The organism is Nocardia sp. NPDC049737 (assembly GCF_040674755.1).
Taxonomy (GTDB): domain Bacteria; phylum Actinomycetota; class Actinomycetes; order Mycobacteriales; family Mycobacteriaceae; genus Nocardia.
The window spans coordinates 288,358-403,700 of the sequence record NZ_JBFANH010000003.1 but is presented as its reverse complement, the minus strand read 5'-3'; the positions used below and the strand labels follow the sequence as shown (position 1 = coordinate 403,700).

General features: G+C 65.5%; 91 protein-coding genes and 2 tRNA genes (2 of these 93 only partly in view). 44 read left to right on the top strand and 49 right to left on the bottom strand.

Annotation, left to right across the window (positions count from 1 at the left end):
* Positions 1-433, top strand: partial view of a hypothetical protein gene (locus AB0J47_RS06640; protein ID WP_364341272.1) — the 3' portion only. It extends 11 nt beyond the left edge of the window; the window shows 433 of its 444 coding nt (coding positions 12-444); the start codon falls outside the window, past its left edge; it ends in the stop codon at positions 431-433.
* Between the two features lie 14 nt (positions 434-447).
* Here AB0J47_RS06640 and AB0J47_RS06635 read toward each other — a convergent pair whose 3' ends face one another.
* The 3 genes from AB0J47_RS06635 to AB0J47_RS06625 all read right to left on the bottom strand — a co-directional run bounded on the left by AB0J47_RS06635 (position 448) and on the right by AB0J47_RS06625 (position 2,538).
* Complete coding sequence (locus AB0J47_RS06635; protein ID WP_364341270.1) at positions 448-1,470, bottom strand: medium chain dehydrogenase/reductase family protein; 1,023 nt, start codon at positions 1,468-1,470, stop codon at positions 448-450.
* 103 nt (positions 1,471-1,573) lie between these two features.
* Positions 1,574-2,146, bottom strand: a complete 573-nt coding sequence (locus tag AB0J47_RS06630) for a TetR/AcrR family transcriptional regulator (RefSeq protein WP_364341268.1) — start codon at positions 2,144-2,146, stop codon at positions 1,574-1,576.
* 41 nt (positions 2,147-2,187) lie between these two features.
* Positions 2,188-2,538 (bottom strand): helix-turn-helix domain-containing protein, encoded by a 351-nt coding sequence (locus AB0J47_RS06625; RefSeq protein ID WP_364341266.1) that lies wholly within the window; start codon positions 2,536-2,538, stop codon positions 2,188-2,190.
* Positions 2,539-2,597: 59 nt separating this feature from the next.
* On the opposite strand from AB0J47_RS06625, the gene AB0J47_RS06620 reads away from it, so the two are divergent.
* Entirely contained in the window at positions 2,598-3,176 is a 579-nt protein-coding gene (locus AB0J47_RS06620; RefSeq protein WP_364341264.1) for a carboxymuconolactone decarboxylase family protein, read from the top strand.
* Here AB0J47_RS06620 and AB0J47_RS06615 read toward each other — a convergent pair.
* Together AB0J47_RS06615 and AB0J47_RS06610 are read right to left on the bottom strand one after the other, a co-directional pair.
* Positions 3,149-5,170, bottom strand: coding sequence for a glycosyltransferase family 39 protein (locus tag AB0J47_RS06615; protein ID WP_364341262.1), 2,022 nt, complete (start codon positions 5,168-5,170; stop codon positions 3,149-3,151). The two genes, AB0J47_RS06620 and AB0J47_RS06615, sit on opposite strands and share 28 nt — an antisense overlap.
* A 107-nt stretch (positions 5,171-5,277) precedes the next feature.
* Positions 5,278-6,474: a hypothetical protein gene (locus tag AB0J47_RS06610; RefSeq protein WP_364341260.1), complete on the bottom strand. Its 1,197-nt coding sequence runs from the start codon at positions 6,472-6,474 to the stop codon at positions 5,278-5,280.
* Positions 6,475-6,673: 199 nt separating this feature from the next.
* On the opposite strand from AB0J47_RS06610, the gene AB0J47_RS06605 reads away from it, so the two are divergent.
* From AB0J47_RS06605 to AB0J47_RS06595, 3 genes are all read left to right on the top strand, one after another.
* Positions 6,674-7,594 (top strand): alpha/beta fold hydrolase, encoded by a 921-nt coding sequence (locus AB0J47_RS06605; protein WP_364341258.1) that lies wholly within the window; start codon positions 6,674-6,676, stop codon positions 7,592-7,594.
* Positions 7,595-7,712: 118 nt separating this feature from the next.
* Positions 7,713-8,834: a metallophosphoesterase gene (locus AB0J47_RS06600; RefSeq protein ID WP_364341256.1), complete on the top strand. Its 1,122-nt coding sequence runs from the start codon at positions 7,713-7,715 to the stop codon at positions 8,832-8,834.
* 32 nt (positions 8,835-8,866) lie between these two features.
* A complete protein-coding gene (locus AB0J47_RS06595) occupies positions 8,867-10,045 on the top strand; it encodes a permease (protein WP_364341254.1) in 1,179 nt (392 codons plus the stop codon).
* Positions 10,046-10,156: 111 nt separating this feature from the next.
* Here AB0J47_RS06595 and AB0J47_RS06590 read toward each other — a convergent pair whose 3' ends face one another.
* Positions 10,157-10,735, bottom strand: coding sequence for a TetR/AcrR family transcriptional regulator (locus AB0J47_RS06590; RefSeq protein ID WP_364341252.1), 579 nt, complete (start codon positions 10,733-10,735; stop codon positions 10,157-10,159).
* A gap of 101 nt (positions 10,736-10,836) precedes the next feature.
* On the opposite strand from AB0J47_RS06590, the gene AB0J47_RS06585 reads away from it, so the two are divergent.
* Entirely contained in the window at positions 10,837-12,144 is a 1,308-nt protein-coding gene (locus tag AB0J47_RS06585; RefSeq protein WP_364341250.1) for a family 1 glycosylhydrolase, read from the top strand.
* Here AB0J47_RS06585 and AB0J47_RS06580 read toward each other — a convergent pair.
* From AB0J47_RS06580 to AB0J47_RS06570, 3 genes are read right to left on the bottom strand one after another with little or no spacing between them, the layout of a single operon-like run.
* The gene (locus AB0J47_RS06580) at positions 12,128-13,057 is read right to left on the bottom strand and encodes a hypothetical protein (RefSeq protein ID WP_364341248.1); all 930 of its coding nucleotides are present in this window, start codon (positions 13,055-13,057) and stop codon (positions 12,128-12,130) included. The two genes, AB0J47_RS06585 and AB0J47_RS06580, sit on opposite strands and share 17 nt — an antisense overlap.
* On the bottom strand, positions 13,054-14,502 hold the full coding sequence (locus tag AB0J47_RS06575) for a pyridoxal phosphate-dependent aminotransferase (protein ID WP_364341246.1): 1,449 nt from the start codon (positions 14,500-14,502) through the stop codon (positions 13,054-13,056). The genes AB0J47_RS06580 and AB0J47_RS06575 overlap by 4 nt, the downstream gene beginning before the upstream one ends.
* The gene (locus AB0J47_RS06570) at positions 14,499-15,548 is read right to left on the bottom strand and encodes a helix-turn-helix transcriptional regulator (protein WP_364341244.1); all 1,050 of its coding nucleotides are present in this window, start codon (positions 15,546-15,548) and stop codon (positions 14,499-14,501) included. Before AB0J47_RS06570 ends, AB0J47_RS06575 begins: the two co-directional genes overlap by 4 nt.
* A gap of 403 nt (positions 15,549-15,951) precedes the next feature.
* Here AB0J47_RS06570 and AB0J47_RS06565 point away from each other — a divergent pair, with 403 nt between their 5' ends.
* Positions 15,952-16,284: a hypothetical protein gene (locus tag AB0J47_RS06565; RefSeq protein ID WP_364341242.1), complete on the top strand. Its 333-nt coding sequence runs from the start codon at positions 15,952-15,954 to the stop codon at positions 16,282-16,284.
* Positions 16,285-16,427: 143 nt separating this feature from the next.
* Here AB0J47_RS06565 and AB0J47_RS06560 read toward each other — a convergent pair whose 3' ends face one another.
* On the bottom strand, positions 16,428-16,826 hold the full coding sequence (locus AB0J47_RS06560; protein ID WP_364341240.1) for a MerR family transcriptional regulator: 399 nt from the start codon (positions 16,824-16,826) through the stop codon (positions 16,428-16,430).
* Positions 16,827-16,872: 46 nt separating this feature from the next.
* Between AB0J47_RS06560 and AB0J47_RS06555 the strand changes: the two genes are divergently transcribed.
* The gene (locus AB0J47_RS06555; RefSeq protein WP_364341238.1) at positions 16,873-17,808 is read left to right on the top strand and encodes an alpha/beta hydrolase; all 936 of its coding nucleotides are present in this window, start codon (positions 16,873-16,875) and stop codon (positions 17,806-17,808) included.
* Positions 17,809-17,817: 9 nt separating this feature from the next.
* Here AB0J47_RS06555 and AB0J47_RS06550 read toward each other — a convergent pair whose 3' ends face one another.
* The gene (locus AB0J47_RS06550; protein ID WP_364341237.1) at positions 17,818-18,585 is read right to left on the bottom strand and encodes a hypothetical protein; all 768 of its coding nucleotides are present in this window, start codon (positions 18,583-18,585) and stop codon (positions 17,818-17,820) included.
* A gap of 58 nt (positions 18,586-18,643) precedes the next feature.
* On the opposite strand from AB0J47_RS06550, the gene AB0J47_RS06545 reads away from it, so the two are divergent.
* Complete coding sequence (locus AB0J47_RS06545) at positions 18,644-18,862, top strand: hypothetical protein (RefSeq protein WP_364341235.1); 219 nt, start codon at positions 18,644-18,646, stop codon at positions 18,860-18,862.
* 15 nt (positions 18,863-18,877) lie between these two features.
* On the opposite strand, the gene AB0J47_RS06540 is transcribed toward AB0J47_RS06545, so the two are convergent.
* Together AB0J47_RS06540 and AB0J47_RS06535 are read right to left on the bottom strand one after the other, a co-directional pair.
* Entirely contained in the window at positions 18,878-19,027 is a 150-nt protein-coding gene (locus tag AB0J47_RS06540) for a hypothetical protein (RefSeq protein ID WP_364341233.1), read from the bottom strand.
* Between the two features lie 198 nt (positions 19,028-19,225).
* Complete coding sequence (locus tag AB0J47_RS06535; protein WP_364341231.1) at positions 19,226-20,146, bottom strand: LysR substrate-binding domain-containing protein; 921 nt, start codon at positions 20,144-20,146, stop codon at positions 19,226-19,228.
* An 86-nt stretch (positions 20,147-20,232) separates the two neighbouring features.
* Between AB0J47_RS06535 and AB0J47_RS06530 the strand changes: the two genes are divergently transcribed.
* Positions 20,233-21,567, top strand: coding sequence for an aspartate aminotransferase family protein (locus AB0J47_RS06530; protein ID WP_364341229.1), 1,335 nt, complete (start codon positions 20,233-20,235; stop codon positions 21,565-21,567).
* Positions 21,568-21,570: 3 nt separating this feature from the next.
* On the opposite strand, the gene AB0J47_RS06525 is transcribed toward AB0J47_RS06530, so the two are convergent.
* Positions 21,571-21,912, bottom strand: a complete 342-nt coding sequence (locus tag AB0J47_RS06525) for a hypothetical protein (protein WP_364341227.1) — start codon at positions 21,910-21,912, stop codon at positions 21,571-21,573.
* Positions 21,913-22,407: 495 nt separating this feature from the next.
* Between AB0J47_RS06525 and AB0J47_RS06520 the strand changes: the two genes are divergently transcribed.
* From AB0J47_RS06520 to AB0J47_RS06505, 4 genes are read left to right on the top strand one after another with little or no spacing between them, the layout of a single operon-like run.
* Positions 22,408-22,776 carry a hypothetical protein gene (locus AB0J47_RS06520; protein WP_364341225.1) on the top strand — a complete coding sequence of 123 codons (369 nt, stop codon included), beginning with the start codon at positions 22,408-22,410 and terminating at the stop codon, positions 22,774-22,776.
* Entirely contained in the window at positions 22,766-23,518 is a 753-nt protein-coding gene (locus tag AB0J47_RS06515) for a hypothetical protein (protein WP_364341223.1), read from the top strand. Before AB0J47_RS06520 ends, AB0J47_RS06515 begins: the two co-directional genes overlap by 11 nt.
* The gene (locus tag AB0J47_RS06510; RefSeq protein WP_364341221.1) at positions 23,515-24,000 is read left to right on the top strand and encodes a roadblock/LC7 domain-containing protein; all 486 of its coding nucleotides are present in this window, start codon (positions 23,515-23,517) and stop codon (positions 23,998-24,000) included. Before AB0J47_RS06515 ends, AB0J47_RS06510 begins: the two co-directional genes overlap by 4 nt.
* Positions 23,997-24,368, top strand: coding sequence for a hypothetical protein (locus AB0J47_RS06505; protein WP_364341219.1), 372 nt, complete (start codon positions 23,997-23,999; stop codon positions 24,366-24,368). The genes AB0J47_RS06510 and AB0J47_RS06505 overlap by 4 nt, the downstream gene beginning before the upstream one ends.
* 107 nt (positions 24,369-24,475) lie before the next feature.
* Here AB0J47_RS06505 and AB0J47_RS06500 read toward each other — a convergent pair whose 3' ends face one another.
* Positions 24,476-25,960, bottom strand: a complete 1,485-nt coding sequence (locus AB0J47_RS06500) for a long-chain fatty acid--CoA ligase (protein WP_364341217.1) — start codon at positions 25,958-25,960, stop codon at positions 24,476-24,478.
* A gap of 137 nt (positions 25,961-26,097) precedes the next feature.
* Between AB0J47_RS06500 and AB0J47_RS06495 the strand changes: the two genes are divergently transcribed.
* Together AB0J47_RS06495 and AB0J47_RS06490 are read left to right on the top strand one after the other, a co-directional pair.
* On the top strand, positions 26,098-26,748 hold the full coding sequence (locus AB0J47_RS06495) for a TetR/AcrR family transcriptional regulator C-terminal domain-containing protein (RefSeq protein WP_364341215.1): 651 nt from the start codon (positions 26,098-26,100) through the stop codon (positions 26,746-26,748).
* 354 nt (positions 26,749-27,102) lie between these two features.
* Positions 27,103-27,966 (top strand): hypothetical protein, encoded by an 864-nt coding sequence (locus AB0J47_RS06490; RefSeq protein WP_364341213.1) that lies wholly within the window; start codon positions 27,103-27,105, stop codon positions 27,964-27,966.
* Between the two features lie 102 nt (positions 27,967-28,068).
* Here AB0J47_RS06490 and AB0J47_RS06485 read toward each other — a convergent pair whose 3' ends face one another.
* Positions 28,069-28,635, bottom strand: coding sequence for a hypothetical protein (locus AB0J47_RS06485; RefSeq protein WP_364341211.1), 567 nt, complete (start codon positions 28,633-28,635; stop codon positions 28,069-28,071).
* 297 nt (positions 28,636-28,932) lie between these two features.
* On the opposite strand from AB0J47_RS06485, the gene AB0J47_RS06480 reads away from it, so the two are divergent.
* From AB0J47_RS06480 to AB0J47_RS06470, 3 genes are all read left to right on the top strand, one after another.
* Positions 28,933-29,973: a DUF2235 domain-containing protein gene (locus AB0J47_RS06480; protein WP_364341209.1), complete on the top strand. Its 1,041-nt coding sequence runs from the start codon at positions 28,933-28,935 to the stop codon at positions 29,971-29,973.
* Between the two features lie 65 nt (positions 29,974-30,038).
* Positions 30,039-31,832 (top strand): hypothetical protein, encoded by a 1,794-nt coding sequence (locus AB0J47_RS06475; RefSeq protein WP_364341207.1) that lies wholly within the window; start codon positions 30,039-30,041, stop codon positions 31,830-31,832.
* A 7-nt stretch (positions 31,833-31,839) separates the two neighbouring features.
* A complete protein-coding gene (locus tag AB0J47_RS06470) occupies positions 31,840-33,087 on the top strand; it encodes a hypothetical protein (protein ID WP_364341205.1) in 1,248 nt (415 codons plus the stop codon).
* Positions 33,088-33,198: 111 nt separating this feature from the next.
* Here the strand turns inward: AB0J47_RS06470 and AB0J47_RS06465 are convergent, their stop codons facing one another.
* A complete protein-coding gene (locus tag AB0J47_RS06465) occupies positions 33,199-34,314 on the bottom strand; it encodes an MspA family porin (protein WP_364341203.1) in 1,116 nt (371 codons plus the stop codon).
* A gap of 330 nt (positions 34,315-34,644) precedes the next feature.
* Between AB0J47_RS06465 and AB0J47_RS06460 the strand changes: the two genes are divergently transcribed.
* Positions 34,645-35,328: a hypothetical protein gene (locus AB0J47_RS06460; RefSeq protein WP_364341201.1), complete on the top strand. Its 684-nt coding sequence runs from the start codon at positions 34,645-34,647 to the stop codon at positions 35,326-35,328.
* Positions 35,329-35,334: 6 nt separating this feature from the next.
* On the opposite strand, the gene AB0J47_RS06455 is transcribed toward AB0J47_RS06460, so the two are convergent.
* Positions 35,335-53,550, bottom strand: a complete 18,216-nt coding sequence (locus AB0J47_RS06455) for an amino acid adenylation domain-containing protein (protein WP_364341199.1) — start codon at positions 53,548-53,550, stop codon at positions 35,335-35,337.
* Positions 53,551-54,400: 850 nt separating this feature from the next.
* On the opposite strand from AB0J47_RS06455, the gene AB0J47_RS06450 reads away from it, so the two are divergent.
* Positions 54,401-54,640, top strand: a complete 240-nt coding sequence (locus AB0J47_RS06450) for a hypothetical protein (RefSeq protein WP_364341197.1) — start codon at positions 54,401-54,403, stop codon at positions 54,638-54,640.
* 241 nt (positions 54,641-54,881) lie between these two features.
* Here AB0J47_RS06450 and AB0J47_RS06445 read toward each other — a convergent pair.
* The 3 genes from AB0J47_RS06445 to AB0J47_RS06435 form a co-directional block, all read right to left on the bottom strand.
* Positions 54,882-54,955: transfer RNA gene (locus AB0J47_RS06445), tRNA-Leu, on the bottom strand.
* Positions 54,956-55,062: 107 nt separating this feature from the next.
* A complete protein-coding gene (locus AB0J47_RS06440; protein WP_364341195.1) occupies positions 55,063-56,577 on the bottom strand; it encodes an amino acid permease in 1,515 nt (504 codons plus the stop codon).
* Between the two features lie 272 nt (positions 56,578-56,849).
* Positions 56,850-58,316, bottom strand: a complete 1,467-nt coding sequence (locus AB0J47_RS06435) for an oligopeptide:H+ symporter (protein ID WP_364341193.1) — start codon at positions 58,314-58,316, stop codon at positions 56,850-56,852.
* Positions 58,317-58,609: 293 nt separating this feature from the next.
* Between AB0J47_RS06435 and AB0J47_RS06430 the strand changes: the two genes are divergently transcribed.
* Entirely contained in the window at positions 58,610-59,422 is an 813-nt protein-coding gene (locus AB0J47_RS06430; protein WP_364341191.1) for a neutral zinc metallopeptidase, read from the top strand.
* Positions 59,423-59,537: 115 nt separating this feature from the next.
* On the opposite strand, the gene AB0J47_RS06425 is transcribed toward AB0J47_RS06430, so the two are convergent.
* The 9 genes from AB0J47_RS06425 to AB0J47_RS06385 form a co-directional block, all read right to left on the bottom strand.
* Entirely contained in the window at positions 59,538-60,485 is a 948-nt protein-coding gene (locus AB0J47_RS06425) for a Ppx/GppA phosphatase family protein (protein ID WP_364341189.1), read from the bottom strand.
* A gap of 519 nt (positions 60,486-61,004) precedes the next feature.
* Positions 61,005-61,535, bottom strand: a complete 531-nt coding sequence (locus AB0J47_RS06420) for a DUF501 domain-containing protein (protein WP_364341187.1) — start codon at positions 61,533-61,535, stop codon at positions 61,005-61,007.
* Positions 61,532-62,179 carry a septum formation initiator family protein gene (locus AB0J47_RS06415; RefSeq protein ID WP_364341185.1) on the bottom strand — a complete coding sequence of 216 codons (648 nt, stop codon included), beginning with the start codon at positions 62,177-62,179 and terminating at the stop codon, positions 61,532-61,534. The genes AB0J47_RS06420 and AB0J47_RS06415 overlap by 4 nt, the downstream gene beginning before the upstream one ends.
* A 91-nt stretch (positions 62,180-62,270) precedes the next feature.
* Positions 62,271-63,557: a phosphopyruvate hydratase gene (gene eno / locus AB0J47_RS06410; protein ID WP_364341183.1), complete on the bottom strand. Its 1,287-nt coding sequence runs from the start codon at positions 63,555-63,557 to the stop codon at positions 62,271-62,273.
* A gap of 157 nt (positions 63,558-63,714) precedes the next feature.
* On the bottom strand, positions 63,715-64,440 hold the full coding sequence (locus AB0J47_RS06405; protein ID WP_364341181.1) for a lytic murein transglycosylase: 726 nt from the start codon (positions 64,438-64,440) through the stop codon (positions 63,715-63,717).
* 211 nt (positions 64,441-64,651) lie between these two features.
* Positions 64,652-66,256, bottom strand: a complete 1,605-nt coding sequence (locus AB0J47_RS06400) for an ATP-binding cassette domain-containing protein (RefSeq protein ID WP_364341179.1) — start codon at positions 66,254-66,256, stop codon at positions 64,652-64,654.
* Positions 66,253-67,122 carry an ABC transporter permease subunit gene (locus AB0J47_RS06395; RefSeq protein WP_364341177.1) on the bottom strand — a complete coding sequence of 290 codons (870 nt, stop codon included), beginning with the start codon at positions 67,120-67,122 and terminating at the stop codon, positions 66,253-66,255. The genes AB0J47_RS06400 and AB0J47_RS06395 overlap by 4 nt, the downstream gene beginning before the upstream one ends.
* 28 nt (positions 67,123-67,150) lie before the next feature.
* Positions 67,151-68,077: an ABC transporter permease gene (locus AB0J47_RS06390; protein ID WP_364341175.1), complete on the bottom strand. Its 927-nt coding sequence runs from the start codon at positions 68,075-68,077 to the stop codon at positions 67,151-67,153.
* Positions 68,074-69,591: an ABC transporter substrate-binding protein gene (locus AB0J47_RS06385; RefSeq protein ID WP_364341173.1), complete on the bottom strand. Its 1,518-nt coding sequence runs from the start codon at positions 69,589-69,591 to the stop codon at positions 68,074-68,076. The genes AB0J47_RS06390 and AB0J47_RS06385 overlap by 4 nt, the downstream gene beginning before the upstream one ends.
* A 315-nt stretch (positions 69,592-69,906) precedes the next feature.
* Between AB0J47_RS06385 and AB0J47_RS06380 the strand changes: the two genes are divergently transcribed.
* From AB0J47_RS06380 to AB0J47_RS06355, 6 genes are all read left to right on the top strand, one after another.
* Positions 69,907-71,100: a TauD/TfdA family dioxygenase gene (locus tag AB0J47_RS06380; protein ID WP_364341171.1), complete on the top strand. Its 1,194-nt coding sequence runs from the start codon at positions 69,907-69,909 to the stop codon at positions 71,098-71,100.
* Complete coding sequence (locus tag AB0J47_RS06375; RefSeq protein ID WP_364341169.1) at positions 71,072-72,082, top strand: ornithine cyclodeaminase family protein; 1,011 nt, start codon at positions 71,072-71,074, stop codon at positions 72,080-72,082. The genes AB0J47_RS06380 and AB0J47_RS06375 overlap by 29 nt, the downstream gene beginning before the upstream one ends.
* A complete protein-coding gene (locus tag AB0J47_RS06370) occupies positions 72,073-73,593 on the top strand; it encodes an alanine racemase (RefSeq protein ID WP_364341167.1) in 1,521 nt (506 codons plus the stop codon). Before AB0J47_RS06375 ends, AB0J47_RS06370 begins: the two co-directional genes overlap by 10 nt.
* Before the next feature lie 52 nt (positions 73,594-73,645).
* Positions 73,646-74,677, top strand: coding sequence for a cysteine synthase family protein (locus tag AB0J47_RS06365; protein WP_364341165.1), 1,032 nt, complete (start codon positions 73,646-73,648; stop codon positions 74,675-74,677).
* A 148-nt stretch (positions 74,678-74,825) separates the two neighbouring features.
* Positions 74,826-76,232 (top strand): MATE family efflux transporter, encoded by a 1,407-nt coding sequence (locus tag AB0J47_RS06360; RefSeq protein WP_364341163.1) that lies wholly within the window; start codon positions 74,826-74,828, stop codon positions 76,230-76,232.
* Between the two features lie 66 nt (positions 76,233-76,298).
* Positions 76,299-77,216: a putative PEP-binding protein gene (locus AB0J47_RS06355; RefSeq protein ID WP_364341161.1), complete on the top strand. Its 918-nt coding sequence runs from the start codon at positions 76,299-76,301 to the stop codon at positions 77,214-77,216.
* Here the strand turns inward: AB0J47_RS06355 and AB0J47_RS06350 are convergent.
* Complete coding sequence (locus AB0J47_RS06350) at positions 77,198-77,773, bottom strand: TerD family protein (protein ID WP_040695304.1); 576 nt, start codon at positions 77,771-77,773, stop codon at positions 77,198-77,200. The two genes, AB0J47_RS06355 and AB0J47_RS06350, sit on opposite strands and share 19 nt — an antisense overlap.
* Positions 77,774-77,848: 75 nt before the next feature.
* Positions 77,849-78,334, bottom strand: a complete 486-nt coding sequence (locus tag AB0J47_RS06345; protein WP_364341158.1) for a hypothetical protein — start codon at positions 78,332-78,334, stop codon at positions 77,849-77,851.
* 689 nt (positions 78,335-79,023) lie between these two features.
* Here AB0J47_RS06345 and AB0J47_RS06340 point away from each other — a divergent pair.
* Positions 79,024-80,445, top strand: coding sequence for a stealth family protein (locus AB0J47_RS06340; protein ID WP_364341376.1), 1,422 nt, complete (start codon positions 79,024-79,026; stop codon positions 80,443-80,445).
* Here the strand turns inward: AB0J47_RS06340 and AB0J47_RS06335 are convergent.
* The 6 genes from AB0J47_RS06335 to AB0J47_RS06310 form a co-directional block, all read right to left on the bottom strand.
* Positions 80,396-81,346, bottom strand: a complete 951-nt coding sequence (locus tag AB0J47_RS06335) for a phosphodiesterase (protein ID WP_364341156.1) — start codon at positions 81,344-81,346, stop codon at positions 80,396-80,398. The genes AB0J47_RS06340 and AB0J47_RS06335 overlap by 50 nt on opposite strands.
* A 245-nt stretch (positions 81,347-81,591) precedes the next feature.
* Positions 81,592-82,683: a glycerol dehydrogenase gene (locus AB0J47_RS06330; RefSeq protein ID WP_364341154.1), complete on the bottom strand. Its 1,092-nt coding sequence runs from the start codon at positions 82,681-82,683 to the stop codon at positions 81,592-81,594.
* Positions 82,684-82,837: 154 nt separating this feature from the next.
* Complete coding sequence (locus AB0J47_RS06325; protein WP_364341374.1) at positions 82,838-83,470, bottom strand: MazG family protein; 633 nt, start codon at positions 83,468-83,470, stop codon at positions 82,838-82,840.
* A 191-nt stretch (positions 83,471-83,661) separates the two neighbouring features.
* Positions 83,662-87,276 (bottom strand): transcription-repair coupling factor, encoded by a 3,615-nt coding sequence (gene mfd / locus AB0J47_RS06320; protein WP_364341151.1) that lies wholly within the window; start codon positions 87,274-87,276, stop codon positions 83,662-83,664.
* 218 nt (positions 87,277-87,494) lie between these two features.
* Positions 87,495-88,142 (bottom strand): TetR/AcrR family transcriptional regulator, encoded by a 648-nt coding sequence (locus tag AB0J47_RS06315; protein WP_364341149.1) that lies wholly within the window; start codon positions 88,140-88,142, stop codon positions 87,495-87,497.
* A 181-nt stretch (positions 88,143-88,323) separates the two neighbouring features.
* On the bottom strand, positions 88,324-88,938 hold the full coding sequence (locus tag AB0J47_RS06310) for a TetR/AcrR family transcriptional regulator (protein ID WP_364341147.1): 615 nt from the start codon (positions 88,936-88,938) through the stop codon (positions 88,324-88,326).
* 305 nt (positions 88,939-89,243) lie between these two features.
* Here AB0J47_RS06310 and AB0J47_RS06305 point away from each other — a divergent pair.
* The 7 genes from AB0J47_RS06305 (at position 89,244) to AB0J47_RS06275 (ending at position 94,323) form a co-directional block, all read left to right on the top strand.
* Positions 89,244-89,314 (top strand) — tRNA-Gln (locus AB0J47_RS06305).
* A 94-nt stretch (positions 89,315-89,408) separates the two neighbouring features.
* Positions 89,409-90,899 (top strand): bifunctional UDP-N-acetylglucosamine diphosphorylase/glucosamine-1-phosphate N-acetyltransferase GlmU, encoded by a 1,491-nt coding sequence (glmU, locus tag AB0J47_RS06300; RefSeq protein ID WP_364341145.1) that lies wholly within the window; start codon positions 89,409-89,411, stop codon positions 90,897-90,899.
* Positions 90,896-91,876 carry a ribose-phosphate diphosphokinase gene (locus AB0J47_RS06295; protein ID WP_364341143.1) on the top strand — a complete coding sequence of 327 codons (981 nt, stop codon included), beginning with the start codon at positions 90,896-90,898 and terminating at the stop codon, positions 91,874-91,876. Before glmU ends, AB0J47_RS06295 begins: the two co-directional genes overlap by 4 nt.
* A gap of 102 nt (positions 91,877-91,978) precedes the next feature.
* Positions 91,979-92,578, top strand: coding sequence for a hypothetical protein (locus AB0J47_RS06290; protein ID WP_364341141.1), 600 nt, complete (start codon positions 91,979-91,981; stop codon positions 92,576-92,578).
* A 58-nt stretch (positions 92,579-92,636) separates the two neighbouring features.
* Positions 92,637-92,897, top strand: coding sequence for a hypothetical protein (locus AB0J47_RS06285; protein WP_364341139.1), 261 nt, complete (start codon positions 92,637-92,639; stop codon positions 92,895-92,897).
* 39 nt (positions 92,898-92,936) lie between these two features.
* The gene (locus AB0J47_RS06280) at positions 92,937-93,605 is read left to right on the top strand and encodes a hypothetical protein (RefSeq protein ID WP_364341137.1); all 669 of its coding nucleotides are present in this window, start codon (positions 92,937-92,939) and stop codon (positions 93,603-93,605) included.
* 67 nt (positions 93,606-93,672) lie between these two features.
* Positions 93,673-94,323, top strand: coding sequence for a DUF2461 domain-containing protein (locus AB0J47_RS06275; RefSeq protein ID WP_364341135.1), 651 nt, complete (start codon positions 93,673-93,675; stop codon positions 94,321-94,323).
* A gap of 38 nt (positions 94,324-94,361) precedes the next feature.
* Here the strand turns inward: AB0J47_RS06275 and egtD are convergent, their stop codons facing one another.
* From egtD to egtA, 4 genes are all read right to left on the bottom strand, one after another.
* Positions 94,362-95,333, bottom strand: coding sequence for an L-histidine N(alpha)-methyltransferase (gene egtD / locus AB0J47_RS06270; RefSeq protein WP_364341133.1), 972 nt, complete (start codon positions 95,331-95,333; stop codon positions 94,362-94,364).
* Positions 95,330-96,163 carry an ergothioneine biosynthesis protein EgtC gene (gene egtC / locus AB0J47_RS06265; protein ID WP_364341131.1) on the bottom strand — a complete coding sequence of 278 codons (834 nt, stop codon included), beginning with the start codon at positions 96,161-96,163 and terminating at the stop codon, positions 95,330-95,332. The genes egtD and egtC overlap by 4 nt, the downstream gene beginning before the upstream one ends.
* 127 nt (positions 96,164-96,290) lie before the next feature.
* Complete coding sequence (gene egtB / locus AB0J47_RS06260) at positions 96,291-97,631, bottom strand: ergothioneine biosynthesis protein EgtB (protein ID WP_364341129.1); 1,341 nt, start codon at positions 97,629-97,631, stop codon at positions 96,291-96,293.
* A gap of 55 nt (positions 97,632-97,686) precedes the next feature.
* On the bottom strand, positions 97,687-99,018 hold the full coding sequence (gene egtA, locus AB0J47_RS06255; protein ID WP_364341127.1) for an ergothioneine biosynthesis glutamate--cysteine ligase EgtA: 1,332 nt from the start codon (positions 99,016-99,018) through the stop codon (positions 97,687-97,689).
* A gap of 268 nt (positions 99,019-99,286) precedes the next feature.
* Between egtA and AB0J47_RS06250 the strand changes: the two genes are divergently transcribed.
* Both AB0J47_RS06250 and AB0J47_RS06245 read left to right on the top strand, forming a co-directional pair.
* On the top strand, positions 99,287-100,465 hold the full coding sequence (locus AB0J47_RS06250) for an aminotransferase class V-fold PLP-dependent enzyme (protein WP_364341125.1): 1,179 nt from the start codon (positions 99,287-99,289) through the stop codon (positions 100,463-100,465).
* On the top strand, positions 100,466-101,383 hold the full coding sequence (locus AB0J47_RS06245; RefSeq protein WP_364341123.1) for a ribonuclease Z: 918 nt from the start codon (positions 100,466-100,468) through the stop codon (positions 101,381-101,383).
* A gap of 81 nt (positions 101,384-101,464) precedes the next feature.
* On the opposite strand, the gene AB0J47_RS06240 is transcribed toward AB0J47_RS06245, so the two are convergent.
* The gene (locus AB0J47_RS06240) at positions 101,465-102,052 is read right to left on the bottom strand and encodes a TetR-like C-terminal domain-containing protein (protein WP_364341121.1); all 588 of its coding nucleotides are present in this window, start codon (positions 102,050-102,052) and stop codon (positions 101,465-101,467) included.
* A 113-nt stretch (positions 102,053-102,165) separates the two neighbouring features.
* Between AB0J47_RS06240 and AB0J47_RS06235 the strand changes: the two genes are divergently transcribed.
* The gene (locus tag AB0J47_RS06235; protein WP_364341119.1) at positions 102,166-102,846 is read left to right on the top strand and encodes a lysophospholipid acyltransferase family protein; all 681 of its coding nucleotides are present in this window, start codon (positions 102,166-102,168) and stop codon (positions 102,844-102,846) included.
* A gap of 123 nt (positions 102,847-102,969) precedes the next feature.
* Positions 102,970-104,607 carry a fatty acyl-AMP ligase gene (locus AB0J47_RS06230; RefSeq protein ID WP_364341117.1) on the top strand — a complete coding sequence of 546 codons (1,638 nt, stop codon included), beginning with the start codon at positions 102,970-102,972 and terminating at the stop codon, positions 104,605-104,607.
* Between the two features lie 12 nt (positions 104,608-104,619).
* On the opposite strand, the gene pth is transcribed toward AB0J47_RS06230, so the two are convergent.
* Positions 104,620-105,201 (bottom strand): aminoacyl-tRNA hydrolase, encoded by a 582-nt coding sequence (pth, locus tag AB0J47_RS06225; protein ID WP_364341115.1) that lies wholly within the window; start codon positions 105,199-105,201, stop codon positions 104,620-104,622.
* A 24-nt stretch (positions 105,202-105,225) separates the two neighbouring features.
* A complete protein-coding gene (locus AB0J47_RS06220; protein ID WP_364341113.1) occupies positions 105,226-105,834 on the bottom strand; it encodes a 50S ribosomal protein L25/general stress protein Ctc in 609 nt (202 codons plus the stop codon).
* Positions 105,835-106,181: 347 nt separating this feature from the next.
* Between AB0J47_RS06220 and AB0J47_RS06215 the strand changes: the two genes are divergently transcribed.
* Positions 106,182-107,780 carry a peptide chain release factor 3 gene (locus tag AB0J47_RS06215; RefSeq protein ID WP_364341372.1) on the top strand — a complete coding sequence of 533 codons (1,599 nt, stop codon included), beginning with the start codon at positions 106,182-106,184 and terminating at the stop codon, positions 107,778-107,780.
* Between the two features lie 66 nt (positions 107,781-107,846).
* Here AB0J47_RS06215 and AB0J47_RS06210 read toward each other — a convergent pair whose 3' ends face one another.
* Both AB0J47_RS06210 and AB0J47_RS06205 read right to left on the bottom strand, forming a co-directional pair.
* Positions 107,847-108,401, bottom strand: coding sequence for a nuclear transport factor 2 family protein (locus tag AB0J47_RS06210; protein WP_364341111.1), 555 nt, complete (start codon positions 108,399-108,401; stop codon positions 107,847-107,849).
* A 100-nt stretch (positions 108,402-108,501) separates the two neighbouring features.
* Complete coding sequence (locus AB0J47_RS06205) at positions 108,502-109,380, bottom strand: DUF4393 domain-containing protein (RefSeq protein WP_364341109.1); 879 nt, start codon at positions 109,378-109,380, stop codon at positions 108,502-108,504.
* 332 nt (positions 109,381-109,712) lie between these two features.
* Between AB0J47_RS06205 and AB0J47_RS06200 the strand changes: the two genes are divergently transcribed.
* Positions 109,713-111,035 carry a hypothetical protein gene (locus AB0J47_RS06200; protein WP_364341107.1) on the top strand — a complete coding sequence of 441 codons (1,323 nt, stop codon included), beginning with the start codon at positions 109,713-109,715 and terminating at the stop codon, positions 111,033-111,035.
* Positions 111,032-111,955: an Abi-alpha family protein gene (locus tag AB0J47_RS06195; RefSeq protein ID WP_364341105.1), complete on the top strand. Its 924-nt coding sequence runs from the start codon at positions 111,032-111,034 to the stop codon at positions 111,953-111,955. Before AB0J47_RS06200 ends, AB0J47_RS06195 begins: the two co-directional genes overlap by 4 nt.
* 77 nt (positions 111,956-112,032) lie before the next feature.
* Here the strand turns inward: AB0J47_RS06195 and AB0J47_RS06190 are convergent, their stop codons facing one another.
* The gene (locus tag AB0J47_RS06190; protein WP_364341103.1) at positions 112,033-113,886 is read right to left on the bottom strand and encodes an ABC-F family ATP-binding cassette domain-containing protein; all 1,854 of its coding nucleotides are present in this window, start codon (positions 113,884-113,886) and stop codon (positions 112,033-112,035) included.
* A 466-nt stretch (positions 113,887-114,352) separates the two neighbouring features.
* Between AB0J47_RS06190 and AB0J47_RS06185 the strand changes: the two genes are divergently transcribed.
* On the top strand, positions 114,353-115,201 hold the full coding sequence (locus AB0J47_RS06185) for an LLM class flavin-dependent oxidoreductase (RefSeq protein WP_364341101.1): 849 nt from the start codon (positions 114,353-114,355) through the stop codon (positions 115,199-115,201).
* An 11-nt stretch (positions 115,202-115,212) separates the two neighbouring features.
* On the opposite strand, the gene AB0J47_RS06180 is transcribed toward AB0J47_RS06185, so the two are convergent.
* Positions 115,213-115,343: the 3' end of a 4-(cytidine 5'-diphospho)-2-C-methyl-D-erythritol kinase gene (locus AB0J47_RS06180; RefSeq protein ID WP_364341099.1), read on the bottom strand. The gene runs 805 nt beyond the window's last position; the window shows 131 of its 936 coding nt (coding positions 806-936); the start codon falls outside the window, past its right edge; the stop codon is at positions 115,213-115,215.

The following is a 115,343-nucleotide window of genomic DNA, read 5'->3' as shown; positions in this document are numbered from 1 at the left end:
TCTGCTCTCGCTGCATGTTCTGGCTGCCATCATCGCCATCGGCCCGGTAACGGTGGCGGCCAGTATGTTCCCCGCCACCGTCCGCCAGGTCCAGGCCGACCCGCACCGCTTGGCCATCGCCGGCAACCTGCACCGCATCTGCCGCGTCTACGCCACCATCGGCCTCGCCGTGCCGGTCTTCGGGCTGGCCACCGCCGCCAGTCTCGGTGTCCTCAGCGATATCTGGCTCACCGCATCCATCGCTCTGACCGGCGTGGCCGCCGGCATCCTCGCCCTGGCGATCCTGCCCGACCAATCCCGCATCCTCGCCGCCCTACCGCAAACCATCCCCGCCACCGCCCAATTGGCCATGCTCACCGGCATATTCAACCTCCTGTGGGCGGTGGTCACCGTCCTGATGATCGTCCGCCCCGGTTCGACGACCGGGGCGTGACCCGCTACTGGACTTCAAGACACAAGGACGACTTTGCCGGTGACGGTGCCGGATTCGGCGAGCTCCATAGCGCGGGCCGCCTCGGCCAACGGGATACGAGCGGCCACCTGCGCACGCAAGCTGCCCGCCGCGGCCAACTCGAATACCGCGCCGAGATCCGCCGCGATCGCGGCGCGGAACCGGGTACGGTCGCGCTTGCCCGCCCAGATATTGAAGAAGTGCGCATTCCGCTTGTTGGGCAACAGGTTCCACCAGATCAGTCGGCCCACCAGCGCGAGCACCGGAAGACGTGAGTTGCCCGGATCATTCTTGGTGACGGCGGTGCCATAGGAGACCAGCGTGCCGTGCGGCGCGAGCAGGCCGAACGAGTCGACGATCCCGGGACCGCCGACATGATCGAAGACGGCGTCGACCCCCTCCGGTGCCAGCGCCCGAACCTGCGCCACCACATCGCCGCGGTAGTCGATCGGCTCCGCGCCCAGCGCCGCCACGGCTTCGGCATGCCGTGCGGACGCCGTACCGATCACGCGAATACCGGCATGGCGGGCGAGCTGGACCAGCGTCGAGCCGACGCCACCATTTGCGCCGTGCACCAGAATGGTCTGGCCCGCCCGAACCTTGGCGATGCGATGCAGCATCCGCCATGCGGTAATGCCGTTCACGACGAAGGTCTCGGCCGCCGCGGGATCCAGCCCATCGGGGACCGGAACCAGATCGGCTGCCGCCAGCACGATATGACTCGACCAGCCCCCGACCTTGGTCAATGCGGCGACGCGTCGGCCGAGCAATGCCGGATCGACGCCGGGGCCGATCGCGGTGACCGTGCCGACGAGGTCATAGCCGGGCACGAATGGGAACGGCGGCTGGTCGTAGTACTTCGCGCGGCGCATCTGCTGTTCGGCGAAGGAGACGCCACTGGCCTCGACGGCGATCATGGCCTGACCGTCGGCCGGTGCGGGCAGCTCACGGTGGGTGACCTGCAAGCCCGCCGCGTCGACGGGGCCGGGCAGGAGAATCTGGGTTGCCAGGGTGATCATGGGTTTACCTTTCAGAGTGAGTGACTGAACAGTCACTCCACGGTTGAAAAAAAGCGCCCCCGCAGGGGCGAGACGTCAGGGCTGCAATAACTTCGGATAGTCCTCATTTCGTCGGGTCGACATGCCGGATACCGGCACTCAGCATTCGCGCCCAGTCGGTATCGAGACCGTCGAGCTCGAGCGTGGTGATCAGATGACAGAGTTGGCCGTAGGCGATAAAGCGCTGCACCGCCGCATCGTCGGCGCCAGAGCGCCTCTTCGCGAAAGTCGTCACGCGCTCGAGCCCGCGGCGCACCGCCTCGGCGACCTCCGGAATATCGACCGCGGATTGCGCGTGCACCTGCAGCAGCAACAGATTTCGATCGGCGATCAGCTCCGCATATGCCCCACCCATTTCGTGCAGGATTGCGTCGGGCGCGGCGCCATCGGCCCGCGCGGCACCGGCGGACAGCGCTCGCTCCACGAGCTCGTAGCACCGGTCCAGCGCCGCGACGAACAGCGCGATCTTGCCGGGAAACAGCTTGAAGACGTAAGCGGGTGAGATATTCGCGCGCGCCGCAACGGTATTGATGGGCGTCCCGTGATATCCGGTCTGCGCGAATTCCGCGATCGCGGCATCGACCACCGCCTCGCGCCGGATCTCCGACGTAGAAAGAACAACACCGCGCCTACTCATGTGAGTGACTATACACTCACTCTCCTCGCTTCCGTCAACCCTCAGGTTTCGTCGGACCAGCGCTGAACCCAAACCTGAAGCGGCTCGAGGGATTCGACCAGATCGCGGCCGTCGGCCGTGAGTCGATAGCCCTTCGAATCGGTCTCGACAATGTTCACCTCGCGCAATTCGCGTAGCCGATCGTTCAGGACGCTGGCCGACACCCCGCCGGTCAGACTCTGCAATTCGCGGAAGGTGACGCTCGCACCCTCGCGTAATTCCCACAGCACCCGCAGCGTCCAGCGCCGTCCGAGCAGATCCAGCAGCGCCATGATCGGACGGCCGGTGCGCGAACCGCGCACGGGCTTGCCGACCAGCGGAGCCTTGCTTGCTTCGGATTCCGAAGCTACCATTGGCATCGTCCTTGCTCTGTTTTTCGAAGCATGACGACAAGTCTAGCGAGGTTTGATCGATGACCACCCGAATCGCCCCAATGCGCCCGCCCTACGCACCGGAGATCGATGCGCAACTGAAGAAGTGGATGCCGCCGGAAGCCGCATTCGAGCCACTTGCACTGTTCCGCACGCTCGCCGTGCACGACGAACTCTTCTCGCGAATGCGGCCACTCGGCGCCGGAATTCTCGGCCACGGCCGAGTGCCGCCGCGCGAGCGCGAGATCGTCATCCATCGCACCTGCGCTCGGGCGGGCGCCGAGTACGAATGGGGCGTGCACGCGGTGGTCCAGGGTCCGGCCGTCGGCCTGACCACCGTCCAAATCGACGCCGCGGCAAGCGGTCCGGCCGACGATCCGGCCTGGACCGCGGCGGACAGCATGCTCGTTCGACTGGCAGACGAACTGCACGACACCGGGGATATCTCCGATGCCGTCTGGACACGGCTGGCCGAACGCTACGAGGACGATCAGATCCTGGAGCTGATCATCATCGCGGGTTGGTATCGCTTGCTCAGCACCGTAATCAACAGTGCCCGAATCGAATTAGAACCCTGGGCGCGGCGGTTTCCTCAGTTCGGTGTCGCGGCCAGATCGTAGACCGCGACATTGCCGATGTGGACAGCCCGGTAATGCGCGGCGACCCAATCGCCGATGTCCTTGTTGCCGATTGGTCGCCACGGCTCGTCTTCCGGAGCCGGTGGCGCGGCATCGCCTTGGTCGCGCACGCGCCAGGAATCGGGCAGTTGAACCTCCTGTGCCAGGTAATAGCGGACCTCGTGGGTGCGGACCAACTCCTGGAACTGGTCGAGGGTTGGCACCGGGTCCTCGGAGGTGAAGCCGCCGATCGCGATAACGGCTGTGCGGCTGGCCAATTCGAGGGTGGCCGCGGTCGAGGAGCGGTCCACGGCCGCCGACCAGCGGGTCGTGGTGTCGCTCAGCATGCTGACAACTTGCGGCTCCGCGAAGTTGCCGCCCATGATCCGGCCCATCGGGGATTGCTGCTGGGAATCGGGTTTGCGCGCCTTGGCCGGGCCGACCGTCGGGCCGCCGCCGGTATGCGACTGCGGCAGCGTCGCCACCGCATATGCCGTCGAACCGCCCAGACCGGCGATGACGCCCGCGATCACCAGCACCGAGGTCACCCGGTCCCGTAGGCGCCGCCGCCCGGCGGCCAGAACCGATGCGACGACCAGGCCGACCGCAGCGAGCACCGAGACCGCGATAATCATCCAGCGCAACCACAGCTGCCAATCCGAATTCCGCTGCAGCACAACGAATGCCCAAACACCAGCAGTGAGAATGAGTACGGCGGAACCGATTCGACCGAAGGTGTCGGCACGGCGACGCCACATTTCGTGCACGCCGAGTGCGAACATTCCGGCCACGGCGGGCCCGATCGCCAGGGTGTAGTAGGCGTGCATGCCGCCCTTCATGGTGGAGAAGGCGAGGCCGTCGATGATCAGCCACAGGCCGAAGGTCAATGCGGCGCCACGGACCAGATCGGTGCGCGGTGCGCGCCACCGCGATGCCAGCACCAGGACGAAGGCGAGGATCGCCGCGGGCAGCAACCAGGAGATTTCATAGGCGATTTCACCGGTGAACAGCCGGTCCGGTCCCGAACCGAACCCGCCGAAGCCCGGTCCGCCTCCGGCATTGTGCGGCATTTCGTAACCGGGCGGCAGCTCGAAGCGGTTGCCGCCCTTGTGGTTGTGGCCGAGGAAGCGGGCGAAGCCGTTGTAGCCGAGCACCAGATCCATGAAGGTGTTATTCGTCGATCCAGCCAGATACGGTCGCGAGGATTCCGGCCACAGTATGGTCAGCAGCACGTACCAGCCGGACGAGACGACCAGCGCGGCCGCCGCGGCCAGTAAATGCCACAGCCGCGTGCGCAGTTCGGTCGGCGCGACGACCAGATAGGCGATGCCCAGTGCGGGCAACACCATCAATCCCTCGAGCATCTTCGCCAGGAATGCGAAGCCCAGCGCGACACCGGCCAGCATCAGCCAGCGCGCACTCGCCTGCCGCAGTGATCGGATCGTGCAGTACGCGCCGGCCGTCATGAGCAGGACCATCACCGCATCCGGATTATTGAACCGGAACATCAACGCGACCACCGGGGTCACCGCGAAGACGGTACCGGCGAGCAGTCCCGCGCCGCGGCTGTGCGCCGCCCTGGTCACCGCGCCATACATCAGCGCGACCGTCGCGACGGCCATGAGCGCCTGCGGTATAAGCATGCTCGCACTGCTGAACCCGAACAGCTGACCGGAAAGTCCCATCACCCACTGCGATACCGGCGGCTTGTCGACCGTGATGAAATTCCCGGGATCCAGCGAGCCGAACAGCAGCGCCTTCCAGTCCCGCGAGCCCGACCAGGCCGCGGCGGCATAGAAGCTGTTGCCCATGGCATTGACGGTGATATTCCACAGATAGGCCACCGCCGTCGCGATCAGTAGCACCGCCAACCCGATGCGCTCCCACCGCCGTATCGGGGGCAGCGCTGTCGCGGGTGCGGGCGGGCTCTTATCGGGTGGGGTCGTATCGGGTGGGGTCGTTTCGGGCAGGGACGCCGGCGCACTGGTCGCTGTCACCTGGGGAGTATCACAGCCGTCCCGGTGGACCCCCTTTGCGTTTCCTGGCAGTCCGCTGTGAGCCCGCCCCACCCCCTGTGAACATGGGATTCGAGCCGGCTCGGCCGTCAGGTGGCCGGGATTTCGCGTTGGAACCAGTCGAGGATTCGCGGGAGCGCGACGCGGGCGGTGGCGGAGTGGTCGATATCGCCGAGGTCGGTGAGGGTTGCCCGGTCGGTGCGCATGGCTTGCCGACAATGTTCGGCATTGGCGTAGAGCACATTTCGATCGCCGGTGGCGGCGTAGAGGTGGACGGGAACACGCGGCGTCCAGTCGCAGGTGCCGTCGCTGGCGGCCACCGCTTCGCGCGCGGTTCCGGTCGGATCTTGTGCCAGGGCAAGGAACTTCGGCGTCAGCAAGAGTTCGGGGCGCACGGGTAGGGCGGTGCCGATGGTGATCTCGTTCTGCTGTCCGTCGAAGAGCTGTTCGATGCGATCGGCAATGGGTTCCTGGAAGGCATCGGCGGGCCGGTCGTAGAGGTGGTAGATCCGGTTCATCGCGGTGATCCAGTAGGCGAGATAGAAGACCGCGACCGCCGGGAGGACACGACCCTCGATAGCGCCGGGCGTCTCGACGTGCTGGACGTCGTAGGGGCCGCTGATCGGTGCCAGCGCGCCAAGTCCGAAGCCAGGGGTGTCACCGCTCTGTAGCGCCTTGCCCAGCGCCGTCGCGGCCTGGCCGCCCTGGGAGAAACCGGTGACGAGGATATCCGGGTCGAGGTCGCGCTGCTGTCCGGCGGCCACGGTGCGGGCAGCGCGCAGCAGATCGACCGAGGCGCTGACCTCCGAGGGCGCGTGGGTGTAGGGATGTGTGCCCGGGCCTTCGCCGAGGCCGAGGTAGTCCGGCGCGACCGCCGCGTAACCCGCCGCGGCGAACATGATGGTGCGAGCCCGATCGAGGCGGGTGTCGTTCACCGAGGGCGCGTCGCTCTTGCGCACCAGCGTGCCGTGCTCATAGGTGACCACACGCAGCCGCCGAGAATCGGTACGCGGCAGGACGACAAGGCCACTCGCCGTTGTCGGATCGCCCTCCGGAGTGACGGTTCGGTAGACGACGCGGTAGGCATCGACGCCATTGCGTACGGCAGTGCTGATATTCGCCTCGCCCAGATAGGTCGTGGCCTGTTCCGCCGACAGCTGTGCAACCGGCGTGCTGCTGACAACCTCGCCGCGCGCGACCGCCGGTGCCTTATCGGACCCGCATGCCGGGGCCACGAGCAGGGCCGCGGCGAGCAGTGCGATTACCGAACGCGGTGTGCTGCGCATGGATGCGGGTTCCTCTCGAGCGACCACACAGATCATCGTGCCAGCCGCATTTGCGCGACTCGCCAGCCGACCGAGCATATTTGCTCGACATTCGCTGACGTGTTATCAACCAGGGATTGTCAGCCGTTTCGGCCCAGATCACCGAGCCGATGGCGTGTTTCGTTTGCAGGTCCCGGTTTGTGAGCGAAGGAGCGTTGCGGTGTTTGCGAAAAGTTCGCCTCTTGTCCTACCGATTATCGTGCCCGCAGTACTTATCAGCACCCTCTTCGGCTTGCGCGCTCCGGCACACGGCGAGGATGCCCGTCCGGATGGGAGCGTGCCACCGGCCGGCGCCAATGATTGGACCTGCCGCCCGTCGGCGGCGCATCCACAACCTGTTGTCCTGGTGCACGGCACCTGGGGGAATCAGAATTCCTGGGATGTGCTCGCACCACAGCTGAAGGCGCAGGGCTATTGCGTATTTTCGCTGAGTTACGGGCGCGCGATCTCCAGTATCCGAGGTGCGCAACCCGGCGTCTACGGCACCGCGGATATGCGCAACTCGGCCAGGGAAATCGCGGGATTCGTCGCTGAGGTGCGTGCGGCCACCGGTGCACCGAAGGTGGATATCGTCGCACATTCCCAGGGCGGTCCGCTGGCGCGGCAGTTCATGCGCTTCGAGGGCGGTGCGGATCAGCGGAATCCGGCGGATAACAAGGTGGACCATCTGGTCACTATCGCGGCGACCAACCACGGCACCACCGCGGAAGGGCTCGGCTTCCTATTGCCGACCGGCAGTGCGCAGGCGCCGATCCTCGGCCTGATCACGAGATATCTGGGCACGGCAGCGTCACAACAACTGATCGATAGTGAATTCCTGCGCAGCCTCAATGCCGGAGGCGATACCGAGCCCGGAGTCAAGTACACGGTTATCGCCAGCCATCTCGATCGGGTCGTCACTCCACCCGAGGCCACCTTTCTCACCGCCGGAATCGGGGCCACGGTCGACAATATCTGGGTGCAGGACCTGTGCCCGGACGATGAGTTCAACCATGGCGCGCTGCCGGAATCCCCCACCGTCGGCTACGTCGTGCAGAAAGCACTCGATCCGTCGTATGGCGGCCGCCCCTGCCATGGCTGACCTGCCCGAATTCCGGGTACCGACGCACTTGCGTTAACGCTGTTATCGTCGTTAGCACCCATGGTGCTCCGGTGGTGGGACCGTGCGCCGCGCCGTCCCCCGCGAGGAATGAACTTTTGTGAAATACGTTCCGCGTATCGTCCTGTTTCTGGCGATTCCCGCCCTGCTCTTCCTGGTGCCGTGGTGGACCTTGATCGGCGCCACAACCGACGGGCCGCTGTTCTGGCTCGGCTCGGCGGTTTTTCTGGCGGGTTTCGTATGTCTGCCCGCATCGATGTTTCTCGGCCATGGACCGAGGCAGCACGACGCGGCCTCCATTGTGGGCGACACGTTGCTCGGCCTGATGTGGGTGGTATTCAGCTGGTCGGTGATCGGCAATATCGTCGGGCTCGGACTGGCCGCCGGTGGCGTGGACGATCCGGCGCGTTCCAGGATCGTTGCCGCTGGGGTATTCGTGATCGCCGCCGCGCTGTCGGTGTGGGGTGTGATCGAGGCGCGCCGGGTGCCTCGGGTCCGCACCCTTGATGTCGCGATCCGCGGGCTCGGACCCGCACTCGACGGACTGCGCATGGTGGTCATCACCGATACCCACTACGCCGCGCTGGACCGGTTGCGGTGGTCGGAGAAGGTCGTCGATGTAGTGAACGCCCAGCAGCCCGATATCGCCTGCCACGCGGGCGATCTCGCCGACGGTTCGGTCGAGAAGCGGCATCCGCAGGTCGATCCGCTCGGCAAGATCGAGGCTCCGCTCGGCCGGTTCTACATCACCGGCAATCACGAATACTTCGGCGACGCGCCGGGCTGGATCGAGCATATGACCTCGATCGGCTGGCAGCCGCTGCACAACCAACACGAGACGATCACCCGCGGCGGCGACCGGCTGGTGCTGGCGGGCATCGACGACCCGACCGGCGTCAGCGTGCCCGGGCACGGGCCCGACCTCCCCGGCGCCCTCGCGGGGGCCCCGGACGCACCGGTCGTCCTGCTGGCCCATCAACCCAGGCAAGTTATCGCAGCCGCCGCGGCCGGGGTGGCCCTGCAGATTTCCGGCCACACCCACGGCGGCCAGATCTGGCCCTTCCACTATCTGGTCCGCCTCGAGCAACCGGTAGTCGCCGGTCTCAGCCGCCACGGCGAGCACACCCAGCTCTACACCAGCCGTGGCACCGGGTTCTGGGGTCCGCAATTCCGGGTCTTCGCGCCGAGCGAAATCACCGTCCTCGTCCTCCGCAGCGCCTGAATGAATGTTGCCCGGTAGGGGTATAGCTTCGCGTGGTGAACGCTATCGGGCACGCGCTATCCCTGGCCGGGTCGATGACCTGGGAGATCCTCTGGGCTCTCATTCTCGGCTTCGCGCTGTCCGCCGTCGTGCAGGCGGTGGTGCGTAAGTCGACCATTCTGCGCCTGATGGGCGACGATCGGCCGCGCACCCTCGCCATCGCCGCCGGGCTCGGCGCGGCGTCCTCGTCGTGCTCGTATGCGGCCGTGGCGCTGGCGCGTTCACTGTTTCGCAAGGGTGCGAATTTCACCGCCGCGATGGCATTCGAAATCGGATCCACCAACCTCGTTATCGAACTCGGCGTCATCCTGGCGCTGCTCATGGGCTGGCAGTTCACCGCGGCCGAATTCGCCGGCGGGCCGATCATGATCGTGCTGCTCGCGGTGCTCTTCCGATGGTTCGTGCGGTCCGAGCTCGTCGAGCAGGCGCGTCACCAAGCCGACCGCGGACTCGCCGGATCGATGGAAGGCCATGCCGCCATGGATATGGCGGTCGCCACCGAAGGCTCCTTCATACGACGGCTGCTGTCGCGGCCGGGACTAACGGCCCTCTCGCATGTGTTCGTGATGGAATGGGCCGCGATTCTGCGCGACCTCGTCATCGGACTGCTGATAGCGGGCGCGATAGGCGCATGGGTGCCCGAGACGTTCTGGCAGAACTTCTTCCTCACCGATCATCCACTGCTATCAGCCATTTGGGGACCGATCGTCGGGCCGCTGGTGGCGATCCTGTCCTTCGTCTGCTCGATCGGCAATGTGCCGCTGGCCGCAGTGCTGTGGAACGGCGGCATCAGCTTCGGCGGCGTCATCGCCTTCATATACGCCGACCTGCTGATCCTCCCGATCCTCAATATCTACCGCAAGTACTACGGCCTCCGCATGACCCTCACCCTGCTGGGCACCTTCTACGCCGCCATGGTCGGAGCCGGATATCTCGTCGAAATCCTCTTCGGCACAACAAATCTCGTTCCGACAGAGCGCAACGCCATGGTGATGACGGAAGGCATCCGCTGGAACTACACCACCTGGCTCAATATCGCCTTCCTCTTCCTCGCCGCGGTCTTGGTCACGATCTTCGTACGCACCGGCGGAATCCCGATGTTGCGCATGATGGGCGGCTCCCCCGACACCGAGCACGACCATGACCACCGATCACCGCACGGCGGCAGGTAATCCGTTCGCGGTCACCGCAACCAGCCGGACAACAGCGGCTCATCGTTGTGCTGGCAGCGGGTCGACGTCCCCGACAGTTCGGGGGCGGCGCAGTAACTAGGGTGCGGCGCCTCAGCGCGGCGTATTTCCGATGTAGCGACGCCAGGTCTGTTCGAGTTGGGCGGCCATGTCGATGGTCGGGTCGATCAGCCAGCGGGCCTGGAGACCGTCCGCGAGGGCGAAGAACATGGTTGCGGCGCTGTCGGTGTCGATATCGGTGGGGAGGGTGCCTGCTGTTTGCATCTCGCGCAGCGCGTAGGAGAAGGCTTGGACGCCCAAGCTATAACGTTGCCGCATGTAGTCGTGGGCGGGATGGGTCGGGTCGGAGGCGGCGGCCTGCATGTGGGTGAAAAGTTCGATCAGCCCGGGGACCTCGGTGTTGCGGCGGATCACCTCGATGAAGGCCTCGGGTGCGCAGCCATGCAATGCGGTGGCGACGTCGGATTCGTCGCGCTTGCGCAGCACGGCTATGAACAGTTCCTCCTTCGAGCCGAAGTAGTGCAGCAGCCCGCCCTGGCTCAGCCCGACCGCATCGGCCAGCTCGGCAACGGAGGTGGCCGAATAGCCGCGTTCGGCGATCGTGCGCAGCGCGGCATCGAGGATCTGCTCCCGTCGTTCTATGCCCTTGCCATAGGGGCCCCGTTTCGCCATCGGGTCAGTGTAGGCACGAATCGAGGGTGGTCTTGCCAGCGAAAACCGAGCGTTGTACGTTTTTTGTTCGAGGCAACCTCGACGAACAGGAGCACCATCCGATGCGACTCCGCACCCTCTGTGTGGCCGTTCTGGCCGCCGCACTCCTGCCGAGTTCCCCCGCCTTCGCGCGGCCGGAGCCGCCCGCACAGGTCGCGCCGCTCGACCCGGACTTCCTCTGGGGTGTCGCTGCCTCGGGCTACCAGTCCGAAGGCCATGCGCCGGACAGCAATTGGAGCCGCTATGTCGCGGCGGGCGAAACCGATGACCCGTACCGGGATTCGGTCGACTTCTACAGCCGCTACGCCTCCGATATCGATCTGGCGGCCGGCCTGGGTGTGAAGGTGTATCGGATCAGCGTCGAATGGGCGCGCGTACAGCCGCGGCCGGGAGTGTGGTCGGAGGAGGGATTCCACTTCTACGACAATGTGATCGGGAAGATCAAGGCCGCCGGTATGCGGCCGATGATCACGCTGGATCACTGGGTGTTCCCCGGTTGGGAGGTCGACCGTGGGGGCTGGCACAACACCGATATGGTTTCGGACTGGCTCGCCAACGCCCGTACGGTCGTCGATCGCTACGCCGCCGACAACCCACTGTGGGTCACCTTCAACGAACCCACCTTCTACGGCGTGAACGAACTGCGCCACCGCGGACTCCAGATCACCGATGTGCCCGGTATGCAGGACCGACTCGCCCTGGCGCACAACGCGATCTACGACCACATCCACCAGGTGCAGCCCGAAGCCATGGTAACCAGCAATGTGGCCTATATCCCGGCGGCCGAGGATGTGGTCAACAAGCCGTTCATCGATAGAATCGCCGCGAAACTCGACTACATCGGCATCGATTACTACTACGGCATATCCCCCGATACCGTGACGGCACAGATCGACAACCTGACGAAGCTCTGGAACAACCCGCTGCAGCCCGAGGGCATCTACTATGCGCTGCAACACTATTCGCGCCAGTTCCCCGGTAAGCCGCTCTACATCGTCGAGAACGGCATGCCCACCGAGAACGGCGATCCGCGCGCCGACGGCTACACCCGCGGCGACGATCTGCGCGACACCATCTACTGGATCCAGCGGGCCGTGGCCGACGGCATGAACGTCATCGGCTACAACTACTGGAGCCTGACCGACAACTACGAATGGGGCAGCTACACACCACGTTTCGGCCTCTATACCGTGGATGTGCTGACCGATCCGACGCTCACCCGCAAGCCCACCGACGCGGTGCCCGCCTACACCGCGATCACCCGCAACAGCGGTGTTCCCGGCGATTACCGCCCGACTCGGGCACCCCGGCCATGCTCACTGGTCGACGCCGCAGCCAGCTGCACCGACCCGGTCACGGTTCCGCGCTGAACGCAATCCGGCTTTTCAGCAGGGCTGCGGTGGCTGCGCTGTAGGCGTGACTGGCTTCCACTGGCCGCAGGGTCGGGTAGTTCGACCGATGCGTGACGATCACGCCGTTCGGGAGGGTTATGGTGCGATCCGGAACGGTGGCGACGCAATTGCCGCCGGATTTGGCGACGAGGTCGACGATCACCGTCCCAGGGCGGAGCGAGTCCAGTGCAGTGGCGTCCAGCAGCATCGGGCCGTGGGAGCCGCGGTGCACGGCGGCGCAGACAATGAGGTCGGGCGGATCGGTGGCGAGGTGGGCGAGAAGTCCATCCGGATTCGGCAGGAATGCCCTGGCACCGCGCAGGACTGCCGCGGATTCCTGCTCCTGGCGGTTACCCATCGCGGTCGGCTCGTCGCCGTGGGCGGCCGCTGCGGCTATGGCGGAAAGTCCGGCCTGCCCGCAGCCGAGTATCAAGGCGCGCACGGGCGCCTCGGTCGACAGGAGTTGTCGCGCTTGCTCGTAGGCGACCTCGCCCGCTATCCGGCTCATCGCGGAGAGCGCATCGATATCGGGACGGGAGTGCGGGACGGTTTCATAGCCGACTGACTCGATGCCGCGTGCGCGAAGTGCCGCAATCAGGTCGCGGCGATGCAGCGGGTCCTGGAATCCGATCAGAGTCATACCGGGGCGTACCGAATCCAATTGGTAGGAAGGAGGTTTCACCCACACCACAACATCGCAGCGCGCGAAAATCTCGGTACGCTCGCCCAGTTGCGCCCCAGCGGCCACATAGTCCGCGTCGTCGAACCCGATGGACCGGCCCGCATCGCGCTCCACGATGACCCGCACTCCCGCGAGCCCGCGCACATCCTCCGGTAACAATGCGACACGCCGCTCCTCAGCAGCGGTCTCCCGCAGAACGCCGACAATCATCGTGCCGCAACATGTTCGATGACGAGCAGACCGCGCTCGGCCAGCACCTTGTGATAGGTCAGCCCATTCCGGATCGCGGACAACAACTGTTCGAGCCGGTCGAACAATTCGTCGACCAGATCCGCCGACTCGCGCCCCGGCGCCTTGCGCGGCGCCAGCACATTGAATCGGACACCGCGTCGCTCGGATCCGGTCCGATCCAGGGCGACGCTGTCGATCCCGGCACCAGCGAGCAACAGATCCGCTATCTCCGCACTGGTTTCGACACCTGCCTCGTCGAGGATCGCATCGTCGAAGACGACGGTGAGGAACATGCCCTGTCGACTGCCCAGCGGCCGAATGACTTTCGCGCCGAGGCGAGTATTTATCGCGTCGATGTGGCTGTGCGCGCGATCCAGCTGGTCGAGCATCCGTACACGGTTCTGCGCGAAGTAACTCTCGGGTGTGTGCTCGACAATCGCCCGCGCCAGATGCGTCGACTCGCGCTGGAAGGAAATGGTCAGCCGCTCGCGAATCCTGGCCAGCCAATCGGCGTTGCCCGAACAGGCCGCGCCCAATTTGCACGGACCGAAGGCGTTGTAGCCCTTGGAGTTTCCGGTAATGGTGAGCACCTGGTCGTACAACCGGCGCACGCCGTCGTCGGATGCGATCGCTACCGCGGCGATCGGAATGTGCTGTTCCACCATGCAATCGAAAGCCATATCGCAGATGACCGGTACCCCACTGGCAACCAGCACCCGGCCGATCGCCAGCAACTCCTCGGCCGAATAATCGGTGAACACCGGGTTCCCGGGCAGGGTGAGCAGCACCCCGCACAGTTCATCACGTTCGGCGAAGTAGTCCAGGCAGGATGCCAGCAGGTCCGGGTCGATCTTGAAGGAGTCGTCCGGCGCGACCGGGCAAGCCTCCATCCGCAGACCGTACTTCTCCACATGAATGCCCGAACTCTTGTACAGGCCTTCCGGATACACGATCACACCACCGGGACGGGCCAGCGTCGCGACCGCCTCCTCGAGCAGCATAGTGCTCGAATACGGGCAGACGATGACCTCCTCCGGCGCCACCCGGACTCCAGGTATCCCGTCGACCGGCTGCGCCAATCGCCCGAACAGCTTGTGCGCTGCCAACTCTCGCAATACCAGCGGCTGGCGCTTGTGATAGAGCGTGCCGTCGGCGTATTCGTCCGGCGGTTGGGTATGCATCAGTTCGCGCCATGCCAGATCCAATGCGGCCACGGCACTTTCGGCCAGGGGCAGCCCCGTCTCGCCGTGGTAGGCGTCCAGTACATCCGAATACCTCCGGTGGCCCGTCCCCGCGAACTGCGGTCGCGCACCCAGATGCCGCCGCACTTCCCGCTTCCGCTCCTCGGAGCGATTTGTGCGGGCGGCCAGGCTGGGTGCCGGTGTCCGCCAAGGCAGCCGATCGTTGTCAGCCTGCCGAGTCACGACACCTCACTTTCGAAAGACGGCTCTCCCGGCGCGGTCATCTCGCGCCAACTCTGTTCCAGCGCCGCACGGAACAGATCGCGGCAATCGCCCTCGGTGAGACGTTCATAACCGGCCAGCGCCGGTGATGCGACGATATCGTTGACGACAATGCCCGAACCGGCGAGCTTGAGCTCATAGAGCCGCTCGAACCGGCGCACCGCGAATGCGACATCGTGCTTCAGGGCCGAGAACCGGGTCGCCACGCGCGCCTGCCGGGAATAGTCGTATTCACCGACAGCGACGTACTTTTCGTCGACGATGAGCATGCTCTGCGCATTGCGCGCGTACTCACGCTTGACCAGTACGCTCTCCACACCAGAACGCGCCTGCTTCCACAATTTGTCGTCATAGGGCCAGACATCCTCGATCGTGTCGAGGACATACATGCGTCTCACATCGATTCGGGGCGGATGGGTCGTATCTGCCAGGCGCAGGATAGCGGCGTGATAGTCGTCGCCGACGTCGCCGCCGATGGTGCCCAGGTCGGCGGTGTGGATCGCGCGCACGGACGCCTTGGCCTGCTCGAGGATGATCAGCCAGTCACTGACGGTATTCCATTCCCAGACGGTCGCGCTGCGCGAGGGGATCTGCGCCAGGATTTCCTCGGCGCGCTCCAACTGTCGATCGGCGATCATGCGCAGCGGTTCGATCTCTTCCCGCGCGGAGGTCGCATCAATCAGACTGCCCGCGATGCCGAGTGCCCGCTCGACGAGTTCAGGGTCCTTGCCGAGCAGGACATTGAAGCGCATGCGCAGATCGTGATAGGCGCCGCCGGCGATCCCCTCGGCGATACCGTCGGTCGTGGGCAATTCCTGGCCGAGCGCCAGGCTGAGCCGTTCGCGCAGCGGTAGCGGTGGCACCCGAGTTCCGTTCTCGATCTGCTGGATCAGGCTGCGCGAACAACCAGTCTTGGCCGCGAGTGCGGCCTGGGTGAACCCGCGTTCCGTGCGGAGCCGACGGACCAGATCCCCGACCTGCTCACCGTCCTGCGCTGAGCCAGCCATTCCGCGCCTCCATCCTCACGCTCGGATTTTTCAATGCTCACGATGTGTCATCCGACGACATCATAGCCACGTTACGTCGCAAAACAGCGATAGCAATGTTGGAAGTTTTCTGATTGGTCGCTGGAATGCGCACCAGCGGGCGGATATTGCGCGAAGCGGCTTCGATACCTGTGACCTTGATTGCGCATGGCGTCGTTCAAAGCTGCTCTCGAGGAGCGAATTACGGATACACAACTCCGAATCTGCTTGAAACTAAGCAATATTGATCACGAAATATCATCAGATAGCTTCTATGCTTAGTTGACATCCAGAAGTGGCGATCCATAGCATTGTTGTCAGCGTCACATCTGATCCGGAGATCGTTTTCCGGGACAGATGGTTTCGATCGACCAAGGGAGGGGTCATGACACTGAGGCTGACCGACTGGTTGATCACCAGCGACATCACCCCCGAAACCGCCCGCTACACCGGCTGCGGCTGGGTTTTGAGCTGGCTGCCCGGCCGAATACTGACACGGACGCAGGCCATGACCGGCATGGTCCTCGACGAGACCCTGAGCGATCCGGATCCCGAAGACTACGTGCTCGCCATGGAAATCGCCGCTATCCGGGCCGCCGACCTCGGCCTCGAATTGGCCAAGGCGGTCGTGCTGCTGCACGCCCGCATCGTCGAACGAGACCGTCGGCAAGCCGGCGCCAACTGCCGCATCGCGGTACCGACCACACCGGCCGCGTAACGGCAGTTGGCGCCGCGGAGGGGTCGGCGCCACCTGACGTCGCGCCGAAACAGGGTCCGGCTGAGTCGTACTCGCCGGGCCCTGTTTCGGGTGGGTCGGCGGCCACCGCCCCAGCGTCGCCCACCCCGTCAGCGAATTTCGGATTACGACCCGCTGCTCGCTGCCCGCACCGAACCGAACGTCTGCTTGAAGTCGGGGCACTCGACCAGCGGTTGGTGGGCGCAGGTGGCGGCATGACGGAGGCTGTCGCGCATGCGAGCGAGTCGAGCGATGTCCTCGTCCAACTGCTGAGCCTTCTTCGCCATATGGCGGCGCAGTTCGGCATCCGCGGGCGTGGCCACGAGGAATCGCGCGATCTGCGCGAGCGTGAAACCCGCTGCGCGAGCACAGGATACGAGCGCCAGGCGGTCGATCACCTCGGGCCGGTAGGTGCGCCGCAGACCGTTGCGTCCGTCGGATTCGATGAGCCCACGCTTCTCGTAGTAGCGCAGCGCAGACGGCGCCAATCCGGACCGCGCGGCCACTTCCGCAATATCGAGCATCATCACTCCTTGACTTGAAGCATGCTTCAAGTCAGACGATAGGCTAATGAGCGAAACAAGAGAAGAGCTGCACCCCCAAGTTCAGGGTTATCTGGACCGTCTCGCCCGTGCCGATTTCGGCTCGGTGCACACGTTCACCGCGGAGCAGGCACGCGAAGGATGGCGCCGACAGATCGCCCTACTCGGCGAACCGGAACCCGTCGCGAATGTCGAGAACCGAACCGTCCCGGGCATAGGCGAGCTCCGTATCTACACCCCGGATGGGGAAGGCCCCTTCCCCGCATTGGTGTTCTTCCATGGCGGCGGCTTCATGCTCGGCGATCTGGACACCCATGACGGACTGTGCCGCAGTCTGGCCAACGGTGCGGAATGTGTCGTCGTCTCGGTCGACTATCCCCTGGCTCCCGAACACAAGTTTCCGGCAGCACCCAACGCTTGCTACAGCGCGACACAATGGGTCGCCGAGCATGCGGCGAGCATCGGTGTCGACGCCACTCGCATTGCCGTTGGCGGCGACAGCGCAGGCGGCAATCTGGCGGCGGTCGTCGCGCACATGGCACGCGACAACGGCGGTCCGGCGCTGACCTTCCAACTGCTGATCTATCCCGATCTCGATTTCCGCAGAACGAATTTCAGCATCACGGAGTTCGCGGGCAAGTACGGCAATATCAGCCGCGACGCCCAGCACTGGTTCATGGACGGTTACCTGAACAATGCCGAGGAGAAACTCGACCCGCGGGTTTCCCCACTGCTTGCCCCCGACCTGGCCGGGCTACCTACGGCACTGATTGTCACGGCCGAATACGACGCACTGCGCGACGAGGGCGAAGAGTACGGCCAGCGCCTCGAGCAGGCAGGGGTTCCGGTTACGGTCGCCCGCTATCCCGGGATGATCCACGAATTCGTCCGGCATCCCTTCGACGACAGCAAACGTGCCCGGCTCGACGCGGCGACGGCACTGCGGAAGGCATTCGCTCGGTAGACAATTGCCTCAGGTGTCGTTCGAGGATGCTCGGGAAACGACAATGGGCATTCGCCAGGACAGTCGGAGCGGATTGTCGGAAGCGCGACGCACCAGCAGCCATTGGGCGACGGCCGCCATGGTCGAACCGAGCGAGGTCACCACGGCGAGAAATCCCCAGTGGGTGAGACCGGCGGATGCGTAGTTGGAGGTACCGGTGCCCGGGACGACGAGTTTGCCTCTACCGGTGGCCCAGTTCAGTATCTGTCCGATATGGCCGCCCAGGTCATAGGTGCGACCGGTCATCGCCTTGAGTTCGGCGCCTTTGCCATTGAGATAGATCAGGCAGAAGACGACGAAAAGTGCGGCACATGCCAGCGAAAAGGTCGTCAGGCGGGCAAGGAATTCGGTGCGAAGACGGATGTTCAGCACGATGGCGCAGAGCGCGATGATGATGGCGGCGCTGGCGAGAATGGCCCAGAGGCCGGTGACCGACGGGGTTTTGGGCTTCGCTTGCGACCAGACGTTCAGGTAGTTCGTGGTTATTTCGAGCCGACCGAAGGCATTGGCGGCGACCTTGCCGTCGGGCCCCTGTGCGGTAATCCACGACTGGAACAGCAGGATGAGTGTGGCCGTACTGCCGACCGCGGCCAGTATGTGGCCCCAATAACATCGGAGCGGTCCCAGCCGCGCCCGGAGCTCCGCCAGCTCCGCGGCGCGGCCTTGTGTCTGTCTCGCCCTCGCCGGAGCGGTCCCGTGTCGAGATGTGATAGCTCGGGAGGAGTTCGGCTGCTCCATGAGCTCAGCTTAAGTGGCGAAGAACACGCGAACTCACCTCCAGTGGGAACCTCGATCGGTGGGAACAGATCTGGTAGAGGAAGCCGCGCAACTGGGCGCCGGAGCCGTCCTGGTCTTTGTCTTCGACCGCAAATATGGCGTCTCCGGCGCCCAACCACCCGAGGTCTTCGCCCAAGCACTGGACCAAGCCGGGGCCGATCGAGAACCGGTCATTCAGACCATCAGCGGCACCGACGTCTGCGGGCCGGACGGACGCGAGTTACCCGAGCGAAATTGACCTGCGGCACAGTCCTTATTCGGTTTCATCAGTCGACTTCGCAGTGGGACCGAGCCGCACCACACCGGCGTCGAGATCAATCTCGACGCGCGGACGGTGCACCTGCCCATCGCTGTCCTCGCTGCCTTCATCGGCCAGCTTCTGCCCGGGGAACAGTTCGCCCATAACGCCCATAGTTCGACGATAGCCCTATCAGGTTTGCGCCATATTTCCGAAGTGAGCCCGTCCGCCGGATTACGCGGTTCGCAAGTTCGGCTATGCGCCAGCCATCTAATGTGCGCAGCAGATTCGCTGCGATGACGCCGCCTGCGGTCAAGACAGATTCGAGCATGCTCAGGTGGATGTAGCACCCGAAAGTCGCTGTCACGCTTGAAAAGTCGTCGATAGGCGCGGATCGACCGGCAGCTCACGAATCCGACGCAGCTCCTCGAGCACCAGATTGACGGCGGCACGTGGCGGCGCACCGCGGCGAATCACTGCGGTGATCGTGCGGGTGACGGGATTGGCGAGTTCCCGGGTCGCGACGCGATAGCGTTGATCGACCGCCAAGCCGGGGAGCATGGCGATCGAAAGTCCGGCTTCGACGTGCTGCAGCGTCATCATGTAGTTGCTGAACCGGCAAACCACCCGCGGTTCGAATCCGGATTCGCGGCACAGCCGGGTGGCCAGATTCGCCATATACGACTTCGGCATATCGAATGCCCACGGCTCGTCGGCGTAGGCGGCGAGATCGGCGGGCCCGCGGGCGGCGCGCTCCGGTGGCAGGACGAGCACGATCGGATCGGTGGCCAACGGCACGATATCCACATCCGAGCCGAGCGGATGTTCGACGAAATCGGTTGTGGTGATGATGATGTCGGCGTCGCCGACGCGCAGCGCGGGCATGCTCTCGTGCGGTTCCAGTTCGACCAGTTCGACATCGAGATGCGGATGCGTCTGCGCGAGGCGCGTCACCGCGGGCACGCACAGCGAATGGATGGCGCTCTGGAATGCGCCGAGTCGGACCGACCCGACCGGTTCCTCGCCGAGGCTGCGCAACTCCGCCTCGACGCCGTCCATCTGATCGAGGATGGTCCTTGCGCGGCGGGCCAGCATCAGCCCGGCGGGGGTGAGCCGGACTCGGCGACCGGTGCGTTCGAGCAGCTGGGTGCGGGTTTCGGCCTCCAGCACCGCGAGCTGCTGGGACACGCTGGACGCGCTGAGGTGAGCCGCCTGTGCGACCGCACGGACGGTGCCGAGCGAGTCGAGTTGGCTGAGCAGACGCAGTCGCCAAGGGTTCAACATGGATCCATTGTTGTGCGGCCGAGCCGAACAGCACAGCCGGAAATGTGAGCTGGACCCGATGCTCGGACGGCCCTTACCGTCGGAATATGGCCGCCCCCACCTCCGCAGCACTGTCCACCGACGACTTCTGGGCCGATGCCGATCGGCACCTCGTCCGCTATGCGGGCGCTGGCGAATTCACCCGCGAAATCATCACTCGCGCCGCGGGCAGCTTCCTGTACACCGAAAGTGGCAGGGAGATACTGGATTTCACTTCCGGGCAGATGAGTGCGATTCTCGGACACGCACACCCGGATATCGTCGCCACGGTCCGACGCCAGGTCGGTGAGCTCGACCATCTGTTCAGCGGCATGCTGAGTCGCCCGGTCGTCGACCTCGCCCGGCGACTGGCCGAGACCTTGCCCGAACCGCTGGCGAAGGTTCTGCTGCTGACCACCGGTGCGGAGTCGAATGAGGCCGCTATCCGAATGGCCAAGCTGGTCACGGGAAAGCACGAGATCGTGTCGTTCGCGCGCTCTTGGCACGGTATGACGCAAGCGGCGGCGAGTGCCACCTATAGTGCGGGACGCAAGGGCTACGGCCCTGCGGCACCGGGGAATTTCGCCATCCCCGTGCCGCATTCGTATCGTCCCGATTTCACCACGGTCGCCGGCGAACTCGACTGGCGGCGGCAACTCGACTTCGCGTTCGATCTGATCGATGCGCAGTCGGTCGGGAGCCTCGCGGCCTGCCTGGTCGAGCCGATTCTCAGTTCCGGTGGCGTCGTCGAACCGCCACCCGGTTACTTCGCCGCGCTGCGGGACAAGTGTCGCGAGCGTGGCATGCTGCTGATCCTGGACGAGGCGCAAACCGGTCTGTGCCGCACCGGCTCCTGGTACGCATTCGAGCGCGACGGCGTCGTCCCGGACATCCTGACGCTGTCGAAGACGCTGGGCGCGGGACTGCCGCTCGCGGCCGTGATCACCAGTGCCGAAATCGAGCAGCGGGCACATCATCGCGGGTTTCTGTTCTTCACCACCCACGTCTCGGATCCGCTGGTCGCGGCGGTCGGCAATACCGTGCTGGATGTCCTCGTTCGCGACGGTCTCGACGAGCGTGCCGCGGAACTGGGCATGTTTCTCCGTCGCGGCCTGGAGCGAATCGGCCAGCGGCACAGCGTAGTCGGCGATATCAGAGGCCGCGGTCTGCTCGTCGGGTTGGAACTCGTCCTCGACCGCGAAACCAAGCAGGGCTCAGACGAACTCGGCGCATTCGTCACGCGCCGCTGCCTGGAACTCGGCTTGCACATGAATATCGTGCAGCTCCCAGGAATGGGCGGCGTCTTCCGTATCGCCCCGCCGCTGACCACCAGCGAAGACGAACTGGCCCTCGGCCTTTCCATCCTCGACCAAGCCATCGGCGACGCCGTCACCGACGGCTAGAGATCAATTTCCGTTGATACCGGTGGTGAGCCGAACCACGACCTTGTCATCGGTGACGTCCTGCACCGTGGCGCTGAGCCCATTGGCGGGTTGGGTCTGCCCAACCGGAATATCGACCTGCTGACCGCCAACCTTCAACGTGACGGTATTGCCTTTCACCGCAACGAGTTCTGCCTCGACCCCGAGCACACTCGCCTTGGCATTCACCCCACGCTTGAACGTGACCGTACAACCACTGACCTGACACTCGGACTTATACCCGGCCCCTTCGGACGAGCAAGCCGCCCCGGCAAGCGGTATAAGCAGGGCGAACGCGGACAATGCGAGCATCCGTGGCACAGACATGCGGGCCAGTGTAGGTGCCGATCGCCCCCCGTCGCGTCCTGAGTGCCCGCCAAACCGTGCCCCGGCATCCGGGCGCAGCTGCGTCCCGAACGCCACCCGGGCTTCGTCGTCGCCCGCACAGTTGGGCCGCCTGGCCGAGCGTTCGCCAGACAGTAGCTATGCTGGACATACACGTTTGCTGATCGAAATTCCGATGCACCGCTGCCGTAGCAACTCTCGCCGCCTCGGCATCAACAGGGATTAATACCGAATGGTATTCGGTCACCGAATATCGAAAAGTGATGATTCTGCACCATATCCAGCTCGCATGATATTTGCATACCGAAAGGTATTGATACCGAAGGGTATTCTTACCCGCGCACCCGGCGGAAATGCGTCACCCGTCCAAAAATCTGAAGAATTCGCCTTCCATCCTCCGTCCGCACTGTGTAGCGTCTGGACCGCTGGAATCCCCGAAATGATAGGCCGGGCGCGGTGATCGGTATCGACGACTGCTTGAAACGCATCATGGACATTCCCGGTGCGCGCAGTGTGACGATGGTTGACAGCGCGAGCGGTCTGGCGATCGCCGCGGCAGGACGGCACGACCTCGTCGATCAACACGAGGACGCCGCCACCACCACCGATGTGGTCCGCACGGTGCTCGGCTGTCCGGCGCTGGCGACCGATCGCGACGACGACCTCACCGAGATCATCGTCTGCGGCACCCGCGGCTATCACCTGTTGAATCTGGTGAACGGCGACTTCGACGGTCGCCTTTTCGTTCACGTGCTGTTCGACGAGGACACCGGAAATCTGGCCATCGCGAGATTTCGACTCCGCGCAATCCTCGGCGAATTGGTCGAGGACGCCGATGGTCGTTGACGTCGCGGCCGAACTGCGGCGATTGGAAAAGCAAAGATGCACCGGAGTGTTGTGCGCGGGCGATGGCGCATTTCACCTCGCGGACGGCGCGATAACCGCGGCCGACTGCCTGCGCACCACCGATCTGGAACGGCTCGCGACCGCGGCGGGTGTGGCGACCGCGGCGGAATGGCAACTGGCCGCAGCCGGCGGTCCGGGCGGTGTACCGATCCTGCCGCGACTGGAAACCCTGGCGTTGCTGTCGGTCTTCGACGCCGCCTACTTTCTGCTGGCCACGCCGGTCGTTCCCGAATTCCGATCGGCGCCGCCGCACTGGTTGGCCCCGGTCTGCCACATTCCGCCGCAGGTGCTGCTGCACGAATGCGCCCGGCGGGGTGACCCGGACGTCGAACCATGGCCCGCGGAACTGGTCGACCGCGCTCCCGTCGTGCCGGTGCGCCGCGTCCGGCGCAGACGGGTCACGCTCAGCGGCGGCCAGACCGAGGTACTCGCCGCCGCCGACAGCAGGCGCAGCGTCACCGGCATCGCCCGCGACCTCGGCCGAACCAGCTATGGCGCGCTGGTCGCGGTGCGGGAGCTGACCGCGGCGGGGCTGATCGAGCCGCCCGATCTGGGCACCGAGCCGCGGCAATTCCTCCCGCGCCGGGTGCGCCAGGCCCAGGTCGCTGCACCGCAGAGCTGGGAGCCGGTCGATCGCGATGTGCTCGTCCGCCTCCGCGCGGCGTTGGAGGAGCTTGCGTGACCGCGCGGAAGAAACTGCTCGGCGAGTTGATGGGAAGGTGGACGAAGGTGGCGATGTCCGGACCCGAACCGAATGCGGCGGTGCTGGCGGAGCTGAAGGCGCTACACGATCGTCTGCCTCATCTGATCGGCACGCTCGTCGCCTCCAGCGACGGACTGCTCGTCGCACACGATCTACCTCCCGATATCGAGCCGACCCGGATGGCCGCGCTGGCCTCGGCCCATCTGTCGCTGTCGTATCAGCTGGCCGCCACCGTGCACGGCGGAGGGTTCCACGAGGTCGTGGTGCACGGCAGCGGCGGGCACGTGGTGATCTACGCGGCGGGCTGGTCCTCGCTGATGGTGCTCGCCGGACCCGATGTGAATGTCGGCCGCCTGCACCTGGAATCGCGCCCGGTCGCCCGCGGCATCGCCGATCACCTGAGCGCCACCGACTCCGGAAAAGACCGGACCTGGAAAACCGATCGAAAGGAACCGATATGACGAATATGGATCTGGCGCTGAAGGACATGATGGGGATAGACGGCGCGATCGGCGCCGCCGTCGTCGATTACGGCAGCGGCATGGCCCTCGGCATGCTCGGCAGTTCCAAGGCCCTGGATCTGCAGGTCGCCGCGGCGGGCAATACCGAGGTGGTGCGCGCCAAGCTGCGGACCATCGAACAGCTCCAGATCAAAGAGGATATCGAGGATGTTCTCATCACGCTGACCGGTCAGTACCACATCATCCGCCCGATGACCGGCCGCAAGTCCAAGGGCCTGTTCCTCTACATCGCCCTGGACCGCGGCCGAGCGAATCTCGCGCTGGCTCGGCACCGCCTCAAGTCCATCGAAGAGGACCTCGAGGTGTGACCCTGCGGTGCAACACCTTTCGCAGCCGAGCGGTGTGGACCTCGACCGCACCGCCCGGCGTCGAGGTGACACCGAATCCGGATGCCGGATCGCTGGCACAAGAAATTTCAGACAAACTGCCTTTTGAGCTCTCGTTTGAGCACCTTGTGACTGGGCCCGAGCGGAAGTTCCGTGACGAACTCGACCCGCCGCGGATACTTGTGCTTGGCCAAATGCGCACGCCCGTAAGCGATCACATCTTCGGCGGTCACCGCAGCCGCGGGCACGACGACTGCGCAAACCTCCTCGCCATAGGTCTCATCCGGCACTCCGATGACGGCGACCGCCGCGATGTCCGGGTGCCGAAGTAGCGCCTCTTCGACCTCGGTCGGGTACACATTGAACCCGCCGCGGATGATCATGTCCTTGATCCGGTCGACGATCGTCAGATAGCCATCGGCATCCTTGATACCCAGATCACCGGTGCGGAACCAGCCGTCGACCACCGCCGCGGCCGTGACCTCCGGCTTCCCGAGGTACCCGTTGAACACATTGTGGCCGCGGATGACCACCTCTCCGAGTTCACCGGCGGGCAGCAGTGCAATCCGCTTCGTTTCGGACGGATCCGCGATCTCCACATCCACACCCCACACCGAATGTCCGACCGTCCCCGGTTTCACACCGAAGTCGGGCTGGTTCACCGCCGCCGTCGGCGAGGTCTCCGACAGCCCGTAGCCTTCCAGGATCCGCGCACCGAAGACCTCCTCGAAGGCCTCCAGCACCGACGAAGGCAGCGATGCGCCACCGGAGATGCACAACCGCAGTAGCGGCGGATCCGACAAGTCACGGGCGGCACCGATCAGACCGACATACATGGTCGGTACGCCGTGAAAAGTGTTGACGCTCTCGGCTTTCATCAGACCGATCGCCTCGGCCGCCACGAAGCGTGGCAAAAGCACCAGGGTGGCGCCGGCCCGCCAGGTCGCATTCATCGAGACAGTCTGACCGAATACATGGAACAACGGCAGCGCGCCGAGCGCCACATCATCGCTGCGAACATCATTGGCGTCGAAGGCATTCACCGTCGCGTTCAGCACCATATTCAGGTGACTGAGCTCGGCCCCCTTCGGCCGGCCGGTGGTTCCGCTGGTGTAGAACACCACGGCCGGATCCTCGGGTCGTCGCGTGATGTAGTTCGCGATAGGTTGTGCATCAAGGGAATTCGGCTCGACCAGCGGCACTTCCGCAGCTGTCGCGGCCGCTCGACCGACCTCCGCGAACCGGGGATGACACACCAGTAGGCGGGCATCGCTGTCGCGCAGCACATGCTCGGCCTCCCCCGCGGTCAACAGCAGATGCACCGGGACCACCACCGCCCCCGCGGCGATAATCGCATAGTAGGCGGCCGGAAACTCGGCGGTGTTCGGGCACATCAGCGCCACCCGGTCGCCCGGCCGCACACCGAACTCGATCAACGCGGCGGCCTGGCTCCGCGCCCGGTGCCAAAGCTCGGCGAACGTGATCCGCCGCGCGCCCTCTATGAGTGCGATCCGATCGGGTCGCCGTCTCGCCTGTTCGGCCAGGACGCTCGCCAAGGACAGTGTCGCGTTCATGCCGCCTGCCCGGTGAATCTTGTCATCGCTCTCCAAAACTAGCAGCGCAAGTTTTCGGTCAACCGTACGGGATGAAAACTAGCGACGCAAGTTTTATGCGCTGCTGCAAGAATGCGAGCGCCGAGAGGAGGCGATAGATGGCCAGACCGCGCCGACCGCTGCTCACCCACGAGCGCATCATCGAGACCGCATTGGCCCTTGTCGACACGGATGGGCTGACGGCGGTTTCCACCCGCCGCCTCGCCGCCGAACTCGGCGTGCAGGGACCATCGCTGTACAACCACGTCGGCACCAAGGACGAAATCATCGATGCGGTGGTCGATTCCGTGCTCGGCGAGGTGGATACCTCGATGTTCGGCGAACTTTCGGCCGATAATCCGGACTGGCGATCGGCGCTGCGCCGCTGGGCCCATTCCTATCGGAGCGCGGTCGCCGCACATCCCAATATCGTCCCGGCACTGGCGAGCGGCCCCGGCCTCCGGCCCAATGCATTACGGATCGCCGATGCCGTATTCGGCGGTTTGGTCGCGGCGAATTGGCCGCGCCGGGAGGCCACGACCGTGGGCACGCTCATGCGCTATTTCCTCACCGGTTCTTCGCTCGGTTCCTTCGCCGCGGGCTTTCCCGCCGACGCCGAGGTCTATGCCGAGGAGTATCCGCACCTGAACGAGGCGCATCTGCTCGCCGAGCGGCAGTTGCGAATCGATCGGGACGCATTCGAGGTCGGTCTCGAATCGCTGCTGGATGGGCTCGAGGGTCGGTACCGGTTGCTGGTGCGCAGCGGATAGCTCGATCCCGATGCGCTGGTAGGCATCCCGAGGCGTCTGTCTATCGGGTCACAACCGGCGCGATCGTCGAGGCCCTACCGACGCAGCGCCGTGGGCGATATTTGGGCCGCGAAAACGCCTACGAGAGAGCAAGTTTCATCGAATTCGTCTGCACCGGCGACACTCGGATCACAGCTGTTTCACAAGCTTCGTGTGCATGGGGTCACGTTGCCCGACAGACCGCGGAGTCCTAACGTAACTTCCTGTTAACAGACGATGTCGTCTGTACCAATTCCTATTATTCGTCCCAGGAGGACATGCCCCGCAGCGTCCGCTTCCTCGAATCCGGAAGTGGCACAGCAGGCGTGGTTAGAAATGGCACACACAACGCCTTGGCAAGAAAAAGATGTTCAGCTCGGTCGCCCCGAGAACGATGACGATCTCATCGGCGAGGTGACCGCACAACGTTTCGACCTACGATCCGACTGGGGCTATCTATGTGCCCCGGGTCTGAGTCTGCTCACCTTCCTACTGTTGTTCCAGCCCTGGATTTCGGCAACCGGGCCGAACGGCACCGTCAGCTCAAATGCCTTCGGCCGAATCGACGGATTCACCACCGGCTCATTCCAATCCGTGGTGAGCATCAGCAGCACCTGGGCCGTCCTCACCACCCTGGCGGTCGCCGGTACGGTCGTTTCGACAGTCATGTATTTCCGGGTCCGCAACCGGCTGCTTTCCTACCTGGTGCTCGGCTGCAGCAGTGCGGCCGCCCTTTTCGTGCTCGCCGCCTTGGCCTACCTCAACGGCAAGGTGCCGGAGCTGCGCGAAATCACCGAATCCGCGAACCGCACCGGAATTTTCAGCTGGCTCTTCGGTGATAATTCGGCAACGGACTTCGGCGGTGAGCACCGAATTGCCAGCGCTGGTCTCGATTTCGCCGCGACGCTCGGCGCCATAACCGCGTGTGCTGCCGCATTGGCCGCCGGTGCCATGAGCCTGCGCAAACAAGGCTTCACAGTTCGCCTGATCTCGGCTCCCCAGCCGAATATCGCCGCAGCGGAAAATCCGTCGGAGCCGTCCGACCAGAAGACGTCGGAAGCCAATATATTCCTCTGGGAACAACTGGCTTTCGACGATGACCTGGCCGTCTACGACCCCCAGGTGCGCCGCCGAATGGTCCGTCGAACCAGGACAGCCGCCCGCCGCCCACCGGCCCGCGAAACGGCACTGACCAGGTAACGCCCACGCGCGCAACGAGAGCAGCAGACACAAGAGGGCCGGGCGGCCAATAGGCGCCCGGCCCGCTTGCATTGTGTTCGATTATCTCCGATGCGCGACCTATCACGGGAACGGCGAGAAGAAGCCGATCGCCGCACCTATGGCTGCGCCGATCGCGCATCCGAAGATGGCGCCGACCAGGAAGAACCAGATTCCGATCGCAACGCCGACCAAGCAACCGATGGTTGCGCCGACTGTGATCGAAATCGGTCCCCAGGCCTGGTGCACGCCGGGCATATTCTGGGAGTTGACAGCCTCAGTTGTCGGTCCGCCGACCGGCGTGAGGGTCAATTGCGTGCTGGTGCTGTCCAGCGACGGTGTCACTGCGAGGCTTTGTCCGGCCTCGGTACGCAGTGTCGTCGGGATGCTGCCGACTACCGCGCCATTGTCCGCGAGGACCGTGATGGCATCGGGTGCGACGATGAATCTGCCGGAGGCCAGGCTCACCAGCGCGCTGGTGTGGTCGGCTGCGAGGGTCGTTGTGTAGGCGATCGGGCCATCCGCAGCGTTGAGGCTGACATCGGTCAGCATCCCCTCGCCATGTGCGGTGGCGGTGGCTATGCTGGTCGCCGCGACGGCCATAAAGGCGGTCGCTATCAATTTCTTGACGAACATTGGACTTCCAATCATTTCCGATTTCCATGACGTTCCCCGACAAACGGCACCGGATAGCTATAATGATGCTCCGCCGATTTGATTGATGTCGATAACTTGTTTCCGGGATCGGAGTCGGTTTTCACCCCCTAGGGATATGCGAATCCAGTTCCCTTCGAATACATGTCGAGGGGTCGATTCCATTTCTCGGCCGAGTGCCGGTCGAACTATGCAAGGGCCGACGAAACGCCGGAAAATCGATCGCCGATCGGCGCGAAAGTCAGGTACCGCACTACTCGATACTTCCGTGCTCGATGAGCCCACACTCATTGGGTGTCCACCGGTAAGAACATCGTCATCTGTCTCGACGGAACAGGCAATCAGGTCCGCGCCAGCGGTTGCACGAATGTGGTCCGCCTGTTCGAGATGCTGGACCTGAGCGATGCCACGAAACAAATCGCGTACTACGACCCGGGCGTTGGTACGTTCAGCGCTCAGGGCGCTTGGACGCCACCGGCCCGGTGGGTGTCCCGAGTGCTGGGGCTGGCGGTCGGCAGCGGACTGCGTTCCAATCTCGCCGAGGCCTACTCCTATCTAATAGCGCACTGGCAGCCGGCCGACCGAGTGTTCATATTCGGTTTCAGCCGCGGCGCGTATACGGCGCGAGCGCTGGCCGGACTACTACATGAGCCGGGCCTCTTGCGTCCGGGCAGTGAGAATCTCGTGCAGTACGTCGTCAGCGCCTACACCCGCAAGACCACGAACTGGCCGGAACTTCGCCGATACGCCCGCACCTTCTGCTCGAAGTCCACCGACGGCAGTTTCTCGATTCCTATCGAATTCCTCGGCGTATGGGACACGGTCAAGGCGGCCGGACTGCTGCGCTGGGAACTCAAATGGCCTTTCACCCGGCAGGTGCCCAATGTGGTGAAGGCGCACCATGCCGTTTCGATCGATGAGAAGCGTCGTCCATATGAGGAATATCTGGTCACCCCGAAGGGAAACCGGCCGATTCTCACCGAGGCCTGGTTCGCCGGTGTCCACTCCGACGTCGGCGGCACCTTCGAGGACGATCCGAAGCTGGCCGAAATCGCGCTCAAGTGGATCACCGACGGTGCGCTCGAGGCCGGATTGCTGCTGCGCGCCGGGGCGTACCTGGATACCTGCGCGATAAGCCCCGCACATGCGAACGGCAGCGTGCACCGGATGGGCTGGATCTGGGCCCTGCTCACCTACCACCGACGCAAGGTTCCCGCGGGTGCTCGGGTGCACGCGAGCGTGCGGTCACGGTGCGAGAGCGACACGACGTATGGAAAACGAATCCCCCGAGATGTCAGGTGGGAGGACGAACAATGGACGAAACTGCGAATTTAGCGGAGTACGCGAACGGAATCTGTCCGCCTGCTCGACGCAGGCTGCGTACCTTCGCATTCGACCCGATGTCCACGCGTCTGTCCGGCCAGTTCCTCACCCTCGATATTCCGTTCGAACACATCCGGGGGCCGGGCCCCGACGGCGCACTCGTGCAGGTGGTCGACTTCGACGCCAGCCGTAACGCGTGGTACGAGCCGGTCGACCTCAACGATCCATACATATTGGCGCAGGACGGACTTCGTCCGACCGAAAGTGACCCCCGTGCGCACCAACAGGTCGTCTACGCGGTCGCGATGAGTGTGATCGAGCGGTTCGAACGGTTCATGGGACGTCGATTCCGGTGGCACCGCGACCAGATCCTGCGTCTGGTCCCGCACGCCTTCGAGGGGCGCAACGCCTATTTCGATCCGCGCCGCCGCGCCTTGCTATTCGGCTACTACCAAGCCGATGCCGATAATCCGGGTGCGAATCTGCCCGGACAGGTCATCTTCACCTGCCTGTCGAGCGACATCATCGCGCATGAGGTGACGCATGCGATCGTGCATCGAATCCGGCGGCTGTACAACGAAGGGACCAACCGCGATGTCTTCGCCTGGCACGAGGCCGTCGCCGACTTGATCGCGCTGTTCCAGCATTTCGCCCACCGCGACGTGGTCCTCAACGCAATCGCGACCACGTCGGGAGAACTCGAGAAGAGCGCCGGACTGCTGGATTTGGCGAGGGAGTTCGGTGAATCCACCGGACGCGGCGCGGCATTGCGTTCGGCGATAGAGGACCGCAGTCGCACGCCCGAACGATTTCGCGCGGCACAGGAGCCACACGAACGCGGTGCGTGTTTCGTCGCAGCGGTATTCGACGCGTACTTGGACGCCTACCAGAACTCGATCGCGGACCTGCTGCGGATCGCCAGTGGCGGCACCGGAGTTCTACCGCCGGGTCGTCTGCACCCTGATCTGGTATCTCGGATCGCGGACGAGGCGGTCAAGACCGCGGATCGAATGCTCGGGATGGTTGTGCGGAGTTTCGACTACCTCCCGGTACTGGACGTCAATTTCGGCGATGTCGTCCGGGCGATCGTCACCGCGGATCGCGGACTCTATCCGGAGGACCGGCAACACCTGCGCAGCACCCTCGTGGAGGCGCTGCGGCGGCGCGGCATCTGGCCGATAAGTGTCACCTCACTGACCGATGAAGCGCTGGTCTGGCAGCGGCCGGACACCCGGTTGAACCTCGGCGACGGCGATCACCAGGTGGATTTGTCCCGGGTCATCCTGTCCGCATCGAAGGACCTGGACCCGATCGGCATTCCGGGCGAATTGCGTACCCCCGCCGTACCCGACGGCAACGGCACCTCCGGTCGGGACGACTCCTCGACCAGGCGTTCGGTTTTCGAGCAGGTCGCCCAAGAGCTCATCGGCTGGGCCGACTCGAATGCCGCCCGAATCGGGCTGGATCCGAACTTCAAGATCAGCTGCGAAGGCATCCACGTCTCGTACCGAATGGCGGGTGACCGGTTGCCGCGTCCCGAATTGGCCATTCAGCTGCTGCAGCGTCGCGCAGATCTCGAGGATGCGGGCCAAGGCAAGCAACAACCGGTGATCCGCGCCGCAACCGCGCTCGTCGTCAGCGCCGACGGGAGTGTGGACTACGTGATCGCCAAGCCGCTGCCGTTCAGCGACGAATCGTCGGCGGCTGACGACACTGCCATCACGTTCCACCGAGCGGGCAAGCTGCGGCTGGCCGCGATGCGGGAATGGTTCGACCGACTGGAAGCCGACGACGCACTGAGCGCATGGACCGCCGAGCACGCGATCCACCGCCTCGACTTCGCTGCTATCCACGCGCAAACAGATCAGTAGGTGCGACATGTCAACGCCGACAACCATTGCCATCCGGATGTACAACGTCGGATTCGGCGACGCCTTCACCGTGACCGTGCGGCGCAACAATGAAACCTGGCGCATGCTGGTCGACTGCGGCGTGCACAGCCAGGGCCAGGCGCGCCCGATACGTGACTCCGTGCGGGCCATCATCGCCGACCTCACCGCGGCCGATCCGCACCATCGACCGCATCTCGACATTGTGGTCGCCACCCATCACCACGCCGATCACATCACCGGATTCGCCTGCCGGGAGTGGGAGCAGGTGAGCGTGGACGAGGTGTGGGTGCCATTCGTCGAGGATCCCGATGACGAAGACGCGCGACGAATCCGCAGCGGTCAGGTCGAGGCCGCGAACGGTCTGCTCGCGCTCATCGAACAGCGCGGCAACGGGCATCGCATGTCGACCTCCGTCGAACAGGCGCAGGCCTTCGCGGTGAACTCGCAGGGCAATGCCGCCGCGACCGATCGTCTCCTCGGCCGCAATTTCAGCGGATTCGCCGCACCTCACCGGGTGCGGTACCTGCCGAGCAAGAACGAATCCGAGAATACGATCGCCGTGGATCGCGTCGGGCTGCTCGCGCATATCCTCGGACCGCCGCGCGATGCCCGATTCCTGAAGCGCATGGATCCGCCCGCGAAGCAATCGTGGCCCCTGGTACGCGCGGGCGCGTCCGCGGCGACCGACGGCGGGCCGACACCGCTGTTCAACCGGCGCTATATCGCGCGGACTCCCTTGCCGGGCCGCCTGCTTCAAGCGAAGGCGGCGCTGGATCTGGACGAACTCGTCGACGATGACGATCGACTGCTGCGCGCCGCCTCGGTTCTGGAGAACGCGGTGAACAACACCAGCGTCTTCTTCGTGCTGGATATCGCCGGAACCAGGCTGCTTTTCCCGGGCGACGCACAGCAGGGCGCATGGGAGCACGTCCTGTCCGATCCACGCAATGTCGATCTCGTTTCCCGCCTGGCCTTCTACAAGGTCGGACATCACGGTTCGCACAATGCCACGCCCCGGCGTTTCGTCGAAAATGATTGGCAGACAGACGGTTACGCGATGATTCCATTCGGACTCGTCAAGCGATGGGCGAAGACCATTCCGAAGAAATCGCTGGTCGATTCGCTGGTGAGTCACGAGCACACCGTCATACGAGCCGACGAGTCCCCCGATGTCGTCCCCGGCAAAATCGCCGTCAATGGTGACCTGTGGAGCGAAGTGACACTCACAGCCTGAGCCAGCGTCCATCGGGCGCATTGGTTCTCCCCGACGCGGCTGCACCACCTAGTGCCCGGCTCGAGGCGGCTGAAGACGCCGAGCCGGGCCCTTCAAACCAGCGAAATCGGATCAGAAGACGAACTGGCTGCCGTAGGCCGTGGTCTGCGTAATCCCCACCGGGGTACCCACCGAGGCGGTTATGAAAGGGACGGCCGATACCGGTGAGGCACACTGGCCGACGTTCAACGCGGCGTTGTTGAAGATGAAGTGGTACGGGAACACAGTCTTGTCGTCCAGGTTGGCCGTCACTGTCGTGACGGTGGTGATCTGGCCCGGCGCCAAAGTGGCTTCCAGTACCTCTGCCAGGCCCAGGGTCCCGCCGACAGTCGGTCCGAGGCTCGCGCTGGGCGGGGAGGCGCTCGGGGTTGTCGTTTCGATGCTCGGGATTGTCGTTTCGATACTCGGGGTTGTCGTTTCGATACTCGGGGATGTGGTTTCGATACTCGGCGAGGTGGCTGCGGCGCTCTGGGACGTGGTGGCGGCGCTCTGGGACGTGGTGGCGGCGCTCTGGGACGTGGCGGCGGCGCTCTGGGACGCGGCGGCGGCGCTCTGGGACGCGGCGGCGGCGCTTCGGGACGCGGCGGCGGCGCTTCGGGACGCGGTGCTGGCACTCGGTGTTGGCACCTGCGTGGGCGTCACACTCGGCGTTGTGGACACCTGCGTGGGCGTCGCACTAGGCGTTGTAGGCACCGGCGTGGGCGTCGCAATCGGCCTCGGCACCGGCGTGGGCGTCACACTCGGCGTTGTGGGCACCGGCGCGAACGTCGCAATCGGCAGGCGGGCGGCAACGTTCGCCGGGCTGAACTCGGGGGAAATACTGGCCAACAACCCCTGATTGGGATCGATTCCGACGGTGAAGCCGTTATCCACACTGATCGCGCAGCCGAGGACGAACCCTGCGACGGCCTGCCCGGACGTCACCGCAGCGCCCTCCACGCTCAGCGAGTAGTCGCCGGACAACTGCGCGGCATGCGCGAATGTCATGAGGTAGGTCGGAGTCCGGTCGCCGGGTGGGTCCACTCTGACGTTGTCCACCGATGCTGTCAGGTGAATTCCGGCGCCGGATATGTCCGCACTGGGCGGCGGTTGCGCTCGGCTCGGCTCGGTGCCACCGGGCCACAGCACCACGACAGCCAGGACGGTCGCGACCACGCTGGTCGCGATAACGACGGATGGAGGTCGCATAGTTGGTCCTGTTTCGAATCGGATGTACACCAACGGCGGCGAAATCGCTTGCACAGACTCAAATAGCTAACGACTGGCAATCGTAGCGGTGCGCTGGCCCGCTGCGTTCAGTTGGCCGGGCGTGTCGCGCACCGGTTACAGCGAGCCACGGATTTGCTACAGGATTCGACAATTCGCCCCGGCGCTGCTGTGCGGGCCGCTTAAGCTAACTGCGCCGCAGCATGCGACAAACACTCGAGGTCGACAATCACCAATAGATAGACGTCCAGGAGGTACGGAATGCCGGAAGCCGGTCGTAGGCGTGGATCACGTCCAATATTGATTGCGAGCATGTTGCCACTGGCGGTTCTTTTCGGAACCGGAGTAGCCAACGCATCCCCGGACGTCACCGCGCAAGCACCTGTCACGCCACCGACGACAGCGGACTGGCTATCGCTGAGGCAGCACGAGCAGGGGCAAAGTCCTTTCCCGTTGCCGGCCCAACTCGATCTACTCGGCCGGTCGCCGGTCGACATCGCACCGTTGGTCGACACGCGCCGTGGCGATCGAGCTGTCGGCCGAGTGAATCCGCTCGCCGCCGACAGTTGGACCCGGGTCGAGGCGGTGGACGCGCCGGGCTCGCCGCCCGCCGTGGATCAGGAGCCGATCCAGGCGCTCTGCGAGCACGTCCCCGTAGATCCCCGCAGATGCACCATCACCGCTGTCGACGCGGCCGTCGGTGCGGGAATCGGCGCAGGCATCGCTGCTGGAGTTTCCGCGCCCGTCGCGATATCCGCCGGAATGGTCGGCGCGGCCGCCGGGTTCGTCGCCGGTATCCCCTTCATGCCGACCGGCTTGGTTGTCGGCCCGCTCCTCGGCGCAGCCGTCGGCGTCGCCGTCGTAGCCGGACCCGCGGCCCTGCTCGGTGGGGTGCTCGGGGCGTCGGTCGGGGCGATAGTGGGCATCACCACGCCCCTCCCGCTAGCGGACGGCTCAACCGATGGATCCGGCGCCCCCACCACCTCGCCGAGATAAAAACGGTCATCGATCCAGTCGTGCGTTGAGAATCCGGGCGATCTGGGCAATCGCACCCGGTTCGGTCATCGCGAGGTGGGTCGCGTCGATGTCGAAAATCGAAATCTGCCCGCGGACCACCTGCGCCCATCCCTCGGGACCCGCGGCGTCGGATCGCCTTTCACGTGTCGCGGTGAAGTAGAGCATGTCGCTGTCCAAGACCGCAGGCCGCCACCGACTGGCCGCCCGGATCGCCAGGTTGTAGGCGTCGGTCAGGCGCTCGATCCTTGCGGCGTCGACACCGAGGTTGCCTCCCAGGTGCCGTTCGATCAGATCGGCGGCCTCCTCGGCGGTCGCATCGGGACTCACGAAATCGACGCCCATGACCGGACCGAGATTGCTGATCAGTTCTCCGGCCGTGACGGCGGAGAGCGTCGACTCGTCGACACCGCCCACCTCGGCGTCCAACAGTGCCAGTAGCGCGACCTGTTCACCGGCGGCGCGCATCTCGACAGCAATGGCATGGGCGATCGCACCACCCAGCGACCAGCCGAGTAGGTGATAGGGACCGTGTGGCTGAACCGCGCGAATCTCGTCGAAGTAGCGTTCGGCCATTTCTTCGATCGACGTCGGACCGGGTACCTCGCCGCCGACTTGTGGCGCCTGAATTCCGTAGATCGGTCGACCGTCGCAGAGATACCGGTCGAGTGTGCGATAACACCACGACAGGCCCACGGCCGGGTGGATACAGAACAGTGGTGGTCGCTCCCCGGCGGTCCGGATCGGCAGCAGCACATCGAAGCCGACGGATCGGTCGACGACGGGTCCGGAGTGCATTCCGGATTCGATCCGCTTCGCCAGATCGGCCGGGCACGGATCCGACAGCATCCAGCTGATCGGAACCTCGTAGTCGAGTTTTTTGCGCAACTCGCTCACCACTTGCACCGACTTCAGCGAATTACCACCCAATGTGTAGAAGTCGTCATCGGCGCCCACCCGATCCACACCGAGTACCGCCCCGAAGACCTGTGCGACCTCCCCTTCCAGCCAGGACGAGGGCTCCCTGAACTCCGCTACCGCGAGCACCGGCTCCGGTAGCCGCGTGCGGTCCAGCTTGCCCGACGCGGTGAGGGGCACCGTGTCGAGCACCATCACCGTGGTGGGCACCATGTAGTCGGGTAGTTCAGATGCCGCGTGCGCCGAGACCGCCGCGGTGTCGACCGTGGCGCCCGCGGCGGGCACCAGGTAGCCGACGAGGTGGTCAACCGCACCGCTGGAGCGCATCACGGCGATCGCCCGGGCGACGCTCGGGTGCTCGGCGAGTACCGCCTCGATTTCACCGAGTTCGATACGCAGGCCGCGCAACTTCACCTGGAAATCGGTGCGGCCCAGGTATTCCAATTCGCCGCTGTTGCGCCAGCGCACCAAGTCACCGGTGCGGTACAGGCGCTGGCCGTCACCGTACGGATCAGGCACGAACCGTTCCGCGGTGAGACCCGGACGGGACTGATAGCCGCGCGCGAGCTGGTTGCCCGCCAAGTACAGCTCCCCAGCGACACCGGGTGGTACCGGATGTAACCGGTTGTCGAGTACGTATGCCCGCGCGTTCCATACCGGTGTGCCCATCGGCATGTTCCCACTGTCGGCTTCGGTCACCCGATGCGCGGTCGCGCACACGGTGAACTCGGTCGGCCCGTACAGGTTGTGCAACTCGACCCCGGGCACTATCCGCCGCACCGCCGCCGCCACCTCGGGGCCGAATGCCTCACCGCCCACCAGGAACGTCCGCACCGACTCCAGCGACTGGGCAGGCACCGCGTCCGCGAAGACCGCCAGCATCGACGGCACGAACGCGGCGATCGTGACCCGCTGGGTGGCAATGGTTTCGGCGAGATAGGCCGGGTCGGTGTGCCCGTCGGCTCGCGCGATCACCAGCCGCGCCCCCATCGCCAGTGTCGCGAACAACTCCCACACCGACATGTCGAACGTGGCCGGGGACTTCTGCAGCACCACATCATTCGGCATCAGGGCGTAGGTCTCGTTGACCCACCGCAACTGGTTCACCACCGAATAATGCAATACCGCAACACCTTTCGGTCGCCCGGTCGACCCGGAAGTGAAGAGCAAGTATGCGATGTTGTGCGGTCGCAGTGATGCGAGCCGATCGGCGTCGGTGACCGGCGCGTCATCGAAGCCGGACAGCTCCAGCCCATCGAGGGACGACAGCTCCAGCACCGGCGCGGCGATCGACAGCATGTACGCGACGCGGTCGGCCGGAAGGTCCGGATCGACCGGCACGTACCCACCGCCTGCGGCGTGCACCGCGTACATGGCGGTGATCTGGTCCAGTGAACGCCGCATGCGCAGCGCCACCAACGACTCCGGACCCACTCCGCGGGAGATCATCCACCGCGCCAACCGGTATACGCGAGACGCGAATTCCGCATAGGTCAGCGACTGTTCGCCGAACGTCACCGCGGTCCGGTCCGCATACGCCACCACGGAGTGAGCGAAGACCGAGGCGAGCGTCTCACCGGAAGGGAGCCTGCGATCGGTCGAATTCCACTGCGTCAGAACGGCTTCCCGTTCATCGGCGCCGAGCAGATCCACCTCGTGCACCGGCTGTGCCGGATCGGTCACCAGTGCGCCGAGCAATCGCAGCAGGCGATCGACGATCGTGGTCACTGTCGTCGGGTCGAAGAGGTCGCTCGCGTAGGTCACCCCGCCGCTGATGCCGGCGGGGGCACCGGTGGAGTCGTAGGAATCCGACACCGTGATCTGCAGATCGAACAGTGCGGTGTCGCTGTCGGCCGACGCGGCCGACGCCGAGAGCCCCGGAAGTTCGAACTGCGCCCTGGCGAGGTTCTGGAATGCCAGCATCACTTGGAAGACTGGATGGTGGGCGCGCGAGCGCACCGGGTTCAGCTCCTGCACCAGCCGCTCGAATGGAATATCGGCGTGCCCGAACGCGGCGAGATCGGTCTCGCGCACATGCTCGAGCAGCTGGGTGAACGTCATCCCCGGGGTCAACCGGGTCCGTAACACCAAGGTGTTGACGAACATCCCGACCAGATCGTCGAGTTCGGGCTCGCCGCGTCCCGCATACGGAGTGCCGATCGCTATATCGTCGGTATCGGCCAGCCGGGCCAGCGTGGCCGCCAGCGCGGCGTGGAAGACCATGAACAGCGTCGTGTTGTGTGCTCGCGCGACCTGCTGCAATCCCGCGTGCAGATCGGCACCGACCGTTATCGGCACGCTCGCGCCCGCATAAGTCTGCATGGCCGGTCGCGGTCGGTCGGTCGGCAGCTCCAGCAAAGCTGGGAGTTCCGCCAATTCGTTTGTCCAGTAGTCGATCTGGGCGCGTAGCAGCGATTCCGGATCGTCTTCGGTCCCCAGCACCGTCCGCTGCCAGATCGCGTAGTCGGCGTACTGCACCGACAGCGACGGCCAGCACGGTGTCTCCCCGATCAGGCGTGCCTCGTACGCGGTCATCATGTCCCGTGCCAGCGGACCCAGCGACGACCCGTCGCAGCAAATGTGGTGCGCCACCACGGCCAAGACCCGCTCCTGCGGCCCGAGCTCGAACAACCGCACCCGCACCGGCGCCTCGACCGTCACATCGAATACCGTCGAGACGAACGCCGACAACGACTCGGCCAGTTCCGGTTCCGCGACCGAGGTCACGGTCATCGGCGCCATCGACTCGGCGGCGGGCAGGACAACCTGCGACGGCTCGCCATCGGCATACGGGTATACGGTCCGCAGTACCTCGTGCCGGTTCAGCACATCCTCGATGGCCGCGCGCAGCGCGTCGAGATTCAGCTGTCCGGACAGCCGTAGCACGATCGGAATGCTGTAGGCGGCCGAGCCGGGCTCGAGCCGGTTCAGGAACCACATTCGCTGCTGTGCGTACGACAGCGGAATTCGCTGTGGCCGTGGCTGTGCGGTCAGCGCCACCCGACCGGTATCGGCCTGCGATTCGGCGCGCGCGGCCAACCTCGCGACCGTGGGCGCCTCGAAAATCATCGACGCCGGGATGGTCGCGTCGAGCGCGGCACCGATCCGCGCGGCTACCCGGGTGGCCACCAGGCTGTTGCCACCGAGTTCGAAGAAGTCGTCGTCGGCGCCTACCGGACCGCCGATGCCGAGGACGTCGGCGAATACGCCGGCCACTATTTCCTCCACCGGTGAAGCCGGGGCCCGGAATCGCTTGGCCTGGACGACGGGTGCGGGTAGGGCCGCGCGGTCGAGTTTTCCATTCGGCGACAAGGGGATCGCATCGAGGATCATCACCGCGGCGGGCACCAGATACGACGGCAGCACCTCGGCCAACGCCGCCCGCAACTGCTCGCCCGACAGACTCGCCCCGGTTTCGGGTACCGCATAGGAAACCAACATCACCGGACCCGTGCCCGCATGCCACGGCAACGTGACCGCGTATGCCACCTCCGGACGCGCGCTCAGCACCGCGTCGACCTCGCCCAGCTCGACCCGGTAACCACGGATTTTCACCTGGAAATCGTTGCGCCCCAGGAACTCCAGAGCACCATCGGTATTCCAGCGCACCACATCACCCGTGCGATACATGCGGCGTCCAGGTTCCCCGAACGGGTGCGCCACGAAGCGCTGCGCACTCGTTGCCGCCTTGTCGAGGTACCCGCGCGCCAGCGCCGACCCCGCCAGATACAACTCTCCAGCCACTCCCACCGGCACCGGCCGCAGCCGGGCATCCAAGACCAGCGCCTGCATGCCTTGCAGCGGGGCACCGATCGTCGGCCGGTCACCGGGTCGCAGCTCACCCGTCGCCGTGGCAACCACCGTGGCCTCGGTCGGCCCGTACAGCTCCCGGAACTTCCGTGCGCCGGCGATGTCGGTGCCCGCCCACCGATTCACCAGATCCGCCGGGACCTTGTCACCCCCGGACAGCACCACCCGCAAGTCGTCCAGCCCGGCCGGAACCACCGACGCGAGCGCGGCAGGGGTCATGAAGGCGTGGGTAACCCGCTGCGCGCGCAGGAGTTCGGTCAACTCAGCGCCGCCGTAGATCTGCGTCGGCACCACGACCAGCGCACCGGCACGGCTGACCGCCATCAGGATCTCCAGCAGGGCGGCGTCGAACGACGGCGACGCGAAATGCAACACCCTGGATGTGTGTCGGAGCTCGCGATCGGCGCGTAGCGCCGAGACGAAGTCGGCGATGCCGGAATGTGTGACGGCGACGCCCTTCGGCACCCCGGTGGATCCGGAGGTGAAGACCACGTAGGCAACGTTCGAGGTCCGCAGTGGTCGCAGCCGCTCGTCATCGCCGACCGGGCCGCTGGCCAACTCGTCGATCTGCGCGGCGATGGCCGCGTCGTCGAGCACGATCCAGTCCACCGAATCGGGCATCTCGGCACGCGCCGAGGACACCGTGAGGCCCAGCGTCGCACCCGAATCCGCCACCATCTGCTCGATCCGGCCCGCGGGATAGCTCGGGTCCACCGGCACATATGCCGCACCTGACTTCACCACCGCCCACCATGCGACGACGGAGTCCATCGACCGCGCTGCCGCCACCAGCACCGCACTCTCCGGCCCGGCGCCGCTGCGGATCAGCATCCTCGCCAGCCGGCTCGATCGTTCGTCCAGCTGTGCATACGACAACGTGGCATCCCCCGAGACAATGGCGATACCGTCGCCGTTGTCCCGGACGGCCGAGGCGAACACCTCCGGCAGCAATCCGGACGGCTCCAGCGCCGCCACCGTGTGTTCCCCCACCCGCGAGGTGAGCGCCGAGCGCTCGTCGGCTTCCAGCCAGTCGATGTCGCCGACCACTACGGCCGGATCGCCGGCGACGGCTTCCAGTACCCGCATCAGCCGTCGGACAATTCCCGCCGCGGTCGCCTCGTCGAACAGGTCCCGAGCATAGCTCATCATCCCCGAGATACCTTGCGCCACACCGGCATTGGACGAATCGGACAGCACCAATTGGAGGTCGAACTGGGTCGCCCCGGTATCCACATCCGCCCGTGCAACCCGGACGTCGGGCAGCGCCACATCGACCGTCGACACGTTCTGGAACGCCAAGGCCACCTGGAACAACGGATGCCGTGCCGCCGATCGCTCCGGCTTCAACTCCTCCACGACCCGCTCGAACGGCACGTCCGCGTGCTCGAACGCCAACAGGTCCGTCTCCCGGGTGCGCATCAGTAACTCGGCGAACGGCTCGCGCGTGTCCACCCGGGTCCGCAATGGCAGCGTGTTCACGAACATTCCCACCAGTTCGTCCAGGCCAGGCTCGCCCCGCCCGGCGACCGGGGTGCCGATCACTACGTCATCGCTGCCACTGAGCCGCCCCAATACCGTTGCCAGCGCCGCATGCATCACCATGAACAGCGACGACCCCCGCGACCGTGCCAGCGCGAGCAGCCGCTCGTGCAGCCGCGCACCGATCTCCACCGGTACCCGGCCGCCCGACAGCGATGCGATCGCCGGGCGTGGTCGGTCGGCGGGTAGTTCCAGCCGGTCCGGTGCGCCCGCGAGCGTCGAGCGCCAGAACTCCAGTTGCGCGGACATCAACGACGCCGGATCGTCTGCGGCCCCCAGCATCTGCCGTTGCCACCACGCGAAATCCGCGTACTGCACGGCGAGTGGTTCCCATTCCGGCGCGTGCCCGGCCAGTCGCGCGGTATACGCCACCATCACGTCACGGGCCAGTGGCCCCATCGACTGACCATCGCCGGCGATGTGATGGACCACCAGCACCAGTAGGAATTCTGCTGTGGCACTGTCGCTTTCGGCACCCAGTTCGAACAATCCCACTCGCATCGGCACTCGGGCGGTCACATCGAATCCGCGCCGCACGAACTCACCCACCACATCCGGGACCGAATCCGCAGGCACTCGCACCGGCTCCACCAGCACCGCGGGCTCGTCGAGAACGACCTGTCGCGGCTCACCGGAGGTTTCCGGATATATCGTCCGCAAAACTTCGTGACGTGCGACCACATCCGCGAGCGCGGCCGCCAGCGCTTCGGTATTCAGCCGTCCCGACAACCGCAGCATCACCGGAATGTTGTATGCCGCAGAGTCCGGCTCGAACCGGTTCAGGAACCACATCCGCTGCTGCGCGAGCGACAGCGGTACCGGGTCGGGACGCACTCCCGCCAGCAGGGGCAACCGGCCTCCACCGTTGAGTGCTCCTGCGAGCGCGGCCAATCCGCCGACGGTCGGCGCCTCGAATACCGACCGCACCGGCACTCGCCTGTCCAGGGCCGCACCTATGCGCGCCACCAGCAGCGAGGCACTCAGCGAATCGCCGCCCAGCGCGAAGAAGTCGTCGTCGACTCCCACCCGGTCCACATCGAGCACCTGCTCGAATGTTCGCGCGATCATTTCCTCTATCCCCGGCGAGGGCGCCCGGAATTCTCGCGCGACGGCAATCGGCTCGGGCAATCGCTCGCGATCCAGTTTCCCGTTGGCGGTCAGCGGCACCTCATCCAGCACCAGCACCGCGGACGGCACCATGTACCGGGGCAACGCCTCGGCCAGTGCCGCACGCAACTCCTCGCCCGATACCTCGGCCCCGGCCGCAGGAACGACATAGGACACCAGCAGCACCGGTCGCCCGCCATCGCGGCGCGCCACAGTGACCGCATATGTCACATCCGCACGCGCACCCAGCACCGCGTCGATCTCCCCCAGCTCGACCCTGGTGCCGTGCACCTTCACCTGAAAATCATTGCGCCCCAAGAACTCCATCTCGCCATCGGCGCTGCGGCGCACCACGTCACCGGTGCGGTACATGCGCTGCCCCGGCCCCCCGAACGGGCATGCGACGAACCGCGCCGCGGTCAACGCCATCTTGGCGACGTACCCATCGGCCAGACCGGTGCCGAACAGGTACAACTCGCCCGCGACGCCGTGTGGCACGGGCCGCAACCAGGTATCCAGGACCACGGCCGCGACGGCGCCGACCGGCCTGCCGATCGTGATCGCGGCACCGGGCACGAGTGCATCGCCCGCGGTAGCCCAGATAGTGCTTTCGCTCGGCCCGTAAAGATTGACCATGGTGCGATACGGCGCCCACCGATCGACCAGTTCCGGCCCGACCGGCTCGCCGGCTGTCGCCAGCACGCGCAGCCCGTCGAGACCGTCGCACGGGACTGTCGCCAGCGCCGAGGGGGTCACTACGGCATGCGAAATACGTTCGCGCCCGATCAGATCCGCCAGCTCGGGGCCGGCGTAGACATCGGCGGGCGATACGACCAGCCGGCCGCCCGAGCCGTGCGCCATCAACAATTCGAACACCGAGGCATCGAAGCTGGGCGAGGCGACCTGCAGTACTACCGACATCAGGTCGACGCCGAGTATTCGTCGCTGCGCTGCGACCATATCGACCAGGCCGCGATGGCTGACGAGTACACCCTTGGGCGTACCGGTCGACCCGGAGGTGTAGCTCACGTACGCGATCTGATCCCGCCGAATCGGTCCGCCGCGTTCGGCATCGGTGATCGGCACGGCGGGAACCGAGTCCACCGCGCCGCGCGTGTGCTCCTCGTCGAGGATCAGCCAGTCGACGCCGTCGGGAAGATGCTTCCCCGCGGACGTATCGGTCAGCGCGAGCACGGTTTTCGAATCCGAAAGCAGAAATTCGATCCGTTCCGACGGCAAGGTCGGATCGATCGGCAGGAATGCGGCACCGGTCTTCGCGACGGCCCACAGGGTGACCGTCGCTGCCAGGGATCGCGGAAGCACGGAGGCGACGACCTGTCCGGCGCGGGCGCCGTGCCGCAGCAGGACCCGAGCCAGACGTGCGGATCGCTCGTCGAGCTGCCGGTAGGTCATGGTGGCCGTGGCGCACCGCACGGCGATCGCTTCGGGTTCGGCGGCGGCGGAAGCGGCGAGTATCCGGTCCAATGTGTCCGGGATCGCGACCTGCGCACCCGAAACCGGCCACGTCGGCCCCGGCTCCTCGGCGAGCGGCAGCTCGCCCAGCCGCATATCGGCATTCGCGGCGATCCGACACAGCAACTCGACGAAGCGGTCGAGGATGCGGCGCGCCGACGCGGTATCGAACTCACGGTCGTGGAATCGGAGGGTGATCCGAAGTCCCTGCGCCTCGCCGTGCTCGGACTGCTTCGGTTCCACGACCAGGCTCAGCGGGTACGGCGTTGCGTCCACACCGCTGAGTTCGTCCACTCGCAGGCCAGCCGAATCGACGAGTTGCTGCAGTGCCGTCCGGTCGACCGGAAACGACTGGAAGGTGATGGCGGTGTCGAAGAGTTCGGGCAGACCGACGCTGCGGTGAATCTCGGGTAGGCCGATATGGTGATGATCCAGCATGCGGGCGTGCCGCGCCTGAATGCCGATCAGCAACTCGCGTACCGTCATTGTGGGATCGAGCGGGACTCGCACGGGAATCGTATTCAGAAACATGCCGAGCGTCTGATCGACCAGCGGCAACTCCGGGGGCCGGCCCGAAACGGAGGAGCCGAAGATCACATCGGTCTCACCGGTCAGTACCCGCAGATTCAGGGCCCAGGCCGCGGCGACGGCCGTATTTATGGTGACGGCCGCCTCCGCCGCCACTCGACGAAGTTCTCCGAAACGATCCGCCGTCAAGTCGGCCCCGACCTCGGCGGCGGATACCGAGCCCGCCGCGCCGGCGTCGCGGGACACCCGGGTGGGTGCGTCGACATTCGAAAAGGCTTGCGCCCATGCCGCTTTGGATGCTGCGCTGTCCTGCCGACCCAGCCAGGACAAATAGTCGCGGTAGGAGGGAGCAGGTCCAGCGGAGCCGATATGTGCGGGAGATCCGTAGTAGTCGAGCAGTTCTCGCATCAGCAGCGGCATCGACCAGCCATCCAGGATCACATGGTGATTCGTGACCAACAGCCGGAAGGACCCCGCATCGAGCCGGATCAGCGTCAAGCGCAGTAGCGGAGGAGCCGACAGGTCGAATCCCGCCGCCGCGTCCGCTGCGGCAATGGATCCCGGATCGGCGGCGGATTCCGCATCGCCACCACCGGCGAGATCGATCTCCCGGAACGGGATTTCGGCATGGTCCAGCACGATCTGGCACGGCCCCGCCGCGGTCTCGACAAAGGCGGCCCGCAGGATATCGTGCCGGTCGACCACCGCCTGAGCGGCACGTCGCAGGCGCTCACTGTCGACCGCGCCGGAAAATCCGATCATCGTCTGGACGGTGTAGTTGTCCCCGGTATCCGGGTCGAACGTCGAGTGGAAGTGCATCCCGGATTGTGTGGGCGACAACGGCCACACGTCGGACAGGCCGCGGAACTGCCGCTCGAGCCGATCGATGTCGGGTTGTGTGAGCGCGACGAGCGGAGAACCCGAGGCACGATCCGCCGCCGGGAGTCGAGGGGGTGCCTCGATTGTCACCGCAGCCGCATCGCCGTCCGCCATTGCGGCGAGGGCGGCAACTGTCTTGCCTTCGAATACATCTCGCGGCGTGAGCGTGAGCCCGGCGGATCTCGCCATAGCCACCAGCCGCATCGAGACGATGCTGTCCCCGCCGAGCGCGAAGAAGTTGCTATCGGCGGACACAGTGTCGAGATGGAGCACATCGGCGAAGAGTTTCGCCACGACCTGCTCGGTATGCGTCGACGGTGGTCTGCCGCCTGCGGCGTCGGAATCGAAGGCGCACTGCTGCAACGCTTTCCGATCGATCTTTCCGGTTGGCGTGCGCGGCATCTGGTCGAGCCGCACGATCGCCGCGGGATTCATATAACGAGGTAGCCTGCCCGCGAGATCGTCGCCGAGTGCCGCCACATCTACTACAGCGCCCGGCGCGGAGACGACATAGGACATCAGAACCGGTTCGCCGGCAGGCCCTTCCACCGCAACCGTAGCGACGCTCGCCACGTCCGGGTGCCGGGCCAGGTGGGCATCGATTTCCCCCGGCTCGATCCGCAGGCCGTGAATCTTGACCTGCTGATCGCAACGGCCCAGGTATTCCAGTGCCAGCCCGGCGCGTCCGCGCACCCAGCGCACGGAATCGCCGGTGTGGTAGATCCGCTCGCCGCGGGTGGATCGCGGATCCGCGACGAAGCGCGACGCGGTCACACCCGGTCGATCGACGTACCCGCGGGCAAGTCCGGGCCCACCGATATAGAGTTCGCCCGCGACACCGACCGGCACCGGTCGCAGCCACGAGTCGAGAACCATCGCGGACGCGCCTCGGATCGGTCCACCGATCGTCACCGGCTCGCCGGGTACGAGGGCATCCGACCCCGTCGCCCAAATCGTGCACTCGGTCGGTCCGTAATGATTCATCAGCCGTCGCCCAGCGCCCCACCGGTGCACGGTGTCCGGCCCGGTCGCTTCGCCGACGACCGCGAGCGATGTCAACGACGGTGTCCGGGACGGATCCATCGTATTCAGCACGGATGGGGTGATGATCGCGTGCGAAACCTGCTGCGACCGAAGCAATTCCTCGAGGTCGGACCCCGCGTACACCTCCGGTGGCGCCACCACGAGGCACGCGCCACTGCCATGCGCCAACAGCAACTCCGACATGCACGCGTCGAATCCTGGCGACGCGACCTGCAACACCATCGAATCCATACCCACACCGAAGGCGTCGACTTGCGCCGCGACGAGGTCGGCCAGACCTCGATGGCTGAGGTGGACCGCCTTCGGTTTGCCGGTCGATCCGGAGGTGTAGATCACGTATGCCGCGTTGTCGGCCGACAGCCTGTCGGCCCCGGCCGGGACACCCGTCGGATGAGGTAGATCCTCATAAGCATCCGAAGCCGAAGCGTCCAGAATCAACCATTCGACAGTGTCCGGAAGCCGCGGTGCCACAGCGCTGGTCGTCACGCCCAGACTCGTCCCCGAGTCGGACACCAACTCCTCGATGCGCGCGGCGGGATTGCCGGGATCCAACGGCAGGAAGGCGGCACCCGTTTTCGCCACCGCCCAGATCGCGACGACCAGTTCGGCCGAACGGGGAACGGCCAGTGCGACGATCGACTCGGCGCGAGCACCACGGCCGGCCAGCAGGCGAGCGAACCCGTCGGCGCGATGCTCCAGCTCACGATAGGTCCACCTGGTGTCACCGCACCGAACGGCCACAGCATCCGGATACCTCCGGGCGGTCCCCGACAGGATGTCGCGTAGCACGAGCTGCGCGGTCGGCTCCGCGCTGCCGACCGAAAGCAGTTCCGCGCGTTCTGAATCCCAGCAGGAGGAGACCGCGGCGACCTTCCGGGCGGGATCGCTGACGATCTGGGTGAGCAGCAACTCGAAGCGCTCGAGCAGCGTGCGAGCAGCGTCGGAATCGAATCGGTCGGTGGCGAATTTCAGCGTCACCGTGTAGGTGCCGGGCTCGTCGGCAGCATCCGGTCGTCCGGCACGACTCGACTGCGGCGGGGTCACTTGCAAACTCAGCGGATACGGCGTGGCATCGTGTGTGTCGATCTCGACGAGCCGCAATCCGGCGTCGGAGAGATTGCGTGCCAACAGTTCCCGGTCGAGCGGGTAGGACTCGAGCACCGTAGCGGTATCGAACATATCGGCATTACCGGTGGCCCGTTGCAGCTCCGCCAAGCCGATGTGCTGGTGATCCAGCATCGCGGCCTGCTCGGACTGCACGCGGACGAGCAGGTCGCCGACGGTTTCGTCGGGTTGGAGCCGGACGCGGACGGGCAGCGTGTTGACGAGGAGCCCGACCATGCGCTCGACATCCGGAATCTGCGCCGGGCGGTGCGACACGGTATTGCCGAACACCACGTCCGACCGTCCGGTCAGGGTGGCCACCAGCAATGCCCACGCCACCTGCAAGGCCGTATTGGCAGTGACGCCGTGCGAGCGGCCCAAATCGAGAATCGCGGCGGTGGTCGCGGCGTCGAGGTGCAGACCGACTTCACCGGCGTGCGCGGTGACGGTCCGATCCGGCCCGCCCGTGACCCGGGTCGGACTGTCGATTCCGGCGAGCATCTCCCGCCACGCGGCGGTTGCGGCGTCGCGATCCTGAATCTGTAGCCACCGCAGATACTCTCGGTACGAACGAGGGGGCGCGAGCTCGGCCGTATCGCCATCGGATATGTACAGCGCGAGCAATTCGTGGATCAGCAGGGGCATCGACCAGCCATCCAGCACGAGATGGTGGTTGGTGACCAGCAACTGGAACATATCGACGCCGGTGCGCACGAGGTGGAAACGCATCAGCGGCGGGCAGGCCGGGTCGAACGGCGCCGCAGCCGCCGTCGCGCGTCGCCGAAGTGCTTCTGCCTGCTGCCCGACATCGCTGATGTCGGTGATACTCGACTCGCCCCAATCGACCCCGACGTCGCGCAACACGATCTGACGTGGCCCATCGGCACTTTCGACGAACGCGGTCCGCAGGCTGTCGTGCCGGTCGATGAGCACCTGCGCGGCCCGCCGCATCCGCTGCGCATCCACCTGCCCGGCAAACGTCAGCGCCGCCTGCACGGTGTAGCCGTCGTCGACGTCCCGGTCGTAGATCGCGTGGAACAGCAGCCCGGACTGCAGGGCGGTGAGTGGCCACACATCGGTCATCGACGGGTATTCCCGCAGCCAGTGGTCGACATCGTCCTGTGATACCGCGGTGAGCGGGAAGTCGGATGGGGTGAAGCCGGGTGTGGTGTCGGATCGGACGTGATCGGCAAGCGCCCCCAGGGCTAGAGCCCACAGCCCGGCGAGTTCGTCGACCTCCGCACCTCCCAACACTTGTGAGGCGAACTCCCAGGTCGCGTTGAGTTCGAGCCCGTCGAGCCCCTCCTCGGCGATCGCATTGATATCGAGCACGGCGGACAACGCCATCCCCGGATCGCTCGTCGCGGTCAGTGCGGTGAATTCGGTGGTGGGTGCCCAGGGCACCGAGTGTTCACCGACGCTCACCCGGCCGAGGTAGTTGAAACTGATCTGAGGTTCGGGCAGGTCTGCGAGCTCGGCGCTCCCCTGCGAATCGAGATAGCGCAGCATTTGATAGCCGATGCCGTTGTCGGGCACCGCGCGCAGCTGTTCTTTCACCTGCTTTATCGCCAGTCCCGCACTCGAGCCGCCCGCGAGCGCATCATCGATGTCGATGTTCTCCCATTCGATCCGGACCGGGAACCGAGTGGTGAACCAGCCGACGGTGGCACTGAGATCGGCGCCGGGTACGGCCCGCTCCTCGCGGCCATGTCCCTCCAGCGAGATCAACTCTGCGGCCACCGCCGTACCGCGCCGGCGCCGCCACTCACCCAGTGCCAGTATCAGCGCCGCCAGCAGCGGATCGTTGGCACTGCAGTGGAAGCGGTCCGGAATGGTGGTGAGAACCGCTTCGGCAACCGCTGCCGGGATGCGCTGACGCACCCGGCCCGCCGTGGCCCCGACGTCACGATCCGGGACCAGACGGCGCGATCCGAGTAGCTGATCGCCTTGCTCGAGTAGGCCTTTCCACAGGTCGAGCTCCGCCGACCGCCGGCCCGGCGCTTGCTCGACCAAACCGTGCATCCACCGCCGGAACGAGGTGGTGGCCGGGCCGAAATGCGGTTCGCCGCCGTCGCGAACCTGCGACCAGGCCTGCGCGAGGTCGGCCAGGATGATGCGCCACGACACCGCGTCGACGGCGAGATGGTGGATCACCAGCCACATCAGGTCGGGGCCCGAGCCGTTGCGATCCTGAATCCAGACGGCCTGAAACAGCACACCGTTGCCCGGGGCCAATCGATCCGCGGCCTTCTGCAAGTGCCGACCGATTTCGGCGGCGTCACGTCGATCGACCCGAACATCGACGAGCGCGGCGTCCGGATCGACCGCTTCCCGATCGAGCACCTCGACGTACCGACTAGCCGAATCGCCGCGCAGTACCGCCCGCAACATATCGTGGCGGTCCAGCAGGGATCCCACTGCGCGCACCAGGCCCGCTCGATCGACGCCCTCGGGAAGCTGAACGAGCGCGGCCTGCGCGAATCGGTCGTAACGACCCCGATGAAGCATCGCGTGCATGATCGGCGACAACGGCATCGGCCCTACACCACCGCCGGGCAACTCGGCCAGCTCGGGGCTATCGCCGGCTTCCGTCGCCGTTGCTGCCAGGCCCGCGACGGTCTTGTGCACGAAGACATCCTGTGTGGAGAAACTCAGGCCCTCGGCCTTGGCGCGCGCCACCAGCCGGATCGACAGAATGCTGTCGCCACCGAGGGCGAAAAAGCTGTCGTCCGCCCCGACTCGAGGCACGCCGAGCACCTCGGTGAACAGCCGTGCGACCGTCTTTTCCCGGGCGGTCGCTGGTCCACGCCCGACCGCTGCGGTCCCGAATTCGGGCCTCGGCAAAGCGCTGCGATCGAGCTTGCCGAAGGCATTGACCGGCAGGCTGTCCAACGAGAGGATCACCGCCGGGACCATATGCGGCGGCAGCGAAGCGCGGGCGAAGCGCTGAAGTTCGAGCGGATCGATCCGACGACCGCTGACCGGGACGACATAGGACGCCAGCACCGTCGTGCCGATGTTGTTCAGCACCGGCACAGTGACGGACCGATCCACGTCCTCATGTGTGGTGAGCGCGGCGTCGATTTCCCCCGGCTCGATCCGGTAGCCACGGATCTTGACCTGGAAGTCGCTGCGCCCCATCAATTCCAGCGTCGGCTCGGCATTATCGCCGGTCCAGCGCGCGATATCGCCGGTGCGGTACATCCGCTCGCCGGTGCCGCCGTACGGATCGGCGACGAACCTGGCGGCGGTTTCGACGCACAGATGGCTGTATCCACGGGCCAATCCCGGTCCGGCGAGATACAACTCGCCCGCGGTGCCCTTTGGCACCGGTTGGAGCGTTCGGTCCAGCACCATCGCCGAGACGCCGCGGATGGGGCCACCGACCGTATGGGCGCGGCCGGGTCTCAGCATGGAGCCGACGGCGGTCACGGTGGTTTCGGTAGGACCGTATTCGTTGTAGATGGACACCGACGGTGTCGTCCACCGCTCGATGACGTGCGGTGGACATACATCGCCACCGACCACGACTACCCGCAAATCCGTCGTCCGACGCGGGTCCACAGTTGCCAGCATCATGGGCGTCAGCGTCAGGTGGGTCACGTGCTCGTCGGCCAACAGTTGCGTGAGCGGCTCACCGCCGCTCACCTCCGGCGGCACGATCACCAGCGTGGATCCGATCGCGAAGCAGGTCAGAAACTGTTCCAGGGAGGCGTCGAAACTGGGCGAGAGGGCGTATGACACGCGTGAGGTGGCGTCGATGCCGTACGTGGCGGCGCGGTCGGCAACCAGATTCGCGAGGCCGGCGTGCGTAACCTGGACGCCTTTCGGGGCTCCGGTGGATCCCGAGGTATAGGTGATATAGGCGATGTTGGACGGCCGTAGTGGGCGGATACGGTCATCGTCGGAAATCGGCGCGCTCGCGGCGTCGCATTCGCCCAGGGGCGCACGGTCGTCGAGCACCACATGGCGCATCGCCAGCGGGAGCCGCCCGCGCAGGGCGTCGACCGTAATCGCCACAGCCGCACCGCTGTCGGCGACGATATGTGCTATCCGCTTCGCCGGGTACTCGGGGGACAACTGGACAAATGCCGCACCGCATTTCGCGACCGCCCACGTCGCCACGACCAATTCGACCGAACGTCGCAGCATGATCGCCACCGCCGTGTCCGGGCCGCAGCCCAGATCTATCAGATCCCTGGCCAGCTGCGAGGACCTGGTGTCCAGCTCGCCATATGTCATCGTCTGCCCGGCCGAGGCGATCGCGCACGCACTACGATTGCGGCTCGCGCTCTCGGTCAGAATCTCTGGAAGCAGCTGTGTTTCGACCCCGCCGGGCCCCCGCACAGGCAGCAGGGCAGACCGTTCCTGAACTTCGAGCAGCGGCACTCGGCTGACCGGAGATCCCTGTCCCCCTGCGAGGAACTCGTGCAGAAACATGCGGAACCGCCGGTGGTGGCCCGCGAGCTCCTCAGGGGTGTATGCATTCGGATTTCCCTGGAAGTCGATATGTGTACTGTCTCTGCCGGCGCCCGGGTAGATATTGACGAAGAGGTCGGCGGTAGGTCCTGAGGTGAGGACGTGCAGGCGGCCTGTCGTGTTGCCGAGCACAATCTCGTTCTCGATCATCATGAGGTTCACGGCCGGCCCGAAGGATGGCGCCTCGTCGCGCGCAATCCCCATATCGTGGAATATGTCCTCTTGGCGATAGCGCTGCCGCCGAAGAGCACTGGTCAACTCGCTTTGCACAGCGGAGATCAATTCACCGACGCTGCGGCCGGCGACCCGAACTCGCAGCGGGACCACATTCGCCACCATCCCCCCGGAACGGCGCAGCACGGCAGAGTGCCGACCCGAAACCGGCAGGCTCAGCAATACTTCATCGCTCCCGGTCATCCGCGCTAGATAAGCGGCGAACGCCGCGACGATGGTCGGAGTCACGCTCTGGCCGTGCTGGCTCCGCAGTAGATGCGCGGTGGCGTCCGGCAACTCTGTGCTGACCAGCGCCGGATGAATGGTGGGCTTGCCTACGCGACCGGCCAGGCTGACGACGGCAGGCGCGCCTGCCAGGTGCTCGAGCCAGTATCTGCGATCGTTTTCGAAACGTGCCGAACCCCGGTACGCCAGATCCTGCTCGACGACGACCCCCAGGTCCTGCGCCGCGCACGGCGGCGCTTCCTCGGACCTCACCCGAGCGTTGTACAACTCGGTTATCCGGTGCAGCATCGTTACCGCGGCAAAACCATCGAGTGCGATGTGGTGTGCACGCTGGTACCACAGGAAATGGTCCTCGCCGACCTGGAACACGATGCTCGTCATGAGGTCGTCGTTCAGCAGGTCCAGGGGGGCGGAATAATCCTGAACCATGATTTCGTGCGCAGTCGCAACCGGATCGGCGTGCCGACGCAAGTCCATGATCGACACCTGAGCTCCGCGTTCCTCGTCGACGAACTGACCTGGCTCTCCGTCGACCTCGATCAGGCGGACGTGTCCGGATCCGAACTCGCGACCAGCGGTTCTGCATGCCTCGGCAAGCAATTCCGCGTCCAACTCGCCTACGATCTCGACGAATTGGGCTACAGATATCGGCGATGATTCCGCGAGGTGCTGGGCAAACCAGATTCCCCGCTGAGCCGCAGTCAGTGGAAGAATGTCGAATGATGACAGTCGCGCGGATCCATTACCGTCGGAGCGCGCGGCGGAACCGTTTCCCGAATTTGTGCCGGGAAAGTGGAATGAGCCGTTTTGCAGCACTTTCGACTGATCCGGATTGCTATTGATACCGCTCTTGAACTGGTCCATCTCGACCTCCGCTGATATCACTCATTTCAGGAAATCAGTTCTATTGCTGCAAAGTTGCCGATATCAGTGTGGTGGAATTTGCAACATAGCGACGTCAACCGGGTCGCATGCTCAGGAAGGCACCGTCAAGGCGATCGGCACACGATCTCGCCGACGCTTACGCGGCGTTCTCGTCGGTTGGACGTCTCAGCCATCCATCCATCGTCCGGTCGCCCGTCGTGCATGGCCCAGGGACCAGGGGCCAAATTCACAAGGAGCGGGGCGCCATTCGGCACCCTACGGCAAATATACCGCAGACACGTGCCACTCTGTTGAGACAGCGATAACGTTATCTGACAGGCCATTCGAGCACGAAGTTGCAGTTCAGAGCGTTGAACAGCAATGGATTGGCTAACATTCGCGGCAGGTCAGTCAGGTTAGGCTACCCATAGTCCAACCTGCGCGACCGGCTTCAAGACTCCCGAACAACTGCGTGACCTGCTTCGAGTACTCCAGCACCAGGCAGAGCTCGAATCCTGCGGAGAATCAGGCCTCTGAACCGTTGGAACAAACCCTCCACCACAAGAAAGCTGACAGTTAACGACATCTGGTTCGGAACCGCCCCTAATGCCGCCGCTGAACACTGCGGTAAGTCAAGACTTCAGGAGCCGCTGAATTTACGCTGCGAAACCATCGTGCCGATTGAGAGGAGCCGAAAACGGTCCGCACCGGGAATAGCTAACTGCAACTCTTATTTCGCGCGGTTGATGCCCTGAACGCCGATCTGGACAAAAAGACGTTATCGGGCGAGCAATATACGAGGACGAACTGCAAGAGCGGCGGCTTGGCCTTACGGCACCATCGAGTCCGGATGCCGGCCTGGACGGGCCCTTTTCGCCCGGCTGCCTGCGAGACCGCGGCACGACTCGAATCCCAGCACCACACTCTGCAGACCAGCATCTTGGAACTCGAAACCGCCGACGGCATAGCGGCCTGCTCGGCTGTCCTCTACGATCGCACGGGCCAACTCGGCACTTGCGTAGTAACCGCCCTCTCCAATGCCGCCCGTCGAGTAGACCTGGCGCGTCCGCTGGACCTGGCGAACCGCTGACAGCATGTTCGGCGTCCCGGATGCTCCGACCAGGAGTGCCCGGGACGCCAGCGGTGCCGGGACTACGGAGCCAGCGGGATGGAACGGTTATACGACGCGAACGAGGCAACTGCAGGCCGTTCTCCCTGCCGATTACTCCCACGAAATCGCAGCGGTCAGCGCATCTCTGTCGACAGCCACCGGCGAACCCGACAGCAGCAACGGCGAAGCCGCCGGTCGCGCCCAGTGTGGATCTGACACGTGCCCCCAGTCGGACTCGAACCGACACTTTGCAGATTTTAAGTCTGCTGCCTCTGCCAATTGGGCTATAGGGGCGCCCGGTCAGCGTACCGACTCGTACTGCCGTACCGGAATTCCGTTCTGCAGGCTAGCGCATCCCCGGTGGTGGCCAGAGTAATGCCGCCATCGCACAGTCAGATCATCTAGTCGTGGGCGACCACCGGTGCGGTGCTGTCGGAGGAGTTCGCGCCAGGTCCGTTGGCGAGGACGGAATGGCGGCGGCTGTAGGCGAAGTAGACGATCAGGCCGATGACCATCCAGACGAGGAAGCGCAGCCAGGTTTCGACCGACAGGTTCAGCATCAACCAGAGGCAGGCGAGTACGGCGAGGATGGGGATGAGCGGGACCAAGGGCACGCGGAAGCCGCGCGGAAGCTCGGGTCGGGTGCGGCGCAGGATGAGAACGCCGATGGCGACCAGGACGAAGGCGAAGAGCGTGCCGATATTGACCATCTCCTCGAGGGTGCCGAAGTCCACGAAACCGGCGAGCACGGAGCAGACCACACCGACCACGATGGTCAACCGAACCGGAGTGCCGTTCTTGCCGGTGCGCGCGAGCTGACGCGGCATCAGTCCGTCGCGCGACATGGCGAACAGCACGCGGGTCTGTCCGAGGAACAGCACCATGACGACCGTGGTGAGTCCGGCGAGCGCGCCGATGGAGATGATGTTTTTGGTCCAGGTGGCGCCGTGTTGCGCGAAAGCCGTCGCGAGCGTTGCTTTGTCGCCCGATAGTGCGGTGTAGGGCACCATCCCGGTGAGGATCAGGGATACCGCGACATAGAGAATGGTGACGATGACCAGCGAGCCGAGGATGCCGCGCGGCAACGAGCGTTGCGGATTCTTCGTCTCCTCCGCCGTCGTCGCGACGACATCGAAGCCGATAAACGCGAAGAACACCAGACTGGCCGCGGCGAGCAGACCGTACCAGCCGAACGTGCTGTGTCCGGCGCCGGTGAAGTAGGAGAACAGCGACTGGTGCAGCCCCTCTCCTTCCGCACCGGACTGCGACGACGGGATGTAGGGCGTCAGGTTCGACTTGTCGAAGTAGGTGGCGCCGACGACGAGAACCACCGCGATAACGCTCAACTTGATGGCGACGGCCACCGCCGAAACCCGCGAGGACACCTTGGTGCCGACCGCCAGCAGCACACCCAAAACCGCGATAAGAAATACCGCACCCCAGTCGAAGTCGATCGGCCCCAGATGCGCGATCGGCGAATGCGATCCCATCACCTCACCGAGGTACTGCGACCATCCCTTGGCGACAACCGACACCGCGAGCGCGAACTCCAGGATCAGATCCCAGCCGATGATCCATGCGACGAGCTCGCCGAAGGTGGCGTAGGAGAACGTGTACGCGCTGCCCGCCACTGGAACCGTCGAGGCGAATTCGGCGTAGCACAGCGCGGTCAACCCACAGGCGATGGCGGCGAAGACGAAGGCCAGGGAAACCGAAGGTCCGGCGACATTGCCCGCGGTGCGTGCGGTGAGCGTGAAGATGCCTGCCCCGACGACCACGGCGACACCGAAGATGGTGAGGTCCCAGGCGGTCAGATCCTTGCGCAGTTTCGAGTCGGGTTCGTCGGTGTCCCGGATGGACTGCTCGACCGATTTGGTACGGAACAGACCGCCCCATCGAGTTCCTGGGGTCGCCAACACTGTCTCCTTGCTGTCGTCGACGGGTTCTGTATTCGATTGCGGCGCTCCCCGGGCCCTCCGGGGTAACGCAAGCTGCCGCCTCCATACCCGTCGCTCACGCCGCTGTATTCAATTGCGGCGCTCCCGGGGCCCTCCGCGGTTACACAAGCTGCCGCCTCCATACCCGTCGCTCACGCCGCTGTATTCAATTGCGGCGCTCCCGGGGCCCTCCGGGGTTACACAAGCTGCCGCCTCCATACCCGTCGCTCACGCCGCTGTGTCGATTCTCCCTAGTGCACACCGGCCATATGTCGGCGCACCCATGGTGTGAGTGCGACGACGATCAGACCGGCACAGATCGCCACTGCTCCGGTGATTCCGAAGTACGCGAATTCGTGGTCCGCGTCATAGAACCGAGCCAAAGTACCGGACATCGAGGTTCCGATGCCAATGGAGAAGAAGTACAGCGCCATCATCTGGGCACGGAACGCCTCGGGCGCCAACTGCGTGGTGACCGAGAGACCGATCGGGGAAAGCAGCAGCTCGGAGACCGCGAATGCGCCCATGATGAGCAGCACGGCCAGCGCTGGCACCGATTTGCCACTGCTCCCCGAGAACAGCACGAACAACCAGAACGCCAGCCCCATGCCGATGACGCCGAGGGCGAATTTGCGCGGTGTACTCGGGGCACGATTGCCCAGCTTGGTCCACATGAGCGCGAACAGCGGCGACAGGCAGATGATCCACACCGGCTCCGCCGCGCCGATCCAGTTCGACGGTGCGGTCCAGCCGAAGATGGTCCACCGCAACCGTTCATCGGAATACACCGCGAGGACTGTGAAGATCTGCTGGAACAGCGACCAGAAAACCGCATTCGCGATGAACAGCGGTATGAAAGCACGAACCCGGCTGCGCTCGACCGACGTTACCTTTGCGCTGGTCAGCATGAGTACGAAGTAGGCGAGCGCGGCCCCGATGATGACGACGGTGGTGACCTCGGACAGGTTGTCCAAGTTCACCAGGCCGGTGATCAATGCCAGCGCGACCACGATGGCCGCCCCGGCCACGATGCCCAGTATCGGTCCGACGGCGTTGCGCGGCAACGGATTGGGCACATGCCTGCCCGCAGTGCCGAGGTTGCGCCGGAACACCACGTACTGCGTCAGCCCCAACGCCATGCCCACCGCGGCCGCACCGAAGCCGTAGTGAAAGCCCCAATGCCGTTGCAGCAGACCGGTGAGCAGCGGGCCGACGAACGCACCGAGGTTGATGCCCAGATAGAACAGCGTGAAGCCGCCGTCCAAGCGCGGATCACCCGGCCGGTAGAGGGTGCCGAGCAGCGAGGAGGCATTGGCCTTCAGTCCGCCGCTGCCGAGCGCGACCAGCACCAGGCCGACTCCGACACCGCTCACTCCGGGCAGAACCGCCAGCGCGATATGCCCGGCCACGACCACAACGCCGCCATAGAAGACGGTGCGTTCCATACCGATCAATCGATCGGCGATCCACCCGCCGAGCACCGTGGACAGATACACCAGCCCGCCGTACGCGCCGACGATCCCGACACCGGTGCTCTGCGATAAACCCAGTCCGCCCTCGGTCGTCGAGTAGTACAGGTAGTACCCGAGGATGGTGAGCATTCCGTAGAACGAGAAGCGCTCCCAGAGTTCGACTCCGAAGAGATTGGTCAACCCGATGGGGTGACCGAATAGGTTTCGCTCCCGAACCGGTTGCTCCGCCATTGCTGCGTCGGACATGCTCAGACCCTCCCATATGGGCGGGAATTTTCCGGCATCCTGAACCAGGAATTCCCTGCTCACAGCCGATATGTCCAGACATGCGAGTCGCCGCCGGAGCAATCCGCCAACCGGTCCTCCACCTTGGAGGTACCCGTCCAGTGCGCTCTTTCAGCGAATTACAGGCAATGTCGAATATTCGTCGGCCGCGATCGGTGACGCACAGCACTCGACGAGAAAACCGGAGAATCTGCCGGTAAAGTTCGCCTCGCTGGACGGGGAAACCTCGTTTGTTGGCTGGACGGGGGAACCTGATGAAGCGCTCGAGCGCCCGTGCGGCGCTGCTGCTCGCCGTGATCGGCGCGCTGGTGTCGGTGCTCGGCTCCGGATGCGCGTCGGTATCCGCGGTGGATGCCGAGCCCGTTGAGGGTGCACCGCAGGAACCGCCACTGACGGCCAACACCCTGCACGCGGAGTTGCGCTTGTCTCCGCTGCGGTGTCAGCTGCCACCGATCGAGATGAGCGCGGAGGGTCAGCGGCAATTCGTCCAGACCGAACTGGACTGCCTGACGAAGGCCTGGGATCCGGCGCTGCGCGCGGCGGGTATGACCCTCGCGCCGCTGCAACTCGTGGTGGTCGACAACGTGACGACCGGATGCTCGAAACAGGTTCAGTCCACCGATCCGGCGTTCTATTGCGGCGGCACTGTGTACTGGCCGACCGACGACCCCATCCATCGGGGGTGGGGTTCGCAACTCGGGCAGTACCTGATGTTCGTCGTGATGCACGAATACGGCCACCACCTACAGTCCTCTACCGGCATCCTGCGCACCGCCGATCGAGATATCGGTACCGCGGGCGAGAAGTCACCGCTCGGATTGGAACTCAGCCGACGCATCGAACTCCAAGCCCAGTGCCTGGCGGGCGTGATGCTGGCGGCAGCGCAGGCAGGCGGCATATTGCCCCCGGCAGAGGCCGCGGATCTGATCGATATCCAATCCGATACCGAAGAGGATCCGACCCACGGCACCGGGGTGAACAGTCGGCGCTGGGTCGAATCGGGTTACCGCAGCGCCTCGACATCATCGTGCAACACCTGGGCGGCCGCGCTCGACAAGGTGGAATGACCGCGCAGGGGCGACGGACGGCAAGCGGCCGGGCGGGGTACCAGGTCGTGATCTCGTCGTAGCAGCTCACGGTCGTCGTGAAGTGGATATGTCGCGCGACGGCCGCGATAGAGCGTCAGGCGATGGACAGGGCTATGCCGTCGAGGATGTCGTGTTCGCTGACGGTGAGGGCGGAAATGTCGGCGCGGCGGGACAGTTCGTAAGCGAGCACCTCGGTGATGACGGCGCCGCCGCCGATCACGTCGACACGGCCGGGATGCATGGGGCCGAGGGCGGCGCGCTCGTCGTGGTTCATGCCGATCAGGCGATCGCAGACCTCGCGCACTTGGTCCAAGGTGAGGCTGGTGAGATGGACACGCTCCGAATCGTATTCGGGCAGATCGAGGGCGACGGCGGCGATAGTGGTCATGGTGCCCGCTACGCCGACCCAGGTGTGCGCGCCTTCGACCGGCACCTTCGCGAATGCCTCCGCCAGTCGCTCGGTGGCGAATTCCCGTGCGGCGGCAACCTGTTCGGCGGTCGGTGGATTGCCCGGCAGGCACCGCTCGGTAATGCGTACGCAGCCGATATCGGCGGAGAATGCGGCACGCACACCATCGCTGTCGCCGACGACGAGTTCGGTGGAGCCGCCGCCGAGATCGACGACAACGAAGGGCCCTGCCTCGCTGGCCAATTCGCCGACCGCACCGGCGAAGGACAGCCGTGCCTCCTCGTCACCGGTGATCACCTCGGCCTCCGCACCCGCCACCACGGTGCCGAGTTCGGCACGGGCCATGGCGAAGAAGTCCTCGCGGTTGGCGGCATCGCGAGTCGCGGAGGTCGCGACCATCCGCACCCGACTCACCCCCGCCTCCCGCATCAGCGCGACATAATCGGCGAGCGCGACCCTGGTGCGCTCGATCGCCTCCGACGCAAGCGCCCCGGTCGCATCCACCCCCTGCCCCAGCCGCACAATGCGCATCTCCCGATGCACATCCACCAACCGCCCATCGCCGAGCACCTCGGCGATCAATAGTCGAATCGAATTCGTCCCGCAATCGACTGCCGCTACCCGATTACTCATGCTCAGCTCCGCTCATATCAGCACCGGTTCATTTCCCACTCGCGCTCACCGCGCGCCCAGTCATCCCAGCGCCTACGCCGCCCGCCGCAGCACCCACGCTCAGCGCATCGCGGACGCTCACCGCGGCACCCGCAGACGTCACAGCACCCGCATATGTCGCGGCACCCGTGCTCATTGCAGCACCCACGCCCAGCGCGACACCCCACGCCTCGCGACACCCCACGCCTCGCGACATCCACGCGCACCACAGCGGCGCCCACGCCCGCTGCAGCATCCACGCCCAGCGCGACACCCCCACGGGTCACAGCACCCACAAGCGGCGCGGCACCCACAAGCGGCGCGATACCCACAGAGGTCGCGGCACCCACGCTCACCACAGTGCCCACGACCGCCGCGGCACCCACGCCCAGCGCACCATCCACACCCACTGCGGCACCCGCACACGCCCCGCCATTCGCACTGATCACAGCACGCATGTTCGCCCCAGCGCCCGTGGTCAATTCAAGCGCCGCGCTCATGTCATTGCCCGTTGGTCGGAGCGTGAGGTGGCTCGTATTTCGGCCAGTCGGCCGGGACCGCGGTGCCGCGCAGACCGCTGTCGGCCGCCATGGCTACTGCTTCGTCGCCGAAGGGGTTGACACCCGGGCCCTTGGCGAGGGAGTGGGCGATCAGGACGTGCAGGCATTTCACTCGTTCGGGCATGCCGCCGCCGGTGAAATCGGTGCCGAGGGATTCGATTTCATTGCGCTCGGCCAGGTAACTCTCGTGGGCGGCGCGGTAGGCGGCGGCCAATTCGGGGTCGGTGGCGAGGCGTTCGGTCATTTCCCGCATGACGCCCGCGGATTCCTGCCTGCTCGCCTCGGCGGTGAGGCGCGGATCGGTCAGGTAGTAGAGGGTCGGGAACGGGGTGCCATCGGGCAGCCGCGGCGCGGTCTTGACCACCGCGGGCAGCCCGTCCGGAGTGCGGTAGGCGACGGCGAGTACGCCGCGCGGTTCGCGTCCCAGCTGCTTGGCGATGATCTCGAGATCGCGGTCGTTCGGTGCGGTCACCTGGGTCCTTCCGGTGCTGGCTGCGGCGCGGCGGGCGGCGCGTGCTGAAGCCCTGCGGGCGCGGGGGCCTGCTGCGGTTGCGAAATACTGCGCCAGAGTTCGGTGTACCAGGGCTCGGGCGCTTTCGACTGGGTCGGTGCGGGGGGCGGCGCGGGCGCTTCGATACCGGGCACCTGGACGATATAGGGCGTCTCACCCGGCATCACCAGCCGCAACCGGTCCCTGGCCTCGGAGCGCACATAGGCCGGATCCTGTTGCTGCGCACGGCGATCCCGCAGCTTGGCGAGATCGGCCTCGAGTTCGATGCGCTCCTGCGCCAAGTGCGCGGCCTCGGCGCGCTGGGTGAAATAGGTGCGTAGTGGTACGGCCAAAGTCAGCGCGAGTGCGCACACGACGATGGCCAGGATGACCGCTTTACCGGTGGATAGCCCGAGGATGGTGCGATCGTGCTTGTCCTCGTGCCTACCGGAGCGCAGACCTATCTTTTGCGGCTTGGCCTTCTCGGCGGCTTCGGACCGTCTGCGGGTCGTGCGCTTCGGTGCGGCCGCCGGCGATTCGGCGGCCGGGCGCGATCTGGCAGAACGCGACGTGCGGCGGTTCCCACGTCCGGCCGGACTGGATCCACGCGCACGTCGCTCTGTCATACCGCTCCTGTATCTAACTTGCGGCGCTCCCGGGGCCGTCCGTGGTTACGAGGGCTGCCTCCTCCGGGCCCGTCGCTCGCACCGCGGCTGGCTAGCCTTCGAACGCGAACCGCGGGAACGCGACGTCACCCGCGTACCGTGCCGAATCACCGAGTGCATCCTCGATGCGCAGCAGCTGGTTGTATTTGGCGACGCGCTCGCTGCGGGCCGGGGCCCCGGTCTTGATCTGACCGCTGCCGACCGCGACGGCCAGGTCGGCGATGGTGGTGTCCTCGGTCTCACCGGAGCGGTGGCTCATCATCGTCTTGTAGCCGTTGCGGTGCGCGAGCTCGACGGCATCCAGAGTCTCGGTCAGCGTGCCGATCTGGTTGACCTTCACCAGCAGCGCATTGGCCGCGCCCTTGGTGATGCCTTCCTCCAGGCGCTCCGGGTTGGTGACGAACAGGTCGTCGCCGACCAACTGCACCTTGTCGCCGATCTGATCGGTCAGCGTGACCCAGCCGTCCCAGTCGTCCTCCGAGAGCGGGTCCTCGATGGAGACCAGGGGGTAGGCGGCGAGCAGTTCGGCGTAGAACTGCGCCATCTCGGCGGCCGAGCGGACGCTGCCCTCGAACTTGTAACCGCTGCCAGCGGTGTAGAACTCGGTGGCGGCGACATCGAGTGCGAGCGCGACATCGGTGCCCAGCTTCAAGCCCGTCTTCGCGATGGCGACACCGATCAGGTCGAGCGCTTCCTTGGTGCCCGCGACCGACGGTGCGAAACCGCCCTCGTCACCGAGACCGGTGGACAGGCCCTTGGACTTCAGTACCGACTTGAGCGCGTGGTACACCTCGGCGCCCCAGCGCAGCGACTCCTTGAAGGTGGTCGCGCCGATCGGGGCGACCATGAACTCCTGGACGTCGACGCCGCTGTCGGCGTGCGCGCCACCGTTGAGGATGTTCATCATCGGCACGGGGAGCACATGCGCGTTCGGGCCGCCCAGATAGCGGAACAGCTCCAGGCCCGAGGATTCGGCGGCGGCGCGGGCCACCGCGAGCGAGACGCCGAGCAGGGCGTTCGCGCCGAGGCGGGACTTGTCCGGGGTGCCGTCCAGATCCAGCAGGACCTGGTCGACGGTGCGCTGCTCGACCGCGTCCAGACCGATGACGGCAGGCGCGATCTCGTCGAGCACACCCTCGACGGCCTTCTGCACACCCTTGCCGCCATAGCGCTCGCCGCCGTCGCGCAGTTCGACGGCCTCGTGCTCACCGGTGGAGGCACCGGAGGGCACGGCAGCCCTGGTCAGGGTGCCGTCGTCGAGGGCGATCTCGACCTCGACAGTGGGGTTTCCGCGAGAATCGAGGATCTCGCGAGCTCCGACCTGTTCGATGATGGCCACGAAAACGACACTCCTTCGGCTGTTGGCACGGTAGGTCTGACGGGAAGGGCCGTGCGCCTGCGAGCCTAGCGTCCTCGACGACTGCGCAGTAACCGGCACTCCGACGAATCGCATCGCACTCTCGCGACGAGCATCCGTTGTTTGCTCCAACGAGTGCTCATGCCCGGCGCCCGACGCTGTACGCGGCGGCGCGATCACGGACGGTCAATAGGTAGGCATTGGACTGGTTGTAGGTCAATAGAGCCTGCTGCCAGCCGCGCTCGGAGGTCAGATCGCCACCGCTCGCGCACAGGTAGCGGGCCGCGGTGAGTGCTGCGTCATCGATATTTTGCGGATCCGCGACACCGTCGCCATTGGCATCGACACCCCAGCGCTTCCAGGTCTCCGGAATGAATTGCAGTGGGCCCAGCGCCCTGTCGAACTCCGGATCGCCGTCGAGCTTGCCGCTGTCGGTGTCCTTGACAAGTGCCACTCCCGGCGCACCGTCGAGTGGGATGCCGATGATCGGCGGGCGCACGGTGCCATCCGCGTCGACCGCCGAACCGCGATGGGTGCCGTGCTTACTCTCCACGCTGGCGATCCCGGCAATGGTGGTCCAGGCGATTCCGCAGTCGGGCCGGGACCGGCCCATGATCGCCGCGGCATAGCCGTACGACTCCAGGGCAACACTCGGAATGCCGAGTTTGTCGGATTGCTCGTCGGCCCAGTCGCGTAACTGCACGGCGGTACGGCCGGGCGCGTCCAGATCGATCAGCGGCAGCGGCGTACCCGGACCGGGCGGAATGCCCTCGGGAATGGGCGGCAGATTGCGTTCGGCGCCGCAACCGGCGAGCACGAGGGTCACCATCGCGGCGACCAATACGCCGGTCAGCTTCGCGAGCATTCCTCCATCATCCGGATCCGAACGACCATTCCCGCGAAGCACGCGTCGCGCCGAGCCCAACGTCATGTATCCCTCCCCCTTGCAGACCCCAGCATGCCCGGTGGTCATGCGCTCCGTGATCCGAGATTACCGAGCAGATCGTCGATTACGCAGCCGTCGATTCGCCCTCGCAGAACTACCGTGCATCACGCACAAGCTGTACGGGAAACGCCTAACCGAGGAGTTCGCGGGTCGCGCTGTGCGCCGGGGTGGTGAGGACCGCTGTCGCCGAGCCGGATTCGACAATCCGGCCGTGGTCGAGGACGACCAGTTGCGAGCAGTGTCCGGTGACCAGGGTCATATCGTGGGTGATTACGAGTAGGCCGGTGCCGTGTTCGGCGCGGATGCGGTCCAGCAGCGTCATGATCGAGATAGCGGTGTTGTGGTCCAGGGCCGAGGTGATCTCGTCGCAGATCAGCACGGCCGGCTCGGCCGCGAGCGCTCTGGCAAGTGCCACTCGCTGGCGTTGGCCGCCGGAGAGTTCGTGCGGGTAGCGGGTGGCAAGATCCGGCGCGAGTTCGACCGAGTCGAGTAGATCGGTAATACGCTGCGCCAGTCCTCGTTTCGATACCCCAGCGAGTCGGCGCAGCGGGCGGCCCAGGGCCTGGGCGACGGTGCGTCGGGGGTTGAGCGCGGACCGCGGGTTCTGCGTAACCAGCTGAATACCATTGCGGCCGTTGCGAGCTCGTCGGCCAGGTCCGACCGGGATCGACTCGCCTCGCAGTTCCAGCGATCCGGTCGCTTCCCGGTGCAGGCCGGCGAGCACCCGCGCGAGAGTGGTCTTTCCGGCTCCCGACGCCCCTACGATCGCCAGTGCCGCACCGCCCGGCAGTACGAAATCGATGTCCGCCAATACTTCGTGCCCGGCGATCGAGGCACCGATATCCTGGGCGCGCAGTATGGGTTCCATCGGTTGCGCAGCCGACTCGACAGTCCTCGAGCGCACTGCCACCGCCCCCTGCCCTACGGGCTGCGCAGCCGAGCTTGCGATGTCGATGTTTCGGCCGAAAGGCACCTCCGGTGCCATCGCCGATCTCACGATCGACGCGGCGCTCCCGTTCGGTTGCGATGAATTCGATGCACTCGAACATGTCGGCACAGCTGTGTGGGCGATTACCTCGGAATGCACCGCGCCTAGTTCGATCACGTTATCGGCGATGGCATGGATAGTCGCGGTGTCGTGCCCGGACAGCAAGATTGCGGCGGAGCGCTCGGTGGCGATATCGGCAAGCACCTGGGCGATATCGGTACGGAGTGAACCGTGCAGCCCGGCCAGGGGTTCATCGAGAATGAGGATCCCGGTGTGGCGAACGAGCGCACGCGCGAGGGCCACCCGACGCTGCTGACCGCCGGAGAGTTCGCCGGGGCGACGGCGCAAATGCTCGTCGGATAGGCCGACCAGTTCCAGGGTTTCGGCCACGGCGGCGTCGGGGTGGCGAACCTCATTCAGCAGGGAACGCACCCGCATCAGCGGATTGAGGGCCGAGCCGGGATCTTGTCCGACATAGGCGACATGATCACGCCGGAACCGTTGCAGCGCTCCAGGAGGCAACGCGAATACATCCTGTCCGGCCACAACGGCCGCCCCCGCGGATCGCCGGGCTCCTGCTGGCAAGTGCCCGAGCAATGCCCGCATCAAGGTTGTCTTGCCCGATCCCGATGGACCGGTCAAGGCGGCTACCTTGCCCGCCGCGACGCTGAAACTGGTGGGCTCGAACAATTCCTGACCATTCGATCCGCATACGGTCAGCGCATCGACGACGACAGTCGCATTCATCTCTGGTCCTCCAAAGCATTGCCCACCACCGGCGACTCCGTACCGGTCATCGACTCGGAACCGTGCGACCTGCGAACAGCCCATCGTCGCCGACGATGCTGATCGAACGAGGTCACCGCGAGATTCACGCTGACCGCGACCACCGCGATCGCCAGACTCGGCGCCAGCACGGACCATGGGTTGAGGAGCATGCCGGAGGAGTTCTCGCGCACCATGACCGCCCAGTTGCTCGCGCCGAGCGTGGTCGGCAGTTGCAGAAACGATGCGGTGCTGACCACATACACGCCCTCTACGAAGCGAAGACCGAGTTGCGCGGCCAATACCGCGCGCAAATTCGGGATAACCTCACGGAATACCAAGTGCGGCAGAGTTTCACCGCCGGCTTGGGCGGCTTCGACATAACCGCTGGACGCGACACCAGCAGCGGCCGCCGCGAAAACTCTTGCGCTGTACGGAGTCCCGAAAAGCAGCGCCACCACCACAAGCCCGTAGACACCGGCGTCCGGCCATGCCGTCAGCACCAACAAGATCCCGAGTACCGCCGGAAGCAGGATCGCGAAATCGGCAACGCCCTCGATCAACGCACCGACCCGGGGACGCAATGCCGCGATCGCACCGAGCACGCACGACAACCCGGTCACCGCGACCGCGATCACGCCCGCCAGCAACAGCAGGCCCCAACCGCCATAGAGCAGCTGCGCCAGCACATCCCGTCCGAGCCGGTCCGTACCCAACAAGGTGTCCGCACCCGATCGCGCGAACGGTATCCCGACCGCCTCCTCGGCAGGTCGAGTCGCCAGGCACGGACCGAGCGCAGCAGCGATAACCACCACCAGCGCGGGCAATACCGTGAGGAAACGCTTCACTTGCGACCTCCGGGACGTCGAAATCCGGTCATATTCGCCCCCGCGATGCCCAGGTCCGGATCCCGTCCGCCATGGCCAGCATCACCATGATGACCACCCCGGTCAGCGCGACCACCGCGGCGATCAGGGAGGTGTCCCGATCGGCCACCGAACCCGCCAGCACCGCACCGAGTCCTGGATAGTTGAAGATGGTCTCGACGACCAGCGCACCGCCGAGCAGCATCCCGACCGTGGTCGCGAAACTCGCCACAATCGTCGGCAGCGCGAACGGCAGCACATGCCGGGTCAGCACGACGGTAGTCGAAAGTCCTTCCAGCACCGCACTTTCCACATGCGGCGAGCGCGCGGAATCGAGTAGCGCCGCGCGCACCACCCGGGTGTTCCAGCCGGTCTGCGGTATCGCCAATGCGAGCACCGGAAGCACCAGCATGTCCGGACTGGCCGGGAATCCGGAACGCCCGGTAATGGTGACGGCGGGCAGCCAACCCAGACCCAAGGAGAACACCAGGATCAACAAGGTCGCGATGACGAACTCCGGAATCGCCGCCGCCGCAGTGGTAGTCGGCTGCAGCAACCGGGTAGCCCGGCCGCGCCGCGCCGCCCACCAGCTGCCGAGCAGAAGCGAAGCGAAGACCGTCACCAGGAAGGCGAGCCCGCCGAGTAGCAGCGTCGGCGGAAACTTATCGGCCAGTAGCTCATTGATCGATCGCCCGCGCGCGGTGCGGCCGAAATCACCGGTCGCCACACCGGATATCCAGTCGAGGAACCGCGCCGGCAGCGGACGGTCGAGGCCGAGCTCGTGTTCCTTCGCCGCGATCTGCTCCGCGGTCGCGTCGCGGCCGAGCACCGCACGGGCGGAATTACCCGGCAGCAGATCGACGGCCGCGAACACCGTCGCCAGCAGCGCGACCAGCAGGACGACGCGCCGGATGAGGAGTCGGGCGAAGGAGATCACTCCGCGAGCCAGGCTCGTTCCAACTGCACCCTGGCGAAGCCGCCGAGGGTCGGCACATCCCGCACCCGGGAGGTCGCGATATCGATACCGTCGGCCATGCCCCAGACCAGATAACCCCCGCGGGCGTACTGGATCCGCTGCACGTCACGGCAGGCCGCCGCGTATTCCGAGTCATCGGCCGCGGCAAGGGCTTTCGCAGTTGCCGCGTCGAATTCGGCATCCTTGAAGGCGGTTTCGTTGCGGTTGGATGCCGAGGACATCAGCTTGGTCGCGAAGAACAGTGTGGAGTCATTCGTGCCCCAGGAGACCGTGTACAGCGGTGCCTTCAACCAGGTCTGGTCGTAGAAGGTATTCGACTCCTGCGTCACGACATCGAGGTGCAGCCCGATATCCGCCAGCTGCGTGGCGATCACCTTCGCCGATTCGACCTCCCCCGGGGCCTCGGCCTTGGTACGGAACTGGTAGCTGCGCCCGGTATCGAATCCGGCATCGCGCAGCAGCGACTTCGCCCGGTCCACATCGCGGTTGCGCTGCGCAATGGTGTTGTCGTACAACGGATCACCGGTGCCGAGGATATCGTTCGCTACCGTGCCGTACCCCGAATGCACCTGATTGACCAGGGCCTTGCGATCGACACCCAGCCGAATGGCCTCGCGCACCCGCGCATCGGCGAACGGCCCGTCGGAGGTCCGCATCGCCACACCGACCATGGTGTCGTTGGACCGCCGCACCACCCGCAGATCACCGCGCCCCTCGGCGGTACGTCCCGCAATCGCACCGACATTCGAGGCCAGATCGATCTGCCCACCGAGCACCGCATTACCCAGTGCCGTCACGCTGTCGAACATGGTGACCTCGATCGCGTCCAGCAGTGGCGCCGGACCGTACCACCGATCGTTGCGCACCAGCCGGGCATTGCCACCCTGATAGGACTCCAACCGGAACGGCCCGGTGCCGATGGCCTTGGTGAAATCGGTGGTGTCTTTCTTGACTGTGAAGGTCATCAGCCGAACCAGCAGCGGCAGTTGGGAATTCGGCTCGGGCATGGCGATGACGACCCGGTTCGGACCGTCTGCGGTGATGTCCTCCACGGCGGCAGGCATTTTCGACGCACCGCCGACGGTCCGCAGCCGACGCAGCGACCAGACCACATCATCGGAGGTCACCGGGGTCCCGTCGTGGAATGTCGCACCGTCGGCGATGGTGAAACTCCAGCGGCGTCGCTGCGCATCGGCTTCCCACCGACTGGAAAGGCGCGCAGCAACATTCGGGTTCGCGCCGTGTACCGTCAGCGCGTCGTACACCAGCGAGGTGATGAGGAAATCGCTGTCATTGCTGAGATTCGCATGCGGATCGCGTTCGATGCGCGCCGCGCTGCCGAGCGCACCGACCCGCAGGGTGCCACCGCGCCGCGCGGGTCCGCCCGAATTGCCGCCGTCCGAACATGCGGCGACCAATAGCACCGCACCGACACCGAGTCCCGATCGCAGGAGTTGTCGTCGATTCCATTCCATGGTGCTGCCTTCCTCGAACCTCAACGAGTTACCCGCGCGCGACCGCGAACCCTAGCGAATCTAGCTAGGACAGGCTAGCCTAATAGGGCTCCGGGCGTTGAACTTTGCCGCAGCGCAGCTATCAGCCACTACCCCGAAGACGATGCCGCAAATTAGCTACAGCTAGCCGCGGCAGGCTCTGATCCCCGTCATGCAGATGCGCTATTTTACCGACTCGCTTAGGTAAGCCTTGCTTAACGCGGCGTGAGCCACTAGCTTCGCAGATCGAATCGTCATACCCCCGCTTTTCGACCCGATGCGAAGAAGGGATTCCAGGTGAAAGGCGTTCTCTCCGAACGTAAGACGCTTCACCCACTGGATATCGAACGGCGCGAGCTGCCGAGTACCGCCGGACACGCGGTGCGCGCCCTCGCCCGTGAGATATGTATCACGCTCGACTCCCGGCCCGATGGCACCGCCGATATCGCGCGCACGCTGACCGATCCGGCATTGCTCGCGCAAATCGATGCGCGCGTCGGCGAGTTGCCCGACGCGGTGCGCGTCGCCATGCGCCCGCCCGCCACCGCTGTTGGTGCCACCGTTGTCGGCAAATTGCCTCTGAGCGATGCCGAATTCGGGCCGACGCCGCCGAGTTGGGTCGAGGCGGCGCGCTGGAGTGGTGAATCCGACCGCCGCGCGAGCTCCTTCGAACTCGATATCGCGATGCTGCTGCTCGCCCGCAGCGCGGGTGAACCGTTCGGCTGGCAGGGTCAGCAGGGCGGCCGGCTGGTCAACAACATCGTGCCCTCGCCGGGTCACGAACACGAACAGTCCGGTGCGAGTAGCAAAACCCTGCTCAGCCCGCATACCGAGGACGCATTCCACCCGGACCGGGCCAACCTGCTGATGCTGGCCTGTCTGCGCAATCCGGACGGCGTCGGCACCACCGTCTCCTCGGTGCGCCGGACCGAACTCTCCGAGGACGAACGCCGACTACTCGGTACGCCGACCCTGCCGATCCTGCCCGACGTCTCCTACGGCACCGGTCACGAGCACTACTGCGCACCGCCGTTGCCAACGCTGTGGAGCGACGAATCAGCCGATGACACAGCGGGTTTGACGCTTCGCTACGATCCGGCATACACCCCGCTCGACGATGCCGATACCGAATTCCGACTGGCGTATGCGCGCCTCACCGCAGAGCTCGAACGCGTCTGCGTCACCGCCGCTCTCACCCCCGGTGAGCTATTGCTGGTGGACAATGACGTGGCCGTACACGGTCGGGTACCGTTCAGCGCGCGCTATGACGGCACCGACCGCTGGCTCAAGCGCGTCAATGTCCGCCTGCCCGAACGTCGGCGGCGGGCGGCCGAGGCCGACGAAAATGGTTATGGGCAACGGATCGTCGCCCCGTTCCGAGCGGCAAGCAACCCGCTCGCGATCGACGGTGTACCGGACCGGGCTAGCACCCGGAACGCAGTAAGGCTGGATACGACACAACATGATCGAGGAACCGTTGAGCACTCGTGACCGGAGCACACCACTGCGGGTGCTGAGCCGCAGCGACCTCGCGGACGTGCCCATCACACCCGCCGATGTAGTGCGCGCGGTGGAGGACGCGTATCTCGCCTTCGCCGCGGGTGATTCGGATAATCCGCGCAAACTCAGCGTCGCGAATCCGGACGGCTGGTCGGTGGCCTACGCCATGCTCGGGCGCGACGGCCGGCGCCGGGTCGTCGCGATGAAGACCTCCTACAAATTCGATCCCGGCCACGACCGCAGCACCAAGCGCTACTACACGACCATCACGCTCTACGACGACAGCACCGGCGCACCGATCGCCATGATGGACTGCGCCAGGGTCGGTGCGCTGCGCACCCCGGCGGTTTCGGCGCTGCTGGTGCGCGAGACCGCGCGCCGTGGCGCGGAGAGCGTGCTGCTGATCGGCACCGGCACTCAGGGCCGAAACGCCCTGCCGCACTTGCTCGCCGCCAACCCGCAGCTGCGCAAGCTGATGCTCTACGGCACCCACCCGGAGGGTCTGGCGGCGGTGCGCGATTACCTCGCCGAATACAACCCGCACGCATTGCTGGAGACCGTCGAGGATCCGCGCGCGGCCGCCGGTGTCGCCGATGTGGTGTTGGCGACGGCCGGGCCCGGCACCGAGGTCGCGATCGAATCCGAGGATCTCGCACCGGGTTCCACCGTCGTGCTCGTCGGCTACGGCTTGGCGCCGTCCACTCTGGTCGACGCCGATCGGGTAATCGCGACCAGCGCCGAGCAAATGGCGCTGACCGGCACCGATATGGCCGGTCCCGACGGCAGGTTGCGCACCGTCGACGCCGAACTGCCGCAGATCCTGAGCCGCCGCGCGGTCGCCCGACGCTCCGATGACGAACGAATCTTCGTCTACAACAGCGGGCTGGTACTGACCGATATCGCGGTGGCACACGCACTCGCCGAACGAGCCATTGCCGAGGGCCGCGGCACGGAGGTGCCGCTGTGGGACTAGACATCAGCGCCGTCGAGTTCGACAAGAAGGTGCGCGCCCCCGGCACCGCCGAACCCGACGGCACGCTGCTGTTCGACGACGGCTCGACCCGCGACAAGGCCGAACTCGGCGACCATCCGTCGAGTACCGGCGCTACCCCCGATCCCGCCGTGCTGGCGGCGGTGCAGGGGCTGCTGAGCATCTGCGCACCCGCCCTGCCAGCACACACCGACGACTGGGAGCGCAGGCTTCTCGCCGATCCGAATCTGCTCGGCGATATCGCATTCGCGATCGGTGGGCCCTTCCATGTGATGTATCCGTCACGAGTTGCGGTGAATATCAACGGGTTCCAGCGTGCGTTCGAGCGGGCCGGTGTGGATGGCTCCATCTACTACGGCAAGAAGGCCAACAAGGCGGCCTGCGTGGCGCGTGCTTGCGCCGAATATGGTGCGGGCGTTGATGTTTCCAGTATCGGTGAACTGAATGCCGCACTGTCACAGGGCGTTCGCGGTGGCGAGCTCATGGTCACCGGTCCCGCCAAATCCGACGATCTGCTCTGGCTGGCGGTGCGGCACCGCGCATTGATCGCCGTGGACAGCCTCGACGAGCTCGACAGGCTGGCCGCGTGCACCACCCCGGCCGCCGCGGCTCGCGTACTACTTCGCGTGCTCCCCAAGGGATCCGCGAGCCGATTCGGCATGACCGCCACGGAATTGGATCGCGCGATCTCGGTGATCGGCGCGTCCGGCACCGTCGGCCACGAATCAATTCGGCTGCATGGCTTCAGCTTCCACCTTTCCGGCTACGATGCCATCGCACGCGCCGAACAGGCCGACGAATTGATCAACCGCTGTCTGGATGCCCGCACACTGGGTCATCCGGCCACCACTATCTCCATCGGTGGTGGGTTCGGCGTCGATTATGTGCCCGCGAGCGCCTGGTCGGAGTTCACCGAACACGCGAACGGCCGGTGGTTCTATGCGGGGAAGTCCTTCGATTCGTACTACCCCTACCACTTCCCGGCGCCGGGCCCGGCCATGCTCACGGCCATTCTCGAGCACAACGCACTTGCGCAACGGTTGCGCGACAACGATTTCCGGCTCGCCATCGAACCCGGACGGGCACTGCTCGACCGCGCCGGGTCCAGCGTCTTCCGGGTGCAAGGCGCCAAGACCCGCCACGCCGACGGTCACCGCTACCAACTGCTCACCGTCGACGGCACCAGCCTGAGCCTGTCCGAGCAGTGGTTCGATAGTGAATACCTCCCCGATCCGATACTGTGGCCCTCGCATCCGGGCGAGCTCACCCCGACCTGCGTCGGCGCGGCCAGCTGTCTGGAGTCCGACATGCTCAGCTGGCGGCGCATCCCGTTACCGCGACGAGCCGAGGTCGGCGATCTGCTGATCTATCCGAATACCGCCGGTTACCAAATGGATTCGAACGAATCGGCCTTTCATGAACTGCCGATTCCGCCGAAGGTGGTACTGCACGACACCGGCGATCGACTCCGTTGGACGCTCGATGCCGGATAATCCGGCACCCCATTCGACCAATATTCCTTACGGCCCGAACGAGGAGACCTCCATGCCGCTCGTCACGCGCGTGACGGATCTGATCGGTCGCACCCCGCTATTCGAACTGGCGACCACCGCGACCGGCACCCGGCTGCTGCTCAAACTCGAGCAGTTCAATCCGACGGGTGCGGCCAAGATCAGGATGGCGCGCGCGATGATCGATGATGCGGAGCGTCGAGGTTTGCTGAGCGATGGCGGGCATATTATCGAGTCCACATCCGGGAATACTGGGCTCGGCCTCGCGGTAGTCGCTGCCGAACGTGGGTATCGCTTCACCGCCGTGGTCGATCACCACGCATGTAAGGACAAGCTGCGCGCGATGCGAGCAATGGGTGCGGAATTGGTATTCGTCGCCGATGAGGGCGACGACAACCTGGCCACCTCGGCGCGGGAAGACCTGGCCGAGGCGATGGCGGCCGGACAGTCGGATGCGTACTTCACCGAACAGCACAATAACGACGCGAACGCGGTCGGGTACTACGCCGTGGCCGAAGAATTGCTGGAGGACGTGGAGCGCGTCGATATCCTGCTATCCGCAGTGGGCACCGGCGGTTCGCTGTTCGGCACCGCGACCCGACTGCGCCAACTCGGTGGCACGCCACGGGTGATCGGTGTGGAGCCCGTCGGCTCGATCGCCTTCGGTGGGCCGGGCGGACCGTACTGGCAGTCCGGCACCGGCACCCCGCCTGGCGCCACCATCGGCACCGCCGTGGACTATTCGCTGCTCGACGAGGGCGTCAAGGTCTCCGATATCGCAGCCTTCGCGACCGCCCGCGCGGTCGCGGCTGAACTCGGTCTGATGATCGGCGGTTCCGCGGGCGGCTCGGTACACGCCGCGCTCACCCGCCTCGAAGAGTTCCCGCCCGGCTCGACCGTGGTCACCATCGTCTGCGACGGCGGCGAGAAATATCTCGACACCGTCTTCGACGACGAGTGGATGCGCGAACGCGATCTGCTCGACGCCGCCACCGAACGCGAAGTGCACGCCATGCTCGACCGCTACGCTCCCGCCCGCCGCCACCAACTCGTCGAGGCGCGATGAAGCACATGCGCGTTTTCGATCATCGTTGCGCGACACCCCGTACGTCTGAAATGATCACTCCATTAGGGTTGCCTAACTCAAATGCTCAGCGACGAGTTGCGATCGGACTGATGACGCTCGGTTCAGCGATTCGACCGGAGGAGGTGCGATGGTGAATCTGTCCACCTTCCGTGCCGATGGGCGACAGCTCACCGCACTGGCCGCACCGATCGCGCTCACCCAGCTCGCGCAGATGGCGGTGTCCACGACCAATATCGCGCTGATGGGCACGCTCGGCGTGCGCGAGGTCGCCGCAGGCGGGCTGGCGATGGTGCTGTTCAACCAGATTCGCACCATGTGCGTCGGGCTGATCACCGGTACCGGGAATCAAATCGCGTCCTCGGTGAGTGCGGCGGATAAGCGCGGCGAGTCCGCGGACGGTGAGGTGCGCGATATCGTCCGTTCGAGCTTCCTGATCGCCACCTTCGCCGGAATCATCGGCGGCGCGGTGCTGATCGGACTCGGCTGGTCGCTGCAGTGGCTCGGCCAGGACACAGGCGTGCTCGCCGATGCGCGACCGCTCATGCTCGCCCTCGCCCCCGGACTGCTGCCCTGTCTGTGGTTCCAAGTGCTGCGGCAGTACACCGTCGGTATGCAGCGCCCGCAGGCCCTGCTGCTGGTCACCCTCTGCTCGGTGGCACTGAATCTGGTACTGGCCCTTACCTTCATGCACGGCTGGGTCGGACTGCCCGCACTGGGACTGACCGGCATCGGCATCGCGTCCTCACTGGTCCACCTGATCACCTTCGGCGTCTTCTCGGCGATGGTGCGCGCCGATGCCACGCTCGGCACGACCCTGCCGCTGCGTCCGTGGCCGGTGCACATGCCGACTATCCGGGCCGAGCTCGAACTCGGTGCCCCGATCGCACTCACCTATGGTTCGGAGGCGGGCATGTTCTCCGTGCTCGCCCTGGTGATGGGCAGTATCGGACCGGCCGCGCTGGCCGCGCACAATGTGGTCTACCAGATCATCTATATCGTCTTCCAGGTCGCGATCGGTCTGTCCCACGGCGCGTCCATTCTGGTCAGCCACGCCGTCGCGCGTGACGAATTCGGCCACGCCCGCGCGCTGGCCTTGCTGGCGCTACAGCACGCGGGCATCGTCGCCGCGCTCACCGGCGTGGTCTATATCGCCGCGCCGAAGCTGGTGCTGAGCCCCTTTCTGGAACCGAGCGACACCGCGACGGTCGAGCTGGCCCGCTCACTACTGCTCATCGGCATCGTGCTCCAATTCTTCGATGCCGCACAGAACATCGGCACCGGCCTGCTGCGCGGTCTGAAGGAAACCAAGGCGGGCTTCCGCCTGTCCCTGGTCGGCTATTGGCTCGTCGGCCTGCCCACGGCGCTGCTGCTGGCCTTCCCGCTCGGCCTCGGCGCCGCGGGCGTCTGGTGGGGTCTGACCGCAGGTCTGGCCAGTACCGCCATTCTGATGCTGCGCCGTTACTTCGCCCTACTCGACACTGCCGCCTCCACCCACCCCCACCGGCTTCCGCAATCCCTACCCACCCCTTCCTGACCTCGTAAAATCCGGACTTAATGGGCGGCGGAAAGTGTTGTGCGGCAACCTGATAGCGTGCGGGGAATGCGGCAGAGCCTGGCATTGAGTTGTGAGCGGATCTCCGCTGAACTGCTCGACCACTTCGACGGGGTCGGGATGGTGCGCGGCGAGTACGTGTTCCGCGCGGCCGGGAAATATCCGACGCCCGAATCGGTTTCGGGTTACCTCGTGCCATATCTGCGCCATATTGCGAAGCGGGCCAACGGAACAACGATCTGGTATCGCACCATGGAAGCCGATACTGCCGAATGCAATATCCTGGGCGGCGTCGAAGAGATCATCGACGAGCCGCATAAACTGCTCGGCCTGCGCGGTATTCGCCGAGCCCGTCGCTTTCCCGACGCATTCGTCGCCGAACTCGAGGGCATTGCGCAGGTGCGCGACGAGGGCGCGGATATCGGCGTACTTTTCCCCTTCGTCACCTATGTCGACGAATTGCAATGGGCCATCGAGCAAACCCGGGTCGTGATCGGCGACTGCCCGGTCGCCACCATGATCGAGATACCGTCGCTGCTGCTCGAGGTCGACCGTGTGGTCACCACCGGGGTGTCACGGGTGGTGATCGGCTGCAACGATCTGTCCTCACTGCTGCTCGGCCAAGCCCGCGCCACACTGCGGCCGGTTCGTCCCGTACCGCCGCTACTGCGCGCGATCGAGCGCGTCACCATGGTGGCCGCCGCCGCGGGTGTGCGGACCGCAGTCGCGGGTTATCTGCATCCGGACCTGCTCGCGGCCTGCGCCAACCTCGGCGTCGACGAATGCGTGCTGCACTACTCCGATCTGCCCGAAGTACTGGGTGAGCAGTTCGCGGACCTGCCGGATCTCGATGTGCTACAAGCGATCAAGCGCAAGACCCGCGCCGCGATCGCGCTGTACGAGGCGCAGCGGGCGGCCGGTACCGATCCCGACCACCCGCACGCCCATCAGACGTTGACGCCGTAATCGCGGGCGATACCCGCGAGCCCGGAGGCATAGCCCTGACCGATGGCACGGAACTTCCATTCGTTGCCGTACCGGTACAACTCCCCGAACACCATGGCGGTCTCGGTGGACGCGTCCTCGGTGAGGTCATACCGGGCCAGCTCGGCGCCCGTGGTCGCGTCGACCACGCGGATGTAGGCGTTGCGGATCTGGCCGAACGACTGGCCGCGCGCATCGGCATCGTGAATGGAAACCGGGAAGAAGATATTGGTGATCGTCGGTGGCGTCGCCGCCAGATCGACATTGATCACCTCGTCATCGCCTTCGCCCTCACCGGTGAGATTGTCACCGGTATGTTCGATCGTGCCCTCGGGCGAGCGCAGATTGTTGTAGAACACGAAGTGCTGATCCGACAGCACGCGCTGATTCGGCCCGGTGGCGAGCGCACTCGCATCGAGGTCGTAATCGGCCCCGGTGGTCGTTCGCACATCCCAACCGAGCCCCACCGCAACCTTGGTGAGGTTGGCGGCCTGCTTCGACAGCGAGACATTTCCGCCTTTGGCCAATGTGACGCTCATGATCCCCTTCCATTCGACGCGTTCGCGCCGCCTTTCTTCACGATTATTACTCTGTACCGGACAGCTTGTGCCGGTTCAGTTCTGGATATCGACCCAGGCGCGCAATGTCTGTACGCGCCCTTCGAGCGCATGCAATTCGCTCGCATCGAGTACGGTGCGCTCGATTCCGTGCGCCACCGCGAAGGCCGACTGCCGGTGGTCATCGATGACTTGGACATCGATCTGGACCGCGACATAGTCTGTCGCACCGGGCATTTCCTCGGCGACAACACTCGCCTGCCCGCGCGCGCACAGCGCGACATTGCCACCGCCGAGAATCAGCAATGCGACATCGGGCCGTTCGCGCAAGCGGGCCAGCGAACCGCGATCGAATTTCAGGCTGAGCAGAATCCGCCGATCGCCCGCGCGCACCGGCCAGGACACCGGAATCGCATGCGGCGCTGGATCGGTGGTGACCAGCACCGCGATCGTCTCCTGGGGCCATTCCGGGAGTACGTCCAGTTCGGGATGATCGGCCGTAGAGTGGTCTTGACGTTGCACGGGGCTCGCTCCGGCTGCCATGTTCGTCACCTCTTGATCGCTGCAACGCGGCGGGCTGTGCCACGTTGCATGCAAGTCTAAGGTGCTGTGTCCCTTGTTCGCTGACGCTGCGACCTTTGTCCGAAGTGCTCTCAGCCACCTCTCAGGACACCGATACGGCGTCGCGGGTGATGGGCAGTGTCTCGCCCCCGGATCCTCGAGGATTATGCGGTGAGGCTACCCTCATTCGAAAGGGACAACCTCGCCCACCCACCTGTCCGGGACACCACAGCGCTGTCCGGTTGACGGGCCGTCACAAGTCGATGCATTATTTCTGACAGCACTCTGTTCAGCAGGTGCTTTCCATTTCGCCGGCCGATGACTGTCCGGCCCGACGTGCTGTTACCGGTCCTGCTCGGCCGCTGTGCCGTGTCCGTACCGACAGCACTACCCCCAAGCAGACGCGATGGCGTCCGGCCGTGAGTGAGGTGAGAACGACATGGTGCACCGATCGTCTGAGACTCGGCTGATCACTTCGTTCCTGCACTACGGCATCGTCCCGAATTTCTGAATTCGGCCGCGCCGGGCGCGGCAGCCGAGGACGGCGCCGACGGCGTCGTCCGCAGCGGTGCTCGGGTATAGCGCGGCACCACAGGACATTTCGGCACATATTCGGACGTGGGAGCAGACACATGGTTGATATAGGGGCAATGGATTCCGGAGCGGTCGATATGGTGGCGTGGCCGACGGCGGGCAATCTCGTCGTCTCACCCGCGATGCTGGACGACCTGGGTTATCTGCGCGGCGAGTTGGCGGCCGCGGAGGTGCCGTTCCTGCTGATTCGCGATGGTGAACATCGGCTGGCACTGGCAGCGGATGCCGCACATCAGAAGATGGTGCGTCGGGTGACGGCCACCGCGATCGTCGCGGGTTTCGCGTGTGCCGAGGTGCAGCACAATGTCTTTCGGTTGAGTCGCGATGCCGATCCGGCACATTACGTGGATCTGGAACTGTGGGAGTACCACGGCGACACCGTCGAATGCCCGCGGCCGAATGCCTTCACCCGCAATGTCTTCGACCTCGCCGATGTCGAACGCACGGAAGTTCGTCTGTTCGACCGCAATTGGCCGACATTGACCGATATGTTCGCACCCCAGCCGACCGATGTCGGCTTCGATATCGATCTGGTGTTCTCCTGGGTCGATGGCACCGATCCCGAATTCCGGGCGCGCCGTGCGGGAATGCTGGCCCAAGTCGTGGTCGGCGAAGGCGATGACGCGGACGCTCGAATCCGGCAGATCGACGAACTGAAATACGCACTGCGCTCGGTGTACAAGAATGCGCCGTGGATTCGCCGGGTCTTCATCGCGACCGATTCCGCGGTGCCGGAATGGCTCGACGAGCATCCGCGGGTGACGGTGGTGCGCGCGGTCGATCACTTCAGCGATACGAGCGGGCTGCCCACCTTCAATTCCCATGCGGTGGAATGCCAACTGCAGCATATCGATGGGCTCAGCGAGCATTTTCTGTACTCGAACGACGATATGTTCTTCGCCCGGCCGGTGCGTCCGTCGATGTTTTTCTCCCCCGCCGGTGTGAGTCGGTTCATCGAGGCGGGCACCCGGATCGGACCAGGCCGAAACGACGAGCGGCGCAGTGGTTTCGAGAATGCCGCACGGGTGAACCGGGAATTGCTTGCCGAGCGGTTCGGACATGTCATCACCCGGCATCTGGAACACACACCGGTTCCGCTGCGGCGCAGCGTATTGCTCGAAATGGAGCAAGTGTTCGCGACTGAATTCGCCCGGACCAGGGCGAGCAGATTCCGTGCGGCCACCGATATTTCGGTGACGAACTCGCTGTACCACTACTACGCGATGCTCACCGGGCGCGCGGTGCCGCAGGAGACGGCGCGGATGCGCTATGTCGACACCACGAGTGAACGTGGCCTCGCACTGCTCGACGGACTCGCGCGACACCGGGAAGTCGACTTCTTCTGCCTAAACGACGGCAGTTTCCCGGAGGTCGCGGAGGCCGACCGGGTGCACGCGGTGTCGGAGTTCCTGTCCAACTACTTCCCCGACCGCGCGCCATGGGAACGCGTCAGTGCACGGCCTCGTCATCTTCCGGAGTCTGCGCCTGGCGCCGCATGACTCGCGGAATGCGGGCGGCGGGCGGAATCACGATGCCCTCATCGGCCAGCTTGCGCGCCGCCTCCTCCGGGGTGGACGGGGAGCCGACAGTCGGGCCGCGATCGATCGGGACCACCGAGTGGACAATGGTATCCGGATAGACGTGCACGTAGTTGAAGGCCTGCGCGCCGTCGCGGCCGCGCAGGCCGCCCTCGGCGACGGCCAGATCCTGGCTGTAGCAGGTCGCCGAGGCAACCGAGACCGGGATGCCCGCGAAGGTGGCGCTGGTCGAAAAGTGCAGGTGCCCAGCAAGAATCGCGCGCACGTCGGTGCCGTCGAGGGCATCGGCCAGCCTGCGTTGATCGCGCAATTCGACGGTGACGGCGAGATCGAGAACACACGGCACCGGCGGGTGGTGCATCGCCAGAATCGTGCCGAACGGAGCGGGCTCGGCGAGTATCGAACGCAGCCAGGCCAGCTGTTCGTCACGGATCTCGCCGTAGTGGTGGCCGGGGACACTGGTGTCCAGGGCGATGATGCGCAGGCCGTCGATCATGTGCACCCGATCCAGCGGCTTCGTCGACGGACGCTCACCGAGCAGAGCCCTGCGCAGTTCGCCGCGATCGTCGTGATTGCCGGTGACCCAGACGATCGGCGCACGCAATCGGCGTGCGAACGGTTCCACGATGCCGCGCAGCTTCTCGTACGCATCGGGCTCGCCCCTATCGGTGAGGTCACCGGTGAAGACGATCGCCGTCGGGCGGATGCGGCTGGCCGCGGCCTGGTCGAGCAATTGTCGAAGACGCTGATCCGCGTCCACGTCGCCGTACAGCGCGTCATCGCCGCCGATCAAATGGGCATCGCTGAAATGGAACAGCACGTGATTCGGTCGCGGGTGCTCCGCGACTCTGCTGGTGGGCACCGGACCGAACGTCCTCCCCGGCGGATTCGCCCGCCATTGGCTTCGGGTTCCATCGCCAGGATAGCGAAGCAGTATTGACAGACTGCCCGCCCCACGGTGACAAACTGCTTGCGGGGAGGTGAGAGTTCGGTGTCATCAGGGCTCGAGGTCGAGCCGGATCCAGCCGAGAAGTCCGTATGGAGGGCCTCAGCGGCGAGTGAGCATCCTCGACGACGGTCCGATCGTCGCTGCTGTGACGTCGGCGCTCACTTCGTACCGAGGGTGTCGGCGGTGCGGAGGGCGTCTAGGACCATGGGGGTGTCGACGGAGAAGGGTTCGTTGTGGATGGTTTCGCCGGGGGCGGTGGCGCGGGTGGCGATGGCGGTCAGGGTTCGGTTGTCGGGGTCGGTCAGGCCGAGTGCGGCCAAGGTAGTTGGTAGGCCGACCGATGCGCAGAATTCGAGGACCGTTGAAATTTCTTCGGTGGGAGCGCCTTCCAGCACCAGCTGGGTGAGGACGCCGAAGGCTACCTTTTCGCCGTGTAGGTATGGGTGGGTTTGGGGGGCGGCGGTGAGGCCGTTGTGGATGGCGTGCGCGGCGGCGAGGCCGGAGGATTCGAAGCCGAGGCCGGACAGCAGGGTGTTGGCCTCGACGATGCGTTCGAGGGCCGGGGTGACGGTATGGTTGCCGACCGCGGCGAGGGCGTGGGTTCCATCGGCGAGCAGAGTGTTGTAGCAGAGTTCGGCCAATGCGGTTGCGCTGCGGGTGGAGGCACCGCCGCGCATATTCCGGACCCGCGCGGTACTGCAGGTCCGCGCTTCGAACCAGGTCGCGAGCGCATCACCCATCCCCGCGGTGAGCAGCCGCGCCGGAGCCTGCGCGATAGCGGAAGTATCGACCAGCACCATTGCCGGATTCCGGCGCGCCAACTGGTAGGCCTCGAATTCCCCAGCGTCGGTATAGATCACCGACAACGCACTGCAGGGCGCATCACTGGATGCCGTCGTGGGACAACTGATCATCGGCAGCTCCAGATCATCGGCCACCGCCCGCGCGGTATCGAGTACCTTGCCCCCACCGGCCCCCAGCACCACCGTGCTTCCACTCTGCTGCACGGCCGCGGTCACCCGCGCGATTTCCGCCCGACTGCACTCACCCCCGGACCGATGCACCGAATACTCGATCTTCGCGTCGGTCAGCGACTCCCGCCACGTCTGCGCCAACAACCGATACGCACTCGCCCCCGCCACAATCATCACCGGCCCCGCGATCCCCAACCGCGTCATCTCCGCCCCGAGCGCCCCCGTCGCATCCCGCCCCTGCACATAATGGCCCGGCGAAGAAAACACGCTCAACATTTGCCACCTCCCGATCCCGGGCATCGCCGATTCGCCCATACCCCGACTGCCGACTCCGTATCGCAAACGCTACGCGCCCCATAGCCCCGCTGGCCGCGGTTGAGCCATCAAGCCGCTATACCGATTTGAGCGTCCCGGGCTTCCCTACGCCGGGCTACTGCGACCAGTACTTGCGCCAATCCGCAGCCGATAAAGGTGCGCGCTCGCCGCGTGCGGCTTCGGCGGCGTCTTCGGTGGCGCGGATTTCCGATGCGAAGGACAAGGTTGCTTTGCGGAGGCGTTCTTCGGCGCTGTCTTCGCCATCCAAGTGGACGGTGCGGAGGGTGTCGGGAATCAGGTCTTCGGGGAGGCCCGCTCTGAGGCTGCGGGAGCGGATTTTCTCGGCCAGGGCGAGGGCAGGTTGGGCCATGGCTATGCCATCCAAACAGGAGCGGCGGGACTTTTCGGCGGATTTGCGTTCCTCCCAGGCCTTTTCCTGGGCGGCGATCTTTTCCGCGACGGTGGCCGACGGGTCGATGGGTTCCTCAGCGAGGTGCGGGCTGCGGTTGACGAGTTTGGCGACCAGCGCGGCCGCGACATCGTCGACGGTGAATTCGCCTGCTGCCTGGGCGATTCGGGAGTGGAACAGCACCTGCAGCAGCAGGTCGCCGAGTTCTTCCTTGATGGTTTCGGCGTCGTTGTGCTGGATGGCGTCGAGGAGTTCGTAGGTTTCCTCGAGCAGGTAGGGACGCAGCGAGTCGTGGGTTTGGGTCACCTCCCAGCCGCCGAAATTCCATAGCCGGTCCATCACCTCGACCGCCCCGGCCAGCCCCGCCGCCACCACGGCGGCATCAGTTCGGCCGAATACTGCCGAGGCCCGCCCAGGTTCGGGCACCGCGTGATCGTCGGCGCCATTGGCCCGCCCCGCCTCAGCCGCCCGCCCCGCCTCCGCCGCCGCATGCCGGGCGGCCCGCAGCACGGCTTCGTCGCGGTCCGAACTCATCGAGCCGCCGTGGCCTCGGTCGCGACCCGCAGCTCGACGAAGCCCTTCGGCTTGCCATCCAACTGCAGCAACAGGTCGGCAACGAATTGCAACAGGACGACGTCGCGCACCCGGTCCGCCCCCACACTGTCCTCCACCCGAGGCAGCGGCAGTTGCACAACCCCACTTGCCGCGCGATAGCCGGCACTCGGGTACAGGCGCTTCAACCGCATCTGCTTCGAGTCGGGCAGACTCATCGGCGAAACCTTCAATGTGGTTCCGGTGACCGCGATTTCGGTGACATCGTATTCGCGAGCCAGCAGGCGCAGTTTCGCCACCGACACCAACCTGCCGACCTCGACGGGCAGCGGCCCGTACCGGTCGACAAGTTCCTCGACAACCGACGCCAGCGCCGGATCATCTTGCGCCGCGGCAAGTTTGCGATAGGCCTCCAATCGGAGCCGATCGCTGGTGATGTAGTCGGGCGGAATGTGCGCATCCACCGGGAGGTCGATGCGAACCTCCTTGACCTCCTCGGTCGTAATCGGCTTACCGTCGGCGGCGGCCCGATAAGCCTCCACCGCCTCACCGACAAGCCGCACATACAGGTCGAATCCGACCCCGGCTACATGCCCGGACTGCTCGGCGCCCAGCACATTTCCGGCACCACGGATTTCGAGGTCCTTCATGGCCACCGCCATACCGGCACCGAGATCGGAGTTCTGCGAGATGGTGGCGAGCCGGTCGTAGGCCGTCTCGGTGAGCGGCTTCTCCGGCGGATAGAGGAAGTACGCGTACCCGCGCTCACGACTGCGGCCGACGCGCCCTCGCAACTGGTGCAGCTGTGAAAGACCGAGAGCATCCGCGCGCTCCACGATCAACGTATTCGCATTGGAGATATCCAGCCCGGTCTCGATGATGGTGGTGCACACCAGCACATCGAATTCGCGCTCCCAGAACCCCTGCACGGTCTGTTCGAGCATGTCCTCGTGCATCTGACCGTGCGCGACCACCACCCGCGCCTCGGGCACCAGATCCCGAATCCGCTTGGCCGCTTTATCGATCGACGAGACCCGGTTGTGCACATAGAAGACCTGGCCGTCGCGCAGCAGCTCACGCCGAATAGCCGCGGTGACCTGCTTGTCGTTGTATCCGCCGACATAGGTGAGCACTGGATGCCGCTCCTCGGGCGGCGTCAGGATGGTCGACATCTCGCGGATGCCCGCCAGACTCATCTCCAAGGTGCGCGGAATCGGCGTAGCGGACATGGTCAACACATCGACGTGCGTGCGCAGTGCCTTGATGTGCTCCTTGTGCTCGACACCGAAACGCTGTTCCTCGTCCACGACGACCAGGCCGAGATCCTTCCACCGCACACCGGTCTGCAACAGCCGGTGCGTACCGACCACGATATCGACGGCACCCTCGGCCATCCCCTCGAGGACGGCGCGGGATTCCGCCGGATCGGTGAAGCGGGACAAACCCTTGACGGTCACCGGGAATCCGGCGACGCGTTCGGTGAACGTCTGCAGATGCTGTTGCGCCAGCAGGGTTGTCGGCACCAGCACGACGACCTGCTTACCGTCCTGCACCGCCTTGAATGCGGCGCGCACGGCGATCTCGGTCTTGCCGTAGCCGACGTCACCACAGACCACACGGTCCATCGGGACCGCCTTCTCCATATCGGCCTTGACCTCGGCGATGGCGGTCATCTGGTCGACGGTCTCGGTGAACGCGAACGCGTCCTCCATTTCCTTCTGCCACGGACTGTCGGGACCGAACGCATGCCCCGGCGCGGCCTGACGCGCAGCGTACAACTGCACCAGCTCACCGGCGATCTCGCGAACCGCCTTGCGCGCCTTGCGTTTCGTATTCGCCCAGTCCGACCCGCCGAGCTTGGACAGACTCGGCATCTCACCGCCGACATAGCGCGAGAGCTGATCCAGCGATTCCATCGGCACGAACAGCCGGTCACCAGGCTGGCCACGCTTGCCGGGCGCGTATTCGATGACCAGGTATTCCCGCCGTGCCCCGCCGACGGTGCGCTCGATCATCTCCACGAACCGGCCGATGCCGTGCTGATCGTGCACCACCATGTCCCCGGCATTCAGCGCCAGCGGGTCGACCTGGTTGCGGCGCTTGGCCGGTAGTCGCTTCCCCTCCGCCGGTGCGGTGACCCGGTTGCCGGTCAGGTCGGATTCGGCGACGACCACCAGGCCGGCGTCATCGAAGACCAACCCGTCGTGCAGCGAACCGCACAGCACACCGACCAGTCCGGACGTAGGTTCGGCGCCGACTGCCAAAGCAGCCGCCGGCACCTCGGCATCCGAGAGCCGTTCCAGAATGCGTTGCGCCGTACCGTGACCCGCGACGACCACGACCGCGCGGCCACCGGTCAGCACATGCGCGCGCAGTGAAGCGAAGATCGTCGCCACCAGCTCATCGGAGCCGCGCGCGACCGGACCGGCCAGCACCGGCAGCACGACCTCGGCGGGATCACCGGAGGTCAGCGGGCTCAGAGTCCACCAGGGCAGACCGTGTGCGTTTGCGCTCTCATGGATTTCGGGCAGCGCGCGGTAACCGGAGGCGGCCAGATCCAGTCCGTGCCCGCCCAGCGGCGCCGCACCGCCGAATGAAGCCGCGGTCCACGATGCCTCCAGGAACTCTTCACCCGTGCGTACCAAATCGGCCGCGCGCGTGCGAATCTTCTCCGGATCGCACAGCAGCAGCTGGGTGCCCTCCGGCAAAACCTCAGTGAGCAGCCGCAATTCGCCGGGCTGCAGCACCGGCAGCAGGGCCTCCATGCCCTCGACCGGAATGCCCTCGGCGAGCTTCTCCAACATCTCGACCAGCGCCGCGTCGGCGGCATTGGCCACCGCGACCTCGGCTGCACGATCGCGAACGGGAGCGGTGAGCAAGAGTTCTCGGCACGGCGGCGCGACGACCACATCCACCGTCAGATCGGTCAGCGAGCGTTGGTCGGCGACCGCGAAGGGGCGCAGCTCGGTCACTTCGTCGCCCCAGAACTCCACGCGCACCGGATGATCCGCGGTCGGCGGAAACAGATCGAGGATGCCGCCGCGCACCGCGAACTCACCGCGCTTGCCGACCATATCGACACGGGTGTAGGCGAATTCGATCAGGCGCAAGAGCAATTCGTCGAAATCGAACTCCGCACCGACGCGCAGCACGATTGGTTCGATATCACCGAGGCTCGCGGCCATCGGCTGCATCAAGGAGCGAACGGTCGTCACCACGACCCGCAGCGGCTCGGGAAATACCGGGTCCTCCGGATGCGCAAGCCGCCGCAGCACCTCGAGCCTGCGGCCCACGGTGTCGGCACCCGGTGACAGCCGCTCGTGCGGCAGCGTCTCCCAGGACGGGAACTGCGCGACCGCCGCGCCGAGGATTTCCTCCAGCTCGACCGTCAGATCATCGGCTTCCCGCCCGGTCGCCGTCACCACCACCAGCGGCCGCTGGGCCGCAATCGTCGCCGCGACGAACGGCCGCACCGCCGACGGCCCGACCAGCTCGACCGGCGACTTTCCGACCAGGTCAGCGACGGTCCGCAGGGCCGAATCGGCCCCGGCCACCGCGGCCAGTCCGGCAAGAGGTGGACGGTGGGTGGACATCGAACGCTCCTGAGCTCAGGCGGGGTTTCAAGACGGCCAACCGAGTCTAGGCTCCCCCGTCTCCCCGATTCTTTTGCCGGTCGTCAGGTGCCACAACGCAGTCGCAGCGGGCCGGCGGTCGAGCGGGAAGTCGAGTTCTGGGCGTACCCCGATGAGTTACCCATGTGCTCACGAAATCAGTCGACACGTCACAACCTACCAACGCGCTGTGACAAGTTTTATGGCACGTAGCGGCGTAGGCGGCGGGCGGCGAATTCGCGGAAGTACGAGAGCTTCTCCGGGGGCACGATCGACGGGAGCAGGAAGTACCAGGCCCGTTCCATGCGGGTTGCCATCTGATCGATCGAATCGGTCCCGACCGCCGTGATGTGCACGCCCGCGGTCATTTCCTGCAGCAGCAGGCCGATCACCTCGGCGTCCAGATCGGCCTCCAGGTCGCCCTGGGCAATGGCCCGTTCGGATAGCACACGGTAGGTATCGCCCCAGGTCTTGGCGATATTGTCGCCCTGGGCGCCGCGGTAGTCGCCGATCTGATGGGTCAGCTTGAGCATCGCGCCGACCATCGGATCGTTCATCGATAGGTCCGCGACGACATAGGTGATCCCGATACATGCCTCGAGCGCGGGCACTCTGGGATCGAAGAAACCCTGGCACGAACTGACCAGGCGCTCATTGCCCTGGTCGACCACGGCGCGCGCTAGCTCTTCCTTCGAACCGAAGTGAAAGTACAAGGCGCCCTTGGTCACGTTCGACTGCGCGATGATCTCGCTCAGGCTCGCATTCGCATACCCCAAGCGCAGAAAGACATCGGCAGCGCCCGCAAGGACGGAATCGCGGGTGATCTCCGCGCGCGCTTGCCTAGCCATCAGATCCGCCTGTCATCCTTAAAACCAGCCATCCTGAAGTAGACCGACATCCCGAAGTAGACCGACTTACCGCTCGAACAGCACCCTGAGGATGGGTGAACCGTACCACCAGGTGAGCGCCTGCCCGGGAATTCGAGCATCCGGACCGGCATACCGCGCAATTCACTGGCTACCACTGCGGTCAGTCCCCCGTACCGGCGCGCCATTCCGAGCTCAGCTGCGGGTGGGCTTCCAAATGACTGAGTCCGTTCCAGCACAGGTTGACCAGATGTGCCGCCACAACCTCTTTCGACGGTTTGCGCTCGTCCAGCCACCAGGTCGCGGCGGTCGAAACCATGCCCACCAATGCCTGCGCGTACAAACCGGTCAGACTGGTATCGAAACCGCGCTGCTCGAAATCGCCGCCGAGAATATGCGCGACCTGATTGGTGGCCTCGTTCAGCAGGCTCGAGTAGCGGCCCTCCGCGGTAGCTGCGGGCTGATCGCGCACCAGGATTCGGAATCCGTCGGTGCGTTCCTCGATATAGGTCAGCAGCGCGAGCGCGACCTGTTCGAGCCGGATTCTGGACCGATTCTGGGTGAGCGAGGAGGTGATCATGTCCAGCAACATCGACATCTCACGGTCCACGACCACGGCGTAGAGCCCCTCCTTGCCGCCGAAGTGTTCGTACACCACGGGTTTGGAGACCTGAGCCCGCTGCGCGATCTCCTCGATCGAGGTCGCGTCGTAGCCCCGCTCGGCGAATAAAGCGCGACCGATCTCGATCAACTGCTGCCGCCGCTGAGTTCCCGTCATCCGCGGCCGGGACACTCGATGCGGTTCACCCGAAGACAACGCCCCGCCTCCCTGCGCATGACCCGTAACTTTTGCCGACAACTGTTCCAGACAGCTCCGCCCGCGCGCGCGTCGCCCCGCCGAACACGGCGATCGAGCGGCCGATTTCGGCGTTCGCCCAGATAACGCGACCGGTGTGAACAGGTTGCGGAGATGGGTACGCATTAATTCGGCGAAGCAGTTCGACGAACGGGAGGTCTTCATGCGAGGATTCATGCCGTGCCGCTGGCGCAGTGGCGGGTTACGCAGATCCGCCGGTGTGACAATCCGCCGTAGTGTAATGGCAGCACCTCTGATTTTGGTTCAGATAGTTCAGGTTCGAGTCCTGGCGGCGGAGCACACCGACACGATGGCTTATCGTTGGCCGCGCACATCGCTGACCAAGCACGACGACAGCCCCAAGCACGATGACAGGCAGCCGAGGGAGATCCATGCCACAGCAGACCGCCGTCGTCGTTCTCGCAGCCGGTGCCGGGACGCGAATGCGGTCGAAGACTCCTAAAGTGCTGCATTCGCTGGCCGGTCGAAGCATGCTCGCGCACGCGCTGCATGCGGCCAACGAGATCGACCCCGCGTTCCTCATCACCGTGGTAGGACACGATCGGGAACAAGTCGGCGCCGCGGTCGCCGCCGTAGCCGCCGACCTCGGCCGCGACATCGCCACCGCCATCCAGGAACAACAGCTGGGAACCGGCCACGCGGTGCAGTGCGCCCTCGCGGCGGTTCCCGAAGACTTCACCGGCGACCTGCTGGTCACCTCCGCCGATGTGCCGCTGCTGGACGGGCACACCCTGTCCGCGCTGCTCGACGAACACCGCAGCTACACCGAACGTTCCGCGGTGACCGTGCTGACCTTCGAGCCGGACGACGCGAACGGCTACGGCCGCATCGTCCGCGATGCCGACGGCCAGGTCACCGAAATCGTCGAACATGCCGACGCCACCCCGGCGCAGTCGGCGATCACCGAGGTCAACTCGGGTGTCTACGCCTTCGACGCGACCGTGCTGCGCACCATGATCGGACGCCTGTCCACCGCCAACGCCCAGCATGAGCTGTACCTGACCGATGTGCTGCGGCTGGCCCGCGAGGCCGGACATCCGGTGCACGGCGCGCGGCTGCTCGATTCGGCCAAGGTCACCGGCGTCAACGACCGGGTGCAGATGTCGGAGGCCGCGCGGACGCTCAACCGCTACATCCTCGAACGGCATATGCGCGCCGGTGTCACGATTATCGATCCCGCGACCACTTGGGTCGACGCGAACGTCAGAATCGCCAGGGACGCCGAAATCCGACCGGGTGTGCAATTGCTCGGCGGCACCGTCATCGGTGAGGACGCGGTGATCGGACCGGATTCCACGCTCACCGATGTCATCGTCGGCAACGGCGCACACGTTGTTCGCACTCACGGTGATCAGGCTGTGATTGGTCCCGGTGCGAATATAGGGCCGTTCAGCTATCTGCGTCCCGGCACCGTTGTCGGTGATTCCGGCAAGCTCGGCGCATTCGTCGAAACCAAGAACGCATCGATCGGCGCGCATTCCAAGGTCCCGCACCTCACTTATGTCGGCGATGCCACCATCGGTGAGCACAGCAACATCGGCGCCTCCAGTGTTTTCGTCAACTACGACGGTGTGAAAAAACATCACACCGTGGTCGGCTCGCATGTGCGGACCGGCAGCGACACCATGTTCGTCGCACCGGTGACGGTGGGTGACGGGGCGTATACGGCGGCGGGTACTGTGCTGCGTAGAAGCGTTCCTCCGGGGGCACTCGCGGTTTCAGGTGGGCCGCAGAAAAACATTGAGGGCTGGGTGCAGCGCAACCGTCCGGGGACGGACGCGGCACAGGCGGCGGCGGAAGCCATCGCGAGCAAAGAGATGTCGGGTCAGGCAATCGAGCAAAAGGATGGCAAACAGCAGTGACCGCGTCATGGATCGACAACCAGAAGAACCTGATGCTCTTCTCGGGACGCGCTCATCCTGAGCTGGCCGAGCAGGTGGCCAAGGAACTCGACGTCCACGTAACCCCGCAGACCGCGCGCGACTTCGCCAACGGCGAGATCTTCGTGCGGTTCGAGGAGTCCGTGCGTGGCTCGGATGCCTTTGTGCTGCAGAGCTTTCCGGCTCCGCTGAACCAGTGGCTGATGGAACAGCTGATCATGATCGACGCGCTCAAGCGCGGTTCGGCCAAGCGGATCACCGCGGTGCTGCCGTTCTACCCGTACGCCCGTCAGGACAAGAAGCACCGCGGCCGCGAGCCCATCTCCGCCCGCCTGGTCGCCGATCTGCTCAAGACAGCGGGCGCGGATCGCATCATCACCGTCGACCTGCACACCGATCAGATCCAGGGCTTCTTCGACGGCCCGGTCGATCACATGCACGCCCAGCTGCAGCTGGCCGAGTACGTGCGCAACAACTACAGCCTCGAGCACATCACCGTGGTCTCCCCCGATTCCGGTCGCGTGCGCGTCGCGGAGAAGTGGGCCGACTCGCTGGGCGGCTCGCCGCTGGCGTTCATCCACAAGACCCGCGACCCGCTGGTGCCGAACCAGATCAAGGCCAACCGCGTGGTAGGTGAGGTCGAGGGCCGCACCTGCATCCTGATCGACGACATGATCGACACCGGTGGCACCATCGCCGGCGCGGTCAAGGTGCTCAAGGAGGCCGGTGCCGGTGATGTGGTCATCGCCGCGACGCACGGCGTGCTGAGCGATCCGGCCGCCGAGCGCTTGGCCAACTGTGGTGCCAAGGAGGTCGTGGTCACCAATACGCTGCCGATCAGCGAGGAGAAGAAGTTCCCGCAGCTGACCGTGCTGTCGATCGCGCCGCTGCTGGCTCGTACGATTCGCGAGGTCTTCGAGAACGGTTCGGTCACCGGACTTTTCAACGGCAACGCTTGACCGCTCTTTGTAAAATGGCGGCTCGGACATTGTCCGAGCCGCCATTGCCTTGTCGGGTGGACACCCATGGGACACAGGGCAAGCCGAGGAGGGGGAGCCGACATGACTGCGCCGCGAGATTCAGAACCGAACGTCAACCTCGGGAAATCGCAGGACTCGCTACCTGCCGATCCAACGCAGGTCGCCCAGCCGCAGGACAACGCGGACGCGACCAAGGTCTGGTCGGCGCGGCCGGGTATCGATCCGATGCCGACTTATCAACCAGGACAACAGTTTTCGCCGGAGACGGCCCCCCTGTATACCCCGCCCGCGGGTTATCAGCAGCCCACTGCCTACCCGCCGCCCCCGTACCCGCCGAGCTACCCGCAAGCCGGTCCGTATGTCGGACCACCCGGCTATCCGCAAGCGCCCGGTGCTTACCCTGGTTATCCGTACCAGCCGTACACACCGCCCCGGCAATCCGATGTCCCGATCTTCTCGATCATCAGCTTCTCGTGCCTGGCGGCCACCGCACTGTCGGTGGTGATGTTCTGTGGCCTGCCCATCGTGATCACCGGACCGGCGGGCATCGTCTTGGGCATCATCGGACACAACAAGGGCGAATCGCTCGGCAAGTGGGCGGCCATCGCCAATGGCGCGGTGCTGGCCATCGCGGTCATCCTGGTCATCGCCTTCGTCGGGTTCCTCGGGGCCTTCAGCTGAACGGGTTCGCACTCGTCGGATCCCGTTTGCCTGCGATGTCGAGGGGGATACTGGAGGTATGGACCGTGACCCGCTTGATATGGACATGGGGGACGATAAGCAGGAAGACGAGATCCGCGCATACCGGCGAAATGTCGAGGATCCGCCTGCTGACCTGCATATTCGCTATCGCGAAAATGACGATGACGGCCGCCTCGGTATAGGCGAGGAACTCGAACAGGAGTGGACCCCGCATCGTCGGAAATCCGAACTCGCCGAGGAGGACGAGCGGCCCGCCGAGGTCGCCGCGATGGAGATCGTCGACGATTCGGACCTATAATCCGCCGCCCCGCCGATCGGACGATACGAGGAGAGTTCGATGACCACTCCGCAGCAGGGGCCCGAGCGAGGCGACGCCTCGCCGGAGAAACCGGTCGGCGAATCCGAGCCGCTCGAACCCTCGGGCACGGCTTGGGCCACCCCGGCCACCAGCGGACCGTGGGAGTCGCAACCCGTCGAACCCGCAGCGCCGCTTCCAGCCGAGCCCGCAGCCGCGGATTTTTCGGCGCAGCCGTGGAGTGCGGGGCCGGGCGCGCAGACACCGGTCCAGCCTGCGGCCGCCGAAACCGCACCAGATCTCGTCGTACAACCGCAGCCGTCGCCGGAGTCGGCGCAACAGCAACCGTGGAATGACAAGGCGTCGGCACGCTACGACCGGGATCAGCCGGGCACCGTCTATCCGCCGATCACCGATTCCACCCCGGAAACCGGCGGCTATCCCGCCTACACCCCCCAGCCGTACATCACGCCGGAACCGCGATCGGGTTCCCAGCCCCTGTCGATCATCGGCTTCGTCTGCGCGGGCATTTCATTGCTGTTCTGCCCCTACCTATTCGGCCCGGTCGGCATCATTCTGGGCATCATCGGTCACAAAAAGGGCGAATCCCTCGGCAAATGGGCCGCCATCGCATCCGCTATTTCCCTGGTCATCGGAATCATCCTCGTCTATGCCGTCTTCAGCGGCAGCATGATCCCGGACACCGAATGACGATGTGCTGGACACGCGTCCCAGGTGGATGACAGTCGGCGGGGTGGGCAAGGCTAGCGTGGTCAGCATGAGTCGATTCGGTGGGTTCCCACTCGCGGGGCTGGACTTTTACGAGGATCTGGAAGCCGATAACTCGAAGGCCTTCTGGACCGCGCACAAGGATGTCTACGAGGAGTCGGTCAAGGCGCCGATGGTCGCGCTGACCGCGGAGTTGGAGGCGGACTTCGGGACCGCCAAGATCTTCCGCCCGTACCGGGACGTGCGCTTCTCGAAGGACAAGGTGCCTTACAAGACGGCGCAGGGCGCGGTGGTCAGCGTGGCACCGGGTACGGGCTGGTATGTGCAGATCAGCGCGGCCGGACTTTTCGTCGGCGGCGGATTCTATGCGGGCTCCCCCGCCCAGATCGCCCAGTTGCGCGCCACCATCGATGACGAGGTCCGGGGGCCGGAACTGGAGGCGATTCTGGCCAAGCTGACCAAGGCCGGATTCACCATCGGCGGCGAGCAGCTGAAGACCAAGCCGAAAGGGTATGACGCCGACCATCCGCGCATCGATCTGCTGCGGCACAAATCGTTGACCTGCAGTAAGGAATACGGCGCACCGGCCTGGTTGGACAAACCGCGCGCCGCGAAGGAGGTCCGCACCGCCTGGGAGGCGATGCGGCCCTTCATCGAATGGCTGGGCGCGGTGGTCAGTGGTGCGCCCGCCCGGACTTAGGGGATGGCAGCCGGCGAAGCCGGCGGGGTGGGTCGGGCTCAGCCGCGGGCGGCGAGGACGAGGGCGAAGCGGTCGTCCGGATCGGTCCACACCTGTTCGGTCTGGAATCCCGCCTCCGCCAGTTCGGCGTCGAATCCGTCAATGCGGAATTTGGCCGAGATTTCGGTGCGCATCTGCTCGCCGCGCGCGAACTGGACGGTGAGGTCCAGCTCGCGAACTGTCACGGTCATCTCTTCGGTGGCCTCCAGGCGCATTTCGATCCACTCGTGTTCGGCATCCCAGATGGCAAGGTGCGCGAACTTGTCCGGCTCGAAATCGGCGTCGAGGCGACCGTTCAAGACATGCAAAACATTTCGGTTGAATTCGGCGGTGACACCGGCCCCGTCGTCATAGGCGGGGACCAGTACCGCGGGATCGATGACCAGGCCCGCGCCGAGCAGTAGCCGCTCACCAGGCTCGAGCACCTCGTAGATGCTGGACAGGAATTCGGCCCGCTCGGCGGGGACGAGGTTGCCGATGGTGCCGCCGAGGAAGGCGATCATCCGGCGGCCACCGCGCGGCAGATTGTGCAGGGTGTCGGTGAAATCGCTGACCACGCCGTGCACCGCTAGGCCGGGAAACTCCGCCGCGATCTCCGCGGCGGCAGCCTGCAGCGCCGAGGACGAGACATCCTGCGGAACATAGGTTTTCAGCGGCCCCTCGGCGGTCAGCGCGGATAGCAGCAGCCGGGTCTTGGCGGCCGAGCCCGATCCGAGTTCGACCAGGACCTCGGCCTGTGCGGTGCGGGCGATCTCGCCGACGACCCGCTCCAGCAGCGCGCGTTCGGTGCGGGTCGGGTAGTACTCGGCCAGTTCGGTGATCTGCTCGAACAATTCACTGCCGCGGGCGTCGTAGAACCACTTGGGTGGCAACCATTTCGGATCCGCGGTGAGGCCGAGCCTGGCATCCGTGCGCAACGCCGAGGTGAGGTCGTCGTCGGATAGGTGGATCTCCAGCGTCGGTGCGGTCATAGGAGCGAGCCTTTCGTGCTTGGAACGTCGAGAAGCGGTGTGACGGACAGCGCGCCGGGACGGGCGCTGACCAGCTGGCGATCCGGAATCGGCTGCCAGCGCGGGTCGTCGTCGAAGGGTTCCGATGACAGGATGGCGAAATCATCGGTGACCAGGGCTGATAGCGAGTGATAGACAGTGGTCGCCCACATCTGCTTGCCGTCACCGAGCAGGAAATTCAGTCGGGCGCCGGGGGCTTGGGCCAGGACGGCCGCGACCAGCAGGCGCAATGCCGCCGGTGCCGCCGCCCACGAACCATCGGGAGTGTCGGTCGAGAGCAGACTGCGCAGGAGCACCCACAGCGTCGCCGAATCGGTCGCGGATTCGGCCTCCAGCAATCGCACCGAGTCGAACAGCTGATCGGCGCCGAGTTCGGTTGCGGTGGAGCCGAATTCCTCGGCGACCGCGCTGAGCGCCCGTCGCCAATCGGGCACCACCCCGTTATAGCTGAATGCCCATCGGCCGTGTGTGAACGGCGCACAGGCGTTCCGCTCGACCGGCATACCTATGGTCGCCGAGCGAACCGCCCCCAATACCGCCCACGACTCCAGTTGCGGCAGTACCTCTTCCACCGCCGGATCGGTCCAGATGGGCGCGGAGTTGCGATACCGGCTGACGGTTACCCCATCCTCGTCACGCCACCAGGCCACCCCGAACCCATCCGCATTGATCGTCCCGCCCCCGCGCATATCCTTCGGCGCCCACGCCTGGGTTCGCAGGGAATGCGAACCGAGCGTCAACATGTCGCCCACGCGCACGGAAGGGCCGATGTAACCGAGTTGACGACACATCAGTGCGCACCTCCCACCGTCATGTGTCGGGTGCGGGCTCGGCGGGCCGGGCCGCTGGTAGGCCGTTGCGGCACCTCTGCCGACCGCCCTCCGATCGGGTTCGGCTGTGCGTCAGCACTCGATACGCTCACTCGCCCTCGCCTTTTCGCAGGTCGCGGGCCAGGCGGAAGCCGGAGAAGATCTGTCGGCGGACGGGGTGATCCCAGTTGCGGAAGGTGCCGCGACAGGCGACCGGATCGGTGCCGAAGGAGCCGCCGCGCAGGACTCGGTAGTCGCCGCCGAAGAACACATCGGAGTATTCGGCGTACGGGAATGCGCGGAAACCCGGATAGGCCTCGAAACCCGATGCGGTCCATTCCCATACGTCGCCGATGAGCTGGTGCACACCGGTCGCAGAGGCACCGGCCGGGTACGCACCGACCTCGGCGGGTTCCAGGTGCCGCTGGCCGAGATTCGCGGTAGCGGAATCGGGTTCGGTATCACCCCACGGGTAGCGGCGGGACGTGCCGGTCTCCGGATCGAAGCGCGCCGCCTTCTCCCATTCGGCCTCGGTGGGCAGGCGTTTGCCTGCCCAGTTGGCGTAGGCCTCGGCCTCGAACCAGCAGACGTGCACCACCGGCTGCTGCGGACGCACCGGTGTCATCACGCCGAATGCCCGACGCCACCAGTGCCCGGCCGGATCGCACTCCCAGAACTGCGGCGCCGCCAGCCCCGCGTCCTGCCGGTGCGCCCAACCGCGTTCGGACCACAGCTCGGCCCGCTCGTAACCGCCGTCGGCGATGAAGGCCTGGTACTGCGCATTGGTGATCGGTGCGACATCGATGGCGAAGCCGGGCACATGAACCGGATGCGCCGGACGCTCATTGTCCAGTGCCCATGGGTCGGTCGAGGTACCCATGACGAATTCGCCCGCGGGAATGACGACTTCGCCACCCGCCGGGGTCGCCGCCGAGGGTGCGTCGGGTGCGGAAAGCACGGCGGGGCCGGTGCGCAATTGGTGGGTGGCGAGCATGGTTTCGTCATGCTGCTGCTCGTGCTGGGCGATCATGCCGAATGCGAAGCCGCCGTCGACCAGCGGATCACCGCGTAATGTATTGGTTTCCAATACATCCAACACCTTGTCGCGCACGGTGCCGACATAGCCGCGGGCCTGGGTGGGGTTGAGCAGCGGCAGTTCGGGGCGATTGGCGCGCGCGTGTTTGAAAGCGTCGTACAGCTCGTCGATATCGGCGCGTACCGCTTCGCGTCGGCCGACATCGCGGACCAGCCAGAGTTCTTCCTGATTGCCGATATGGGCGAGATCCCAGACGAGCGGGCTCATCAGTCGCGAATGCTGGGCGACCAGCTCTGCTTCATCGAGGGTGGTGAGGCCGGTGGTGCGATCCCTTGCGCGGGTGAGCACTTCGGCGATCCGGTCACGCAATTGTTCGGTGCCGGAATTATCCGTTGCGGGGTACTGAATGGTCACGATGGGTATCTCCCGAACTCGTTCTGGTCGGCGATTCGAGGCTGCGGCGCCACGGTCACGGGTGGTCCTCGGGCTGATCCGCACTGCGCGAAACGAGTTCATCGGTCGGGGTGCGACCGCTGCGACATCGCTCGGCCGCGGATTCGATCTCGTGGGCCGCCGCCGGACTCTCCGCATGTGTCGCGGCCAGGGTCAGCAATTCGACCGCGACGCCGCGGATCTCCGGATCGGCCAACCCGCAGCGCGCCGCATCGAGCCAGCGGCCCGCGAGTGGCGCGGCGAGCGCCGTCGCCTCGGCCACAACCGCCGGAGACGACAGCAAAGCGTCGAAGACGTGGATCGGGACGGTCCAGTCGTTATCGGGCTGGGCGTCCAGATAACGGACCTCGAGGTGTCCGGAGGCCCGTACCGGTGGGAACAGTGTGGTCAGGTGATAGTCGAGATCGCCGATATCGGGACGCCGACCGATCTCGTCGTCCAACGCACCGGACAACCAGTCCGCGAAGGTCGCCTCCGGCGGCGCTGCCCAGCTGATACCGCTGCCATTGCCGGATACGCCATCGGGGCGACGAACGCACAGCAGCGGGACATCCAGGGCCCAGCGCGCATAGCCGCTGACCGGATCCGGCCAGGACTGCACCGCGGGACGAGTGCGGGCGTGGTCGAGACGCAACCAGGTACGCATTCGCTGCGATGCCCACGCACCCACCGGCGCACCGTGCAATTCGGGCGAGCAGGCGAACGCGGCGAGTAGCGCGGGACCGATCGCGTACAGCGCATTCCACCGGGCGGTGACCTCGGCACGGTCCGCACCGGCATCGACGCTGACCTGCGTCGCCGCGGTGTTGCACATCATCAATTTGCCGAACGGGCCGATACCTGCGAAGGACTGTTCCATGGCGCGGTAGCGCGGCAACCGCAAGACCCGCTTGGGGCGGCGGTCCGCATCGGCGGCGCCGGAAATGGTGCGGATGGATCGGGATTCGAGTAGATCGCGCAGCATCCGAGCATCGGCGTGCAAACCCTCGCACAACTGCGCGGCAGCGGCGAACGGGGCACTGGAGAGTTCGATCTGACCGCCGGGTTCGATGGTGACCCGGCTGCCCCCTGGCAGCGGAAGTGCCGGTGAATCGGGGGCGATGGACCGCGGTGCGTGGGGTCCGAGTGCATCTGCGAGTGCAGCCAGTTGCGGGCGGGGGGCGGCCGATGGGCCGGACGACGAACACTCACCCTGCACGGTGAGCCATTCCAGTTCGGCGCCGATGAGCGTTGGTGGGCCCAGTTTGAAACAGATTTTCTCGAGATAGGCCTCGGCCGCGGCCCGCGATGAGAGCTCGCCATTTTCCAGCGCGATCACTCGCTTCGGATGCTCGAGCGTGACTGCCATACCAACCTCCACCATGTGAAACCAGGTAACTGTGGCTGTGCCGCATCTGTGCCGCCGACAGTTGTTCAGGTAGTTCTGTATCGCCTCGGGCGTCGGTCGTATTCCAGTGCACCGACCCAAACCAGCGTAGCGAGGGGTACCGACAAGAAATGTGACAAGAATCTGAATTCGTAGTCATGCACAGCGGGGGACGCGCGCACCGTGGCCAGGACCTGCGCCGACTCGTGCGACAGCCCAATGCGCCGATTTCGGCGATACTGTCGAGGCCATGCTCGACGAGAATCGCGTACGTGCCGACATACCGGGCTACGGCACCGGATCCGATCTGGTCTTCCTCGACAGCGCGGGCTCCTCGTTACCGCCCCGAGTCGTCGTCGATACCGTTGTGGCGCATCTGCGACGCGAGGCCGAAATCGGCGGCTACCGCGCGGCGAACGAGCGACTCGACGACCTCGCCGCGGTGAAAACCGATATCGGCCGGCTCATCAACGCCGATCCGACCAGCATCGCGCTCAGCGATAGCGCGACCCGCGCGTGGGCAGACTTCTTCTATTCGGTGCCACTCGCACCCGGCGACCGTATCCTCATCTCCGGCGCCGACTATGCGAGCAATGCCATTGCTGCGCTGCAGCGGGCCAAGGCAACCGGTGCGGTGGTCGAACAGATTCCCAGCGACGGCAGCGGCCAACTCGACCTCGACGCACTCGCCGACATGGTCGACGAACGGGTCGAGTTGGTGTCGGTGCTGCACGTCCCGACCAATGGCGGTCTGGTCAACCCGGCCGCCGATGCCACTCGGATCGCGCATTCGGTCGGCGCGCTGGCGCTGCTCGATGCCTGCCAGTCGGCCGGGCAGCTGCCGATCGATGTGGCCGAACTCGATGTCGACGCACTCTCGGTCACCGGCCGCAAATGGCTGCGCGGCCCGCGCGGCACCGGATTCCTTTATGTGCGACCGGAATTGGCCGCGTCGATGGAGCCGCAGCGACTGGATCTGCACAGTGCGCAGTGGACCGGTGCGCAGGAGTACGCCCTGGTCCCCGACGCGAGTCGCTTCGAATTCTGGGAATGCGATGTCGCTGCGCGACTCGGTCTCGGCGCGGCCGTGCGATATCTGCTCGAGCTGGGACCGGAGGACGTCTACGACGCGATCGCGGTCCGCGCGGAACACCTGCGCAAATCGCTGCCGGAAATCAACGGAGTCACGGTGCGCGACATCGGGATTCGGCACAGCGGCATCGTTTCGTTCACCGTCGACGGGAAATCGGCGGTCGAGGTACGCGATTGCCTTGCGGCACAGAATATTACGGTGACGGCGAGCCATGCCAGCTCTACGCTGCTGGATATGACCGCCCGTGGCCTGGATTCGGTGGTGCGCGCCTCGCCACACTGCTTCGTGAGTTTCGAGGAGCTGGACCGGTTCGTCGGCGCGGTCGCGGCGCTGTAGATGTCACCTCGCGAACTGGTCGTCCTCGGCACCGCGAGTCAGGTTCCGACCAAGCAGCGCAATCACAATGGGTATCTGCTGCGCTGGGGCGAGGAGGGCATCCTCTTCGATCCGGGCGAGGGCACCCAGCGGCAGATGACCTACGCGGGCGTGTCGGTCACCGACATTACCCGGATCGCGGTGACGCATTTCCACGGCGACCACTGCCTCGGGCTACCCGGCATCATCCAGCGGATCAATCTGGACAAGGTCGCCCATCCGGTCGATGTGTATTACCCCGCATCGGGTGCGGTGTTCTTCGATCGGCTGAGCAATGCCAGCTCGTTCTATCGCACCGTCGAGCTTCGGCCGCATCCGATCGCCGACCCGGGTGCGCTGGACGCACCGGGCGCACCGTTCGTCCTGGAGGCGGTCGAGCTATCGCACCCGATCGAAACCTTCGGCTACCGGCTCACCGAACCGAGCGGTGTGCGCATCCTGCCGGAGCGGCTCGCCGAATTCGGCCTGCACGGCCCGGCGGTCGGACAACTGCAGCGCACGGGCAGTATCGAATTCGACGGGCGCACAATCACGCTGGCCGAAGTCAGCGAGCCGAGGCCGGGCCAGAGCTTCGCATTCGTCATGGACACCCGCCTGTGCCCGGGCGTGCTGTCCCTCGCCTCGGGCGTGGACATGCTGGTGATCGAGGCGACCTTCCTGGACGCCGACGCCCAGCTCGCCGAGGAATACGGCCACTTGACCGCGGGCCAGGCCGCCCGAGTCGCCGCCGAAGCCGGTGTGCGCACCCTGGTCCTGACCCACTTCTCCCAACGCTACCGCGACCTCGACGCCCACCGCGCCGAGGCGGCCCTGCACTTCACCGGCGATATCGTCATCGCCACAGACCTGGCGAGGATCGCCCTGCCGCCCCGACACTGAGCACCAACCGCATGGTGGCATAAGTAGTGGTTACGTCGCACTGGGCATTCGGTGTGCGACGTAGTCAGCGGTCGTGCGCGGTCAACTGATGTGTAGGTCGATTGCGTGCGTTGCGAGGGCCGGAGCGTTGGCGGTGGGGGCCACTAGGCGCAAACTGCGGTTGGCCTGGAGGGCGGCGATGCCGTGCAGGCTGGTCCACAGGGCGATCGCGCGCTTTTCTGGGCTGTCCGATGCCGGGGCGGCCTCGCGAACCAGCGTCGCGAAGCGCTCGAACAACGGCAGAGTGATCCCGCGGAGGTTCTCGCCGGAGCCCTCGAGTAGGTCGTGGCGAAACATGAGCGTGAACATTTCCGGGCGCTCGCCGGCGAATTCGACGTACTCGGCGGCCATCCGTTCCAGTTGTTCCCTCGGCGTGCTCGCGCCTACCTCCACCTTGGCGAATCGCTCGATGAGATCGGCGAAACCGCGCGCCGCGATGGCGGCCAGGAGCGCGCGGTGCGTCGGAAAGTGCCTGCGCGGCGCACCGTGGGAAACCCCGGCCGCACGGGTGATCGCACGCAGACCCAACTGGGCCGCGCCGACCTCTTCGAGCATGTCGACCCCGGCGCCGACCAATCGTTCCCGCAACGGCTCACTTCCAACCATGGAGACATTGTCTACGGCGCTCATCGATCACTCCTTCCCGACTGCGTCACATAAGTAGCCGTTCTCTACCAACAACCGTAGACAATGTCTACGCTCTTTGGTAGACATTGTCTACGGCAACTTTCTCGGAGGCTCATGTGTGGTACCGGTTGTTCAAGCACGTTCTGCTCGGTCCGCTGCTGCGGCTGCTCGGCCGCCCCGAGGTGGAAGGACTGCGGCACGTACCCCGCACCGGACCGGTGATCATCGCGGCCAACCATCTCGCGATGCTCGACTCGATGTATCTCGCGCTGGCCCTGCCGCGCCGGGTCACCTTCCTGGCCAAGCAGGAGTACTTCACCGGGACCGGATTCAAAGGCCGGTTCAAGCGCTGGTTCTTCACCGTCGCGGGTCAGGTCCCGGTGAACCGCACCGGCGGCACCGCCGCCGCGGACGCACTGGCCGCCGCCACCAGGATCCTGGAATCCGGTGACGTCTGGGCCATCCATCCGGAGGGCACCCGCTCCCCCGACGGCCGCATCTACCGCGGCCGCACCGGCGCGCTACGCGTCGCCATGGCCACCGGCGCTCCGGTCATCCCGGCGACACTCTCGGGCACCGACAAGGTGAATCCGCGCGGCCGCCGGCTGCCGCGCTTCGGCAAGGTGCACATCAGCTTCGGCGCGCCGCGCTACTACCCGCAGCCCACCCCGACCCACCCGGCACCGGACACGTGTCAGGTTCGCGCCGCGACCGACGAACTGATGCGGGAATTGGCCGCCCGATCCGGCCGGCACTACGTCGATCGCTACGCGGCAACTTTCTCGAATCGCCCATAACGCCACCGCGACACGGGCATGTCCTCGGAATGGTTAACGCGGGGACGAATTGGCGGGATAGTTGGGGAGCAGGCCGGTCACCCATGTCCGGCTACCGCATCGGGGTGACAAGGGAGTTGGACTTTGAGCAGGTTCACCGACGAGATGTACGCAACGGCACAAATCTCGGATCGCGGATTGGTGACCGGGGAGCCAAACGCGCCATTTCGGCAGACCTGGGGTGAGATCCATCGAATCGCACGACGTATGGCGGGCGGACTCGCCGAAGCCGGCATCGGACACGGTGACGCCGTCGGCGTGCTGGCCGGGATGCCGGTCGATATCGCACCGGCCTGTCAGGCGATCTGGATGCGCGGCGCGTCGATCACCATGTTGCATCAGCCGACACCGCGCACGGATCTGGTGGTGTGGGCGCGCGATACCGAGACCGTGCTGTCGATGATCGACGCGCGCGCGGTGGTACTCGGCGCGCCCTTCGAGGCCGCCGAACCGCTGCTGCGCGAGCGCGGCATCACCGTGGTGCGCATCGATCAGCTACGCGATGGCGCGGAGACCGATCCGGTGCCGACCGTCGAGACCGATACCGCATTGCAGCAGTTGACCTCCGGTTCGACCGGATCGCCGAAGGCCGTGCGGATCACGCACGGGAACTTCTACGTCAACGCCTACGCCATGTTCGATCGGGTGAAGTTCCAGCTCGACGAGGATGTGATGATCAGCTGGCTGCCGCTGTTCCACGATATGGGGATGGTCGGATTCCTCAGCGTTCCCATGCAATTCGGGGCCGAGGTGGTCTGTGTGACGCCGATCGACTTCCTGATGCGTCCACTGCTGTGGGCCGAGCTGATCGACAAATACCGCGGCACCGTCACGGCCGCACCGAATTTCGCGTACTCGCTGCTGGCCCGCCGGCTCAAGCAGGCCGAGGACGGCGCCTACGATCTCAGCAGCGTGCGCTATATGTGGAATGGTGCCGAACCCGTCGATCCGGACACCATGGAGGCACTCGCCGCGGCCGGCGAACGCTTCCGGCTCAATCCGATGGCACTCACCCCCGTCTACGGCATGGCCGAAACCACACTGGCCGTATCGGTTCCGGATCCCGGACACGGGCAGGTCCTCGACGTCATCGATGGCGATCTGCTGGAGGCGCTTGGCAAGGCCGTGCCCGCCCACGAACACCACGGCAATATCCGCCGCATGCCCACCCTCGGCTATCTGGTCGACAATCTCGAGGGGCGGGTCGTCGATGCCGAGCGCCAGCCGCTGCCGACCCGTTCGGTCGGCGTGATCGAACTCCGCGGTCCCGCCGTCACTTCCGGCTATGTCACGGTCAACGGCTTCCGTCCGGCGCAGGATGCGGACGGCTGGCTCGACACCGGCGATATCGGCTACTTCACCGATGAGGGTCTGATCGTGGTGTGCGGCCGGATCAAGGACGTCATCATCATGGGCGGGCGCAATATCTATCCGACCGATATCGAGCGTGCCGCCATGCGCGTAAGGGGTGTGCGTCCCGGCAATGCCGTCGCGGTTCGCTTGGACGCGGGCGAGAAACGCGAAAGCTTCGCCGTCGTGGTGGAAAGCAACGACCACCAGAATGCCGACGAGGTCAAGCGCATCGAACGTGAAATTGTGCATGCGGTGTTCTCCGAGGTCGGCGCCCGCCCCCGCACCGTCGCGGTCCTCGGCCCCGGCGCCCTGCCCAAAACCTCCTCGGGCAAGCTGCGCCGCTCCGCCACCGCGATCCATCTGCGATGAACCGCGGTAGCACTAGTGCAATTGGTTCTGGGCCGGTTCGAGCCCCACGCGCAGTAGCAGTTCGACCGCGTCCGCGGCCTGTTCGACGAGCACCGGCACTTCCTTGCGCTCCACCGACGAAAACGGTTTGAGCACATAGTCCGCCGGGTCCTGGCGACCCGGCGGACGGCCGATGCCGATGCGGGTGCGCAGATATTCCTTGGTGGTCAGGGCACTGGAGACCGAACGCAATCCGTTGTGCCCGCCCTCACCGCCGCCGCGCTTGAGCCGGACCTGACCGAACGGCAGATCCAATTCGTCGTGCACGACGATCACCTCGGTCGGCGGCACCGAGAAGAATTTCGCCAGCGCCGCGACCGGACGCCCGGACAGATTCATGAACGAGCGCGGCTTGGCGATCAATACCTGACGCCCGTCCAGCCGCGCCTGCAACAGATCCGCACCGGACTTCTTGTGCACAGCAAAACGGCCGCCGACGCGCTGCGCGAGCACGTCGGCGACCAGAAAGCCGATATTGTGCCGGGTGCGCTCGTACTCGGGACCTGGGTTGCCAAGTCCGACCACGAGCGCGGGCCCGGTCGAGGATTCGGTCATTCGGATAACCGAGCCGGGGAGTTCTTACTCGGCGCTCTCGGACTCCGCGGCGGCGGCCGCGGCGGCCTCTTCGGTCTCCTGCGCGGAAGCCGGGGCCGCGATGATGTTGACGATCAGGGCCTCCGGGTCACCGGCCAGGGTGACACCCTTCGGCAGCTCGATCTCGCCCGCGGTGATCTGGGTGCCCGCCTCGACGCCCTCGATCGAGACCTCGATGGATTCCGGAATGTTCAGCGCGTCGGCCTCGATGGACAGCGTGGTGACGTCCTGGGTGACCAGGGTGGCCGCGGCGGCCTCGCCGATCAGCGAGATGTTCACATCCGCGGTGACCTTCTCGCCGCGCTTGACGATCAGCAGGTCGGCGTGCTCGATGTAACGGCGAATCGGGTGCACCACAACGGATTTGGTCAGCGCGAGCTGCTTCTTGCCGTCGATGACGAGGTTCAGCACCGCATTGGTGCCGTGCTCGCGCAGGATGGCGGCGAAGGCCTGGGCGTTGAGCGAGAGGTGCTGCGGGTCGGCGGCGTGGCCGTACAGCACGGCGGGAACGTTACCCGCGCGACGGGTACGGCGGGCGGCACCCTTGCCGAACTCCGTGCGGACGGCGGCTTCGAGAAGGTTGGCGTCGGACATGACTGGATCTACTCCCTACGGCTCTTCCGGGCTGTCAACAGTGCGCCAGGGACTGTTATCCCCCCTGGCAAATGGTTGGTCTACTCGTCGGGCGAAGACCGAACGAGGACGGCCGAGAGCCGAGCCGCGTCGATCACGGTGAACGCATTACGTCTGCGGTCACCCTCGCCGAGACAACCCGAACACCATAGCGCAAGTGTTTATGTCCAGCTGAATCGGGTGGTCGGACTGGCCGGCTCACCGTCACCCCGGTCGCGTACGCTGGAGCGGTTGCCGATCGGCCGTCTGAAAGGTTGTTGCAGTTGACCGCCTCCACTGAGGGTGTCGTCACGCCCGCCCCGCGTGGGTTGCCCGCCGAGGTCGCCCGGCGACGCACATTCGCGGTGATCTCCCACCCCGACGCGGGCAAGTCAACGCTCACCGAGGCGCTGGCGTTGCACGCCAGAATGATCTCCGAGGCCGGCGCCATCCACGGTAAGGCCGGACGCAAGTCCACCGTGTCGGACTGGATGGAAATGGAGAAGGCGCGCGGAATCTCGGTGAGTTCGACCGCGCTGCAGTTCAACTACCGTGCCGCGGGCACGGATATCGACAACGTCATCAACCTGGTCGACACCCCCGGCCACTCGGATTTCTCCGAGGACACCTATCGCGTGCTCACCGCCGTCGACGCCGCGGTCATGCTCATCGACGCCGCCAAGGGCCTGGAGCCGCAGACACTGAAGCTGTTCCAGGTGTGTCGCCATCGCGGCATCCCGGTCATCACCGTGATCAACAAATGGGACCGTCCGGGCCGCGCGCCGCTGGAACTGCTGGATGAGATCAGCGAGCGGATCGGCCTCATCCCGACACCGCTGTTCCTGCCGGTCGGCATCGCCGGTGACTTCCGCGGACTGCTGCGTCGCGGCTCAGAGGGTGCGGCCGTCGAATACATCCACTTCACCCGGACCGCTGGTGGCGCGACCATCGCGCCGGAGGAATCGATCGCTCCGGAATCGGCCGAGGCGCGCGAGGGTGAAGCGTGGACGACCGCCGCCGAGGAGAGCGAACTGCTCTCGGCCACCGGGCAGGACCACGATCAGGAGATGTTCCTGGCCGGGCAGACCTCCCCGGTCATCTACGCCTCCGCGATGCTGAATTTCGGTGTGCGACAACTGCTGGAGACCTTGGTCGCGCTGGCGCCCGCACCCGGCTCGCGCGCCGATATCGGCGGCACGCAGCGCAACACCACCGATCCGTTCAGCGCGGTGGTATTCAAGGTGCAGGCCGGAATGGATGCGGCACACCGGGATCGGCTCGCGTTCATGCGGATCGTCTCCGGTGAATTCGAGCGCGGGATGGTCGTCACGCACGCCCAGACCGGTCGGCCGTTCGCGACCAAATACGCGCTCACCGTTTTCGGGCGGGAGCGCTCCACCGTCGACACCGCCTACCCGGGTGATGTGGTCGGCCTCGTGAATGCCACCGCGCTTGCGCCCGGACACACGCTGTTCGTGGACAAGAAGGTGGAGTTCCCGCCGATCCCGTCGTTCGCGCCGGAGCATTTCGCGGTGCTGCGGGCGCAGAGCGCGGGTAAGTACAAGCAGTTCCGCAAGGCGATCGACCAGCTCGATTCCGAAGGCGTGGTGCAGGTTTTGCGCAATGACGCGCGCGGTGATGCCTCCCCCGTACTCGCGGCGGTCGGTCCGATGCAGTTCGAGGTCGTCACCGCGCGGATGCTCGCCGAGTTCAACGTCGAGACGCATATGGAGCACCTGCCATACACGTTGGCCCGGCGTACCGATGCGGAGTCGATGACCGAACTCGATCGGCAGCGCGGGGTCGAGGTGTTCACCCGTTCCGATGGAGCGCTGTTGGCGCTGTTCAGTGACAAGTGGCGGTTGCAGTACATCGAGAAGGAGCATCCAAAGCTCACGCTCGAGCCTCTGGTCGCCACGGCGGACTGACCTCAGCGCAAATTCCTGTCCCGATTCCGGCGGAATCCCGCGGAGTCGATGTTCAGGCCGATGCGCTCACCCAGCCTCGGGCTCGGCCGCCTCCGGCACGGACTCCCGCCGCGGCGCGGCGGCGCCGGGGTTGCGTTCGACCGACGCGATGCCGTCCTCCCGCGCGATCAGCCCCCAGCGACTCGATGTCAGCCGCAGGCTCGGCAGATCGCTGAGCGAAAGCACCACCTCATAGGTGCGCTCATATCCGGTATGCGCGATGCGCCAGCGACCGTCCGTGCACCGAACGTAGCGATCGGTGTAAAAGGCCGCGCCGCGCAGCAGCATATTGTGCGCCGGTATGAGCACGGTATCGGCGAGATACCAAGTGCCGGTGGCGGTGTCGCCGTCGACATCGATCTCCGGATGGTCGCATCGGTGCTCGGTGATGACGTGCGGACCCAGGGTGTTGCGCATGAACGCCAGGAACGCATCCCGCGACTCGAACGACAGGTATTCGCTGTAGGTGGCCGTCGCCTCCGGGACCATGGTGTCCGCGAATTCGTCCCACGACTTGGTGTCGAGGGTGCGTAGGTACCTGAACTTCAGGCGACTGATCGCTGACACAGCATCCTGGTCCATATCTCAACAATCCCATTCGAAGTCGCCGCGCTACAGAGATTGGGAGATTTGTATCAGATTGCTATCACTTCGAGCCGAAACCGCCGGTCTGCCGTGCGAGTCAATTCCCGATGGTGAAGCAGGTCTTGCAGAAGTCGCTGCCGAATTCGGTCAGCCGCAGACTCTTGCGCACGATCTTGGGCGCGCGTCCGGCCTTCTTCAGCGCCGCCTCGACCACCGGCTGCACCTCGAGCACCATGTACCGGCTGAGCACCACCGGATCATCGGAAACCTGGGTCAGACCGAGGCGGTTGAGGTTGATCAGATAGGTGCGGGCGCGATCCGGATAACGGACACCGGCCTGTTCCGGTACCGAAGTGAGATCACCGGTCACCAATTCCGAGCCGATGCCGAGTGGACGGTTGGTGCGCACATCGACCAACGGTTGCGGACCGTTCAATGCCATGAACCGCAGAATGCGCGCCTCGTCCGGCGCCAACTCGTCGAGGATGCGATCGTAGGCGGGGTGCACGTCCTCGGTGAAGTAGACATCGGCCGAGCGGGCGAGCAGCGCATCGCCTCGGCGGCGCAACTCTTCGCTACTTGCCGAGCGCAACGGCGCGCCGATGCCGACCGGGGCCGGCTGCGGCGCGCCGTTGGAAGTCGGTACGTAGCTGACGATTTCGCGCACCGAACCCTCGGTGACGCCGAGCGCGCTGCGCGCGATGGAGCGCAACGCATTACCGGTGCGCTCGGCGATATCCGCCGACGATTCACCGTCGAGCGCGGCCTGGGTGATCTCCTTGGTCACCTCGTAGGTCGTTTCGACGGCCCACTGACTGCCGCGCACCACGGTGCCCGCCGCGAGCCCCGCCGCTCGGAACACACCGCGAATCAGCCGTGCCTCATTGCTGATCTGCCGCTGTTCGACATCCGAGCTGCGCTCCACCGAGCGGGAACCGGCCCGGGCTATGTCCTGTCCGGTCCTGTCGTCTGTCACGTTCTCTCCGATGTATTGCCAAGTGAACGAATACGCCCACAGATTATTGCCCGCCAGCCTTCCAGGTCTGCCTTACCGTGAGCCGATTGGGCCAGCAAACGCGCCGACCCCTGCTGTCGGTCGCGTGATGGTCGTCATTCTCTCCGGCGCTGGTTGACACTACGACATTCTGGACACACAGTGTGACTGATGTCTCAGACAATCCGCTTGTGGCCCAAGACACTCGCGATGGACCAGCGTCTGGACCGCACAGTAGGGTCCGTCTGCCGACTGGGTGCTAGTTTGGGTTGCCGGTGAGGCGGCGGTCACCGGTATATCGGCAGGAGGGTGTCGTGTTGGAGAGTGTTTTCGGGATGCATCCGACGGTCCTCCTGGAATTAGTGACTATCCCCCTTTTCACTGGCGTCATCGGTTACATCACAAACTGGACCGGCATCCTGATGTTGTTCAAGCCGGTCGCGTTCCACGGTATTCGTTTACCTGGATTGCGTGCGCTGTTTCCATTCCTGCCCAAGCGAATTCAGGTGCTGCCGCTGCTGAGCTACGACGGCAGAATTGGCTGGCAGGGCATCGTGCCATCGCGTGCGGACAAAATGGCGAGCATCGCCGTCGACAAGGGTCTGGCGAAACTCGGCAGCGTCGCCGACTTCTATCGCGAGCTCGAGCCGGACAAGCTCGCCGAACACCTCGCGACTATCGCCGACGCGCAGATCAAGGACATAGTCGAAGAAATCCTGCGCCGCGAACATCCGCAGCTCTGGTACAACCTGCCGACCGGGGTGCGCGACATGATTCACGCGCGGGTCCGCCAGCAGCTGCCCGATATCCTGCGCGAGCTGACCGAGGAATTGGGCGCCAATATCGATCAGCTGCTCGACGTCAAGCAGATGGTCATCCGTTATTTCCAGGCGCGTCCGCATCTGCTCAACACCCTTTTCCAGGTACTCGGCGCCAAGGAACTGCGCTTCATGCAGAACTTCGGTTTCTACTTCGGCGCGCCGATGGGCGTGGTGCTGGTCGCTGTTTTGCATATGACCGGCTGGTCGACGCTGGTGGTGCTGCCGGTCGGCGGCGTCATCATCGGCTGGGTGGTCAACTGGATCGGCCTGAATATGATCTTCGCGCCAGCCTACCCGAAGTGGTGGTGCCCGTGGCGGCAGGGCCTGCTGATCAAGCGGCAGCTCGAAATCACCGACGGCTACGCGGAATTGGTCTCGAGTCAGGTGATGACCGTCGCTAATATCGGTGACGAACTGCTGAACGGCCCGCGCTCGGACCGGACCATGCAGATGCTCGAGGACACGCTGCGCCCCGCGGCGGACCGGGCGCTCGGGCCGGCGCGACCGGCGGTGAAGTTCATGCTCGGCAGCCGGGAGTACGACTCGCTGCAGTCGACGCTGACCACCGAGGCGATGACCATCGCGCCGATCGCCTTCGCGGATCCGGACTTCAACGTCCAGCAGGGCAGGCAAATCAACGACTACATCGCCAAACAGATGTCGGCACTATCGCCCCCCGACTTCGTGGATATGCTGCGAGCGGCCATCAAACAGGACGAATGGCTCCTTTTTCTGCATGGCGGCGTGTTGGGGCTCTTCGCCGGATACGCTCACATCCTGATCTTCGGAACGGGAGTGGCGACAACATGGCTGTGACGGAAGCTGACGGCGACGATCTGCGGGCCGCTGGGCAGGGCTCCGAGCGAACCGAGCAGTCCGAAGTGGCCGAAACCCCAAGAACTTCCGAGTCGTCGACATCCGAGCAGTCGACGCAGATCGCGCGGTTGCCACTCGGCGCGGTCGAGCAGAAACGACAGGTCGGCTCGGTACGCAAGACCGTTCGCGCGACCACCGGGGTAGCCCGGGTCGCGGTGAGCGCGGCGGCCGAGGTGACCGCGTGGGGCATCGACACCGCCCTCGGCGTCGGGGCCACCGTGGTGCGCGGCAGTATCGCTGGAAATCCCCCGCGGGAAGTGCTCGCCGAGGCGGAGGCCGAGGTTCGTGACGCGGTGCGGCGTGCATTGCGGCTGCCCGCGACGCCCGAACAGCCTGCGCCCGATGCCGTTCCAACTTTGCGTGAGCAGGGGGCCGCGCTGCTGCGGCTGTCGGCGAGCACGCAGGGTGAGCACCACGAAACCCACCCGGCCTTCGCGCGCATGCTCGAGGAGCTGACCCCCGACGAGGCACGCATTCTGCGCTTCCTGCACCTCGACGGTCCGCAGCCCTCGATCGATATTCGCGCCGGACGACCGCGCGGCATCGGTGTCGAGCGAATCATCTCCGGGCTCAATCTGATCGGTGAGCACGCGGGGCTGCGCTTCCCCAACCGGATCCAGCAGTACCTGCCGAATCTGCGCCGCCTCGGCCTGATCGAATTCGTCAAGGAGCCGGTAGGCAACCCGAACCGCTACCAACTCCTCGAGGCCCAATCACCGGTCCGAGAAGTATTGAAGCGCTCCGGTTTCGGCACCAAGGTCTACTACCGCAGCATCTCGCTCACCGGCTTCGGCGCCGACTTCGTCCAAACCTGCCTGCCGGTCGTTGTCCAGGACGGCCGCGTCTCCGGCACCAGCTAGGCCAGCGCCGTCGAGGCGAGTCGAATGGTTGTTGTGGCTGGGGTTTGGAACGACCATTTGACTAGCGACGATGGGGTTCAGGCGGTGTCGGCGAGTTCCAGCCAGCGCTGCTCGGTGGATTCCTTTTCGGCCAGGACCTGTTTCAGCTCGGCGCCCAGGGTGATGAGTTTGTCCGGATCGGTGGCGGCGTCGGCGAGGGCAGTGTGCAGGCGTTGCTCGCGTTCGGTGAGTTTGTCGATGGTGCGCTCTAGTTTGGCCAGCTCCTTGCGGGCGGCGCGGTAGGCGGCCGAGTCGGTGGCGGGGGCTTCGGCGGGCTTGGAGTCGGTGGATCGCGTTGCGGCGGAGCTCGATACCGCGCGCTTCTTCAGATATTCGTCGATGCCGCCGGGGAGATTGGTGAGCTTTCCGTCGCCGAACAGGGCCCAGGTGGAGTCGCAGATGCGCTCGATCAGATAACGGTCGTGGCTGATCACGACCAGGGTGCCCGCCCAGTTGTCGAGCAGGTCTTCCAGTTGTTGCAGGGTGTCGATGTCCAGGTCGTTGGTCGGCTCGTCGAGGAGCAGGACATTCGGTTCCGACATCAGGATTCGGGTCAGTTGCAGCCTGCGTCGCTCGCCACCGGATAGTTCGCCGACCGGGGTGCGCTGACGAGCCGGGGTGAAGCCCAGGCGCTCGGCCAGCTGGCCTGCGGAGGTTTCCTTATCGCCCAGCATGATTCGCTGCGCGATTTGCTGCACTGCCTCCAGCACCCGAAGATCGGTTGGTAGGTCGTCGAGTTCCTGGCGTAGCCAACCGATCTGAACCGTCTGGCCCTGAATGCGTTTGCCCGCAGCCGGTTCGACGGCGCCGGCCAGCGTGCGTAGCAGGGTCGTCTTGCCGGAGCCGTTCACACCGACCAGGCCGACCCGCTCGCCAGGCGCCAGGCGCCAGGTCAAGTCGCGTACCAGCTCTCGGCCGTCCGGGGTGGTGAGGGTGGCATCCTCGAGTTCGATGACGACGCGGCCGAGGCGCTTTCGCGCGAATGCGGCCAGCGAGACGCTATCGCGCGGCGGCGGCACGTCGGCGATCAGCGCCTCGGCCGCCTCCACCCGATAGCGCGGCTTGGAGGTGCGGGCTTTCGCGCCGCGGCGCAACCAGGCCAATTCCTTGCGCGCCAGATTCGCGCGCCTTGCCTCGGAGGCATCGGCCTGCCGCGCGCGCTCGGCGCGGGCGAAAATCCAGTCGCCGTAACCGCCTTCATAACTTTCGACCTTGCCGCCGACAACCTCCCAGGTGTCGGTGGCGACGGTGTCGAGGAACCAGCGATCGTGGGTCACGACCACCAGGGCGCTGCGGCGCTCGAGCAGATGTTGGGCCAGCCACTGCACGCCCTCGACATCGAGATGGTTGGTCGGCTCGTCGAGGACGAGCAGATCCAGGTCGCGAACCAGCGCGGCGGCCAGTGCGACGCGGCGGCGCTCGCCACCGGAGAGATTGTCGACCGAAGTGTCCAGACCGAGGCCCTCGATGCCGATGCCCGCCATCACCGACCGGATGCGCGGATTCGCGGCCCATTCGTGTTCGGCGACGCCGTATTCATCTCGGGGCCCTCCGGGGTCACGCGAGCTACCGCCTCCGTGCCCGTCGCTCGCGCCGGGGGGCATCGCGTCATCTGCCAGTCCGGCCAGCACGACGGATCCGATGCTCGCGCCCACGGGAAGTACGCCGCGCTGGGTGACCACCGCCACGCGCAGCCCGCCGACCCGGCTCACCCGGCCGCTGTCGGGCGGCTCCAGACCGGTCAGCACCTCCAACAGGGTGGTCTTGCCGCCGCCGTTCAGGCCGACGACACCGATTCGCTCGCCCGCGTGGATGCCGAGCGAAACATTGTCCAGGAGTGGTTTGATGCCGAAGCTCTTGGAGACCTGTTCGAGATTGATCAGGTTGGACATGGATCCTTCCGAGTCAAGCGCCGGGCGAGTACTCGCCCCGCGCAAGCGTACCGAGCACGCAGAACTCACCGTCGGCCCACCGAACGCTCCGCCCGGGCCCGGCGCCACGCCCCGCGCTGGTTCTGATCGTTCCGGCGGACATGTTCGGCGTGATTAGCGACCAGCGCACTCGCCTAAACCTCGACAACCGCAGTGCGCAGCCGGATGTCAGGGCCGCATCCGTTCACGTAACTACATCGCTTCATGCCCCGTGTCCAGGGCCTGCTCAGGCAAAGAGTGCGGGCTGGTCTCACAACTGAGACTTGCGTGACGAACGCCGTTCGTTTAGAGTTGGGCGCAGCGAACGGCGTTCGTTACGAACAATGTTACGGCGCTCCTGAGACATAGCCGCAGAATGGGAGCCCCGCCTCGGGTTCGAGGTGAGTGGGGCGGCACGGTTTCAACTACCCCTTACCTGGAGGTTCTCATGCACGTCGGACTCGGTCTGCCCATTTCCGATCCCGCCGCCCTGCTCGACTGGGCCCACCGCGCCGACGCGGGTCCGTTCTCCACGCTCGGTCTGCTCGACCGGCTCGTCTACGACAATCCCGAACCCCTGGTCGCACTCGGCATGATCGCCGGTGCCACCAGCCGCATCAAGGTGCAGACCGAGGTGCTCATCGCGCCGCTGCGTGAGCCGACGCTGCTCGCCAAGCAGGCCGCCACCCTCGATCGCATGTCCGGCGGCCGCCTGGTGCTCGGTCTCGGCGTCGGCGGTCGCGAGGACGATCACATCGCCTCCGGCACCGAGCTGCGCTCGCGCGGCCGTCGCCTGGACGAACAGTTGGCGATCATGCGCCGCCTGTGGTCCGGCCAGCCGTACAGCACCGACTGCGGACCGATCGGTCCCGCGCCGCTGCGTCCCGAGGGACCCGAACTACTCTTCGGCGGCTTCCAGCCCGCCGCCATCGATCGCGTCGGTCGTTGGGGTGGCGGCTTTCTCGCCGCCGCCGCACCGTCGTGGGCCGGTGGCCTGTTCGACATCGCCCGCCGCTCGTGGAAGGAGCACGGCCGCGACGGCGAGCCCCGCATTGTCGCCCAGGTCAATGTCGCGCTCGGCGCGCCCAACCTGATCGAAGACGCCCGCGCATCGATGGGCGCCTACTACGAATTCAGCGGTCGCGCCGACTTCATGCTCGCCGGCATGCTCACCACACCCGCGGAGATCCGCACGGCCATCGGCCAATTCGAAGATCTCGGCGCAGACGAGGTCATGCTCTACTGCTACGGGCGCGACGCCGATCAAGTCGACCGCCTCGCCGACGTCATTGCATAACCGCCGAAACGTCAGCGCTTGCCAGACGTGTCGCTGCTGATGACCCGAGCGCCGGGCACCGGTCCACTGGCGGTGCGCACGCTGCGGCACACACCAGCACCCGCGAGCTCGGCCGCGACCGCCACCGCGCCGTCCTCGCTGT

Coding starts and splice junctions, on each gene's coding strand:
- AB0J47_RS06635 (WP_364341270.1), bottom strand. CDS start 1,470: ATGATCACCCTGGCAACCCAGATTCTCCTGCCCGGCCCCGTCGACGCG.
- AB0J47_RS06630 (WP_364341268.1), bottom strand. CDS start 2,146: ATGAGTAGGCGCGGTGTTGTTCTTTCTACGTCGGAGATCCGGCGCGAG.
- AB0J47_RS06625 (WP_364341266.1), bottom strand. CDS start 2,538: ATGGTAGCTTCGGAATCCGAAGCAAGCAAGGCTCCGCTGGTCGGCAAG.
- AB0J47_RS06620 (WP_364341264.1), top strand. CDS start 2,598: ATGACCACCCGAATCGCCCCAATGCGCCCGCCCTACGCACCGGAGATC.
- AB0J47_RS06610 (WP_364341260.1), bottom strand. CDS start 6,474: ATGCGCAGCACACCGCGTTCGGTAATCGCACTGCTCGCCGCGGCCCTG.
- AB0J47_RS06590 (WP_364341252.1), bottom strand. CDS start 10,735: ATGGCGAAACGGGGCCCCTATGGCAAGGGCATAGAACGACGGGAGCAG.
- AB0J47_RS06585 (WP_364341250.1), top strand. CDS start 10,837: ATGCGACTCCGCACCCTCTGTGTGGCCGTTCTGGCCGCCGCACTCCTG.
- AB0J47_RS06580 (WP_364341248.1), bottom strand. CDS start 13,057: ATGATTGTCGGCGTTCTGCGGGAGACCGCTGCTGAGGAGCGGCGTGTC.
- AB0J47_RS06570 (WP_364341244.1), bottom strand. CDS start 15,548: ATGGCTGGCTCAGCGCAGGACGGTGAGCAGGTCGGGGATCTGGTCCGT.
- AB0J47_RS06565 (WP_364341242.1), top strand. CDS start 15,952: ATGACACTGAGGCTGACCGACTGGTTGATCACCAGCGACATCACCCCC.
- AB0J47_RS06560 (WP_364341240.1), bottom strand. CDS start 16,826: ATGCTCGATATTGCGGAAGTGGCCGCGCGGTCCGGATTGGCGCCGTCT.
- AB0J47_RS06555 (WP_364341238.1), top strand. CDS start 16,873: ATGAGCGAAACAAGAGAAGAGCTGCACCCCCAAGTTCAGGGTTATCTG.
- AB0J47_RS06550 (WP_364341237.1), bottom strand. CDS start 18,585: ATGGAGCAGCCGAACTCCTCCCGAGCTATCACATCTCGACACGGGACC.
- AB0J47_RS06540 (WP_364341233.1), bottom strand. CDS start 19,027: ATGGGCGAACTGTTCCCCGGGCAGAAGCTGGCCGATGAAGGCAGCGAG.
- AB0J47_RS06535 (WP_364341231.1), bottom strand. CDS start 20,146: ATGTTGAACCCTTGGCGACTGCGTCTGCTCAGCCAACTCGACTCGCTC.
- AB0J47_RS06530 (WP_364341229.1), top strand. CDS start 20,233: ATGGCCGCCCCCACCTCCGCAGCACTGTCCACCGACGACTTCTGGGCC.
- AB0J47_RS06525 (WP_364341227.1), bottom strand. CDS start 21,912: ATGTCTGTGCCACGGATGCTCGCATTGTCCGCGTTCGCCCTGCTTATA.
- AB0J47_RS06515 (WP_364341223.1), top strand. CDS start 22,766: ATGGTCGTTGACGTCGCGGCCGAACTGCGGCGATTGGAAAAGCAAAGA.
- AB0J47_RS06505 (WP_364341219.1), top strand. CDS start 23,997: ATGACGAATATGGATCTGGCGCTGAAGGACATGATGGGGATAGACGGC.
- AB0J47_RS06500 (WP_364341217.1), bottom strand. CDS start 25,960: ATGAACGCGACACTGTCCTTGGCGAGCGTCCTGGCCGAACAGGCGAGA.
- AB0J47_RS06495 (WP_364341215.1), top strand. CDS start 26,098: ATGGCCAGACCGCGCCGACCGCTGCTCACCCACGAGCGCATCATCGAG.
- AB0J47_RS06490 (WP_364341213.1), top strand. CDS start 27,103: ATGGCACACACAACGCCTTGGCAAGAAAAAGATGTTCAGCTCGGTCGC.
- AB0J47_RS06485 (WP_364341211.1), bottom strand. CDS start 28,635: ATGATTGGAAGTCCAATGTTCGTCAAGAAATTGATAGCGACCGCCTTT.
- AB0J47_RS06475 (WP_364341207.1), top strand. CDS start 30,039: ATGTCCACGCGTCTGTCCGGCCAGTTCCTCACCCTCGATATTCCGTTC.
- AB0J47_RS06470 (WP_364341205.1), top strand. CDS start 31,840: ATGTCAACGCCGACAACCATTGCCATCCGGATGTACAACGTCGGATTC.
- AB0J47_RS06465 (WP_364341203.1), bottom strand. CDS start 34,314: ATGCGACCTCCATCCGTCGTTATCGCGACCAGCGTGGTCGCGACCGTC.
- AB0J47_RS06460 (WP_364341201.1), top strand. CDS start 34,645: ATGTTGCCACTGGCGGTTCTTTTCGGAACCGGAGTAGCCAACGCATCC.
- AB0J47_RS06455 (WP_364341199.1), bottom strand. CDS start 53,550: ATGGACCAGTTCAAGAGCGGTATCAATAGCAATCCGGATCAGTCGAAA.
- AB0J47_RS06450 (WP_364341197.1), top strand. CDS start 54,401: ATGCCGGCCTGGACGGGCCCTTTTCGCCCGGCTGCCTGCGAGACCGCG.
- AB0J47_RS06435 (WP_364341193.1), bottom strand. CDS start 58,316: ATGTCCGACGCAGCAATGGCGGAGCAACCGGTTCGGGAGCGAAACCTA.
- AB0J47_RS06430 (WP_364341191.1), top strand. CDS start 58,610: ATGAAGCGCTCGAGCGCCCGTGCGGCGCTGCTGCTCGCCGTGATCGGC.
- AB0J47_RS06425 (WP_364341189.1), bottom strand. CDS start 60,485: ATGAGTAATCGGGTAGCGGCAGTCGATTGCGGGACGAATTCGATTCGA.
- AB0J47_RS06415 (WP_364341185.1), bottom strand. CDS start 62,179: ATGACAGAGCGACGTGCGCGTGGATCCAGTCCGGCCGGACGTGGGAAC.
- AB0J47_RS06405 (WP_364341181.1), bottom strand. CDS start 64,440: ATGCTCGCGAAGCTGACCGGCGTATTGGTCGCCGCGATGGTGACCCTC.
- AB0J47_RS06400 (WP_364341179.1), bottom strand. CDS start 66,256: ATGAATGCGACTGTCGTCGTCGATGCGCTGACCGTATGCGGATCGAAT.
- AB0J47_RS06385 (WP_364341173.1), bottom strand. CDS start 69,591: ATGGAATGGAATCGACGACAACTCCTGCGATCGGGACTCGGTGTCGGT.
- AB0J47_RS06375 (WP_364341169.1), top strand. CDS start 71,072: ATGATCGAGGAACCGTTGAGCACTCGTGACCGGAGCACACCACTGCGG.
- AB0J47_RS06365 (WP_364341165.1), top strand. CDS start 73,646: ATGCCGCTCGTCACGCGCGTGACGGATCTGATCGGTCGCACCCCGCTA.
- AB0J47_RS06360 (WP_364341163.1), top strand. CDS start 74,826: ATGGTGAATCTGTCCACCTTCCGTGCCGATGGGCGACAGCTCACCGCA.
- AB0J47_RS06355 (WP_364341161.1), top strand. CDS start 76,299: ATGCGGCAGAGCCTGGCATTGAGTTGTGAGCGGATCTCCGCTGAACTG.
- AB0J47_RS06350 (WP_040695304.1), bottom strand. CDS start 77,773: ATGAGCGTCACATTGGCCAAAGGCGGAAATGTCTCGCTGTCGAAGCAG.
- AB0J47_RS06345 (WP_364341158.1), bottom strand. CDS start 78,334: ATGGCAGCCGGAGCGAGCCCCGTGCAACGTCAAGACCACTCTACGGCC.
- AB0J47_RS06340 (WP_364341376.1), top strand. CDS start 79,024: ATGGTGGCGTGGCCGACGGCGGGCAATCTCGTCGTCTCACCCGCGATG.
- AB0J47_RS06330 (WP_364341154.1), bottom strand. CDS start 82,683: ATGTTGAGCGTGTTTTCTTCGCCGGGCCATTATGTGCAGGGGCGGGAT.
- AB0J47_RS06325 (WP_364341374.1), bottom strand. CDS start 83,470: ATGGACCGGCTATGGAATTTCGGCGGCTGGGAGGTGACCCAAACCCAC.
- mfd (WP_364341151.1), bottom strand. CDS start 87,276: ATGTCCACCCACCGTCCACCTCTTGCCGGACTGGCCGCGGTGGCCGGG.
- AB0J47_RS06315 (WP_364341149.1), bottom strand. CDS start 88,142: ATGGCTAGGCAAGCGCGCGCGGAGATCACCCGCGATTCCGTCCTTGCG.
- AB0J47_RS06310 (WP_364341147.1), bottom strand. CDS start 88,938: ATGACGGGAACTCAGCGGCGGCAGCAGTTGATCGAGATCGGTCGCGCT.
- glmU (WP_364341145.1), top strand. CDS start 89,409: ATGCCACAGCAGACCGCCGTCGTCGTTCTCGCAGCCGGTGCCGGGACG.
- AB0J47_RS06290 (WP_364341141.1), top strand. CDS start 91,979: ATGACTGCGCCGCGAGATTCAGAACCGAACGTCAACCTCGGGAAATCG.
- AB0J47_RS06285 (WP_364341139.1), top strand. CDS start 92,637: ATGGACCGTGACCCGCTTGATATGGACATGGGGGACGATAAGCAGGAA.
- AB0J47_RS06280 (WP_364341137.1), top strand. CDS start 92,937: ATGACCACTCCGCAGCAGGGGCCCGAGCGAGGCGACGCCTCGCCGGAG.
- AB0J47_RS06275 (WP_364341135.1), top strand. CDS start 93,673: ATGAGTCGATTCGGTGGGTTCCCACTCGCGGGGCTGGACTTTTACGAG.
- egtD (WP_364341133.1), bottom strand. CDS start 95,333: ATGACCGCACCGACGCTGGAGATCCACCTATCCGACGACGACCTCACC.
- egtC (WP_364341131.1), bottom strand. CDS start 96,163: ATGTGTCGTCAACTCGGTTACATCGGCCCTTCCGTGCGCGTGGGCGAC.
- egtA (WP_364341127.1), bottom strand. CDS start 99,018: ATGGCAGTCACGCTCGAGCATCCGAAGCGAGTGATCGCGCTGGAAAAT.
- AB0J47_RS06250 (WP_364341125.1), top strand. CDS start 99,287: ATGCTCGACGAGAATCGCGTACGTGCCGACATACCGGGCTACGGCACC.
- AB0J47_RS06245 (WP_364341123.1), top strand. CDS start 100,466: ATGTCACCTCGCGAACTGGTCGTCCTCGGCACCGCGAGTCAGGTTCCG.
- AB0J47_RS06240 (WP_364341121.1), bottom strand. CDS start 102,052: ATGAGCGCCGTAGACAATGTCTCCATGGTTGGAAGTGAGCCGTTGCGG.
- pth (WP_364341115.1), bottom strand. CDS start 105,201: ATGACCGAATCCTCGACCGGGCCCGCGCTCGTGGTCGGACTTGGCAAC.
- AB0J47_RS06220 (WP_364341113.1), bottom strand. CDS start 105,834: ATGTCCGACGCCAACCTTCTCGAAGCCGCCGTCCGCACGGAGTTCGGC.
- AB0J47_RS06210 (WP_364341111.1), bottom strand. CDS start 108,401: ATGGACCAGGATGCTGTGTCAGCGATCAGTCGCCTGAAGTTCAGGTAC.
- AB0J47_RS06190 (WP_364341103.1), bottom strand. CDS start 113,886: ATGTCCAACCTGATCAATCTCGAACAGGTCTCCAAGAGCTTCGGCATC.
- AB0J47_RS06185 (WP_364341101.1), top strand. CDS start 114,353: ATGCACGTCGGACTCGGTCTGCCCATTTCCGATCCCGCCGCCCTGCTC.